95 protein-coding genes and 9 tRNA genes (1 of these 104 only partly in view) are annotated in these 113,487 nt (G+C 65.0%); 47 read left to right on the top strand and 57 right to left on the bottom strand.

Annotated features, from left to right (window positions below):
• Nucleotides 1–414: the 5' end (the start) of a carbohydrate kinase family protein gene (locus GGD90_RS09705; protein ID WP_153116549.1), read on the bottom strand. 1,659 nt of this gene lie to the left of the window's left edge; the window shows 414 of its 2,073 coding nt (coding positions 1–414); it begins with the start codon at nt 412–414; the stop codon falls past the left edge of the window.
• A gap of 123 nt (nt 415–537) precedes the next feature.
• Between GGD90_RS09705 and GGD90_RS09700 the strand changes: the two genes are divergently transcribed.
• Nucleotides 538–2,064 (top strand): IS1182 family transposase, encoded by a 1,527-nt coding sequence (locus GGD90_RS09700; RefSeq protein WP_153116550.1) that lies wholly within the window; start codon nt 538–540, stop codon nt 2,062–2,064.
• Between the two features lie 230 nt (nt 2,065–2,294).
• Here the strand turns inward: GGD90_RS09700 and GGD90_RS09695 are convergent, their stop codons facing one another.
• From GGD90_RS09695 to GGD90_RS09685, 3 genes are all read right to left on the bottom strand, one after another.
• Complete coding sequence (locus GGD90_RS09695; protein ID WP_153116551.1) at nt 2,295–2,957, bottom strand: DUF2971 domain-containing protein; 663 nt, start codon at nt 2,955–2,957, stop codon at nt 2,295–2,297.
• Nucleotides 2,958–3,129: 172 nt separating this feature from the next.
• On the bottom strand, nt 3,130–4,071 hold the full coding sequence (locus tag GGD90_RS09690; RefSeq protein ID WP_153116552.1) for a hypothetical protein: 942 nt from the start codon (nt 4,069–4,071) through the stop codon (nt 3,130–3,132).
• Between the two features lie 520 nt (nt 4,072–4,591).
• Nucleotides 4,592–5,212, bottom strand: a complete 621-nt coding sequence (locus GGD90_RS09685) for a hypothetical protein (protein WP_153116553.1) — start codon at nt 5,210–5,212, stop codon at nt 4,592–4,594.
• A gap of 116 nt (nt 5,213–5,328) precedes the next feature.
• Between GGD90_RS09685 and GGD90_RS18030 the strand changes: the two genes are divergently transcribed.
• Together GGD90_RS18030 and GGD90_RS18445 are read left to right on the top strand one after the other, a co-directional pair.
• On the top strand, nt 5,329–6,012 hold the full coding sequence (locus tag GGD90_RS18030; RefSeq protein WP_153116554.1) for an integron integrase: 684 nt from the start codon (nt 5,329–5,331) through the stop codon (nt 6,010–6,012).
• Nucleotides 5,972–6,322: a tyrosine-type recombinase/integrase gene (locus tag GGD90_RS18445; RefSeq protein WP_184415086.1), complete on the top strand. Its 351-nt coding sequence runs from the start codon at nt 5,972–5,974 to the stop codon at nt 6,320–6,322. The genes GGD90_RS18030 and GGD90_RS18445 overlap by 41 nt, the downstream gene beginning before the upstream one ends.
• A gap of 86 nt (nt 6,323–6,408) precedes the next feature.
• On the opposite strand, the gene GGD90_RS09670 is transcribed toward GGD90_RS18445, so the two are convergent.
• The 4 genes from GGD90_RS09670 to GGD90_RS09655 form a co-directional block, all read right to left on the bottom strand.
• A complete protein-coding gene (locus tag GGD90_RS09670; RefSeq protein ID WP_153116636.1) occupies nt 6,409–7,425 on the bottom strand; it encodes an SGNH/GDSL hydrolase family protein in 1,017 nt (338 codons plus the stop codon).
• 110 nt (nt 7,426–7,535) lie between these two features.
• Nucleotides 7,536–7,865 carry an AzlD domain-containing protein gene (locus tag GGD90_RS09665; protein ID WP_153116556.1) on the bottom strand — a complete coding sequence of 110 codons (330 nt, stop codon included), beginning with the start codon at nt 7,863–7,865 and terminating at the stop codon, nt 7,536–7,538.
• Nucleotides 7,862–8,656, bottom strand: coding sequence for an AzlC family ABC transporter permease (locus tag GGD90_RS09660; protein WP_184415070.1), 795 nt, complete (start codon nt 8,654–8,656; stop codon nt 7,862–7,864). The genes GGD90_RS09665 and GGD90_RS09660 overlap by 4 nt, the downstream gene beginning before the upstream one ends.
• Nucleotides 8,657–8,837: 181 nt before the next feature.
• Nucleotides 8,838–10,835: an acyl CoA:acetate/3-ketoacid CoA transferase gene (locus tag GGD90_RS09655; RefSeq protein WP_228273711.1), complete on the bottom strand. Its 1,998-nt coding sequence runs from the start codon at nt 10,833–10,835 to the stop codon at nt 8,838–8,840.
• Nucleotides 10,836–10,986: 151 nt separating this feature from the next.
• Here GGD90_RS09655 and clpB point away from each other — a divergent pair, with 151 nt between their 5' ends.
• On the top strand, nt 10,987–13,569 hold the full coding sequence (gene clpB, locus GGD90_RS09650; RefSeq protein WP_153116557.1) for an ATP-dependent chaperone ClpB: 2,583 nt from the start codon (nt 10,987–10,989) through the stop codon (nt 13,567–13,569).
• A 12-nt stretch (nt 13,570–13,581) separates the two neighbouring features.
• On the opposite strand, the gene GGD90_RS09645 is transcribed toward clpB, so the two are convergent.
• Complete coding sequence (locus tag GGD90_RS09645) at nt 13,582–14,217, bottom strand: DUF5610 domain-containing protein (RefSeq protein WP_184415068.1); 636 nt, start codon at nt 14,215–14,217, stop codon at nt 13,582–13,584.
• 289 nt (nt 14,218–14,506) lie between these two features.
• Between GGD90_RS09645 and GGD90_RS09640 the strand changes: the two genes are divergently transcribed.
• Nucleotides 14,507–14,707, top strand: a complete 201-nt coding sequence (locus GGD90_RS09640) for a DUF3460 family protein (RefSeq protein WP_153116558.1) — start codon at nt 14,507–14,509, stop codon at nt 14,705–14,707.
• Between the two features lie 77 nt (nt 14,708–14,784).
• On the opposite strand, the gene GGD90_RS09635 is transcribed toward GGD90_RS09640, so the two are convergent.
• A complete protein-coding gene (locus tag GGD90_RS09635) occupies nt 14,785–17,475 on the bottom strand; it encodes a bifunctional acetate--CoA ligase family protein/GNAT family N-acetyltransferase (RefSeq protein ID WP_153116559.1) in 2,691 nt (896 codons plus the stop codon).
• 251 nt (nt 17,476–17,726) lie between these two features.
• Nucleotides 17,727–18,380, bottom strand: a complete 654-nt coding sequence (locus GGD90_RS09630) for an arylesterase (protein ID WP_153116560.1) — start codon at nt 18,378–18,380, stop codon at nt 17,727–17,729.
• Between GGD90_RS09630 and GGD90_RS09625 the strand changes: the two genes are divergently transcribed.
• The gene (locus GGD90_RS09625) at nt 18,373–19,143 is read left to right on the top strand and encodes an ABC transporter ATP-binding protein (RefSeq protein WP_228273712.1); all 771 of its coding nucleotides are present in this window, start codon (nt 18,373–18,375) and stop codon (nt 19,141–19,143) included. The genes GGD90_RS09630 and GGD90_RS09625 overlap by 8 nt on opposite strands.
• Before the next feature lie 26 nt (nt 19,144–19,169).
• On the opposite strand, the gene hpnE is transcribed toward GGD90_RS09625, so the two are convergent.
• The 3 genes from hpnE to hpnC form a co-directional block, all read right to left on the bottom strand.
• Nucleotides 19,170–20,639, bottom strand: a complete 1,470-nt coding sequence (gene hpnE / locus GGD90_RS09620) for a hydroxysqualene dehydroxylase HpnE (protein WP_228273713.1) — start codon at nt 20,637–20,639, stop codon at nt 19,170–19,172.
• The gene (hpnD, locus tag GGD90_RS09615; protein ID WP_153116561.1) at nt 20,624–21,457 is read right to left on the bottom strand and encodes a presqualene diphosphate synthase HpnD; all 834 of its coding nucleotides are present in this window, start codon (nt 21,455–21,457) and stop codon (nt 20,624–20,626) included. The genes hpnE and hpnD overlap by 16 nt, the downstream gene beginning before the upstream one ends.
• 80 nt (nt 21,458–21,537) lie before the next feature.
• The gene (gene hpnC, locus GGD90_RS09610; RefSeq protein ID WP_153116562.1) at nt 21,538–22,383 is read right to left on the bottom strand and encodes a squalene synthase HpnC; all 846 of its coding nucleotides are present in this window, start codon (nt 22,381–22,383) and stop codon (nt 21,538–21,540) included.
• Nucleotides 22,384–22,620: 237 nt separating this feature from the next.
• Between hpnC and GGD90_RS09605 the strand changes: the two genes are divergently transcribed.
• From GGD90_RS09605 to GGD90_RS09570, 8 genes are all read left to right on the top strand, one after another.
• A tRNA-Leu gene (locus tag GGD90_RS09605) sits at nt 22,621–22,705 on the top strand.
• A gap of 42 nt (nt 22,706–22,747) precedes the next feature.
• Nucleotides 22,748–24,076 (top strand): trigger factor, encoded by a 1,329-nt coding sequence (gene tig / locus GGD90_RS09600; RefSeq protein WP_153116563.1) that lies wholly within the window; start codon nt 22,748–22,750, stop codon nt 24,074–24,076.
• A gap of 56 nt (nt 24,077–24,132) precedes the next feature.
• Complete coding sequence (clpP, locus tag GGD90_RS09595) at nt 24,133–24,762, top strand: ATP-dependent Clp endopeptidase proteolytic subunit ClpP (protein ID WP_153116564.1); 630 nt, start codon at nt 24,133–24,135, stop codon at nt 24,760–24,762.
• Nucleotides 24,763–24,815: 53 nt separating this feature from the next.
• Nucleotides 24,816–26,087, top strand: coding sequence for an ATP-dependent Clp protease ATP-binding subunit ClpX (gene clpX / locus GGD90_RS09590; RefSeq protein WP_153116565.1), 1,272 nt, complete (start codon nt 24,816–24,818; stop codon nt 26,085–26,087).
• An 87-nt stretch (nt 26,088–26,174) separates the two neighbouring features.
• Nucleotides 26,175–28,586: an endopeptidase La gene (lon, locus tag GGD90_RS09585; protein WP_153116566.1), complete on the top strand. Its 2,412-nt coding sequence runs from the start codon at nt 26,175–26,177 to the stop codon at nt 28,584–28,586.
• A 153-nt stretch (nt 28,587–28,739) separates the two neighbouring features.
• Entirely contained in the window at nt 28,740–29,012 is a 273-nt protein-coding gene (locus GGD90_RS09580) for an HU family DNA-binding protein (protein WP_153116567.1), read from the top strand.
• A 16-nt stretch (nt 29,013–29,028) separates the two neighbouring features.
• Nucleotides 29,029–29,104 (top strand) — tRNA-Val (locus GGD90_RS09575).
• A 44-nt stretch (nt 29,105–29,148) separates the two neighbouring features.
• A tRNA-Asp gene (locus tag GGD90_RS09570) sits at nt 29,149–29,225 on the top strand.
• A gap of 74 nt (nt 29,226–29,299) precedes the next feature.
• Here GGD90_RS09570 and GGD90_RS09565 read toward each other — a convergent pair.
• Nucleotides 29,300–30,628: an NAD(P)/FAD-dependent oxidoreductase gene (locus GGD90_RS09565; RefSeq protein WP_153116568.1), complete on the bottom strand. Its 1,329-nt coding sequence runs from the start codon at nt 30,626–30,628 to the stop codon at nt 29,300–29,302.
• 499 nt (nt 30,629–31,127) lie between these two features.
• Between GGD90_RS09565 and GGD90_RS09560 the strand changes: the two genes are divergently transcribed.
• The 3 genes from GGD90_RS09560 to GGD90_RS09550 all read left to right on the top strand — a co-directional run bounded on the left by GGD90_RS09560 (nt 31,128) and on the right by GGD90_RS09550 (nt 31,456).
• Nucleotides 31,128–31,203 (top strand) — tRNA-Ala (locus GGD90_RS09560).
• A 26-nt stretch (nt 31,204–31,229) separates the two neighbouring features.
• Nucleotides 31,230–31,305 (top strand) — tRNA-Glu (locus tag GGD90_RS09555).
• 74 nt (nt 31,306–31,379) lie between these two features.
• Nucleotides 31,380–31,456: transfer RNA gene (locus GGD90_RS09550), tRNA-Asp, on the top strand.
• A gap of 32 nt (nt 31,457–31,488) precedes the next feature.
• Here the strand turns inward: GGD90_RS09550 and GGD90_RS09545 are convergent.
• From GGD90_RS09545 to GGD90_RS09525, 5 genes are all read right to left on the bottom strand, one after another.
• Entirely contained in the window at nt 31,489–31,722 is a 234-nt protein-coding gene (locus GGD90_RS09545) for a DUF3820 family protein (RefSeq protein WP_153116569.1), read from the bottom strand.
• Nucleotides 31,719–33,218 (bottom strand): aminoacyl-histidine dipeptidase, encoded by a 1,500-nt coding sequence (locus tag GGD90_RS09540; RefSeq protein ID WP_153116570.1) that lies wholly within the window; start codon nt 33,216–33,218, stop codon nt 31,719–31,721. The genes GGD90_RS09545 and GGD90_RS09540 overlap by 4 nt, the downstream gene beginning before the upstream one ends.
• A 527-nt stretch (nt 33,219–33,745) precedes the next feature.
• Nucleotides 33,746–34,726, bottom strand: a complete 981-nt coding sequence (locus GGD90_RS09535; protein ID WP_153116571.1) for a peptidoglycan-binding protein — start codon at nt 34,724–34,726, stop codon at nt 33,746–33,748.
• Between the two features lie 3 nt (nt 34,727–34,729).
• On the bottom strand, nt 34,730–35,392 hold the full coding sequence (locus GGD90_RS09530; protein ID WP_153116572.1) for a hypothetical protein: 663 nt from the start codon (nt 35,390–35,392) through the stop codon (nt 34,730–34,732).
• Between the two features lie 101 nt (nt 35,393–35,493).
• Entirely contained in the window at nt 35,494–37,014 is a 1,521-nt protein-coding gene (locus GGD90_RS09525; protein ID WP_153116573.1) for a hypothetical protein, read from the bottom strand.
• A 369-nt stretch (nt 37,015–37,383) separates the two neighbouring features.
• Between GGD90_RS09525 and GGD90_RS09520 the strand changes: the two genes are divergently transcribed.
• On the top strand, nt 37,384–39,285 hold the full coding sequence (locus tag GGD90_RS09520; protein WP_153116574.1) for a SurA N-terminal domain-containing protein: 1,902 nt from the start codon (nt 37,384–37,386) through the stop codon (nt 39,283–39,285).
• Nucleotides 39,286–39,353: 68 nt separating this feature from the next.
• On the opposite strand, the gene fabI is transcribed toward GGD90_RS09520, so the two are convergent.
• Nucleotides 39,354–40,154, bottom strand: coding sequence for an enoyl-ACP reductase FabI (gene fabI, locus GGD90_RS09515; protein WP_153116575.1), 801 nt, complete (start codon nt 40,152–40,154; stop codon nt 39,354–39,356).
• Nucleotides 40,155–40,334: 180 nt separating this feature from the next.
• Here fabI and GGD90_RS09510 point away from each other — a divergent pair, with 180 nt between their 5' ends.
• The 6 genes from GGD90_RS09510 to GGD90_RS09485 all read left to right on the top strand — a co-directional run bounded on the left by GGD90_RS09510 (nt 40,335) and on the right by GGD90_RS09485 (nt 47,365).
• On the top strand, nt 40,335–42,488 hold the full coding sequence (locus tag GGD90_RS09510; RefSeq protein ID WP_153116576.1) for an ABC transporter substrate-binding protein: 2,154 nt from the start codon (nt 40,335–40,337) through the stop codon (nt 42,486–42,488).
• Between the two features lie 193 nt (nt 42,489–42,681).
• The gene (locus GGD90_RS09505) at nt 42,682–43,248 is read left to right on the top strand and encodes a rhodanese-like domain-containing protein (protein WP_153116577.1); all 567 of its coding nucleotides are present in this window, start codon (nt 42,682–42,684) and stop codon (nt 43,246–43,248) included.
• A gap of 9 nt (nt 43,249–43,257) precedes the next feature.
• Nucleotides 43,258–44,232, top strand: a complete 975-nt coding sequence (gene epsC, locus GGD90_RS09500) for a serine O-acetyltransferase EpsC (RefSeq protein ID WP_153116578.1) — start codon at nt 43,258–43,260, stop codon at nt 44,230–44,232.
• Nucleotides 44,229–44,531 (top strand): helix-turn-helix domain-containing protein, encoded by a 303-nt coding sequence (locus GGD90_RS09495; protein WP_153116579.1) that lies wholly within the window; start codon nt 44,229–44,231, stop codon nt 44,529–44,531. Before epsC ends, GGD90_RS09495 begins: the two co-directional genes overlap by 4 nt.
• Before the next feature lie 52 nt (nt 44,532–44,583).
• Nucleotides 44,584–45,510, top strand: coding sequence for a family 2A encapsulin nanocompartment shell protein (locus GGD90_RS09490; RefSeq protein ID WP_153116580.1), 927 nt, complete (start codon nt 44,584–44,586; stop codon nt 45,508–45,510).
• Nucleotides 45,485–47,365, top strand: a complete 1,881-nt coding sequence (locus GGD90_RS09485; protein WP_153116581.1) for a family 2A encapsulin nanocompartment cargo protein cysteine desulfurase — start codon at nt 45,485–45,487, stop codon at nt 47,363–47,365. Before GGD90_RS09490 ends, GGD90_RS09485 begins: the two co-directional genes overlap by 26 nt.
• Nucleotides 47,366–47,453: 88 nt before the next feature.
• Here GGD90_RS09485 and GGD90_RS09480 read toward each other — a convergent pair whose 3' ends face one another.
• From GGD90_RS09480 to GGD90_RS17825, 11 genes are all read right to left on the bottom strand, one after another.
• A complete protein-coding gene (locus GGD90_RS09480) occupies nt 47,454–48,119 on the bottom strand; it encodes a methionine ABC transporter permease (protein WP_221227722.1) in 666 nt (221 codons plus the stop codon).
• Nucleotides 48,112–49,134 carry a methionine ABC transporter ATP-binding protein gene (locus GGD90_RS09475; protein WP_153116582.1) on the bottom strand — a complete coding sequence of 341 codons (1,023 nt, stop codon included), beginning with the start codon at nt 49,132–49,134 and terminating at the stop codon, nt 48,112–48,114. The genes GGD90_RS09480 and GGD90_RS09475 overlap by 8 nt, the downstream gene beginning before the upstream one ends.
• A 69-nt stretch (nt 49,135–49,203) precedes the next feature.
• Nucleotides 49,204–50,073, bottom strand: coding sequence for a MetQ/NlpA family ABC transporter substrate-binding protein (locus GGD90_RS09470; RefSeq protein ID WP_153116583.1), 870 nt, complete (start codon nt 50,071–50,073; stop codon nt 49,204–49,206).
• Nucleotides 50,074–50,194: 121 nt separating this feature from the next.
• Complete coding sequence (locus tag GGD90_RS09465; RefSeq protein ID WP_153116584.1) at nt 50,195–51,409, bottom strand: trans-sulfuration enzyme family protein; 1,215 nt, start codon at nt 51,407–51,409, stop codon at nt 50,195–50,197.
• The gene (locus tag GGD90_RS09460; protein WP_153116585.1) at nt 51,406–52,788 is read right to left on the bottom strand and encodes a pyridoxal-phosphate dependent enzyme; all 1,383 of its coding nucleotides are present in this window, start codon (nt 52,786–52,788) and stop codon (nt 51,406–51,408) included. The genes GGD90_RS09465 and GGD90_RS09460 overlap by 4 nt, the downstream gene beginning before the upstream one ends.
• A 163-nt stretch (nt 52,789–52,951) precedes the next feature.
• Nucleotides 52,952–54,115, bottom strand: a complete 1,164-nt coding sequence (metX, locus tag GGD90_RS09455) for a homoserine O-acetyltransferase MetX (protein WP_153116586.1) — start codon at nt 54,113–54,115, stop codon at nt 52,952–52,954.
• Nucleotides 54,112–55,437, bottom strand: coding sequence for an O-acetylhomoserine aminocarboxypropyltransferase/cysteine synthase family protein (locus tag GGD90_RS09450; RefSeq protein ID WP_228273715.1), 1,326 nt, complete (start codon nt 55,435–55,437; stop codon nt 54,112–54,114). Before GGD90_RS09450 ends, metX begins: the two co-directional genes overlap by 4 nt.
• A gap of 177 nt (nt 55,438–55,614) precedes the next feature.
• Nucleotides 55,615–56,739, bottom strand: coding sequence for a threonine aldolase family protein (locus GGD90_RS09445; RefSeq protein WP_153116587.1), 1,125 nt, complete (start codon nt 56,737–56,739; stop codon nt 55,615–55,617).
• A gap of 343 nt (nt 56,740–57,082) precedes the next feature.
• The gene (locus tag GGD90_RS09440) at nt 57,083–57,436 is read right to left on the bottom strand and encodes a hypothetical protein (RefSeq protein WP_153116588.1); all 354 of its coding nucleotides are present in this window, start codon (nt 57,434–57,436) and stop codon (nt 57,083–57,085) included.
• A gap of 59 nt (nt 57,437–57,495) precedes the next feature.
• Nucleotides 57,496–58,191 (bottom strand): helix-turn-helix domain-containing protein, encoded by a 696-nt coding sequence (locus GGD90_RS09435; RefSeq protein ID WP_221227721.1) that lies wholly within the window; start codon nt 58,189–58,191, stop codon nt 57,496–57,498.
• Between the two features lies 1 nt (nt 58,192).
• On the bottom strand, nt 58,193–58,423 hold the full coding sequence (locus GGD90_RS17825; RefSeq protein ID WP_221227720.1) for a hypothetical protein: 231 nt from the start codon (nt 58,421–58,423) through the stop codon (nt 58,193–58,195).
• A 391-nt stretch (nt 58,424–58,814) separates the two neighbouring features.
• On the opposite strand from GGD90_RS17825, the gene GGD90_RS09430 reads away from it, so the two are divergent.
• The 3 genes from GGD90_RS09430 to GGD90_RS09420 are packed head-to-tail and all read left to right on the top strand — an operon-like array spanning nt 58,815 to nt 63,654.
• On the top strand, nt 58,815–59,795 hold the full coding sequence (locus GGD90_RS09430) for an ABC transporter permease (RefSeq protein ID WP_153116590.1): 981 nt from the start codon (nt 58,815–58,817) through the stop codon (nt 59,793–59,795).
• Nucleotides 59,792–61,321 carry an ABC transporter permease gene (locus tag GGD90_RS09425; RefSeq protein ID WP_228273716.1) on the top strand — a complete coding sequence of 510 codons (1,530 nt, stop codon included), beginning with the start codon at nt 59,792–59,794 and terminating at the stop codon, nt 61,319–61,321. Before GGD90_RS09430 ends, GGD90_RS09425 begins: the two co-directional genes overlap by 4 nt.
• Nucleotides 61,318–63,654, top strand: coding sequence for an ABC transporter ATP-binding protein (locus GGD90_RS09420; protein ID WP_228273717.1), 2,337 nt, complete (start codon nt 61,318–61,320; stop codon nt 63,652–63,654). Before GGD90_RS09425 ends, GGD90_RS09420 begins: the two co-directional genes overlap by 4 nt.
• Nucleotides 63,655–63,712: 58 nt before the next feature.
• On the opposite strand, the gene GGD90_RS09415 is transcribed toward GGD90_RS09420, so the two are convergent.
• The 5 genes from GGD90_RS09415 to gltX form a co-directional block, all read right to left on the bottom strand.
• Nucleotides 63,713–65,503 (bottom strand): lytic transglycosylase, encoded by a 1,791-nt coding sequence (locus GGD90_RS09415; protein WP_153116591.1) that lies wholly within the window; start codon nt 65,501–65,503, stop codon nt 63,713–63,715.
• 232 nt (nt 65,504–65,735) lie between these two features.
• Nucleotides 65,736–65,812 (bottom strand) — tRNA-Asp (locus GGD90_RS09410).
• A 74-nt stretch (nt 65,813–65,886) separates the two neighbouring features.
• Nucleotides 65,887–65,962: transfer RNA gene (locus GGD90_RS09405), tRNA-Glu, on the bottom strand.
• A 26-nt stretch (nt 65,963–65,988) separates the two neighbouring features.
• Nucleotides 65,989–66,064, bottom strand: a tRNA-Ala gene (locus tag GGD90_RS09400).
• Nucleotides 66,065–66,179: 115 nt separating this feature from the next.
• Complete coding sequence (gene gltX / locus GGD90_RS09395; RefSeq protein ID WP_153116592.1) at nt 66,180–67,574, bottom strand: glutamate--tRNA ligase; 1,395 nt, start codon at nt 67,572–67,574, stop codon at nt 66,180–66,182.
• Between the two features lie 77 nt (nt 67,575–67,651).
• On the opposite strand from gltX, the gene GGD90_RS09390 reads away from it, so the two are divergent.
• On the top strand, nt 67,652–68,431 hold the full coding sequence (locus GGD90_RS09390; RefSeq protein ID WP_153116593.1) for a ZIP family metal transporter: 780 nt from the start codon (nt 67,652–67,654) through the stop codon (nt 68,429–68,431).
• Here GGD90_RS09390 and GGD90_RS09385 read toward each other — a convergent pair.
• On the bottom strand, nt 68,366–68,587 hold the full coding sequence (locus GGD90_RS09385; protein WP_153116594.1) for a hypothetical protein: 222 nt from the start codon (nt 68,585–68,587) through the stop codon (nt 68,366–68,368). The two genes, GGD90_RS09390 and GGD90_RS09385, sit on opposite strands and share 66 nt — an antisense overlap.
• Before the next feature lie 340 nt (nt 68,588–68,927).
• Here GGD90_RS09385 and phaC point away from each other — a divergent pair, with 340 nt between their 5' ends.
• The 5 genes from phaC to GGD90_RS09360 all read left to right on the top strand — a co-directional run bounded on the left by phaC (nt 68,928) and on the right by GGD90_RS09360 (nt 75,215).
• Nucleotides 68,928–70,706, top strand: a complete 1,779-nt coding sequence (phaC, locus tag GGD90_RS09380; protein WP_153116595.1) for a class I poly(R)-hydroxyalkanoic acid synthase — start codon at nt 68,928–68,930, stop codon at nt 70,704–70,706.
• Between the two features lie 41 nt (nt 70,707–70,747).
• Nucleotides 70,748–71,488 (top strand): beta-ketoacyl-ACP reductase, encoded by a 741-nt coding sequence (gene phbB / locus GGD90_RS09375; RefSeq protein ID WP_153116596.1) that lies wholly within the window; start codon nt 70,748–70,750, stop codon nt 71,486–71,488.
• A 120-nt stretch (nt 71,489–71,608) separates the two neighbouring features.
• The gene (phaR, locus tag GGD90_RS09370) at nt 71,609–72,181 is read left to right on the top strand and encodes a polyhydroxyalkanoate synthesis repressor PhaR (protein WP_153116597.1); all 573 of its coding nucleotides are present in this window, start codon (nt 71,609–71,611) and stop codon (nt 72,179–72,181) included.
• A 271-nt stretch (nt 72,182–72,452) separates the two neighbouring features.
• A complete protein-coding gene (rimO, locus tag GGD90_RS09365; protein WP_153116598.1) occupies nt 72,453–73,778 on the top strand; it encodes a 30S ribosomal protein S12 methylthiotransferase RimO in 1,326 nt (441 codons plus the stop codon).
• Nucleotides 73,779–73,877: 99 nt separating this feature from the next.
• Entirely contained in the window at nt 73,878–75,215 is a 1,338-nt protein-coding gene (locus GGD90_RS09360; RefSeq protein WP_153116646.1) for an FAD-binding oxidoreductase, read from the top strand.
• A gap of 12 nt (nt 75,216–75,227) precedes the next feature.
• Here the strand turns inward: GGD90_RS09360 and GGD90_RS18225 are convergent, their stop codons facing one another.
• Nucleotides 75,228–75,377, bottom strand: coding sequence for a lmo0937 family membrane protein (locus tag GGD90_RS18225; RefSeq protein ID WP_153116599.1), 150 nt, complete (start codon nt 75,375–75,377; stop codon nt 75,228–75,230).
• A gap of 221 nt (nt 75,378–75,598) precedes the next feature.
• Here GGD90_RS18225 and GGD90_RS09350 point away from each other — a divergent pair, with 221 nt between their 5' ends.
• Nucleotides 75,599–76,675: a hypothetical protein gene (locus GGD90_RS09350; protein ID WP_153116600.1), complete on the top strand. Its 1,077-nt coding sequence runs from the start codon at nt 75,599–75,601 to the stop codon at nt 76,673–76,675.
• Nucleotides 76,676–76,814: 139 nt separating this feature from the next.
• Here the strand turns inward: GGD90_RS09350 and GGD90_RS09345 are convergent, their stop codons facing one another.
• Together GGD90_RS09345 and GGD90_RS09340 are read right to left on the bottom strand one after the other, a co-directional pair.
• Entirely contained in the window at nt 76,815–77,417 is a 603-nt protein-coding gene (locus tag GGD90_RS09345) for a BON domain-containing protein (RefSeq protein WP_153116601.1), read from the bottom strand.
• 20 nt (nt 77,418–77,437) lie between these two features.
• A complete protein-coding gene (locus GGD90_RS09340; protein ID WP_153116602.1) occupies nt 77,438–77,653 on the bottom strand; it encodes a glycine zipper 2TM domain-containing protein in 216 nt (71 codons plus the stop codon).
• 513 nt (nt 77,654–78,166) lie between these two features.
• Between GGD90_RS09340 and GGD90_RS09335 the strand changes: the two genes are divergently transcribed.
• Entirely contained in the window at nt 78,167–78,847 is a 681-nt protein-coding gene (locus tag GGD90_RS09335) for a Crp/Fnr family transcriptional regulator (protein ID WP_200383981.1), read from the top strand.
• Here GGD90_RS09335 and GGD90_RS09330 read toward each other — a convergent pair.
• On the bottom strand, nt 78,840–87,728 hold the full coding sequence (locus tag GGD90_RS09330; protein WP_153116604.1) for a GH36-type glycosyl hydrolase domain-containing protein: 8,889 nt from the start codon (nt 87,726–87,728) through the stop codon (nt 78,840–78,842). The genes GGD90_RS09335 and GGD90_RS09330 overlap by 8 nt on opposite strands.
• Nucleotides 87,729–87,987: 259 nt before the next feature.
• Here GGD90_RS09330 and GGD90_RS09325 point away from each other — a divergent pair, with 259 nt between their 5' ends.
• The 5 genes from GGD90_RS09325 (at nt 87,988) to GGD90_RS09305 (ending at nt 90,662) form a co-directional block, all read left to right on the top strand.
• Nucleotides 87,988–88,623: a BON domain-containing protein gene (locus GGD90_RS09325; RefSeq protein WP_153116605.1), complete on the top strand. Its 636-nt coding sequence runs from the start codon at nt 87,988–87,990 to the stop codon at nt 88,621–88,623.
• A gap of 187 nt (nt 88,624–88,810) precedes the next feature.
• Nucleotides 88,811–88,969: a DUF3309 family protein gene (locus GGD90_RS09320; protein WP_200384464.1), complete on the top strand. Its 159-nt coding sequence runs from the start codon at nt 88,811–88,813 to the stop codon at nt 88,967–88,969.
• Nucleotides 88,970–89,080: 111 nt separating this feature from the next.
• Complete coding sequence (locus GGD90_RS09315) at nt 89,081–89,698, top strand: hypothetical protein (RefSeq protein WP_221227719.1); 618 nt, start codon at nt 89,081–89,083, stop codon at nt 89,696–89,698.
• Between the two features lie 69 nt (nt 89,699–89,767).
• Nucleotides 89,768–89,950 (top strand): CsbD family protein, encoded by a 183-nt coding sequence (locus GGD90_RS09310; protein ID WP_153116607.1) that lies wholly within the window; start codon nt 89,768–89,770, stop codon nt 89,948–89,950.
• Nucleotides 89,951–90,059: 109 nt separating this feature from the next.
• Nucleotides 90,060–90,662 carry a DUF5610 domain-containing protein gene (locus GGD90_RS09305; RefSeq protein WP_153116608.1) on the top strand — a complete coding sequence of 201 codons (603 nt, stop codon included), beginning with the start codon at nt 90,060–90,062 and terminating at the stop codon, nt 90,660–90,662.
• A gap of 106 nt (nt 90,663–90,768) precedes the next feature.
• On the opposite strand, the gene hslO is transcribed toward GGD90_RS09305, so the two are convergent.
• From hslO to GGD90_RS09290, 3 genes are all read right to left on the bottom strand, one after another.
• Entirely contained in the window at nt 90,769–91,626 is an 858-nt protein-coding gene (hslO, locus tag GGD90_RS09300) for an Hsp33 family molecular chaperone HslO (protein ID WP_153116609.1), read from the bottom strand.
• Nucleotides 91,623–92,009: an arsenate reductase gene (locus GGD90_RS09295; protein ID WP_153116610.1), complete on the bottom strand. Its 387-nt coding sequence runs from the start codon at nt 92,007–92,009 to the stop codon at nt 91,623–91,625. The genes hslO and GGD90_RS09295 overlap by 4 nt, the downstream gene beginning before the upstream one ends.
• 71 nt (nt 92,010–92,080) lie before the next feature.
• The gene (locus tag GGD90_RS09290; protein WP_184415066.1) at nt 92,081–92,374 is read right to left on the bottom strand and encodes a hypothetical protein; all 294 of its coding nucleotides are present in this window, start codon (nt 92,372–92,374) and stop codon (nt 92,081–92,083) included.
• A 17-nt stretch (nt 92,375–92,391) separates the two neighbouring features.
• Between GGD90_RS09290 and GGD90_RS09285 the strand changes: the two genes are divergently transcribed.
• On the top strand, nt 92,392–94,011 hold the full coding sequence (locus tag GGD90_RS09285; RefSeq protein ID WP_184415064.1) for a tetratricopeptide repeat protein: 1,620 nt from the start codon (nt 92,392–92,394) through the stop codon (nt 94,009–94,011).
• Between the two features lie 18 nt (nt 94,012–94,029).
• Here the strand turns inward: GGD90_RS09285 and GGD90_RS09280 are convergent, their stop codons facing one another.
• Both GGD90_RS09280 and GGD90_RS09275 read right to left on the bottom strand, forming a co-directional pair.
• Nucleotides 94,030–94,539, bottom strand: a complete 510-nt coding sequence (locus GGD90_RS09280; protein WP_153116612.1) for a hypothetical protein — start codon at nt 94,537–94,539, stop codon at nt 94,030–94,032.
• A gap of 98 nt (nt 94,540–94,637) precedes the next feature.
• Nucleotides 94,638–95,546, bottom strand: a complete 909-nt coding sequence (locus GGD90_RS09275; RefSeq protein ID WP_228273718.1) for a fused MFS/spermidine synthase — start codon at nt 95,544–95,546, stop codon at nt 94,638–94,640.
• A 190-nt stretch (nt 95,547–95,736) separates the two neighbouring features.
• Between GGD90_RS09275 and GGD90_RS09270 the strand changes: the two genes are divergently transcribed.
• Nucleotides 95,737–97,077 carry a (Fe-S)-binding protein gene (locus GGD90_RS09270; protein ID WP_153116613.1) on the top strand — a complete coding sequence of 447 codons (1,341 nt, stop codon included), beginning with the start codon at nt 95,737–95,739 and terminating at the stop codon, nt 97,075–97,077.
• Between the two features lie 58 nt (nt 97,078–97,135).
• Here GGD90_RS09270 and kdpE read toward each other — a convergent pair whose 3' ends face one another.
• The 10 genes from kdpE to upp all read right to left on the bottom strand — a co-directional run bounded on the left by kdpE (nt 97,136) and on the right by upp (nt 108,190).
• A complete protein-coding gene (gene kdpE / locus GGD90_RS09265; RefSeq protein WP_153116614.1) occupies nt 97,136–97,864 on the bottom strand; it encodes a two-component system response regulator KdpE in 729 nt (242 codons plus the stop codon).
• 12 nt (nt 97,865–97,876) lie between these two features.
• Entirely contained in the window at nt 97,877–100,585 is a 2,709-nt protein-coding gene (gene kdpD / locus GGD90_RS09260; RefSeq protein ID WP_221227718.1) for a two-component system sensor histidine kinase KdpD, read from the bottom strand.
• 4 nt (nt 100,586–100,589) lie between these two features.
• Nucleotides 100,590–100,892, bottom strand: a complete 303-nt coding sequence (locus tag GGD90_RS09255) for a hypothetical protein (RefSeq protein ID WP_153116615.1) — start codon at nt 100,890–100,892, stop codon at nt 100,590–100,592.
• A 1-nt stretch (nt 100,893) separates the two neighbouring features.
• Nucleotides 100,894–101,508, bottom strand: coding sequence for a PTS sugar transporter subunit IIA (locus tag GGD90_RS09250; protein WP_153116616.1), 615 nt, complete (start codon nt 101,506–101,508; stop codon nt 100,894–100,896).
• Nucleotides 101,509–101,523: 15 nt separating this feature from the next.
• Nucleotides 101,524–102,108, bottom strand: a complete 585-nt coding sequence (gene kdpC / locus GGD90_RS09245) for a potassium-transporting ATPase subunit KdpC (RefSeq protein ID WP_153116617.1) — start codon at nt 102,106–102,108, stop codon at nt 101,524–101,526.
• A gap of 23 nt (nt 102,109–102,131) precedes the next feature.
• Entirely contained in the window at nt 102,132–104,198 is a 2,067-nt protein-coding gene (kdpB, locus tag GGD90_RS09240) for a potassium-transporting ATPase subunit KdpB (protein ID WP_153116618.1), read from the bottom strand.
• A gap of 17 nt (nt 104,199–104,215) precedes the next feature.
• Nucleotides 104,216–105,994: a potassium-transporting ATPase subunit KdpA gene (gene kdpA / locus GGD90_RS09235; protein ID WP_153116619.1), complete on the bottom strand. Its 1,779-nt coding sequence runs from the start codon at nt 105,992–105,994 to the stop codon at nt 104,216–104,218.
• Entirely contained in the window at nt 105,991–106,083 is a 93-nt protein-coding gene (kdpF, locus tag GGD90_RS09230; protein ID WP_153116620.1) for a K(+)-transporting ATPase subunit F, read from the bottom strand. Before kdpF ends, kdpA begins: the two co-directional genes overlap by 4 nt.
• 251 nt (nt 106,084–106,334) lie before the next feature.
• Nucleotides 106,335–107,561 carry a uracil-xanthine permease family protein gene (locus GGD90_RS09225; RefSeq protein ID WP_153116621.1) on the bottom strand — a complete coding sequence of 409 codons (1,227 nt, stop codon included), beginning with the start codon at nt 107,559–107,561 and terminating at the stop codon, nt 106,335–106,337.
• Nucleotides 107,558–108,190, bottom strand: a complete 633-nt coding sequence (gene upp, locus GGD90_RS09220) for a uracil phosphoribosyltransferase (RefSeq protein WP_153116622.1) — start codon at nt 108,188–108,190, stop codon at nt 107,558–107,560. The genes GGD90_RS09225 and upp overlap by 4 nt, the downstream gene beginning before the upstream one ends.
• A 233-nt stretch (nt 108,191–108,423) precedes the next feature.
• Here upp and GGD90_RS09215 point away from each other — a divergent pair, with 233 nt between their 5' ends.
• From GGD90_RS09215 to GGD90_RS09200, 5 genes are all read left to right on the top strand, one after another.
• A complete protein-coding gene (locus tag GGD90_RS09215) occupies nt 108,424–108,690 on the top strand; it encodes a helix-turn-helix domain-containing protein (protein ID WP_153116623.1) in 267 nt (88 codons plus the stop codon).
• A complete protein-coding gene (locus GGD90_RS09210; protein ID WP_153116624.1) occupies nt 108,687–109,994 on the top strand; it encodes a HipA domain-containing protein in 1,308 nt (435 codons plus the stop codon). Before GGD90_RS09215 ends, GGD90_RS09210 begins: the two co-directional genes overlap by 4 nt.
• Nucleotides 109,995–110,046: 52 nt before the next feature.
• Nucleotides 110,047–110,931 carry a chromate efflux transporter gene (gene chrA / locus GGD90_RS09205; protein WP_459213794.1) on the top strand — a complete coding sequence of 295 codons (885 nt, stop codon included), beginning with the start codon at nt 110,047–110,049 and terminating at the stop codon, nt 110,929–110,931.
• Nucleotides 110,931–111,281: a chromate transporter gene (locus GGD90_RS18440; protein WP_459213793.1), complete on the top strand. Its 351-nt coding sequence runs from the start codon at nt 110,931–110,933 to the stop codon at nt 111,279–111,281. The genes chrA and GGD90_RS18440 overlap by 1 nt, the downstream gene beginning before the upstream one ends.
• Nucleotides 111,282–111,820: 539 nt before the next feature.
• Nucleotides 111,821–113,338 carry a hypothetical protein gene (locus GGD90_RS09200; protein ID WP_153116625.1) on the top strand — a complete coding sequence of 506 codons (1,518 nt, stop codon included), beginning with the start codon at nt 111,821–111,823 and terminating at the stop codon, nt 113,336–113,338.
• Nucleotides 113,339–113,487 lie beyond the last annotated feature (149 nt).

The following is a 113,487-nucleotide window of genomic DNA, read 5'->3' as shown; positions in this document are numbered from 1 at the left end:
TTCTTCATTGAGGCGAGCTGCTTCTGTTAGCTTTCGGAGCTCCTTCGTAATTCGTCGCGATGCTCCAGATGATGTGGTGATCACATAGGAATCGGAGTCCGAGCCACAAGCCAAATGCTGCGCAACAAATTGCTTTAACACCGATGAGTATTCTGAATCGACCTTTTCCGAAAGGCTAAGGGTGTGTTTTGCTTGAATATAGGCGCGACCCTGATCGGAAATTATAACCAAGTCGTCTATGCAATCGTTTGTCTCAAATCGCATTTCCCTTACATCAATGACACCTCCAAGACTCACAGAGGTGAAGTCCTTCACGCCAGCGATGACATGCGCCATTACCAAGGCTGCAACGCGCTGCTGAAAGTCAATGCCGGAATTGGCTGCTGCTCCCCCACTATTTCCCATAATCGCCAATTTCTCCTGGTGTGCGCGGTATCTCTAACGACGATGTATAAAAATAATATCCATCCGCGCATCGTGCCGTGAACCGATTGTCATATCAAGGGTCTGATCGGTAACTGGTTTGCGGAGATGGACATGGCGCGCTACAAAGCAATCGACACCAGCCCGAGATTCCTCGCGGTGGATCTGGAGAAACAGCTTCTCCCTGGCAGTTTCGAGCATGCGGTTAATCATCTGCTCGACCACGAATTCGACCTTACCCTTTTCGACAGTCGTTATCGCAACGACCAGAGCGGCGCCAGCGCCTATCCGCCGGGGATGCTGCTCAAAGTCATCCTTTGCGCCTACGCCCAAGGCGTCGTCAGCAGCCGAGGCATCGAGCGGCTGTGCCGCGAACACGTCACCTTCATCGCCCTCTCCGGCGATGCCGCTCCGCACTTCACCACACTGGCCGCCTTCGTCTCCAGCCTCGACGCTGAGTTTGCCCAACTGTTCGCCCAGGTGCTCTACCTCTGCAACCGGCAAGGCCTGATCGGCCGGGAAATGTTTGCCATCGATGGCGTCAAGCTGCCTAGCAATGCATCCAAAGCCAAGAGTGGCACGCGCGCCGACTTCGCCCACCAGGCTGACAAGCTTGAAGCTGCCGCAAGGAAGATGCTCGCACGCCACAGGGAGAACGACCGCCTGCCAGTCGAACCCGATCTCGCCGAAATATCCCGGCAACGCGCCGAAAGCCTGAAGAGAGAAGCCGCCGAACTACGTCAATGGCTGGCCGATCACCCCCAAGATCGCAAAGGCAGCAAGGGCACCATCCGCAAAAGCAATCGCACCGATCCGGAGAGTGCCAAGATGGCCACCGGCAAAGGCGTCATCCAGGGCTACACCGGTGTGGCAGCAGTCGATGCCAAACACCAAATCATCATCGAAGCCCAGGCCCACGGTACCGGTTCAGAACAGGAACTGCTGCTGCCTGTCGTGCGCGCTACGCAAGCACAGAGCACACCGGAAACCCTCTACACCGCCGATGCTGGCTACCACTCCGAAGCCAACCTCAAAGGCTTGGCCAACGAGAAGATCAATGCCTTGATCGCCGACAACGGCATGCGCCAGCGCGACGAACGCTTCAAGGATCAAGGCAAACACAAGGCAAAGCCTGAACCGCTCTACGACAAGGCGCATCCGAAGAAGACCGCCCAATGCTACCGCCCGCAGGACTTCACGCTCGACCCGGAAACCGGCATCTGCACCTGCCCGGCCGGCAAACAGCTCTACCGCAATGGTACCAACTGCATCCACAACGGCCACCTTGCCACCAAATACAGTGGCACCCAACGCGACTGCCTGCCCTGCGAGCAACGGGACAAATGCCTGCGCACGCCGGAGAAGACGAAGGTCCGGCAAGTTGCTTTCTTTCGCGGCAAAGCCGGAACAACCGAAGAAAGCCACAGCGACCGGATGAAGCGGGCCATCGACAGCGAAGAAGGCAAAGCCCGTTACGGGAGAAGATTTGCCACAGTTGAACCGGTGTTCGGGAACCTGCGGCACAACAAGCGACTGGATCGGTTCACGCTACGTGGGCGGAAGAAGGTCGACACGCAGTGGAAACTGTACTGCCTGGTGCATAACATCGAGAAACTGGCGCATCACGGGTATGGGCAGTAGGCGGAATGAAGCGAAATGCCATCACGGTGAGACCTGCCGGCCCCCTGGCCTGAGAGAACGACCACCGACCAGTTAAACGGCATGAAAAAGCAATTTGGCGCAGATCAAACCTGCGCTAAATTTTTTGCCGGAAATCGAGTTGGAAATGGGTTTTTCTACAGCGTCAACGCTTGACTTAAGCGGCCTGCCGTAGGCAGGTCCGCTTGAAGGAAGGGTTAGCCGTCTGCATGCTAGAAGAAAGGGGCCGCTTTCATTTGCGACCATGCTAGACGGGAGACTAGAGCGGGTGCCATTGATGAGAGAACAGCCTTCACTGCTTCGAAGTAGTAGCCGGGAGCGTATGGGTCAACGAAAATCTGCTCGGCAAAGGCTTCAATGTTCCACGGTATCGATAAGCTGGTTGGGGGGCTATCTGGCTCTGGCGGCGACCCCCGGTACCGAACCAGTCTCACCTCTCGCTCGTAGGCGAACGAAGCTCTCTTGTGCATGACTGGATAGAAGGCGTTCGCGTCAGGAAACGAGGCGGTGGAGTAATCGATGTAGCGAACAAGGCCGACATAGACTTCGCCCACTTGTTCAATCGACTTGACCAACTTAGCGTAGGTCGTTTGTACCGCGACCCCGCCGCTCAGGCCGCCATAGAGGCGCCACATTGCCTCGGACTCGTGCTCGTTCGCGTGCCAACACGACACGAAAGTGGACTCTCGCGCCTTGCGATAAAAGCCGCCGAGCTCCTTGTAGCCATTCGCTGAGCCGACGTTCTTGAGAAATGCGTCGATTCCGGCTGCCGTCAATTGAGTAGTAGATCCTTCGTACGGATCTGCCAACTGATCAAGCCGTGCCAGGTAGAGCGCTCGCAATTGAATGAGAGAAATGAGCTTGGCGAGGTCCATATACCGCCAGACCTTGACGTTCGCGTCTTGCGGCTGGGGGAAGCACGGATGCGACAGCCGTGCCGACAAAGCATGCGACTCAGGAACGGGTGGCGCCGATTCACTCATAGACGGCTAACGTAGAAGTGAGCGGCCTGCGCGGCTTTTTGCGGAGGTCCGCACGACTACTGGGTTATGCGCTCGTTTCCGATTTTGATGCGGGCAAAGACTTTCGAATTTTCTCGATGGTGTTTGCAACCTTCTCAAGAGCTGTGACATCCAGTTGGCTTTCATCAGGTGTAGAAAATGCGTTAGTACCAATGATGTTCCAGTTTTCAAAGGCCTCTTTGATCTGAGTCCACTCCGCAGCTGCTCCATATGACTCTAGATAGAACTTGCCAAAATTAATGGCGTGACGACGATCAGCATTTTTTAGGGCTTCGCGCATATAGGAGTTGCTGAATAGAAAGGCATATTTCGCTAAGGCGGCAAAAAGCGCTAGTGCGATCAAACCTTTGAAAATGGAAAACGTGATGAATTCCCAAGTAATCGGATTCGGAATGCTCGCGAAACTAGAGATAGTGACGTAACCAAAGAAACCTAAACCGCCAGCAAGCGACACAGCCCCAATTGCGCTCCATATCTTCGAAATTAGATGAAATTGAACTTCTTTCTTGTCTAGGGCGCTGAGCGTGTCAGAAACGTAGTCTTTCGATGTGCGTTCAATTTTCTTTCTGCTCTCTTCCGTGTATCGCTCTTTCTCTAGATTGAGTTGTTGCAATGCGTCTTGTAGTTGAGCTTCGCGGGAGCTCAGTTCATGTTCAAGCTTTGTTCTTAGGGCTTCTGCTTCTTCTTGACGCTTCATCAAGTGGTGCTCGATTTCTTTTTGGCGAGCAAAAAGCTTTCGTTCACGATCAGCAAAATATTTCTCGCGCGATTCCAATTCTTTTTGAAGCTCTTGCTCTCGCGCCATCTGCTCATGCTTAAGGCGGGTTCGGTACTCGTCCAACTGTTTTTCTTGTTTTTGAATTAACTCTCGATACTCAAGGAGTTCCCTCTCGCGCGCCTCAAATTGTTGAAAGGCCTTGGACGTAAAACGCTCCTTTTGACGACTTTCATCCATTCCTTCTTGCATGCTAAGAGCCTTTCAGTTGGAGGGCATAACGTTTGACGTGAGGGGCCGCCGTAGCGGCGAAGCCGCGAAGGGAACCTGCAAGCGCAGCTTGCAGGCGGTCCCTCTCGACGGAATTGTTGGGCGTCGCGGATTCACTCACGATTTGCCTTCCGAAAGCGTTGGGCATCCGGGTTACGAGCACCTTCGCTGCGCAGCCTGAGCTTTCTAACACCGGACTTTCATCGTACCCGAGGGGATTACAACATAGTGCGTATCCGTTTCTACTACATGCCAGTTCCTCGCAACAGCCTCTTTGATTAGCTCTTGGCCTGTATCGGCACATTGAGTGTGAACATCGGATATCGCGCGACGGGTCGGATTGCCGCCGCCCGTGGATGTTTGGCTAAACCAGTCATCAAGCCACTTCGTCATACAACCTCCTTGGTTAAGTGTGGCGAAAAGACGCCCAACGTCTGAGTTCGCCGGCCTGCGCGGCTTTTCGCGCAGGTCCGGTGGAATGATGGGTTAGACCTGCCATGGCTTACATAGACAGCAGGTCGTTCTTGAAATCGGCATAGGAACGCCAACCAAGCATGGAAACAACTTCGAAAGCCAGGTTCTTGGTTTTGTATTGGCCGAACTCAGGCCCCTTCTCAGCGGTAAGGGTATTGAAGCACTGCTCGACTTTTGGGAATGGGTTTCCTTCTTCCCAGTGTTCGGACTGATTGCGGGACTCAAGAATAATGGTCTTAAGGTATTGAGAGCCGACTAAACGACCGTCTGGCCAATTGACGGGCTTACCGAAGGAAGCCGAAAGACCTTGCTTTGCGTATTGAAGAAGCGTTCCGGCAAGAGACGAAAAAGAAAATTCTCTAGACGCTAGGCGCGCCTCAAGCGCATCGAGGTCTTTCGATTTGTAGTATTGCTCTTTGTCTTCACCGAAATACGTATCCCAATGTATTCCAACACCGAGCATTAAATCGTCTTCATCTTCCGCGTTTTGTTGGATGAATTGGGCTCGTTGATAGTTGTCCGCGACCACCTTCCTTAATTCTTCAATCTCCTTTCGGAGTCTTTCGGATTCGTCGTGCTCATGCCAAAGCGATTCGATGACGCGGGTAACCGCATATTCGATTTCGTTCAAGTAGTCGGTGAGAGTCATAGAAGGTCTAACGTGTAGTAGACGGCAAAACCGCCTTGTATGTAGGTGCCCGCTGACGTATACGTGGACTTGGGCGCCTGTAACTTTCTGTTTCACTTGGAACTGAGGTGTTTATCATGTCATCGGCGGCTGTATACACGGCCCCCCATGCTCCCATGTTGCTGGAAGTGGTCCGAGAGCGCATAAAAGCGAAGCACTACAGCAGGCGGACCGGGAAATCATACACAAATTGGATAAGCAGGTACGCCCACTTTCACCACATGAAGCACCCGAGGGTCATGGGAGTGGCTGAAGTTAAAGCGTTTTTGACCGACCTCGCCGTGAATGGCAAGGTTTCTGCTGCAACGCAGACCCAGGCGCTCTCAGCACTTCTCTTCCTCTACCGGGAAGTATTGGGCATGGATCTGCCGTGGTTGGACGGATTGGTGCGGGCGAAGCCCTCGCAGCGCATTCCAACCGTGTTATCGGTGGGCGAAGTGCAACGTTTGATGGCCTGCCTCGACGGCGTGCTCGCGCTCATGGCGCGGCTGCTTTACGGCACGGGCATGCGTCTCATGGAATGTATCCGCCTGCGGGTAAAGGATGTTGACTTCGATCGCCACGAGATCACCATCCGTCAGGGGAAGGGCGGCAAGGACCGGATTACCATGCTGCCGCAGGCGCTGGCCTTGCCCCTGCATGCTCAACTGGAGAAGGTTCGGGCGGTCTACGACATGGACCGGGAGAACCGTGTGCCAGGGGTCGAGATGCCGGATGCCATTGCCCGAAAATATCCCAAAGCCCCTGAAACATGGGCCTAGTTCTGGGTATTCCCGGCTCCGGCGCTCTCTGAGGATCCAGAAACCGGTATCCACCGCCGCCACCATCCATCTCTACGCGCAAAACCTGCAACGCGCTATCAAGGCCGCCGTGCGGAAGGCAGGAATCGCCAAGCCAGCTACCACCCATACGCTGCGTCATTCGTTCGCCACCCACCTGCTCGAATCGGGTTACGACATCCGCACGGTGCAGGAACTGCTCGGGCACGCCGACGTGTCGACCACGATGATCTACACCCACGTGCTGAACCGGGGCGGGCGCGGCGTGGTGCGTCCCCTGGACCGGCTTTAGCGTATTCGCCCATATTCCTTGCAAATGGCCGCTTACATGAATGTTGGCGAACTTCCGCTCTTGGCCGACTCCCGCCGTTTAGCCCGTCACAGTCTTCCCGATGCACCCGCCCGCCGCCGGGCGACGCTTGCAAGCGCCAGCAGCGCAATCGCCATCAGATAGAGCGTTTCCGGTTCCGGCACGGCGGCGAGCATGGCTTCGCCGAGGATGGCGTGCACGGCGCTGGTCGGGTGGATGCCGTCCCAGAAGAGGTAGCTGTCCGGGTTGGCGCAGACGCTGCCACCGCCGGTGAAGCTGAGATCGTCGCCGGTGTAGCAACGGTCGGTGGTGTTGCTGATGCCGTAGTCGGCGGGATTGGCGACCAGGCGGTTGAGCAGCGAATACACGTCAAAGCCGATGATGCGGATGTCCGGCGTGGCTGCCTGCAGCTTGGCCAGCGATACGGCGAGCAGACCGTCGTAGGCGAGGCTCAGTTGATGCGCGCCGGCGACGGCGGCGCTGCCATAGCCGCTCACCCGCGGCGTCAGCCCGAGGTCCGGCGCATTCGGCACGAGGAAGCTGCGGGCGCCTTCGGCGTAGAGGGCGCTGATGCCCTGAATGATGTCGGCAACGGTGGAAAAGAGGTCGGGCACCGGCTGGCCGAGCGCGTCGACCGTCTTGCCGACGATGATGTCCTGCAGGTTGTTCGATCCGCCCCAGACGACGTACAGCGCGCCGGCGTCGGCGCCGCCGGGCAGTGCCCGGTAGCTGCCGATCTGGCTGAGGATTCCCTGATAGTCGGGGCCCATGGTCTGGTAGCGCGTGCGCGCGCCGCTGTAAGCGTAGTCGTTGCCGCCGGTGGTGGAGGGCGTGGCGCTGAAGCCGAGTCCGCCAGCGAGCACGTCGGCGTAGATTGCGCCGTTGCTGGCGCGACCCTGCGCGTCGTAGGGTGCGCCGGGCACGGTGGTTGGCGCGCCGGGGGCATGTGGCAGGCCGGCGTAGACGTTCTGCACGTTGCCGACGTCGGTGAGACTGTCGCCAAAGAAGTAGACACCGCTGTACGGCAGGGCGAAAGCCGAAAGCGAACTGGAAAGCAGGATCAGGGCGGCAAGCAGGCGGCGCATGGAACGATCCTCCGGTGAGACCGGGGCCGGCGGCCCCGCGGTCAATGCCGGATCATTCTATCGGCATTTCTCCGCCATGCGCGGGGGATTTTTGCAGTGGCAACAGTGGCTTACAGCGGCAGCATCAGCTTGAGCAGCGTCAGCGCCAGCATGCCGCTGGCAATGGTGGCGATGACGTTGCGCGTGTGCCAGGCGACCAGCGCGGCGAGCAGCGCCGCCCAGGGTTTCGGCGCGTTGAGCGCCAGCACCACGTCGCCACCCTGGACAAACAGTGCCGTCGCGGTGAGCGCGGCGAAGCTCGCCGGCGCGATGTGGCGGCACAGCGCATGCAGCCAGCCGGGCAGCTTGCCGCTGGCAAAGAGGCCGATCATCGAGTAGCGGTAGAGAAAGGTGACGATGCCGACGGCAACGAAGAGGCCAAGCAGGGCGAGGTGGCTCATGGTTTTTCGTCCCTCGTCGGCTTGCGGTGCGCTGCCCACACGCCGGCAAATAGCCCGGCGACGATGGCGGCAACGAGCCCGAGCTTGTACGGCAGCGCCGCCAGCGCCAGCGCGGCCAGCCCCGCCATCAGCGCCGCCGCGCGGCCGGCGCGTTCGCGCGTGAGCATCGTCAGCAGCGCGATGAAGGTCAGCGGCACGGCGAAGTCGATGTCCCACTCGGGCGGGAGCGTGGCGCCGAAGACGATGCCGGCGGCGGTCGACAGTTGCCAGCAGGCCCACAGCGTGAAGCCGCAGCCGAGGAAGTACCAGTGACGCAGGTCCGGCGCCGCTTCGCCGGCCGTGGCGGGGGCAGAAAAGGCAGAGGCCGGGTCGCTGGTGGTGGCTGGGCCGGTGCTGTCATGAACGGGGGCGGGCCGCGCCGTCTGCTGGTAGCGCAGGATCGCCACCGCGTAGGCCTCGTCGGTGAGCAGGTAGGCGAGCAGCAGGCGCCAGCGGCGCGGCAGGTGGCGCACGTATTCGGCGACCGACATGCTGTAGAGCACGTGGCGCACGTTGAGCAGGCTGGCGGTGAGCGCCATCGGCAGCAGACCGGCGCCGGCGCTGAGCATCTGCACGATCACCAGCTGCGAAGCGCCGGCAAATAGCACGGCCGAGGCGGCCTGCGCCAGCCACGCCGGCATACCGGCCGCCAGCGCGGCGATGCCGTAGATCATGCCGAAGGGGATGACGCCGAGTTGCAGCGGCGCTTCGTCGCGGCAGCCGGCGAGGAATTCAGCGAGTTTCGGGTTCACGGCGAGAGGGTGACGAGGCGGCGAACAGGGGCGCCGAACAGGGGCGCCGAACAGGGATGGCGAAGCAGCAAGGAAAAGCCGCAAGGCGCCCTTTTCGGGCGGCCGAATGGCAGGGGCCGGCAGGGTAACGCAGGTGGCACCGGCTGGCGAGCCGGCGCCGGCCGTGCGCGTTGGTTGGCGCTTAAGGCTTCGTTGCGGGGCCGACGCCGAGCCGGGCGAGCGCTTCGTCGGCGCTGGCGTAGAGGTGCGGCGCCAGCTGCCGGCGTTCGAGCGCGTCGCCGAGCCAGGCGCGCATGAAGCTGGAAGTGGTGTAGCGGGTAACCTCGCTGTAGAAGCGCGCGACAACATCGCGCACCATGTCGACGTAGGCGTCGATCACTTCGCTGTCAATCTGGAAGTTGTCGTAATTGACGATCGCCGGCACACGCCGGCCGAGCGGCGAGAGACGCACTTCGACCAGCGCGCGGATCTCGTCGATCTGCGCCGCGCTCTTCACGTGCAGGCCCTCGAAGTTCACGAAGAACAGCCCGCGTGCGGCGTCGAAGACGAGCCGTTGCGCCAGCGGCACGGCGAGCAGGCGTTCGCGCAGGCCCATCGCCCCGGGCGCGAAGATCGCCGCGTCCATCGTCTTCAGCTCGGCGCTGATGCGTGGCACGAAGTCCATGTGCGCGAGGATGTCGCGCTCAAGCTCGATTCCCGGCGCGATCTCGATCAGTTCGAGGCCATCGCTGGTCAGCCGGAAGACGCAGCGTTCGGTGACGTAGAGTGCCGGCTGGCCGCGCTGCGCGGCGTAGGCGCCGGCGAAGGTGCGCTGCTCGACGGCAGCGACGAACTTGCGCGCGCGGCCTTCGCTGACGATCAGCAGACGGCCGTCGGCGATGGCAACTTCCAGCCCGCCGGCGGTGAAGGTGCCGACGAACACCACCTGCCGCGCGCTCTGGCTGATGTTGATGAAGCCGCCGGCGCCGGTCAGCCGCGGGCCGAATTTGCTGACGTTGATGTTGCCTTCGCCATCCACCTCGGCCATGCCGAGGCAGGCGAGGTCGATGCCGCCGCCGTCGTAGAAGTCGAACTGGCTCGGCTGGTCGATGATCGCGTCGGCGTTGATCGCCGCGCCGAAGTTGAGGCCGCCGGCGGGAATGCCGCCGATGACGCCGGGCTCGGCAGTGAGCGTCAGGAGGTCGAGCACGCGTTCCTCGGCGGCGACGCTGGCGACACCTTCGGGCATGCCGATGCCGAGGTTGACGATGGCGCCCGGATGCAGCGCCTGCGCCGCGCGGCGGGCGATGATCTTGCGCTCGCTCATGCCCATCGCCGGAATTGCCGACAGTGGCAGCCTCACCTCGCCGGAAAAGCCGGGGTTGTAGGCCTCGAGGAAGGTCTGCATGTGGTACTCGGGCTTTTCGGCGACGACCACACAGTCGACCAGCACACCGGGAATCTTCACCTGCCGCGGGTTGAGCGAGCCGCGCTCGGCGATGCGCTCGACCTGGACGATGACGACACCGCCCGAGTTGTGCGCGGCCATGGCGATGGCCTGCGCTTCGAGCGTCAGCGCCTCGCGCTCCATGGTGATGTTGCCGTCAAGGTCGGCGGTGGTGCCGCGGATGATGCCCACATGCACCGGAAAAGCCTTGTAGAAGAGGTATTCCTCGCCGTTCAGCTGCAGCAGCGAGACGAGTTCCTCGGTGGTGCGCGCGTTGATCCTGCCGCCGCCGTGGCGCGGGTCGACGAAAGTGCCGAGCCCGATGCGCGTGATCTGTCCTGGGCGGCCGGCGGCGATGTCGCGCAGCAGGTGCGTGATCACGCCTTGCGGCAGGTTGTAGGCCTCGACGAGGTTGTCGACGGCGAGCTTCTGCAGCTTCGGCGCCAGCCCCCAGTGGCCGCCGACGACGCGGCGCACCAGCCCTTCGTGGCCGAGGTGGTTGAGACCGCGTTCCTTGCCGTCGCCCTGGCCGGCGGCGTAGAAAAGGGTGAGATCGCGCGGTTCGGCGGTGTCGCGAAAGCGCTGTTCGAGTGCGACGGCGATGTTCTCGGCAAAGCCGATGCCGACAAAGCCGCCGGTGGCGACGGTGTCGCCGTTGCGGATCAGGCGCACCGCCTCGGCGGCGCTGACGATCTTGTTCTTTTTCGGCGGCTCGCCGCCTTCGAGCATGGGGTGGTGTGGCTGGCTGTTCATCGCGACTCCGGCAAGGCAGGACGGCAATTCATCGCCGCGAGTATGCCGGAAACGCGACTGCGGCGGACATCGGCGCACGCCTGCCCGCCCTTGAATTCGGCGCCGGCCGCCCCATGTGCACAGCATTCGAAATCACCACGGAGGCTGCACCATGCGTTCCGAAAAACTGACCACCAAGTTCCAGCAGGCGCTCGACGACGCGCAGAGCATCGCCAACGGCAATGATCAGCAGATGATCGAGCCGCTGCACCTCCTGGCCGCGCTGCTGCGTCAGGACGATGGCGGAACCGTCTCGCTGCTGTCGCGCGCCGCGGTCAACGTGACCGCCTTGCAGGCGGCTGTCGCGCAGGCCTTGCAGCGCCTGCCGAAAGTCGAGGGGCATGGCGGCGAGGTGCAGGTCAGCCGCGACTTGATGAATCTGCTCAACATCACCGACCGCGAGGCGCAGAAGCGCGGCGACGAGTTCATCGCCAGCGAACTCTTCCTGCTCGCGCTCGCCGACGACAAAGGCGAAGCCGGCCGGCTGGCGCGCCAGCACGGCCTGGCGCGGGCGCCGCTGGAACAGGCGATCGCCGCCGTGCGCGGCGGGCAGAGCGTCGACAACCAGGAAGCCGAAGGCAGCCGCGAGTCGCTGAAGAAGTACTGTATGGACCTCACCGAGCGCGCGCGTCAGGGCAAGCTCGACCCGGTGATCGGCCGCGACGACGAAATCCGCCGCACCATCCAGATCCTGCAGCGGCGCACCAAGAACAACCCGGTGCTGATCGGCGAGCCGGGCGTCGGCAAGACGGCGATCGTCGAAGGTCTGGCGCAGCGCATCGTCAATGACGAAGTGCCGGAAACGCTAAAGGGCAAGCGCGTGCTCTCGCTCGACATGGCGGCGCTGCTCGCCGGTGCCAAGTACCGCGGCGAGTTCGAGGAAAGGCTGAAGGCGGTGCTCAAGGAAATCGCGCAGGACGAAGGGCGCATCATCGTCTTCATCGACGAGCTGCACACCATGGTCGGCGCCGGCAAGGCCGAAGGCGCGATGGACGCCGGCAACATGCTCAAGCCGGCGCTGGCGCGCGGCGAGCTGCACTGCATCGGCGCGACGACGCTCGACGAATACCGCAAGTACATCGAGAAGGACGCTGCGCTCGAACGCCGCTTCCAGAAGGTGCTGGTCGACGAACCCTCGGTCGAATCGACCATCGCCATCCTGCGCGGCCTGCAGGAGAAGTACGAGCTGCACCACGGCGTGCAGATCACCGACCCGGCCATCGTTGCCGCCGCCGAACTCTCGCACCGCTACGTCACCGACCGCTTCCTGCCGGACAAGGCGATCGACCTGATCGACGAGGCCGCCGCGCGCATCCGCATGGAAATCGACTCCAAGCCGGAGGTGATGGACAAGCTCGACCGCCGGCTGATCCAGCTGAAGATCGAACGCGAGGCGGTGAAGAAGGAAAAGGACGAAGGCAGCCGCAAGCGCTTTGCGCTGATCGAGGAGGAAATCGCCCGGCTGTCGAAGGAGTATTCAGACCTCGAGGAGATCTGGAAGGCCGAGAAGGCGCAGGTGCAGGGCAGTGCTCACCTCAAGGAGGAAATCGACCGCCTGCGTGCCGAAATCGTCCGTCTGCAGCGCGAGGGCAAGCTCGACAAGGTGGCCGAGCTGCAATACGGCAAGCTGCCGCAGGTCGAAGCGCAGCTGAAGGCCGCCGAGAGCGCCGGCAAGGGCGACGGCGCGGTGAAGAACCGCCTGCTGCGCAACCAGGTCGGCGCCGAGGAAATTGCCGAAGTGGTGTCGCGTGCCACCGGCATTCCCGTCTCCAAGATGATGCAGGGCGAGCGTGAGAAGCTGCTCGGCATGGAAGACCGTCTGCACCGTCGTGTCGTCGGCCAGGACGAGGCGGTGCGGCTGGTGTCCGACGCGATCCGCCGCTCGCGCGCCGGCCTCGGCGACCCGAACCGGCCTTACGGTTCCTTCCTCTTCCTCGGCCCGACCGGCGTCGGCAAGACCGAGCTGTGCAAGGCGCTCGCCGAATTCCTGTTTGACTCGGAAGAGCACCTGATCCGCATCGACATGAGCGAGTTCATGGAAAAGCACTCGGTCGCCCGGCTGATCGGCGCGCCGCCCGGATACGTCGGCTACGAGGAAGGCGGCACCTTGACGGAGGCCGTACGCCGCAAGCCCTATTCGGTGATCCTGCTCGACGAGGTCGAGAAGGCGCACCCGGACGTGTTCAACGTGCTGCTGCAGGTACTCGACGACGGTCGCATGACCGACGGGCAGGGGCGCACCGTGGACTTCAAGAACACGGTGATCGTCATGACCTCGAACCTCGGCAGCCAGATGATCCAGCAGATGAGCGGCTCGGATTACAACGTCGTCAAGCTGGCGGTGATGGGCGAGGTGAAAACCTACTTCCGTCCCGAGTTCATCAACCGCATCGACGAGGTGATCGTCTTCCATTCGCTCGACGAGGCGAACATCAAGTCGATCGCGCGCGTACAGCTCGGCTATCTCGAAAAGCGGCTGGCGCAGCTCGACATGCAGCTGCAGGTCGACGACAGCGCGCTGGCCGAAATCGCTGCCGCCGGCTTCGACCCGGTCTACGGTGCGCGGCCGCTCAAGCGCGCGATCCAGTCGCAGCTGGAAAACCCGCTGGCCAAGGCAATCCTCGAAGGCCGCTTCGCGGCGAAGGATGCGATCAAGGTCAGTTGCGAGGGCGGGGTGATGCGCTTCGAGAAGTGATGCGCCGGGCGATCAGCTGCCGCTGGCGGTGGGCGCAGGACTCTCAGCCGGCGCCGCTGCGTCCTTGATCAGCTGGCGCTGCGCTGCTTCGAAGTCGGCGTAGCCGGCGGTGACGAGGCTGTAGGTCTTCTCGATGTCGCTGGCCAGGTCGCCCTGCAGCACGCCCAATCCCTGCAGGATTTTCTGCGCTTCGCCGTAGCCTGTCTCGAAGCCCTTGCGGATCGTCGCCATGAAGTTGGTCAGCGCCTCGTCGGCCGACTCGTCCGGGTGCTGCGCCTTGTACGCTTCGAAAAATCCCGTGGACAGCGACACGATCCGGCCAGCGGTGCCGGCGGCGCTGTTGTCCTGACCGCTTGCGCTGGCCGCCTCGATCGCGTTTTCGCCGAATTCCGGCTTCAGCTGATCGTTGATGCCGGCGATCGCTGTCTTCAGCAGCAGCGTCAGCGGCTGGTTCTTCGTGCTGATCGACACGTCGAGCGACATCTGAATGATCGCTGCGTTCTGCTCGATCCGGGCTTGTTTGATGGATGAGGTCGACGCGCTCGCAGCACCCGTTGCACTGCTGCCGTCGGTCGTCCGGCGCGGAAAGTCGGCGGCGGGATCGCTCGGGCGCGATCCGATCGCCGATGAACTGTTTTCTTGGGACATCGTAGTTTCCTCTCGATTTGTAGAAGGCGGCGCCTCCTGCCGCCTGCCGTCCCTTCGCGGGAGTCGCAGTGCGGGTTTCAGCGCCGGCCTGCACAAGGGCAGGCGACCTTGAGACTGCTATCGGCAATACCGGCCCGATCCTGAATAGCGTGGCAGCAATCAGTTTGTCGGCTGTGCGGCGAGGCCCCGACTCGGTGCCTGACGGCACGCCAGCTTTCCACTGACACCCTTGATAGAATGCACCCTGCCTGTCCGCGCTGCGCGCGGCCGTTTTTCTTAGGACATCCCGATGGCTGCTGGCTACGAATCCGAGCACACCCGTTTCATGCGCGAACTGCTGGCGCAGAATCCCGACTGGGTCGCGGAGCAACAGCGCGGCCGCGCGCTGTGGTGGGATCGCAAGACCACTGCCGACGTCGCCGACATTTTCAGCGAAGGGCGCAAGGCGCATCACGCCTACCCTTACGACGTCAATTTCAAGCAGCCCTGAACTTTTTCCCGGGCAAAGCATGAAGGGGCGACCGCTGCCGGTCGCCCCTTCATGCTTTGCGGTGCGCTGCGTGTGTTCTAGCTGAGCAGCGGCTTGACCACGCGCTTGACGGCCGGGTCTTCGGGGTGCGGGTGGATGGTGAAGCCGAGGCTGGTCATCAGGCGGAACATCTTGCTGTTCAGCGAGAGCACGTCGCCGACGACGGTGCGGTAGCCCTTGGCGCGCGCACAGTCGATCAGCGCCGTCATCAGCTTGCGGCCGATGCCGTGCTTCTGCCAGTCGTCGGCAATGGCCAGCGCGAACTCGACCGACTCACCGTCGGGGTTGGTGACGTAACGGGCGACGCCGATTTCGATGTCCTTGCCGTCGTCGCCGCGCATCGTCGCCACCAGCGCCATTTCGCGGTCGTAGTCGATCTGCGTGAAGCGCACCAGCATCGCCTGCGTCAGTTCGCGCAGCGTGTCCATGAAGCGGTAGTACTTGCTCTCGTCGGACATGCGTTTGACGAAATCCTGCTCCAGTTCGGCGTCTTCCGGGCGGATCGGGCGGATGGTGACGGTGCGTCCGTCGGGCAGCTGCCAGTCCTGGATGAGATGCACCGGGTAGGGGTGAATCGCCATGTGCGAATAGCGGTCGCCCGAGGGCGGCATGTAGTCGATGACGATGCGCGCGTCGGCGGCAATGGCGCCGTTCTCGTCGACGATCAGCGGGTTGAGGTCGAGCTCCTGCAGCCAAGGCAGTTCGCAGACCATCTCGGAGATGTTGAGCAGCACCTCCTCGAGCGCATCCATATTCACCGGCGGCATGTTGCGGAATTCGCCGAGCAGTTTCGAGGCGCGCGTCGAGCGGATCAGATCCTGCGCCAGAAAGCCGTTGAGCGGCGGCAGCGCGACGGCGCGGTCGCTGAAGATTTCGACTTCGGCGCCGCCGGCGCCGAAAGTGATCACCGGCCCGAAGATCGGGTCGCGCACGACGCCGACCATCAGTTCGCGGCCGTGCGGGCGGTCGAGGTAGGGTTCGATCGAGACGCCGTTGATGCGCGCGTGCGGGCGCTTCTTCTGCACCGTCTCGATGATGTCGTGATAGGCGTTGCGTACCGCCAGCGCGTTGGTCAGGTTGAGGCGCACACCGCCGGCGTCGGATTTGGTGACCAGATCGGGCGAGTCGACCTTCATCGCGATCGGGAAGCCGATCTGCTCGGCGAGCAGCAGCGCTTCGGTCGGCGTGCGTGCGACCATGGTCTGCGCCACCGGCACGCGGAAGGCGCGCAGGATGGCTTTCGATTCCATCTCGGAGAGCACCTTGCGCCGTTCCTGCAGCACCGCCTCGATCAGCATCTTGGCGCCTTCGGTTTCCTGGCGCTGCTTGCGCGAGGTCGGTTCCGGCGTCTGCAAGAGCAGCTTCTGGTTGCGGTAGTAGGTCGAGATGTGGTGGTAGAGCTCGACCGCGGTTTCCGGCATGCGGAAGGCCGGGATCGACGCTTCTTCGAGCGACAGGCGCGCTTCGGCGACCTGTTCTTCGCCCATCCAGCAGGTGAGCATGGCTTTCGACGTCTGGTCGCTGACGGCGATCACCGCCTTGGCGACTTCCATCGGCTGCGTCATCGCCTGCGGCGAGAGCATCACCAGCATGCCGTCGACTTCGGCGTCCTGGGCGACGGCGAGGATCGCGTCGCGGTAGCGTTCGGGCGTTGCGTCGCCGCCGATGTCGATCGGGTTGCTGTGCGACCAGTTCGCCGGCATCGCGGCGTTGAGTGCCTGCGTCGTCGCCAGCGACAGTTCGGCCAGCGGAATGTCGAGGTCACCGGCGCGGTCGGCGGCCATCGCACCCGGCCCGCCGCCGTTGGTGATGATCGCCAGCCGCTTGCCCTGCGGGCGGAACTTCGAGGCCAGTGCTTTCGAGGCGTAGAACAGTTGGCCGACGTTCTTGACGCGGACGACACCGGCGCGGCGCACTGCGGCGTCGAAAACGATGTCGGAGCCGGCAACCATTCCCGAGTGCGTCTGCACCGCCGCCGAACCGGCGGCATGGCGACCCGCCTTGAGCAGGATGATCGGCTTGATGCGCGCCGCCGAGCGCAGCGCGCTCATGAAGCGGCGGGCGTTACGGATGCCTTCGACGTAGAGCAGGATGTAGTGCGTGCGGTTGTCGTAGATCAGGTAATCGAGGATCTCGCCGAAGTCGACGTCGGCGGTGCCGCCGAGCGAAATGACGGTGGAGAAGCCGACACGGTTGCTCTTCGCCCAGTCGAGCACCGACGAACACATGGCGCCGGACTGCGACACCAGTGCCAGGTTGCCGGGCATTGCGTCCACGCGGGCGAAAGTCGCGTTGAGGCCGAGTTCCGGGCGGATGATGCCGAGACAGTTGGGGCCGAGCACGCGCACGTTGTAGCTGCGCGCAATTTCCAGCATCTTGCGTTCGAGCGCGGCGCCGGAGTGGCCGGATTCCGAGAAGCCCGAGGTGATGACGATGACGTTCTTGACGCCGCTGCGCCCGCATTGCTCGACGATCGCCGGCACCAGCTGCGGCCGGGTGGCGATCACCGCCAGTTCGACACGGGCGCCGATCTCCTCGATCGACTTGAACGCCGGCACGCCCAGCACGGTTTCGTGGCGCGGATTGATCGGGTACAGGCGCCCCTTGTAGCCGGATTCGAGGATGTTGTGAAAGAGGATTGCGCCGACAGAGTTTTCCCGTTCGGAAGCGCCAATGACCGCAACCGATTTTGGTTCGAAGAGACTGGTCAGATAGTGTTGCTCAAGCATGGCGTTTTACCTGGAGGCTGAGTCGGAATAAGTGTTTTGGGTGGCGGCAATCTAGCACAAATCAAGGCGCCGGTCTTTCGGCGCAAAGCGCCTTGTGGCGGGCGCTCGCGGCCTTTGTTGCAGCGCTGCATGCGCGTTGCAACAAGCCCCCGAAAAAAGCCGTTTGCCGGGTGTCGGAAGCCGTTGCCGGAGTGCTTGGCGGGAGCATTTTCCAGCGGGCGGTGGCAGGCGGAACGGCGCGGCGAAAGTGCTCAGCGCAACAGTGGCGCCAGACCGTTCCAGACGTTGTCGAGCAGTCGCGGCTGCGCGGCGGCGGTCGGGTGCAGGTTGTCGGCCTGGAACAGTTGCGGCTCGCTGGCGACGCCTTCGAGCAGAAAGTCGACCAGGCCCGTCTTGCGTTTGCGCGCCACCTCGCCGAAGACGGCGTGGAATTCTTCCGCATAGTTGCCGTAATTCGGCGGCAGGCGTTGTCCTACGATCAGCACGCGCGCCCTGCTGCGCTGCGCCGACTCGGTGATGGCAGCGAGGTTGTCGCGCAGCGTGGTGATTGGCAGGCCGCGCAGGCCGTCGTTGGCGCCGAGCGCGACGATGACGATCGCCGGCTGGTGCCGGGTGAGCAGGGCGGCGATGCGGGCGCGGCCGCCGCTGCTGGTCTCGCCCGAGATGCTGGCATTGACGACGCTATACTCCAGCTTGCGTTCGTCGAGCCGTTTCGCCAGCAGCGCCGGCCAGGCAGCGTCCTGACGGATGCCGTAGCCGGCCGAGAGCGAATCGCCGAAGATCAGGATGTTGCGCGGAATGTCGCGCGCCGCCTGCGCCGTCGGCGCGAGCAGCAGCAAGGTCGCAGAAAGCATGGCTGCCAGTAGTGGCAGCTTGCACGAGAGGAGCAGTCGCGAGATGAACATGATGAACGCAGGTGTCGAGGAGATTGACGAGGATGCTGGTGGCCGGGCCGAACAGGGCGCCGGTGGCGCAGCGGCGGCAGCGGGTCGGCCGCCGGCAATCGTCGCCAGTGCCTTGCACAAGGAAGTCGCAAGCAGTGCTGGCGAAACGCTGACCATTCTGCACGAGATTTCGTTCTCGGTCGCCGCCGGCGAGACGGTGGCCATCGTCGGCGCTTCCGGGTCGGGCAAATCGACCTTGCTCGGCTTGATCGCCGGACTCGACCTGCCGAGTTCGGGGTCGGTGCATCTTGCCGGCGAAGGTATCGGCGCACTTGACGAGGATGGTCGCGCCGTCCTGCGCGGGCGCCTGCTCGGCTTCGTCTTCCAGTCCTTCCAGTTGCTGCCGGCGCTGAGTGCGCTGGAGAACGTGATGTTGCCGCTGGAACTGGCCGGTGCCGCCGATGCCGAGCCCGAGGCGCGCCGCTGGCTCGAGCGCGTCGGCCTCGGGCAGCGTCTCGGCCATACGCCGCGCCAGTTGTCGGGCGGCGAGCAGCAGCGCGTTGCGCTGGCGCGTGCTTTCGCGCCGAAACCGCAACTGGTGCTCGCCGACGAGCCGACCGGCAATCTCGACGCCGCCACCGGCGCGCAGATCATCGACCTGATGTTCGAGATCAACGCCGAGCGCGGCACGACGCTGATCCTGGTGACGCACGACGAGGAGATCGCCGCGCGCTGCGGCCGCATCCTGCGCATGCACGCCGGCCGGCTCGAAGTCGTCAGCTGACAGCGGTTGGCTGAGGGCGCCGCGTTTCAGTCCGTGAGGATGGCGCGCGCCGCGGCGACGCCGCTGCGCACCGCGCCTTCGAGCGTCGCCGGATAACCGGCGCAGACGAAATCGCCGGCGAGCCACAGTCCGTGTTGCGCCGTCCGGCAGGCGGGTCGCGCCAGTCCTGGCAGGCAGTCGAAGGTGGCGCGGCGTTCGCTGATCAGTTGCCGCCACAAGGGCGGCGGCAGGCGTTCGCCGAGCGCCGTTTCCAGTTCGCGCTGCAGGCGCTGGCCGAGCGCTGCGGCGTCGAAAGCCTCCCATGCGCCGCTGCCGCTGAGGACGAAAGAGAGCACGCCCGGCGTTGCACAGAGTTGGCCGCGGTCGAAAACCCATTGCCCGAGCGGTGTCTGGTCGGCAGGCTGTCCGGCCAGCGCCGCCGCGCCACCGCCTTCGCCATCGAGACCGAGCAACGGGAAGGGCAGGCGGACCTCGGGCGGGTAGCCGAGGTAGAGCGTGCCGATCGGCGCCTGCGTCAGCGCCGCGAAAGGCGCCGCGATCGCCGGCCACGGCGCGAGCAGACGCGCGGCGGCCGGCGCGGCGGTGGCGACGATGATCTGCGCGAAGCGCTCGCCGCCACCGTCGTCGCCCGCCGCCGCGTGCGCGCCCCCGGCGTCGGCAGCGCCTGCCGCAGTGCTGCGCACGATGAAAGCGCCGCTGCTGTCGTCGACCTCGATGCTGCTGACCCGAGTGGAAACGCGTACCTCGCCGCGGTGAGCGGCGATGAACGCCGCTGCCGGTTCCGGGAAAATCCGGCCAAGATCGGCGGCGGGCAGCAGCAGATCGGTTGCCGCGCGCGTGCCGCCGAGGCTGTCGCGCAGAACGTTCACGAAGACCTGTGCCGACGCCTCGCACGCCGGGGTGTTCAGCGCCGACAGGCAGAGCGGTTCCCACAGGCGTCGGCGCAGGCGGCTGCCGCGTTTTCCCTGTCCTTCACGCTCAAGCAGGGCGGCAACGCTTTCGTCGGCGGGCAGCGTCCAGGCGCGCGTCTGCAGCGAGCGCATGAAGCGCACGGCGGCGAGCCTGTCGGCGAAAGTAAGCCCTTCTGCGGCAAGCAGTCCGACGGCGAGATGCAGCGGCGCCGGCAAGCGCGGCAAATGCAGGCGAAAAGGCGCTGCGCTGGCGCTGCCGGGGTAGCGCAGGTCGAGTGCTTGCCGGTGCAACAGGCGCTCAGGGTCGGCGCCGACGCGCTGCATCAGGCGCAGGGTTTCGCTGTAGGCACCGAGCAGGATGTGCTGGCCGTTGTCGAGCCGGCTGCCGTCGGCGCGGTCGACGCTGCGTGCACGGCCGCCGAGGCTGCGCGCGGCTTCAAAGACGACCACCGGCACGCCGGCAGCGGCGAGTTCGACGCCGGCGGCGAGCCCGGCCCAGCCGCCGCCGACGATGGCGACCCTGCCGGCGGCTTGTGCACCGGGAGTCTGGCTGTGATTCGGGCCGGGGTTCAGGCGGTGACCCACGTGCGCGCGGCGATCCACAGTTTGCGCAGCGGCGGCAGCGAGATGCGCTGCGTCAGCGTCCTGATGCCGTCGCTGCGGATTTCGTCGAGCACGGTGCGGTAGATCGCCGCCATGAGCAGGCCCGGGCGCTGCGCCTTGCGGTCGATCGCCGGCAGCGCGGCCAGCGCCTGCGCGTAGTAGTGCTCGGCGCGTTCGATCTGGAAGGACATCAGGCGGGTGAAGGCGTCCGAGTAGCGGCCGGCGGCGAGGTCGGATTCGGCGACGCCGAAGCGCGCCAGTTCGTCGCCGGGCAGGTAGATGCGGCCGCGTCGCGCGTCCTCGCCGACGTCGCGGATGATGTTCGTCAGCTGGAAGGCCATTCCCAGATCGTGCGCGTACTTCTGCGTCTGCCGGTCCCGGTAGCCGAAGATCTCGGCCGACAGCAGGCCGACGACGCTGGCGACGCGGTAGCAATAGAGCGACAGCGCGCTGAAATCGGCGTAGCGCGTGTTGGTGAGGTCCATCGCCATGCCGTCGATGATTTCCTCGAGCTGTTCCTGCGGCAGGCTGAAATCGGCGAGCAGTGGTTTCAGCGCCCGGGTGACCGGGTGCTGCGGCGTGCCGTGGTAGAGGCGCGTGACTTCGTCGCGCCACCAGGCGAGCTTGCTGGCGGCAATGGCCGGTTCGCGACATTCGTCGACGACATCGTCGACCTCGCGGCAGAAGGCATACAGCGCGGTGATCGCGCGCCGGCGCAGCGGCGGCAGGAAAAGGAAGCTGTAGTAAAAGCTCGAACCGCTGCCGGAGGCGCGTTGCTGGCAATACTGGTCGGGAGTCATGGGGCCGTGGCGATGGCTGGGCTGATTTGTGGGAGGCGTTGCGCGTCGGGCGTGAGTCGTTCTGCTGTCATGGTTGGGGCTCAGGGCTGCGCACCAGCTGGCAGGCTGCTTGTGCCGAGCCCGGTGAACGGCGCGCGCAAGCCCATGCGCAGCCAGTCGCTGACGCCCAGCGTCGGTCGCTGACGAAAAACGTCACCGCGCACACGCCGCGTCTTTTCGAGGATGCGCAAGCCACCCTGCACCGTCAGGCGGATTTCCCAGCCGAGACGACCGGGCAGGGCATGCACCAGCGGTGCGCCATAACGCAGCAGGTGTTCGGCACGGTCGATCTCGAAGTCGAGCAGCGCTGCCCAGGCCGGCGACCAGCGCGCTTCGGCGATCTGCGCTTCGTCGATGCCGAAACGCTCGAGATCGGTCTGCGGCAGGTAAACGCGGTCTTTCTGCCAGTCGATAGCGATGTCCTGCCAGAAGTTCGCGAGTTGCAACCCGCTGCAGATTGCGTCGGAGCGGCGCAGTTCGTTCTCGCCGCTACAGCCGGCCAGATGCAGCAGCAGGCGGCCGACCGGGTTGGCCGAGCGGCGGCAGTAGTCGAGCACCTCGGCATGGTCGGCGTAGCGCGCCTTGTCGATGTCCTGCGAGAAGGCGTCGAGCAGGTCGCGCAGCAGCTGCAGCGGCAGTTGCCATTCCTTGGCAATAGCAGCGAGTTCGGCGAATTCGGGCGCCGGGTGGGCGCCGGCAGCGATGGTGTCGAGTGCCGCGTAGTAGGCGCCGAGTTGCTCCCGCCGTTCGCTGGCCGACAGCTGGCCTTCGTCGGCGATGTCGTCGGCTGCGCGGGCGAAGCGGTAGATCGCTTCGATCGGGCGGCGCAGTCGCGCAGGCAGCAGCAGCGAGGCGACCGGAAAGTTCTCGTAATGGTCAACGGACATCGGCAGCGGCGCGTCGCGAATCGGGGAAAGTGTTGATGACGATGGCTTTAAACTGATGGCGGGCGGAGGAATCGTCAGCCGTCCTGCATGGTTCGCGGCTGCGCGGCTTGCCCGGTGAAGCTGGCTTGGCGCCTGATGCCGGAGGCGGACTGCCGGCAAGGACTGCGCGCGGGAAATTCCGCCCCAGCGCAGCGGCTGACAGTATAGGGCGATCTCGGTTAAAATTGCAGATCGTTCGCGAGAGTGGCGGAATTGGTAGACGCACTGGATTTAGGTTCCAGCGCCGCAAGGCGTGGGGGTTCGACTCCCTTCTCTCGCACCAGAATTTTACTCACCCTATGCCCCGTATCACTAAGGATCTTCAATGGAAACGACCGTCGCAAACACTCCTGAAACCGAACAGCCGGCGGTGAATCCGCTCGAGCGTCGCATTGATCTTTCGGTGGCGCTGGCCGACTTCGAAAAGGATGTCGCGCAGCGTTTGCAGCGTATGGGGCGCAAGCTCAAGCTGCCCGGTTTCCGTCCCGGCAAGGCGCCGATCTCGCTGGTGACGCGCCAGTATGGCGATGAAGCGCGCCACGAGGCGCTGACCGATGCGCTCGACCGCGCACTTGGCGAAGCCGTGCAGGCACAACAGCTGCGCGTCGCCGGCTATCCGAAGATCGAGGCCAAGGCGAGCGAAAGCACGACGCACCTCGAGTTTTCGGCGGTTTTCGAGGTTTATCCCGAAGTCAAGGTCGGCGCGTTCGACGACGTGGCGATTGATCGTGTCGTCTTTGAAGTGACCGACGCCGAAGTTGACAGCACGCTCGACATCCTGCGTCAGCAGCGCGTTCGCTACGAAGAGGCCGACCGTGCCGCCTCAGCGGGCGACCAGGTGGTCATCGATTTCCTCGGCCGCAAGGGCGACGAACCCTTCGCCGGCGGTCAGGCGACCGACTACGGTTTTGTGCTCGGCCGCGGCGCCATGCTCGCCGATTTCGAGGCGGCGGTTGTCGGCCTCAAGGCCGGCGAGTCGAAGACTTTCGAGATGACCTTCCCGGCCGACTATCCGGCGGCCGAGCTTGCCGGTCAGGCAGTCAGCTTCGACGTGACGGTGAAGAAGGTTTCGGCGCCGGTGCTGCCGGAGATCGACGCCGATTTCGCGCGCGCGCTGGGTGTTGACGATGGCGATCTGGTGCGCATGCGTAGCGAAATCGAGGGCAATCTGCGTCGCGAAGTGAAGAAGCGTCTGCGTTCGCGCGTCAAGGAACAGGTGCTTGACGCGCTGCTCAAGGTGACGCCGGTGCAGGCGCCGAAAGCACTGGTCGAAGACGAAATCAAGCGTCTGATGGACCAGGCGCGTCAGGAAATGGAACAACGCGGCGTCAAGGGCAAGGACTTCCCGGTGCAGCCCGAATGGTTTGTCGATCAGGCTGTCCGCCGCATCCAGCTCGGCTTGATTCTTGCTCAAGTTATCCGCGAGACCGAACTGAAGGCGGATCCGGCGGAAGTGCGTGCGATCATCGAAGAGGCTGCGCAAAGCTACGAAAATCCGGAGCAAGTGGTGCACTGGTACTATGGGCAGCCCGAGCGCCTCGCTGAAATCGAGGCCGTCGCGGTTGAAGCGGCGGTGGTCGACTGGGTACTCGCCAAGGCCAAGGTCAACGAGCATCCGATCGCTTTTGAAGAGCTGATGGGGCGCAAGTCCTGAAAAGGTTTGTTGCATCGTCGACGATTTCTTGTCAGAACTCAGCCAGAGGAGCAAGTATGAGCATGCATGAAAGCAGCTGGGAACCGCAGGCGCTGGGTATGGTGCCGATGGTGATCGAGCAGAGCGGTCGTGGCGAGCGCGCCTACGACATCTACTCGCGCCTGCTGCGTGAGCGGGTGATCTTCCTCGTCGGGCCGGTCAACGACGTCACCGCCAATCTGGTGGTGGCGCAGTTGCTGTTCCTCGAGGCCGACAATCCGGACAAGGACATCCATTTCTACATCAACTCGCCGGGCGGTTCGGTAACGGCGGGGATGTCGATCTACGACACCATGCAGTTCATCAAGCCCGACGTGTCCACGCTTTGTCTCGGACAGGCGGCGTCGATGGGCGCCTTCCTGCTGGCGGCTGGCGCCAAGGGCAAGCGTTTCGCCCTGCCCAATTCGCGCGTCATGATTCACCAGCCGATGGGCGGTTTCCAGGGGCAGGCGTCCGACATCGCGATTCATGCCAAGGAAATTCTTTCCTTGCGCGCAAAGCTCAATGAGATCATGGCCTTGCACACGGGTCAGCCGGTTGATCGCATCGAGCGCGATACCGATCGTGACAATTTCCTTTCGGCTCAGGAAGCAGCAGAATACGGCCTGGTCGACAAGGTGCTGGTCAGCCGGGAGACGGCGGCTTGAGCCTGCTGTCCCTCCAGCGGCTTGTTGCTCACACAGTGAAAAGGTAGACGGACATGTCAGAAAAGAAGAGTGGCAGCGAAAAGCTGCTTTACTGCTCGTTCTGCGGCAAGAGCCAGCACGAAGTGAAGAAGCTCATTGCCGGACCGTCGGTGTTCATCTGCGATGAGTGCATCGAACTGTGCAATGACATCGTCCGCGACGAAATCGCCGGCGAGCAGGGTGGCAAGGGCGCGCGCGCCGATCTGCCGACGCCGAAGGAAATCTGCGGCATCCTCGACCAGTACGTGATCGGTCAGGAACAGGCCAAGCGCATCCTGTCGGTGGCCGTTTACAACCACTACAAGCGCTTGCGTCACCACGGCCGCAATACCGAAGAGGTCGAACTGGCGAAGAGCAACATCCTGCTCATCGGCCCGACCGGCTCGGGCAAGACGCTGCTCGCGCAGACGCTGGCGCGCTTGCTCAACGTGCCTTTCGTGATGGCCGACGCGACGACCCTGACCGAAGCCGGTTATGTCGGTGAGGACGTCGAGAACATCATCCAGAAACTGCTGCAGAAGTGCGACTACGAGGTCGAGAAGGCCGAGCAGGGCATCGTCTACATCGACGAAATCGACAAGATTTCCAGGAAGTCCGACAACCCGTCGATCACCCGCGACGTTTCCGGCGAGGGCGTGCAGCAGGCGCTCTTGAAGCTGATCGAAGGCACCGTCGCCTCGGTGCCGCCGCAAGGCGGGCGCAAGCATCCGAACCAGGATTTCGTCCAGGTCGACACGACCAACATCCTGTTCGTTTGCGGCGGCGCTTTTGACGGTCTCGAAAAGGTCATCCGCAACCGTTCGGAAAAGGGCGGCATCGGCTTCGGTGCCGAGGTCAAGAGCAAGGACGACCGCAAGGCCGTCGGCGACGTGCTGCGCAGTGTCGAACCCGAAGACCTGATCAAGTTCGGCCTGATCCCCGAACTGATCGGCCGCCTGCCGGTGGTGGCGACGCTCGAGGAGCTGTCGTCGGAAGCGCTGGTGAAGATCCTGATCGAGCCGAAGAACGCGCTGATCAAGCAGTATCAGAAGCTGTTCGGCATGGAAGGCGTCGAGCTGGAGATCCGCCCCGCTGCGCTCATCGCGATCGCGCGCAAGGCGCTCGAGCGCAAGACCGGTGCGCGTGGCCTGCGCTCGATCCTCGAAGCCGTGCTGCTCGACACGATGTACGAACTCCCGGGCATGGAAAATGTCTCAAAGGTCGTCATCGACGAGAACATGATCAGCGGCGACGTGAAACCGATCCTGATCTACGCGGACCAGCCGAAGGTTTCCGGTTCCAACTGAAGTATCGCGCCGCTTCTTCCTGCAGCTTGTTATTTCCGTCGATGCCCCCAGTTGGGGGTATCGACGACTACCTGTAAGGCGCCCCTGATGTCATCCATTTCCCTTCTCCCCGCCGAGCCTGTCGATCTGCCGCTGTTGCCCTTGCGCGACGTGGTGGTGTTTCCGCACATGGTCATTCCGCTCTTCGTCGGCCGGCCGAAGTCGATCAAGGCCCTCGAAGTGGCAATGGAAGCCGGCAAGAGCATTCTGCTGGTTGCCCAGAAATCCGCTGCCAAGGACGACCCGGAAGCCGAGGATCTGTACTCGATCGGCTGCGTCGCCAACATCCTGCAGATGCTCAAGCTGCCCGACGGCACCGTCAAGGTTCTCGTCGAAGGCTCGCAGCGCGCAGTGGTCGAGGCGATTGATGCGCAAGCCGAGCTGTTTTACGCGCGTGCGCTGCCGGTCGAGGCCGAGGACGGCATCGAGCATGAGGTCGAGGCGCTGCGCCGCGCGGTGATCGCGCAGTTCGACCAGTACGTCAAACTGAACAAGAAGATACCTCCGGAAATCCTGACGTCGATCGCTGGCATTGAGGAGGCCGGCCGTCTCGCCGACACCATCGCCGCGCATCTGCCGCTGAAGCTCGAACAGAAGCAGGAAGTCCTTGAACTGTTCGACATCCGCGTGCGCATCGAGCGCCTGCTGTCGCAGCTCGAAACCGAAATCGACATCCTGCAGGTGGAAAAGCGCATCCGTGGCCGCGTCAAGCGGCAGATGGAGAAGAGCCAGCGCGAGTACTACCTGAACGAACAGGTCAAGGCGATCCAGAAGGAGCTCGGCGAAGGCGAAGAGGGCGCCGATCTCGAAGAGCTGGACAAGAAGATCAGTGCCGCCGGCATGACCAAGGAAGCGGCCGCCAAGGCGCAGTCGGAGCTGAAGAAGCTGCGCCTGATGTCGCCGATGTCGGCCGAAGCGACGGTCGTGCGCAACTACATCGAAACGCTGATCGGCCTGCCCTGGCGCAAGAAGACGCGCATCAGCAAGGATCTGCTTGAAGCCGAAAAGGTGCTCGACAAGGACCACTGGGGCCTCGAGAAGGTCAAGGAACGCATCCTTGAGTATCTCGCCGTGCAGCAGCGTGTCGACAAGCTGAAGGCGCCGATCCTCTGCCTCGTCGGCCCTCCGGGCGTCGGCAAGACTTCGCTCGGCCAGTCGATCGCGCGCGCGACGAACCGCAAGTTCGTGCGCATGAGCCTCGGTGGCGTGCGTGACGAAGCCGAGATTCGTGGTCACCGCCGCACCTATATCGGTTCGATGCCCGGCAAGATCCTGCAGAACATGACCAAGGTCGCGGTCAAGAACCCGTTGTTCCTGCTCGACGAAGTCGACAAGATGGGTCTCGACTTCCGTGGTGATCCGAGTTCGGCGCTGCTCGAGGTGCTCGATCCCGAACAGAACTCGACCTTCGTCGACCACTACGTCGAAGTCGAGTACGACCTCTCCGAGGTGATGTTCGTCGCCACCGCCAACACGCTCAACATCCCGGCGCCGCTGCTCGACCGCATGGAGGTGATCCGCCTCTCCGGTTACACCGAGGACGAGAAGGTCAGCATCGCGCAGCGTTACCTGCTGCCGAAGCAGATGAAGAACAACGGTCTGAAGAAGGCCGAACTGACGGTCGCCGAAAGTGCACTACGCGACATCCTGCGTTACTACACGCGGGAAGCCGGTGTGCGCTCGCTGGAACGCGAACTGTCGAAGATCTGTCGTAAGGTCGTGAAGACCTTGCTGCTGCGCAAGAGCCAGACCAAGGTGGCCGTCAGTGCGCGCAACCTCGACAAGTTCCTCGGCGTGCGCCGTTACAACTACGGCCTTGCCGAACGCGAAAACCAGGTCGGGCAGGTGACCGGTCTGGCGTGGACCGAGGTCGGCGGCGAACTGCTCACCATCGAATCGGTGGTGCTGCCCGGCAAGGGCAAGACGACGACCACCGGCAAGCTCGGCGACGTCATGCAGGAGTCGATCCAGGCGGCGCTCTCGGTCGTACGCAAGCGTTCGCGTTCGCTCGGTATCCAGGACGATTTCTACCAGAAGAGCGACATCCACATCCACTTGCCGGAAGGTGCCATTCCCAAGGACGGTCCGTCGGCGGGTATCGCCATCTGCACCGCGCTGGTGTCGGTGCTCACCGAGATACCGGTGCGTTGCGACGTCGCGATGACCGGCGAAATCACCCTGCGCGGCGAGGTGTTGCCGATCGGTGGTCTCAAGGAAAAGCTCCTCGCGGCGGTTCGCGGCGGACTGCGCAAGGCCCTGATTCCGGAAGAGAACGTCAAGGACCTCGCGGAGATTCCCGATAGCGTCAAGGGACGTATCGAGATCATTCCGGTGCGCTGGATTGATCAGGTGTTCGAGCACGCGCTGGAGCGCTTGCCCGAGGCACTGCCCGACGTTCCGGTCGCGGCGGTTGCTGCCGCCGTAGATCCAGCGGCGGCGACGGCGGTGGTCACGCATTGACACGGCACGCGTGCAGGGCGGAGGTTTCCGGCCTGCACGCATCGCTGTCCCGGCGATGCCGCCGGACTTCATTTTCTTGACATTGTCTTTTTCTGCTTGCTATAAACGCCCTCCGGAGTTTGCCGTATTCAATTTCCAGATCAGGGGGCTTCTGTGAACAAATCTGAACTCATCGACCACGTCGCCGAAGCGGCGGATATTTCCAAGGCATCGGCACGGCGCGCCGTCGATGCGGCGATCGCCGCGGTCAAGACGGCCTTGCAGAACGGTGACAGCGTAACGCTGGTCGGCTTCGGTACCTTCTACGTTGGCCAGCGCGCTTCGCGCAGCGGACGCAATCCGCGAACCGGCAAGGAAATCACGATCAAGTCGGCGACGACGCCCAAGTTCCGTGCTGGCAAAGCCTTGAAGGATGCGCTAAACTAGCAGACCTTTCGCGGCAGGGTGCTTAGCTCAGTTGGTAGAGCGCTAGCCTTACAAGCTGGATGTCGGCGGTTCGAGCCCGTCAGCACCCACCAGCAATCGCGAAATTGTTTCAGCCGCGCATATCCTGCCGGTGCATGGAGTGGTAGTTCAGTTGGTTAGAATACCGGCCTGTCACGCCGGGGGTCGCGGGTTCGAGTCCCGTCCACTCCGCCAAGAATACGCTGACGCCCTGTCGATTCATTGAATCGGCAGGGCGTTTTGCTTTACTGGCAAGTGCTGCACTGCTATCAGTGCAGCTTCACATGCGGCTCGGTGCGGCGGGTGATCAGGCGGATCAGCGAATCCAGCGTGACTTTCGGCCAGCCGTGCAGCGCCAGTTCGTGCATCTTGTACAGCGAGATGTACATCAGCTTGGCGAAGCTGCCCTCGATGAACAGGCTGCCCTTCATCAGACCGCCCATCATGCTGCCGACGGTGCTGAACTTGCCGAGCGAGACCATCGAGCCGTAGTCGTGGTAGTGAAAGTCCTGCAACGGTTTTCCCTTGATGCGCCGCTGCAGTTGGCGGAAGAGGTGTGAGGCCTGCTGATGCGCGGCCTGCGCGCGTGGCGGGACGAATCCGTTCTTCTCCGGCCACGGGCAGCAGGCACAGTCGCCCATGGCGATGATGTTCTCGTCAAGCGTGGTCTGCAGCGTCTGCCGGACCAGCAGCTGATTGATGCGGTTGCTTTCAAGGCCGTCGAGATGCGCCAGAAAGTCCGCAGCCTTGACGCCAGCGGCCCATACCACCAGTTCGGCCGGAAGTTCGCGGCCGTCGGCCAGACGAACGGCATTCGGCAGGACCTCGGAGACCTTGGCGTTGGTCAGAACTTCGACACCCAGCTTGCGCAGCAGCCCCTCGGTGGCGCTCGACAGACGCTCGGGCAGCGCCGGCAGTACGCGTGGTGCCGCCTCGATGACGACGAGCTTGATGTCCTTTTCGGCGTCGACGCGATCAAGGCCGTAAGCGACGACCTCACGGGTGGTGTGGTGCAGTTCGGCGGCGAGCTCGATTCCCGTCGCGCCGGCGCCGATGATCGCCACGTGCAGTTGCTCTGGGCGCAAGGGGCCGGCTTGCGCGTGGGCGCGTACGCAGGCGTTGATCATGCGTGCGTGGAAACGGCGTGCGTCCTTGGCGGTTTCCAGCTTCAGCGCGTATTCCCGGACGCCAGGCGTGCCGAAATCGTTGCACTGGCTGCCAACGGATATCACCAGCGTGTCGTAAGCGAAAGAACGCTTCGGGGTGACTTCCTTGCTTTCGGCGTCGACGAAGGAGGCGACGTGGACTTCGCGTCTGGCGCGGTCGATGCCGGTCATCTCGCCGATGCGGAAGCGGAAGCCATGCCAGTGCGCTTGCGCTAGGTAGCCGACCTCGTGGTCGCCCATATCCATGCTGCCAGCGGCGATCTCGTGCAGCGTCGGCTTCCAGATGTGCGTCCAGTTGCGGTCGATTAGCGTGATATGGGCCTTGCCCCGGCGGCCAAGTGCCTCGCCCAGTCGTGTTGCAAGTTCCAGACCGCCGGCGCCACCGCCAACGATAACGATCTTGTGCAAAGAGTTTTCGGGGGTCTCATTCATGGCTTTTATTTTCGCGAAGCACAGAGAACTGCCAAGCTGCAGCCGACTACATGCAGCCGGCGAGCTGGCCTGCAAACCAGGCGCAGCCAGCTGAAGTCCGCGCTGAGCCTGTGGCTGGCGTCGGTCGGCCTGATACGTATCTGTTTCCCTGCAAGGCCGAAGCGAAGCCACGCTCAAGACCGCGATTTCAGCGCTTCGTTCCAGTGCGCTGAGAGGGGGGGGCTGAAATCCCCCCGGATTTCTGACCGCGGCCATCGCCGGAGCGCGAATGCTCTGCACTCGCTGACGCTTGCGCAATTTTTCGCCGGTCAAGCGCAGAGGTGCATCGCCGCGGTATGGCGACCGCATGCCTCGTCTCGCCGCACTGCTGCGGTCAAGGCATGCGCTGGAGCCAGCTGTTCGGCGGGCTGGAGTGCCGGCGGTGCATCGGCAGCAAATTTGCCCGCCAAAAGCCTTTACACACCGGGAGGCCCTCCCTATAATGCCGCTTCTTTCGGACGGGGGTATAGCTCAGCTGGGAGAGCGCTTGCATGGCATGCAAGAGGTCAGCGGTTCGATCCCGCTTACCTCCACCAGCCGGAAGAAGATTCAAAACATCCAGGTCCCCATCGTCTAGAGGCCTAGGACACCGCCCTTTCACGGCGATAACCGGGGTTCGAATCCCCGTGGGGACGCCAGCTCTTTCGGCTCATGCCGGGTCTGGCCAGCAGCACGCAGTTCTTGCGATCCGGCCCTCCCGGATCGGCCACGCGGAGTGGTAGTTCAGTTGGTTAGAATACCGGCCTGTCACGCCGGGGGTCGCGGGTTCGAGTCCCGTCCACTCCGCCACCTCATCCAGGTTTTTGTTTTTCCCAATGGAATCAATATATTGGGATTTTTCTATTGGCACGGCGCAACGGGTCAAGCAGTGACGACAGGCCGTTGTGGTCGATCTCGTGCATCAGGGCCAGCAACTGGCCGAGTTTTCCGGGCGGAAAACCTTCGCGCGCAAACCAGTTGAGGTAGTTGCCGGGCAGGTCGGCGATACGGCGTCCTTGGTACTTGCCGTAGGGCATCTCCGTCGTCAGCAGCAGCTGCAGGCTCTCCGCGTTCATGCAGGCTGCCGGTGGTCGCTCGCCTCCGTACCCTCGCCGACAGCGGCAAGTACGGCTTTGAGCAGTTGCCAGCAGCGCGCCACCGAGTCGATGTCGACGCTTTCGCCGGGCGCGTGCGCGCCGCGAATGGTCGGCCCGAAGGAAACGATGTCGATTCCCGGATGCTTGGCGGCGATGATGCCGCATTCGAGTCCCGCGTGGATTACCTGCACCCGCGATTCGGCGGCGAATTCGCGGCGATAGACCGACTGGCACAGCGCCAGCAGCGGCGATGCCGGGTTCGGCGCCCAGCCCGGATAGTGGCCTGATTGCTCGACCAGCGTTCCCGACAGCGCGAACAGGCTGACGATCTCGTCGGCCAGCGCGCGACTGCCGCTATCGAGCAGCGAACGCAGCATGAAGTTGCAACTGCCGCCGTTTGTATCGATTGCCACCATGCCGAGATTGTTCGAGGTTTCGACGACGCCGGGAACGCTCTGGCTCCAGCGCCTGACACCATGCGGTGCGGCGTGCAGCGAGGCCAGCCAGACCGCCTGCTCGGCAGCGCTCAGGACGGCATCGGCGCTGGCCGGCAAAAAGCGCAGCGTGACGCCGGCATCGACCTCGCGCAACTCCTGCCGCAACAGTTCCTGCCAACTGGCCAGTGCGGCTGTGACCGCGTCGCCAGCGATGCTGTCAGGCAGCGCGATGCTCGCCTGCGCCTCGCGCGGCAGGGCGTTGCGTGCGCTGCCGCCGTGCAGCGACACGAGGCGCAGCGGCCAGCGGCGCTCCAGATCGCGCAGCACGCGCACCAGGAGCTTGATCGCGTTGCCGCGCTCGCGGTGGATATCGACGCCGGAATGTCCGCCGCGCAAACCGGCGACTTCGATCTGCCAGCAGACGTGAGCTTCGGGCAGTGCTTCGGCGCTTCGCGGGCGGCTGACGTTGACGTCGAGCCCACCGGCGCAGCCCAGGTAAAATTCGCCCCATTCTTCGGTGTCGAGGTTGAGCAGCAACCAGCCTTGCAGCGCGCCCTCGGTCAGACCGCGCGCGCCGCCCATGCCGGCTTCTTCGTCGACCGTGAGCAGCACTTTCAGCGGTCCGTGCGCCAGCGATTCGTCTTCGAGCGCGGCTAGCGCCAGTGCGACGCCAATGCCGTTGTCGGCGCCCAGCGTCGTGTCATTGGCGATCAGCCAGCCATCGCGCAGCTCTGGCTGGATCGGATCGCGCGTGAAGTCATGCGCTGTGCCGCTGTTCTTCTGGCAGACCATGTCCAGATGTGCCTGCAGAACAACGCCGGGCGCGTCTTCGTGACCGCGGCTGGCTGGTTTGCTGATGAGCAGATTGCCGGCTGCGTCAACGCTTGCCTGCAGACCTTTGCTCGCAGCCCATTGCCGCAGATGTTCGCGCAAGGGGCTTTCGCCCTTGGACGGGCGCGGGATGCGGCAGAGGGTGGCGAAATGTGCCCAGACGAGGGCGGGTTCGAGACGGCAGAGGACAGAGTCGGTCGGGAGCATGGCGGTGGAAGTCGTTGCGGAAGCTCGGGAAAGTCGCGCGTCCGGCACTTTTCGTCAAGTTGCATGGCGCCTCGGCGGCGCCGGGAGTCCCGGTAGCACGACGTGGGCATTTATGCTCTGCGTGAGAAATGCTGCCTAAGCCCCTAGCCGATATACGGTTTTTTTGTTGTCCACAAAAGCTGTGGATAAGTCTGTGGATTAGCTGTCAGAGAGCGCGCTAAGTGGCCGTCAGCAAAGGATTTGCCTTACTTTGCCAAAACTCTGAGCGTGCTTTTAACTCATTGATTTAATGGGGAGGCAAAAAAAACGCCAGCGTCGGCGTGGCGAGTGGCAGTGCGTCGCATGCGTCGCCGTGCCAAAGGCCTTGTTGTGCATAAGTCAAGTGCCCGGAGGCGTTTTTTGTGCAGGCGCGGTGTTTTCGATGGCGCTCAATTGCGCGCGCGACCGCCTGGGAATATGGGGAGTGCATGCTGCAGAGCATCGCGCGTGAAATGCGCTGGCGGTACGTGCCGCTACTCTGCGTGGCTTCAGCTCTGGTGCAGGGCAGTCCAGAAGCTCGGGGTATTGGCAAGCGGCGGTGCGCTCGCCAGGACACTGAACAGATCGTTGAAGTACTCGACGAAAGCGTCGGCGTGAAAAATCTTCAACTTGACGTCGCGTTCGGTCTGCACCAGCGCCCAGCGGTTGTTGCCGGATGGTCTGAGCGATCCGGCGTTGTAGGCGATACCGACCAGCGGCGGGTCGAAATTGGTGGGCGCCCGTGCCGTCACTGCCTGCTGCTTGATGTAGCAAGCGCCGGCCCGAACCGAGGCTTCCGGCGTCAGCAAGGCGGCGCGGTCGAGCGATTTGTCGCCCGTCGCCGCACGTGCGGTCGAGATCAGCGTCTGCATCAGCCCGGCCGAGATGCGTGCAGGTGTTGCCTCGTCGCTTTCGTAGCCCGGTTCAAGTCGAACCACTTGCGGATTGCCACCGCTTTCGGTGCAGGCGACGGCGACGAGCAGTTCGACCGGCACGCCGTAGGCCGCTGCGCACTTCTCGAACACCGTGCGATAGGCCGACCAGGTGTTCGATACCGTTGTCGGCTTGCCCTTCGAGCGCGGCAAGACATCGTCGACCCTTACGCCATCGGCGTCGAGGCACCAGCGCAGTCCGCTGCTGCCAACGGGCGAACCGTGCGGCTGACCGAGACGGTCAACGTAGGGTTGCAGCTGCCTTCCCCAGGATCCACCAATGACCGACGCGGCGGGCCCGCGCTGCTGGTCATTCGCCGGAACGACCGCTGCCTGCTCGGAGAAGAGCAGGCTCCAGGTGTCGCGACCGACAATGCCGTCCGGGCGCAGCTGGTGCATCTGCTGGAAGTTCAGCACCGCATTGCGCGTGGCTGGCCCGAAGATGCCGTCGGCGGGTGCCTGCAGCAGCCTGGCGCGCGCCAGCGCTTGCTGTACGGCGCGCACTTCGAGGCCGCGCTGCAGCGGGAAGCGGAAAGAGAGATCGCCGCTCAGCTCCATGTTTCAGCCTCCGCAATCGTTGATGCTCGCCTTGAGCGAAGCGCTATCGCGCGCGATGCGCACCAGCAAGGCGCTACTTTCGCTGTCGGCAGCGAGCGCTTGCGCTTCGCTGGCCCTGGCGGCTGCCGCCTTGACCGACTGACAGCGCTGGCTGTCGTTGCCGGCACCGGGTCGCGCCAGATAGAGCTGCGTCATCGCCTGCCACAACAGCGCCTTGGGGCGCGGCAACGCGGCCGCTTCGCTATTAGCCGCATTGGCCAGACGCACGCCGTCGCCGATCGTTGCCGCGTTTTCGGCGAGGCAATAGAGCGCATGTGTGCGCAGTTCGTGCAATTTGCTCCGCTCGGCGGCATCAAGCGAGCTGTCTGCGGTCTTCAGGCTGCGCGCGAATTCGTCGGCGGCAAGCCGCAGCTGCGGAACCGTGCTGCTCGGTGGGCAAACGGCCTTGTTGGCGCGGCCGTCGAAGGCCAGCCGGTGATTGGCTTCGGCATGAATCGCATAGAGTCGGGCGCAGCCGTTTTCCTCGGCCTTGCAGTCGCGCGGCGTGGCATCGGCGATCTCCTGCCAGCGGCCGGCCGCGCGCCCTTTCTGGAAGTCGTCAAGCTGGTCGACGACCGGGGTGACGACGCAGCCGGTCAGCGTGGCGGCGCAGAGGGCCAGCAGCAATCCGGGCCGCTGGCACCGGCGCAGCAAAAAGCTTGCGGGCCGCGAGGCATCACGGTGCGGGGAAGGTGCCGGGATTCCGGCCGGCAAGAAGCGGGACGGGGTCATGATTTCCAGCCCTCGGCAATGAGTTTCAGGGGGTCGAGCTTGGCCTGGCGCAGACTGCCGACGAGCAGGACCAGCGCTTGCAGAGCGCTGCGCTGTTCGTCGCTGGCATTGCTGTTGGTGGCAATTTCGCGCAGCGCTGCGTTGACCTGCTCGGGCGCCGGTTCACCTCCGGCGAGCGGCGTGCCGGCGAGCACCGCCTGCGCTTCGCGGATCTGCGTCGGGTTGATATCGCTCGCCGACTGATCCCAGAGCAGAGCGCCGCGGAACTCGTTCAGGCCCTGCTCAAGTTCGCCCCGGCTGGCGAAACACTCGCTCTTCGCGCCGTAAGCGGCCCACAGCCGGTCGGCCGCGTCATCGCGCAGCACCGCGTCCAGCAGATCACTGATGAAGGCGGGCTGCTGGAGCCTGTCAGCGAAGGCCTTCTTGAAGATCGGGCAGTCCTTGAAGGCGATTTCGGCCGAGGTCGGCGTGATCAGTCCGAGGCTGATCAACTGTGGATCGTAGGGGGCGTCGAGCACGCGTGCCACCCAGCGCCGGTACTGGTCGGAGCCGAGCCGCCAGGCAACGCCGAGCAGCAGCGCAACGCCGGCCGCCGGCGTCAGATTGGCCAGTGCCGGCATCGCGCCGGCGGCTGTCTTGAGCAGCGCGGTCAGTGGCGACTTGCCGATCAGCGTTTCGGCGGCGCTGGCGACCTGCGTTACCGTTTCGCCGGTGATTTCGCCGGCTTTCAGCTGGCGTGCGCTTGCGAGCACCTGTTGCGCTGTTTTCAGCGCGTCGCCGGCACCATCGGGAATCAGCCCCTTGGGCAGCGCCGGACCGAGCACGTCGATCAGCACCTCGGCCTGCGTCAGCTGTTCCTGCAGGCGGGTCGTCTGGCGGTCGAAGTCGCTGGCCTGCAGCGAGGTCTTCAGGCCGTCGACCTGCTCAACCTCGCCGTTGAGTTCGTTGACCTTCTGTTCGAGGGTGGCGTTGGTCGCTTGCGCCGTGTCGAGCATCTTCACTGTCTGGCGCGTCGTCTGCGCGTCGCCGGCGTTGGCGCGGGTGCCGAAATAGTAGGAAAACACACCGATAATGATGCCGTTGACGTAGCCGGCGATGGCGTCGCTGAGCCCGAGCTCTTTGCTGAAAACGAGCAGCGGCAGGCCGACCACGCCGATGATCAGCGCGATGATGGCGCGCACCGTGCCTTCGGGCAGCGCCATCGGCAGGTCTTTCAGCGAGGTCAGCAGGTTCTCGCCGGGGTTGGCCTCGCGCAGCAGCTGGAAGTAGCGCGCGCATAGCCACCACAGGAAGGCCGCAAAGCCGAGGCCGACGAGGAAAACCAGCGTCGCGATGCGCTCGGCGCTCTTGCCGAAAGTGAGAAAGCCGGCGACATCCTGGAAAAGCCCGGTGGCCTTGATCGCCAGCACGACGATGACGCCGGCGATGCCATAGAGGATCAGCGTCAGCGGCCCCTTGAACACCTCCCAGAGCGCCGTTTTCTCCTTGTCGCTGATGCCGCGAGCGTTCTGTCCCATCGCTGCTCCCATTGCGCCAGTGCGTTGCGGGTGCCGTAATGCCATAGGTATCTTCCCGGCAGAATTTATCGGCAAAAACTCGTTCGCGATATACACACTTTCATGTAGCACGGCGCGTCGGCTGGAACTGCGCGGCGCGCAATTGCAGCGCGAAAAATGACGTTCCCCGGCGCGCATGTTAGGATTGCGCCCTGTCCGCAGGGGCTTTGCGCGCGAGTTCCAGAGAGTGTGCCAATCTCCTGATTGAACTGGCGCAAGCGCTGCCGGCAAAGGCGCCGGGCGCGCCGCCAGCGAAGCGGAAGGCGAACGCGAGTTCGCCTTTTTTCTTGCGGCAATTTTCTGTCATCAAACGATTCACGGGCCCACATCATGTTCGACGCAGTCCGCAACAACCGGAAGATCGTCCAGATTTTTCTCGTCCTGATCTGCCTGCCGTTTGCCCTCTGGGGGGTCGATTCCTACGTGCATGGTGGCGGCGCGGGCGAAGATCCGGCGAGTGTCGGCGATACCAAGATTACCGCCCAGCAGTTCCAGCAGGCCTGGCGGCAGCAGCAGGACCGCCTGCGTCAGGCGCTCGGAGCAAACTACAAGAGCGAAGAGGCGAATACGCCGGAAGCGCGGCTGGCGGTGCTCAACTCGCTGATTGATCAGCGTCTGCTGGCGCTTGAAGCCAATCAGGCGCGACTCGGCGTCAGTGACGAAGCGCTGCGCAACTTCATCGCCCGCATTCCCTCGCTGCAGGAAAACGGTGCCTTCTCGATGGCGCGCTACGAAGCGGCCTTGAGTGCGCAGGGCCTCAGCCAGCCGCAGTTCGAGGCGCAACTGCGCCAGGACCTGACGCTGCAGCAACTCGTCGGCGCCGTCGGCGAAAGCAGCCTGGTGGCCAAGTCTTCGACCGACGCGATCATGCGCATCGAGGCTGAAGAGCGGCAGGCCAGCGAGTTCCGTTTCCCGGCGGCACAGTACTCGGCGCAGGCGAGCGTCGATGCGGCGGCGGTGAAGAAGTTCTACGACGAAAACGCGCGTCTCTTCCAGACGCCCGAACGGGCGCGCGCCGAGTACGTGGTGCTCTCGCAGGAGGCGTTGCTGGCGCAGGTCAAGGTCGCCGACGAGGAAGTGAAGGCCTGGTACGACGGCCACAAGGACCGCTACCAGTCGGCCGAAGAGCGTCGTGCCAGCCACATCCTGCTGCTCGACAAGGACAAGGATCCGGCGAAGACAAAAGCGGCAGCAGAAGCCATTCTCAGGGAAGTGCAGGCGCAGCCGGCGAAGTTCGCCGAGATCGCGCGCAGCCGGTCGCAGGATCCCGGTTCGGCCAACAAGGGCGGCGACCTCGGTTTCTTCGCCCGCGGCATGATGGTCAAGGCTTTCGACGATGCCGCGTTCAAGCTCAAGGACGGCGAAGTTTCCGGCGTGGTGCAGTCGGAATTCGGTTACCACATCATCAAGCTGACGGGAATTCACCCCGGCAAGCAGCGCTCGCTCGAAGAAGTCCGTCCGGAAATCGTCGCCGAACTCAAGCGGCAGGCTTCGGCGAAGCGCTTCGCCGAAGCCGCCGAAGCGTTCAGCAACATGGTCTACGAGCAGGCCGACAGCCTCAAGCCGGCGGCCGAACGCTTTGGTCTGAAGGTCGAAACGAGCGGCTGGCTGGCGAAGGCGCCGAAGCCGCAAGACCTTCCCGCTTACGGCGTCCTTGGCGAGCCGAAGCTGTTGAAGGCACTGTTTGCCGACGACGCAGTGAAGAACAAGCGCAACACCGATGCCATCGAGATTGCGCCGAACACGCTCGTCGCCGCGCGCGTCGTCGAGTATCAACCGGCGGCTGCGCGGCCCTTGACCGAGGTCAGCGCGCAGATCGAGTCCGGCCTCAAGTTGCGCGAGGCCGCAGCGCAGGCGAAGAAGGCCGGTGAAGCGAAGCTCGCTGAACTGCAGAAGGGTGGCGAAGACAAGCTCGCCTGGAGTGCAACGAAGACCTTCTCGCGTCTGCAGCCCTTGCCGGCGCCGCCGGCGGCGGCGCGTGCCGTGTTCCAGGCGCCGGTCGGCAAGCTGCCGGCCTTCGTCGGCGTCACGCTCGACAACGGCGACTACGCGCTCTATCGCGTCGCCAAAGTCAGCCAGCCCGAAGCGATTGACGAGGCTCGGCGCAAGGCGGTCGAGCGGGAGTATTCGACCTTGCTGGCGCAGGAGGACTTTGCCGCCTACCTCGCCGCGCTGCGTGCGCGCACCAAGGTTGAAATCAACCAGAAGGCGCTGGAAGCCAGCGATCGCTAGACGCGCTGCCGGCGCTGCAAAAGAAAACGGCCGCAGCGCGGCCGTTTTTCTTTTCAGTCGGGCTACTCTCAGCCGGGCAGCGGCGCCGGGTTGCCGAGCGCGGTGGTGTTGAGGCCGCCGTCGACGTACATGATCTCGCCGGTGACGCCGCTGGCCAGATCGGAGAGCAGGAAGGCGGCGGCGTTGCCGACTTCGTCGATGGTGATGTTGCGGCGCAGCGGCGCGTTGTGCGCGTTGTAGGCGAGCAGCTTGCTGAAGCTGCCGATGCCCGACGCCGCCAGCGTCTTGATCGGCCCGGCCGAGACGGCGTTGGCGCGGATGCCTTGCGGGCCGAGGCAGAAGGCCAGGTAACGCGTCGCCGCCTCGAGGCTGGCCTTGGCCAGACCCATGGTGTTGTAGTTGGGCATGGTGCGCTCGGCGCCGAGGTAGGACAGCGCGAGCAATGCCGGGTTGTTGCCCTTCAGCAGCAGCGGGCGCGCCGCCTTGGCCAGCGCCGGGTAGCTGTAGGACGAAATGTCGTGCGCGATGCGGAAGGATTCGCGCGAAATGCCTTCGAGGAAGTCGCCCTCGATGGCTTCGCCCGGAGCGAAGGCGATCGAATGCACCAGGCCGTCGAGACCTTCCCAGTGCGTCGCCAGCGAGGCGAACAATGCGTCGATCTGCGCGTCTTCGGCAACGTCGCAGGGGAAGATCAGCGTGCTGTCGAATTCGGCGGCAAACTTGGCGATCCGTTCCTGGAAGCGTTCGTTCTGATAGGTGAACGCCAGTTGCGCGCCCTCGCGGTGGCAGGCCTTGGCGATGCCGTAGGCGATCGAGTGCTTGGATAACAGGCCAGTGATCAGGATGCGCTTGTCTGCGAGGAATCCCATGTGTTCTCCCGGATGTCGGTCAGTAGGGTGGGCGGACCCCGCGCGCGCTTGTGGACGACGGGGCTGGCGAAAGGCCGCAATTATAAGTGAATTCTTTCATCGTGCAGGGCGTGGCCCGGCGCCGGCCAAGGCCACGGTCCGCGGATGACGCCCGTCTGGGCATCCGTTACACTTTCGCGCATGCGTTTTCCCCTCCTTGCCCGGCTGTTGCCGCTGTTGCTCCTGACCGCCTGCGGCAGCGAGTGGAACGATCCCTATCCGGCGGCCGAGCGCGGCCAGAACGTTCTCCATTCGGCCTTCACCGAACGGCCCAAACACCTCGATCCGGCGCAGTCCTACGTCGAGGACGAGATCGTGTTCACCGGGCAGATCTACGAGCCGCCGCTGCAGTACCACTACCTGAGGCGCCCGTATACGCTGATTCCGGCGAGCGCCGAGGCGGTGCCGGTGGCACGCCTGTACGACGCTGCCGGCCGCGTCCTGCCGGCCGACGCGCCGGCCGAGAAGGTGGCGAAGAGCGTCTACGAAATCCGCATCAAGCCGGGAATCCGCTATCAGCCGCACCCGGCCTTCGCCGTCGACGCTGCCGGCCAGCCGCGTTATGCGTCGCTCGAGCGCAGCACGCTCGCCGGCATCGAGCGCCTTGCCGATTTCAGCGAGAGCGGCACGCGCGAAGTCACCGCCGACGACTTCATCTACCAGATCAAGCGGCTGGCGCATCCGCGCCTGCACTCGCCGATCTTCGGCATGATGGCCGAGCGCATCGTCGGCCTCGGCGAACTCGGCGCGCAATTGCAGGCAGCCGCCAAAACCTTGCCCAAGGACGGCTGGCTCGACCTCGATGCCTATCCGCTCCGCGGCGTCGAACGCGTCGACCGGCACACCTATCGCGTCACGATCAAGGGCAAGTACCCGCAATTCCTCTACTGGCTGGCGATGCCCTTCTTTGCGCCGGTGCCACGTGAGGCTGACCGCTTCTATAGCCAGCCGGGAATGGCCGAGAAGAACCTGACGCTCGACTGGTACCCGGTCGGCAGCGGTCCCTACATGCTCACCGAGAACAACCCGAACAGCCGCATGGTGCTCTCGCGCAACCCGAACTTCCACGGCGAAACCTACCCCTGCGAAGGCGAGGCCGAAGACGAGGCCTTGGGCCGGCTTGCCGACTGCGGCCGCGCGCTGCCGATCATCGACCGCGCCATCTTCACGCGCGAAAAGGAAAGCGTTCCCTACTGGAACAAGTTCCTGCAGGGCTATTACGACGCCTCGGGCATTTCGTCCGACAGCTTCGACCAGGCAGTGCGTTTCGGTGCCGGCGGCGACGTACAGCTCACCGACGAAATGCGCGACAAGGGAATCCACCTGCTGACCAGCGTGCGCGCGTCGATCTTCTACATGGGCTTCAACCTGGCCGATCCGGTGGTCGGTGGTCTCGGCGAAGCGGCCAGGAAGCTCCGCCAGGCGATCTCGATCGCCATCGACCAGGAAGAGTTCATCTCGATCTTCATGAACGGCCGCGGCGTGCCGGCGATGAGCCCGCTGCCGCCCGGCATCTTCGGCTACGAGGAAGGCGAGGCCGGCATCAACCCGGTGGTCTATACGTGGCGTGACGGCCAGCAGAAACGGCGCAGCATCGACGAGGCGAAGAAACTGCTCGCTGCCGCCGGCTGGCCGAACGGGCGCAACGCCAGAACCGGTGAGCCGCTGGTCCTCAACCTCGATACCACCGGCGGCGGCATGGGCGACAAGTCGCGCCTCGACTGGCTGACACGCCAGTTCGCCGCGATCGGCATCCAGCTGGTGGTGCGCTCGACCGACTTCAACCGTTTCCAGGAAAAGCTGCGCAAGAGCGCGGTGCAGATGTACTACCTCGGCTGGAACGCCGACTACCCCGACCCGGAGAACTTCCTGTTCCTGCTGCACGGTGCCGAAGCCAAGGTGCTCAAGGGCGGCGAGAACGCTGCCAACTACCAGAACGCCGAGTTCGACCGCCTGTTCCGCGAAATGAAGGACATGGACAACGGTCCGCAGCGCCTCGCCCTCATCCGGCGCATGCTCAGCATCCTGCGCGACGATGCGCCGTGGGTGTTCGGCTTCCACCCGAAAACCTACACCCTCGGCCACGCCTGGCTGCTCAACCGCAAACCGAGCGATGTCGGCAACAACATCCTCAAGTACCAGCGCATCGACGTTGCCGCGCGTGAGCGCCTGCGCCACGAGTGGAACCACCCGGTACTGTGGCCACTGCTCGCCGGCGCTGTCGGCCTGCTGGCGCTGATCCTGCCCGGTCTCGCCGGCTACCGCCGTCGCGAGCGCGCCGCCGCGCTGCGCTGACCGGGGCGCTGACCCCCTCAGCGCCTGCCTCGCGCCTTGCAGAGCGGCACGCCACCTTGCTGGCGTGCGCTTCTGCCGCTTCCCGTTATAAGCAACGCATATTTTCTTCGTTCTTGCACGCAGGGCCGGGGGCTAAGTTTATGCCCTCAAGCTGACGACACCCCGACGCCAGCCGGTTTTCCACCATCAGGAGATGACCGTGGCTCACGCTCAAGCACTTTCCAGTTCCGCATCACGTTCGATCCCGAACAGCGTTTCCCCTGCGCTTGCCGAAGCGTCTCACGCCGCGGCCACCGGCACAGACTCCGGCGAGCGCCAGCTCGACCCGCTGCTCGTCGCCGCCCGCGAGCGCGCCGCCCGCGAGGGACTTCCCTACGCCGGCAGCGTTTCGCCGCAGGAGGCCTGGGCGCTCGCCTCGGCCGGCGCGGCGCTGATCGTCGATGTGCGCACCGCCGAGGAATACAAGTACGTCGGCCACGTTCCCGGCTCGCCGCTGGTGCAGTGGCAGTCGGGCGCGGCGCTGCTCAAGAACCCGCGCTTTGCCAAGGAACTCGCCGCCAAGGCGGGCAAGGACGAGCCGATCCTGCTGCTCTGCCGCAGCGGCAAGCGTTCTGCCGCTGCCGCCGAGGCGGCGACGCGCGCCGGCTTCCGCAAGGTCTTCAACATCCGCGAAGGCTTCGAGGGTGACATTTCGCCCGATGGTCAGCGTGGCACACAAGGTGGCTGGCGGCGTTATGGCCTGCCGTGGACGCAGGACTGAGAGGGCGCTATGAACGCACCGCTTCGCCCCGACCCGCTTCCCGCAACGGCGCCAGACTGGGGCCTCGACGACATCGTGCGCGGCCTGCACGCCGCCCGCGAACAATGGCGCCTGGCGCACGACCGCAAGCTGGAAACGAGCGGTCGCGAGTTTCCTTCGCGCTCGGCGCTGCACGACATCATCGAACGCCTGTGCAGCGCACTCTTTCCGATGCGCCTCGGTCCGGTCGACCTGCGTCAGGGTTGCAGCGAGGACTTCTACGTCGGCCATACGCTCGACGTGGCGCTGCGTTCGCTGCTCGAGCAGGTGCGTCTCGAGCTGAGACACGTTTCGAGGCACGTTTCGCGGCAGAACCCGGTCGATCCGCAGCAGCTGGAAGAGCGCGCCGTCGACATCGTGCGCCGCTTTGCCGCACAGCTGCCCGACATCCGTGTCCTGCTTGATACCGACGTCGAGGCGGCTTACCGCGGCGACCCGGCGGCGCACAGCGTCGACGAAATCGTTCTCTGTTATCCGGGAACGCTGGCGATCATCCACCACCGGCTGGCGCACACGCTGTACACGCTCGGCGTGCCGCTGCTGGCGCGCATCGTTGCCGAACTGGCGCATTCGACCACCGGCATCGACATCCATCCCGGCGCGCGCATCGGCAAGAGCTTCTTCATCGACCACGGCACCGGCGTCGTCATCGGCGAAACGGCGGTGATCGGCGAGCGCGTCCGCCTCTACCAGGCGGTGACGCTCGGTGCCAAGCGCTTCACCGTCAGCGCCGATGGCACGCTCGAAAAAGGCGCGCCACGGCATCCGATCGTCGAGGACGACGTTGTCGTCTACGCCGGCGCGACCATCCTCGGTCGCGTCACCATCGGCCGCGGCTCGTCGATCGGCGGCAACGTCTGGCTGACGCACAGCGTCTCGGCCGGCAGTGTCGTCACGCAGGCCTTCGCGCGCAACGAGATGATGGAGAACGGCGGCGGCATATGAGCAGCGTGCACGATCGTTTTCCGCGCCTGGTCCGGCAGTTGCGCAAGGCGCGCGGCTGGTCGCAGGAGCAGCTCGCCGAACAGGCCGACCTCAATCGCTCGTACGTCGGCGAGATCGAGCGCGGCACCGCCGCGCCCTCGCTGCAAACCGCCGAAAAACTGGCGCAGGCGCTCGACCTCCAGCTCTCGGCACTGCTCGCGCAATGCGAACGCAGCGCGCAAGGCGCTGCGGCCGCGCATGCGCGGCGCGGGGTTTTTGATGGCTATAGCCTGTTGAGCCGCGCTGAGAGCAAAGAGTAATTTGCATATGCGTTTTTTCTATAACCACCGCAGCATTTGTCCGGAGTAAGTCATGGCAGAACACGCCCCACAACTCGCCCTCAGCGACGTCGCCGCACGGCAGCTGGCCAACGCGACGAAGACCGCCCCGCAGCTTTCGACCATTTCGCCGCGCTGGCTGGTGCATCTGCTGCAGTGGCTGCCGGTCGAGGCCGGCATTTACCGGCTGAACCAGGTGAAGAACCCGCGCGACGTGCGCGTCGCCTGCGCCAAGCGCGACGAATCGGTGCTGCCGCAGACTTTCGTCGACTACGACGAGAAGCCCCGTGAGTACTTCCTCAACGCCGTCACCACCATCCTTGACGTGCATACGCGCGTTTCCGACCTGTACAGCAGCCCGCACGACCAGATCAAGGAACAGCTGCGCCTGACGATCGAGACGATCAAGGAAAAACAGGAAAGCGAGCTGATCAACAACAGCGACTACGGCCTGCTGGCCAATGTCGCCGACAGCCAGCGCATTTCGACGCTGACCGGCGCGCCAACGCCCGATGACCTCGACGACCTGCTCACCAAGGTGTGGAAGGAACCGGCTTTCTTCCTGACGCACCCGCTGGCCATCGCCGCCTTCGGCCGCGAATGCACGCGTCGTGGCGTGCCGCCGCCGACCGTTTCGCTGTTCGGTTCGCAGTTCATCACCTGGCGTGGCATCCCGCTGATTCCGTCGGACAAGGTACCAGTCGAGGAAGGCAAGACCAAGATCCTGCTCGTTCGCGTCGGCGACAAGCGCCAGGGCGTCGTCGGTCTCTATCAGCCGGGACTGCCGGGCGAACAGAGCCCGGGCCTGTCGGTGCGCTTCATGGGCATCGACCGCAACGCCATCGCTTCCTACCTGATTTCGCTCTACTGCTCGCTGGCGGTGCATGCGGAAGACGCGCTGGCCGTTCTCGATGACGTGGAGATCGACAAGTACCATGACTATTCCGACACCTACCGCTAGCCAGACGCCGGCGGCCGGCGGAGGCATCCCGGAGTTTGCCGGGTTGCCCGACACGGCGGTGCTCGAGCAGTTGGCCGGCGAGTTTTTCCGCTCGCTGCCGGGCGGCGGCGCTTCACCCGCGTTCGCTGCCCCGGCGTTCGCCGCGCCGCCAGCCACCCCATCGTCGACGCCATCTCCCGGCGTCAGCGGGCTGACGATCGGCGAACCGGGGCCGGCGCTGCAGCCGCTGGCTGCTGCCAACACCGGCCAGGCGCCGGTCGAATCCGGCCCGGCGGCGCCTGAGTTCGGCGTTCCCGAGGCCTACGCGGCGGCACTGCCGCTCAGTTCGCCGATCAGTGGTCCGTCCGGCGTTCCGGCTTCGCCCTACTACTTCCTCGGCGAGGCGACAGCGCTGCCGTCGGCGCACACGGCGCCGACGGCAGCATCACGTCCGGCCGAGAACCACGTCGTTGCGCATCCGTTCGAACTGCCCGGTGACGTGGCGCTACGGCGCGTGCTCAACGAGCTGGCGGGTGAGCGCACGCAGCCGGCGGCGCAGGCGCCGGGAGCCGGCAGCGGCTATTACTTCATCGAACCGGCGGTACCGGCCGCGGCGGCGCTGCCGAAGGCTGATGCCATGCGCTTTCCCGCGTTCGACGTCAATGCCGTGCGCCGCGACTTTCCCATCCTGGCCGAGCGCGTTCATGGCAAGCCATTGATCTGGTTTGACAATGCGGCGACGACGCAGAAGCCGCAGGCGGTGATCGACCGCCTGGCGCAGTTCTACGCGCACGAAAACTCCAACATCCATCGCGCTGCGCACGAACTCGCGGCACGCGCCACCGACGCCTACGAAGGCGCGCGCAGCAAGGTGGCGCGCTTCATCGGCGCCGCCTCGCCGGACGAGGTGATTTTCGTGCGCGGCGCCACCGAGGCGATCAATCTCGTTGCCAAGACCTGGGGCAGGCAGAACATCGGCGAGGGCGACGAAATCATCGTTTCGCTGCTCGAACACCACGCCAACATCGTTCCCTGGCAGCAGCTGGCGGCCGAAACCGGCGCGAAAATCCGCGCCATCCCGGTCGACGACAAGGGGCAGTTGCTGCTTGGCGAATACCAGCGTCTGCTCAACGACCGGACCAAGCTGGTGGCGGTGACGCAGGTGTCGAACGCCCTCGGCACGGTGACGCCGGTGGCGGAAATCGTCGAGCTGGCGCACCGTGCCGGCGCGAAAGCGCTGGTCGATGGCGCGCAGTCGGTATCGCACATGCGCGTCAACGTGCAGGCGATCGACGCCGACTTCTTCGTCTTCTCCGGTCACAAGGTGTTTGCGCCGACCGGCATCGGCGTGGTTTACGGCAAGCGCGACATCCTCGAAGCGACGCCGCCCTGGCAGGGCGGCGGCAACATGATCGCCGACGTCACCTTCGAACGCACCCTTTACCAGGGCGTGCCGAACAAGTTCGAGGCGGGCACCGGCAACATCGCCGACGCCGTCGGCCTCGGGGCGGCGATCGACTACGTCGAGCGCGTCGGCATCGAGGCCATCGCGCGCTACGAGCACGATCTGCTGGCCTACGCCACGCAAGGCCTGCTCACCGTTCCCGGACTGCGCCTGATCGGCACGGCGGACCACAAGGCGAGCGTCGCTTCCTTCGTCCTCGACGGCTACCGCACCGAAGACGTCGGCCGTGCGCTGAACGAAGAGGGCATCGCCGTGCGCTCCGGCCACCACTGCGCGCAGCCGATCCTGCGCCGCTTTGGTCTCGAAGCCACGGTGCGCCCGTCGCTGGCCTTCTACAACACCTGCGAGGAAGTCGACGCGCTGATCCGCGTGCTGCACCGTCTCGCGCGGGGCAAGGGCGTGGTGAGATAAGCGTCGCTGCAGCGCAAGCAACAGCAAAAGGGGCAGCCACTGGCTGCCCCTTTTGCTTGGGTGGCCGGACCTCGCTCCGGCGCGTGCCTCAACCCTTCTTGTCAGCCCGCCGCGCGGCCAGGTCGCCGAGCGCCTGCACGGCCTGCACCAGGATCACCAGCGCAATCACGGTGACGATCATCACGTCGGTCTGGTAACGGTAGTAGCCGAAGCGGATCGCCAGATCGCCGACGCCACCACCGCCGACGATGCCGGCCATCGCCGAATAGCCGATCAGGCTGATCAGCGTCACCGTCAGACCACGCAGCAGGCCGGGCAGCGCTTCGCGCAGCAGCACGCTGCCGACGATGCGCAGCGGGCTGGCGCCGAAGGCCTGCGCCGCTTCGACGATTCCCGGATCGACCTCGCACAGCGCACCTTCAACGAGGCGCGCGTAGAAGGCGATGGCGGCCACCGACAGCGGCACGGCGGCGGCGGCCGGGCCGATGGTCGTGCCGAGTACCCATTGCGTGAACGGCAGGAGCAGCACCAGCAGGATGACGAAGGGCAGCGAGCGGATGACGTTCACCAGCACGTTGCCGATCGCGTGGGCGGCCTGGTTTTCCCAGAACAGTCGCCGTTCGGTGATGTAGAGCAGAAAGCCCAGCGGCAGGCCGCCGGCGATGGCGAAGAAGCTCGAAATGCCGACCATCAGGAAGGTTTCGCCAAACGCCGGCTTGAGGTCGTCGAGCAGGGGGAGCAGAAGCTCAAGCATGCAGCACCTCCACGTGCGCAGTGTTCTGGCGGATGAATTCGATCGCTTCGCCGAGGCGGGAAGCGCCGTCTTCGCTGCGGTCGTGATCGAGCAGGGCAACGAGGATGCCGAGCGCGCGGCTGTTGATGTACTCGATCTTGCCGTGCAGGATGTTGATCGAGACGCCGAAGCGCAGCGCCACTTCCGAGAGCAGCGGCTGTTCGGCCCGCTCGCCAAGGAACAGTATCTTCAGCAGCGTGCCGCGCAGATCTTCGGTCAGGCGTGCCGGCAGATCGAGGTTGAGCGTGTGCTCGACCAGTTGCCGCGTGAATTCCTCGCGCGGCGTGGCGAAGATGTCATAGACCTCGCCTTCCTCGATGATCTGGCCGGCGTTCATCACCGCCACGCGCGTACAGATCTTCTTGATCACGCTCATCTCGTGCGAGATCAGCACGATGGTGATGCCCAGCCGCTCGTTGATTTCCTTGAGCAGTTCGAGGATCGCCGCCGAGGTTTCGAGGTCGAGCGCCGAGGTCGGTTCGTCGCAGAGCAGCACTTGCGGGTGGTTGGCGATGGCGCGGGCGATGCCGACGCGCTGCTTCTGGCCGCCGGAGAGCTGCGCCGGATAGGCGTCGGCCTTGTCGGAGAGGCCGACGAGGCCGAGCAGTTCGGGAACGCGCTCGCTGATTTCCTGCCGGCTCTTGCCGGCGATGTGCAGGGTGAAGGCGACGTTGTCGTAAACCGTGCGCGTCAGCATCAGGTTGAAGTGCTGGAAGATCATGCCGATCTTCTGCCGCTCGCGGCGCAGGGCAGCGCCTTTCAGCCCGGTGATGTCGCGGCCGTCGAGCAGCACGAGGCCGCTGTCCGGCGGTTCCAGCAGGTTGATGGCGCGCAGCAGCGTGCTCTTACCTGCGCCGCTGGTGCCGACGATGCCGAAGATCTGTCCGCTGGCGATGGACAGCGAGGCATTGCGTACCGCGCGCACGGTGCGGTCCTTCGCCGTGAAGGCGATGGAAATGTCTTGCAGTTCGATCATGGGAGGCTCAAATGCGGAACGGGCGCCGGGCGCCCGTTCCTTGGCTGGAAATGATGACGACGCCGGGGATTACTTCGCGGGCTTGCTGTTGGCCTTGGCCGCCAGACGGTTGACGATCCACTCGGGGCGCTGGAAGGAATAGAACTGGCGTTTCGGATCGTTGATCACCGCGAGGAACTCGTCGGACTCGACCACCGCCTTGATGTCGGCAACGAAAGGCTTGTTCAGGTCGGCGGTCTTGACGGCGATCAGGTTCTTGATGCTCTCGTCGAGCACTTCGAGTTTCAGCGCCTTGTTGAGATCGAGGCCGGCGGCGATGGCAAAGTTGCCGCTGATGACTGCTGCCGTCGCCGTATCCAGTGTGCGCGGCAACTGCGCCGCTTCCAGCGGCTTGAAGACGATGCCGCGTGGGTTGTGCTCGATGTCCTTCTCGGAAGCCTTGGTCGGATCAATGTCCTTCTTGAAGGTCAGCAGGTCGAGCTTGGCGAGGAAGCGCAGGGCACGGGCGAGATTGGTCGGATCGTTCGGCAGCGTGACGACGTCACCCTTCTTCAGTTCGTCGAGCGACTTGATCTTGTTCGAGTAGAAGCCCAGACCGGCGGTCGGCACCTTGATCAGCGGCGACAGCTTTAGGCCCTTGTCGGCCGAGAACTTCTCGAGATAGATGCCGTGCTGGAAGAGGTTTGCATCCGTCGCGCCGTTGTCGAGCGCGATGTTCGGCTGCACCCAGTCGCTGAATTCCTTGAGGACGACCTTGTAGCCCTTCTTTTCCAGGCCGGGCTGGATGCCCTGCTTGATCAGGTCGCCATAGGGCCCAGGGGCGACGCCGAAGATGATGGTCTTGGGCTCGGCCTGGGCGAAAGCGGTGCTGACGCCGAGGCTGAGGACGAGGGCGGCAGCGGTGCGGACAATGCCGGCCAGCAGTCGGGAAAGAGTCATGACGGATTTCCTGTCGGGTGGTTTTGACGGACTGAGTATCCCGACGCCTCCCGATTCGCGGAACGAAGAAAAACGTCTTCGCTTATCACCCGGCGAAGCATAAGGAAATCGCCGCCGGGCCTTAGACTGCCGCCAGCGCCTGGCGCAGGTCGGTTTTCAGGTCTTCGACATCCTCAATGCCGACCGACAGACGGATCAGCGAATCGCCGATGCCGTGCGCGGCGCGTTGCGCGGCCGGGATGCTGGCGTGCGTCATGATCGCCGGATGCTCGATCAGGCTCTCGACGCCGCCGAGGCTTTCGGCCAGCGAGAAGATCTCGCAGCGTTCGAGAAAGCGCCGCGCGCCGGCAAGGTCGCTGGCGAGATCGAGCGAGATCATGCCGCCGAAGCCGCGCATCTGCCGCCGCGCGAGTGCGTGCTGCGGGTGCGAGGCGAGGCCGGGGTAGCGCACGCGGCTGACCTTGGGCTCGGCTTCGAGCCAGCGCGCCAGTTCGAGCGCGTTCTGGCAGTGCCGCTCCATGCGCACGTTGAGCGTTTTCACGCCGCGCAGCGCGAGGAAGCTGTCGAAGGGGCCGGCGATCGAGCCGACGGCGTTCTGCAGGAAGCCCAGGCGTTCGCGCCATTCGGCGCTGCGCTCGTCGCCGCTGACGATGGCGACACCGCCGATCACGTCGGAGTGGCCATTGAGATACTTGGTCGTCGAATGCACGACGATGTCGAAGCCGAGTTCGAGCGGGCGCTGGATCCACGGGCTGGCGAAGGTGTTGTCGACAACGCCGATCAGGCCGCGCGCGCGGCAGACGGCGGCGATTTCGCGCAGATCGACGAGCTTGAGCAGCGGATTGGTCGGCGTTTCGACCAGCACCATGCGCGTTTCCGGGCGGATCGCCGCGGCGAGTGCCGCCGGATCGGTGAGGTCGACGAAGCTGAAATCGAGCTTGGCGCTGCGCCGGCGCACGCGTTCGAGCAGACGGTAGGTGCCGCCGTAGAGGTCGTCGCCGGCGATGATGTGCGCGCCGCCGTCGAGCAGTTCGAGCACGGTGGCGATGGCGGCGAGTCCGGAGGCGAAGGCGAAGGCCTGCGCGCCGCTTTCCAGATCGGCGATGCAGCGCTCGAAGGCCCAGCGCGTCGGGTTGTGCGAGCGGCCGTAGTCGAGGCCCTTGTGCACGCCGGGGCTGTCCTGCACGTAGGTCGAGTTGGCGTAGATCGGCGGCATGATCGCGCCGGTCGACGGGTCGGGCGATTGTCCGGCGTGGATGACGCGCGTGCCGAAGCCCTGACGCTTCGGTGCGTCCGCAGTAGTGGATGGGTGGGCGCTGGCGGCTTTGGCGCTCATGCAAGTTTCTTTCGCAGATGGTTGATGAAGTCGAAGCGGGTGACGAGGCCGTAGAAGCGCTCGTCGTCGGCGATGATCGCCACCAGACCGCGTTCGAGCACGGCGTTGAGCGCGGCGAGGCCGGCGTCGGGGCGCAGCGTGCCAAGCGTGGTGCTCATCGCCGCGGCGACTTCGCTGCGGAAGCTGGCGGCATGCGCTTCGACGCGCAGCAGCAGGTCGGATTCGTCGATCAGGCCGACGATGCGGCCGTCGTCGATCACCGGCAGTTGCGAGACTTCGGCGTAGCGCATGCGCTGGAAGGCCGTCTGCAGGTTGTCGTGCGGCGAGACGCTGATCACCGAGCCGTCCTCGAAACGGCGTGCGACGATGTCGCGCAGGTCGCCATAGACCGGGCGCTGCAACAGACCCTGGTCGATCATCCAGTTGTCGTTGTAGATCTTCGACAGATAGCGCGTGCCGGTATCGCAGACGAAAGAGACGACACGCTTGGGCGTCGTCTGCTCGCGGCAGTAACGCAGCGCCGCGGCGAGCAGCGTGCCGGTCGACGAGCCGCCGAGGATGCCTTCGGCGCGCAGCAGTTCGCGTGCCGCATCGAGGCTTTCGCCGTCGGAAATCGAGTAGGCGTGACGCACCGCCGACAGGTCGGCGATCGGCGGCACGAAGTCTTCGCCGATGCCTTCGACCACCCACGAGCCGGCTTCGCCGAAGCTGCCGCTGCGCACGTAATCGCAGAGGATCGAACCGACCGGATCGGCGAGGACGAATTCGGTCGATGGACTGGCTTCACGGAAGAACTGCGTCAGACCGGTGAGCGTTCCCGACGAGCCGACGCCGCAGACGATGGCGTCGACGGCGTGGCCGGTCTGTGCCCAGATTTCCGGCCCGGTCGACTGGCGGTGCGCCGCCGGATTGGCCGGGTTGTTGAACTGGTCGGCAAAGAAGGCGCCGGGGATGTCGGCAGCGATCCGCGCCGCGTAGTCCTGGTAATACTCGGGATGGCCCTTGCCGACGTCGGAACGGGTGATGCGCACGTCGGCGCCGAGCGCCTTCAGGTGCAGGATTTTCTCGGTCGACATCTTGTCGGGGACGACGAGGACGATGCGATAGCCCTTGGCGCGGGCGACCAGCGCCAAGCCGAGGCCGGTATTGCCGGCGGTGGCTTCGACGATGGTGCCGCCCGGTTGCAGGCGACCGTCGCGCTCGGCAGCTTCGATCATCCACAGACCGACGCGGTCTTTGATCGAGCCGCCGGGATTCTGCGATTCGAGTTTGAGAAAGAGGCGACAGGGGCCGGTGTCGAAACGGGTGACTTCGATCAGCGGCGTATTGCCGATCAGGCCGAGCACGGCGGGACCGGAATCAGGGTGCGGTTTGGGCATGGGGTGGCAAGCAGGGAAGGGGTGAGCGGTGGGTGCGGTGCGAAATGTGCGAAATGCGTTTGCGAAATGCGCTTCGACGGGCCGGGCGCGGTGGCCGCAGTGATGGCGAGCGGCAGGCAGCAGAGAGCAGGCAGAGAGCAGGAAAAGAGGCGGGTGGCGGGCCTCAGCAGCTGAACTGCAGCAGGGAAGCGAGTCCGCTGAGCTGTGGCTCGTCGTTGGCTGCGCAATCGTGAGCGGCCGGCGTTGCCTGCCGCGCCGGCAGTTGCTCGATGAAGCGGCGGATTGCCGGCTCGAAGTTTTCGGCATCGATCAGAAAACCGTCGTGACCGTGCGCCGAGTCGATTTCGAGCAGTTCTGCGTGCGGCAGCTGCGCCGCCAAAAAGCGCTGATCCGCCGGTACATAGAGCGCGTCGCTGCTGATCGAACCGATCAGCGCTGGCTGTCTGATCTGGCTGAGTACGCTGGCGTGGTCGCCGCGGCCGAGCGCGACGTCGTGCGTATCCATGGCGTCGATCAGTCGCAGATAGGTGTTGGCGTCGAAACGCTCGACCAGACCGTGCGCGTGGTGGCGCAGCCAGCACTGCGCGGCAAAGTCGTCGGGCGAGCGCGAGCGATCGCCAAACACCTCGCCACCGGAACAGCGGCCGAAACGCTCGTCGAGCGACTGCGCGCTGCGGTAGCTGACCATGGCAATGGCGCGTGCGGCGGCGAGGCCGTCGCGCGGCGGCTCATCGGGTGCATAGTCGCCGTCGCGAAAGCGCGGATCGGCGCGCAGCGCCAGCCGTTGCGCCTCGCTCCAGACGATGCACCAGGGCGAATGCTTCGCCGCGGCGGCAATGCTGACGACGGCGCCGGTGCGTTCGGGGTCGAGCAGGGCCCATTCGAGCGCCTGCAGTCCGCCCATCGAACCGCCGATGACGCAGCGGATATGGGCGATGCCGAGCGCGTCGGCGAGCGCGATCTGCGCGCGCACCTGATCGCGGATGCTGATGCGCGGGAAGCGCTTGCCCCAGGGGCGGCCGTCGGGCGCGATGCTGGTCGGCCCGGTGGTGCCGTAGCAGCCGCCGAGCGTGTTGCTGCAGACGATGAAGTGCTTTTCCGGATCGAGTGCACGGCCGGCGCCGAACAGCGGCGACCACCAGCAATCGGCGTCGGCGTTGCCGGTCAGCGCATGGCAGACGACGATCGCGTTGTCGCCTTGCGGCGACAGGCGTCCCCAGCTGCGGTAGGCGATTTCCAGTCCGGGAATGCTCTCGCCGGACTCGAGCGCGAACGGCTGGCTCAGCGCCAGCCGTCGCAGACTGCCTTCGGAAGCGACTGCGGTCACGCAGCGGCCTCAAGTGCCGAACGGCGCAGTGCGTGGTCGAAGTCGGCCTTGATGTCTTCGATGTGCTCGATGCCGACCGAAACGCGGATCAGGTCGGGACGAACGCCGGCGGAGAGCTGCTCGGCATCGGAGAGCTGCTGGTGCGTGGTCGAGGCCGGGTTGATGACCAGCGTCTTGGCGTCGCCGACGTTGGCCAGATGGCTGGCGAGTTCGACGTTGTCGATGAACTTGCGCGCCGCCGCGGCGCCGCCCTTGATGCCGAAGTTGAGCACGCCGCCGAAGCCGTTGCGCAGGTACTTCTTCGCCAGTTCGTGGTAGGGGCTGTCCTCGAGGCCGTTGTATTCGACCCACGCCACCTGCGGATGCGCCTTCAGCCACTGCGCCAGTTCGAGCGCGTTGTCGACGTGGCGTTGCGCACGCAACGACAGGGTTTCGACGCCCTGGATCAACTGGAAAGCATTGAACGGCGAGAGAGCCGGACCGACGTCGCGCAGACCTTCGACGCGCACGCGAATGGCGAAAGCGATGTTGCCGAAGGGGCCGCCGGAGCCGAAGACTTCCCAGAACTTCAGCCCGTGGTAGGCGGGGGACGGCTCGGTGAACAGCGGGAACTTGCCGTTGCCCCAATCGAACTTGCCCGAGTCGACGATGACGCCGCCGATCGAAGTGCCGTGACCACCGATCCACTTGGTCGCCGATTCGACGACGATGTCGGCACCAAAGTCGATCGGACGCGCGATGTAGCCACCGGCGCCGAAGGTGTTGTCGACGATCAGCGGGATGCCGGCATCGTGCGCGATCTTCGCCAGTGCTTCGAAATCGGGGACGTTGAAGCGCGGGTTGCCGATCGTTTCGACGTAGATCGCCTTGGTGTTCTCGTCGATCGCCGCCTTGTAGTCCTCGGGGTTGTCGCCCTCGACGAACTTCACGTGGATGCCAAGGCGCGGCAGCGTCACCTTGAACTGGTTGTAAGTACCGCCATAGACGTAGCTGGTCGATACGATGTTGTCGCCGGCCTGCGCGATCGTCGTGATGGCGAGGAACTGCGCCGCTTGGCCCGAGGCCGTGGCGACCGCGGCGACACCACCTTCGAGCGCGGCAATGCGCTGCTCGAAGACATCGGTGGTCGGATTCATGATGCGCGTGTAGATGTTGCCGAATTCCTTCAGCGCGAACAGGTTGGCGCCGTGTTCGGCGTTGTTGAAGGTGTAGGAAGTGGTCTGGTAGATCGGCACGGCGCGCGAGTTGGTGCCGGGGGCGGGCGTCTGGCCGGCATGGACCTGCAGCGTTTCGTAACGGTAGTTGGCTTTCAGATTGCTCACGACGGGACTCCTTGCGAGGGTGTTGGGGTGTTGGGGTGTTGGGGTGTTGGGGTGTTGGGGTGTTGGGAGGTGCGGCTTGGGGCGACGGCGGGTGTGTCGATGAGCGACAAAGTAGCAGTCGCGAAATCGCGCGCGAAATACGAAAAATGCACTTCGATATGCAAAAGCGCTGCCGACTCAGCGCGCGCTTCGCGCAAGGCGGACGAGCAGTCCGCGGGGCGGCTGCGTGCGCTCGCCGGGTGGCTGCCCTTGCGCCGTTTCGGCAAGGGCCCGGCGCAGGGCGCTGATGAAGGCGTGCACGGCGCTTTCGCTGGTGCTCCAGGAAGTCATCAGGCGGACGCCGCCAGCGCCGATGAAGGTGTAGAAGCGCCAGCCCTGCTGGCGTAGCGCGGCGATCACGCTTTCCGGCAGGGTGATGAAGACGGAATTGGCTTCGACCGGAAAGAGCTGCTGCACGCCGGGCAGGTCTTCCAGGCCCTCGACGAGCTGCCGCGCGAGCGCGTTGGCGTGCCTGGCGTTGCGCAGCCAGGTGCCGTTGGCGAGCAGACCCAGCCAGGGCGCGCTGACAAAGCGCATCTTTGAGGCCAGCTGACCGGCCTGTTTGCAGCGATAGGCAAAGTCGCGCGCCAGTTCGCGATTGAAGAATACGACCGCTTCGCCGATGGCCAGTCCGTTCTTGGTACCGCCGAAGCAGAGCACGTCGATACCGGCCTGCCAGCTGATCTCGCGCGGGCGGACGCCGAGCGCGGCGACGGCGTTGGCAAAGCGGGCGCCGTCCATGTGCAGGTGCAGATCGAGGCGGCGCGCGCAGGCGCCGAGCGCGGCCAGTTCGTCGGGCGTATAGACGGTGCCGACCTCGGTCGCTTGCGTGATGCTCACCGCCTGCGGCTTCGGATAGTGGATGTCGCTGCGCCGGCCGAAGATGGCTTCGACCGAGGCCGGCGTCAGCTTGCCGTCGGCGCCTTCGCCCAGTAGCAGCTTGGAGCCGTTGGAAAAGAATTCGGGGCCACCGCACTCGTCGGTTTCGATGTGTGCCAGCTCGTGGCAGATCACGCTGTGATACGACTGGCAGATCGCCGACAGCGCCAGCGAATTCGCCGCCGTGCCGTTGAAGACGAAATGCACTTCGCAGTCGGTCTCGAAGATGTCGCGCAGCGCCTGTTTTGCCTGCTGGCTCCACGCGTCCTGACCGTAGGCGACGGCGTGTCCTTCGTTCGCCAGCAGCAGGCTGTCGAAAGCCTCCGGGCAGATGCCGGCGTAGTTGTCGCTGGCCAGCTGTTGGGTATCGATGCGCGCGTCCATGTCGGCCCTGGAAGTTCGCAGCGAGCTTAATGGCGCCGGCGTCCCCGGCTAAGGATGTATTTGCTTGTTGCTTATGAAGATTTCTGCACTCGTCCAATATCCTGACGCGATTTCCGCTATAGCGGAATAAATATTAATAAAAACAAGTATTTAGGTATTTGTTTCGGGCGCAGGCGGGCTATAGTGAGAAGCAAGAAAGCAGCACCTCTTCCACGACGACTCAGGAGAAAATCATGAAAGCCACGATGCGAATGCCGACCGCGATGCAAATGCCGATGCCCATGCCGCAAATGCCGATGTCGATGCCCATGCCGATGATGGGGATGACGCCAGCCATGATGTGTCACATGACTTGCGAAATGAACGAAAAGGGAATGATGTGCATGATGATGCCGGCCGAAGGCATGACCATGGACATGATGAAGGACTGCTGCATGATGATGCAGGCCATGATGGACAACGGTATGCCGATGATGATGACCTGCAATGGCATGCCGATGATGATGATGTGTGGCATGCCGATGATGCCGGCGATGACCATGGAAATGACGCCGAAGGGCATGATGCTCATGATGATGCCGACTGCCGCAATGCCGATGGCGATGATGTCCATGTGCTGCGACATGATGAAGCGGATGATGATGTGCGGCACGCCGATGATGATGACGGCCGGCGGCATGCCGATGATGATGTGCATGCACTGAGCAGGCATCCGGGCGGGAAGGACACTTGTCTGGCGCTTCCTTCCCCTGCCGGTCAGCGGTATTCGGCCTCGTCCGGGTAGCTGATCACCACGTAGGCCAGCGTTTCGACGTCGCCCGTATTCCGGTAGGAATGGGCGACGTCTGCTTCGAAGTGGATGGCATCGCCGGTCGCTAGCCGGTAGTCGGTGCCGGCCACCTGCAGTTCCAGAACGCCACTGGCAACGACCAGGTTTTCCGTCGTTGCCGGTGGGTGCGGATCGGAGCTTTCGAGAATTCCCGGCGCAAAACGCATTTCGTAGAACTCGACCTGCCGGCTACCGTGGAAGGGAAACAACGCGCGCGAGGTGACCTTGCCATCGTGCGAGGCGAGGATGCGCGCTTCCTGCCGGGTCAGCACGACCGCCGACTCGTTCTCGCCGTCGTCGAGGAAAGCCGATACCGGTACCTCGAAAGCCTGGGCGATGCGCCAGAGCAGACGGATCGTCGGCACGCTGCGTCCGAGTTCGATCTGCCCGAGCATGGCGCGTGAGACACCCGAGCGCTGTGCCAGCCGGTCGAGCGAGAAACGGCGGTGCTTGCGCAGCTTCTTCAGATTGCGGCCAACGAGTTGCGGCAGTTCGTCGCCTTCTTCTGCCGGCAGCGCGGTGTGCGATTCGCGGACTTTTTTCGTGGCGCGGCCGGTCACTCGGGCAGAAGAGTCACGCTCCGAGTCGAGCGCATCCTGCCGGAAAGAGCCTTCGTCGAGCACGCTAACCCAGCCTCCGGTACGGCTGGAATGCGGGGTTGCAGGCGTATTGCGCGGCGGGGCGATAGACGCCGGCGCCGAGCACGAGCGGGCGGAACAGGCCGAAAACGGGGAAATACGGCAACAGGAAGCTGCCGGCATCGCGTGCCCGCGCCAGCTCGGCGCGACGCTGCTGGCGGCGGCGTTCGTTGCGCGCGGCGAGAAAATCGATGATCTGGGCTGAGTTCTCGTTCATCTGCGGGCTCCTCGAGGGATGGCCGGGCGTGCTGTCTGGATGCACACTCTAGTCAGCACCTGCACGGCGGAAAACGACCGATTGTTTATATTGATATTGCTGCGGAGTGCTATGTGCGCTGCCGCCGAATGCGCAGGCGGCGTTCACCGGCGGCCTGGCGTCGCCGCAATCACCACCGCCGCCGCGCGCGCTTGCCGCCAGCCTTGCGCTGCTGCGGCCGGGCAGGGAGAATCCCGCCTTTCGCGATGCGCCGCAGGATTGCTCCCTGCGACCGTTCAGCCCTGGATCATTGGCCGCCTGCAGGCGAGGATTTGCATACAACGATGACTGACCGCGACGCGCCAGCCGGCATGGCTTTCGCAGTCCGGCACGCGAGTGCTGGCTGAGGCCGATGCTCGCCTACATCCTGCGCCGCCTGCTCTACGCCATCCCGATCCTGATCGGGGTGAACCTGATCACCTTCGCGCTGTTCTTCATCGTCAACACGCCCGACGACATGGCGCGCATGCAGTTGGGCGTCAAGCGCGTGACGCCCGAGGCGATCGCCGCGTGGAAGGCCGAGCGCGGCTACGACAAGCCGCTGTTTCTCAATGCCGAGGCCAGCGGCGCCGCGGTCGTCAGCGACACGATCTTCTTCGCGCAGTCGGCGCGCATGTTCGTCGGCGATTTCGGCCGTGCCGAGGACGGCCGCGACATCGCGCGTGAAATCAGCTCGCGCATGGGGCCGTCGCTGGCGATCGCCTTGCCGACCTTTGTCCTCGGCCTGCTGGTGACGATCAGTCTGGCGCTGCTGCTTGCCTTCTTCCGCGCCACCGCGCTCGACTTCTGGGGCGTCGTGCTGTGCGTGGCGTTGATGTCGGTGTCAGGGTTGTTCTACATCATCGGCGGCCAGTTCCTGATCAGCAAACTGTGGAAGCTGGTGCCGATCTCGGGCTACGCCGGCGGACTCGACGCGTGGAAGTTCCTGATCCTGCCGGTGCTCATCGGCGTTGTTTCCGGCATCGGCTCGTCGACGCGCTGGTACCGCACGATCTTCCTCGAGGAGATCGGCAAGGACTACGTGCGCACGGCGCGCGCCAAGGGGCTGGCGGAAACGGTGATCCTGTTCCGCCACGTGCTGCGCAATGCGCTGATCCCGATCCTGACCGGCGTCGTCGCGGTGATTCCGCTGCTGTTCATGGGTTCGCTGCTGACCGAATCGTTCTTCGGTGTTCCCGGACTCGGCAGCTACACCATCGACGCGATCAACGCGCAGGACTTCGCCGTCGTGCGCGCGATGGTGTTCATCGGCTCGGTGCTGTACATCGTCGGCCTCTTGCTCACCGACCTTTCCTACGCGCTGGTCGACCCGCGCATCCGCTTCGACCGATGAGCGCGCTGCCTTTCCTCCCGGTACTGCTGTGGTCGGACGTACTCGTCTGGCTGATGGCGATTGCCGCGCTGTTGCTCGGCATCGCGTCGACGCGACAACCGCAGCTGGCGGCGGCGTGGCGGCGCGTCGGCCGCAGCCGGCCGGGGATGGCGTCGGCGACGCTGGTGCTGGTCTTTGTCGTCGTCGGCCTGCTCGATTCGCTGCACTACCGGCCGCTGCTGCCCGCCGCGCCGGATGCGCCAGCGGCGCCGGCAGCCTATGCGGTGGAAACGCTGTCCTTGCTCGACAGCATTGCCGAACCGCTGCGCACGCGCAACGAGAAGACCTACTCGGCGCCGCTGGCGACGCGCGCCTTCGCCAAGGAGACGCGCGAGGAGCGCGCCGCCGACGGCAGCGTCCGCCAGGTGCGCGATTTTCCGCGCCTGCGCTACGGCGGCGCGCATCTCGGCGACGCGGACGGTACCAGCGATGCGTCGTCAGCCAGCGCCGGCCCGGCTGCTGACGACGGCACGCAAACGGCAACAGCCCGGCCACGCCTGAGCGAAGCCGATCGCGACATCGACATCACCCGCCGCGCGGGCAGTGCGCTGGCGGCGGCGCTCGCACTGTGGGCGCTGCTGCTGCTCGCCGCGACCTCGTTGCTGGCGCGCAGGGAAGCGGTGCCGCTGGCCGAGGCGAGCCGCCGCCTCTGGCGCGGCGAGACGGTCTTTGCCTGGAAAGCGGTGCTGCTGACGCTGGCGGCGGTGTTCATCGTCGCCGCGCCGCTGCTCGCACTGTGCGCCGACTATCACGTCTTCGGCACCGACAAGGTCGGCCAGGACGTTTTTTACCAAGTGCTGAAAAGCGTGCGCACGGCGCTGGTGATCGGGCTGGTGACGACGCTCACCACCTTGCCGCTGGCGATCTTCTTCGGCCTTGCCGCCGGTTATTTCCGAGGCTGGGTCGACGACCTGATCCAGTACCTGTACACCACGCTCAACTCGATTCCCGGCGTGCTGCTGATCGCCGCCGCCGTGCTGATGATGCAGGTGCTGATCGACACCCACCCGCAGTGGTTTTCGACCGCCGCCGAGCGCGCCGACATGCGGCTGCTGGCCTTGTGCTTCATCCTCGGCATGACCAGCTGGACCGGCCTGTGCCGCGTGCTGCGCGGTGAGACGCTGAAACTGCGCGAGCTCGAGTTCGTGCAGGCGGCGCAGTCCTTCGGCGTGGCCGACCTGCGCATCATCGCCCGCCACATCCTGCCCAACGTCATGCACATCGTCGTCATTGCGCTGGTGATGGATTTTTCCAGCCTGGTGCTCGCCGAGGCGGTGCTGTCCTACGTCGGCATCGGTGTCGATCCGACGATGATCAGCTTCGGCACGATGATCAACAACGCGCGTCTCGAACTGGCGCGCGAGCCGATGGTGTGGTGGTCGCTGGCCGCCGCCTTCACTTTCATGTTCGCGCTGGTGCTCGCCGCCAACCTGCTCGCCGACGCGGTGCGCGATGCCTTCGACGCCAGACTGGCGGGGTCTTCATGAGCGCGGAACAAGACATGCAGCACGCGCCGCAGAGGCCGGGCGCGGCGCGGGCCGGCGAGGGTGCCGACGGCGTTGCCCGCGCTGCCACTCCGGCGGCAGCCGGCAGCGTCGTCGCCGGGTCGCCGCTGCTCAGCGTGCGCGGCCTGCGCACCGGCTTTGTTTCCGGCCGGACGACGCTGACCGCCGTCGCCGGCATCGACCTTGACCTCGCGGCCGGCGAAACCTTCGCGCTGCTCGGCGAATCGGGCTGCGGCAAGTCGGTCGCCGCGCTGTCGCTGATGCGCCTGCTGCCGCCGGCCGGGCGCATCCTCGGTGGCGAGGTGCGTCTGGCGACTGGCGCGCTAACCAGTGGCGCGGCGCTTGGCGGGATGCCGGAGGCGGCGGTGTCGGCCGCTGGTAACGCCGCTGCCGGCATCGATCTGCTGCGCCTGCCCGAGGCCGAAATGCGCAGCGTGCGTGGCCGCGGCATGGCGATGATCTTCCAGGAGCCGGCGACCTCGCTCAATCCGGTGCTCACCGTCGGCCGGCAGATCACCGAAGCCTTGCCCGATCTGCGCGGCGGTAGCGCTGAAGCACGCGAGCGCGCGACGGCGCTGCTGGCCGCTGCCGGCATCGCCGATCCGGCGCGCCGGCTCGACGAGTATCCGTTCCAGATGTCGGGCGGCATGAAGCAGCGCGTGATGATCGCTGCGGCGCTGGCCGGCGAACCGCGCCTGCTGATTGCCGACGAGCCGACGACGGCGCTCGACGTCACCATCCAGGCGCAGATTCTCGATCTGCTGGCGCGTCTGCAGGCCGAGCGCGGCATGGGCATCCTGCTGATCACGCACGATCTCGGCGTCGTCGCGCGCATGGCGCAGCGCATCGGTGTCATGTACGCCGGCGAGATCGTCGAGGAGGCGCCGCGCGCGACCTTCTTCGCCGCGCCGCGCCATCCCTACACGCAGAAACTGTTCGCCGCGCTGCCCGACAGCGCCCGGCGCGGGCGCGTGCTGGAGACGATTCCCGGCCAGGTGCCGTCGCTGGCGGCGATGCCCGCCGGCTGCCGCTTTGCGCCGCGCTGCGCCTTTGCCTTCGATCGCTGCCGCGTCGATTCGCCGCAGTGGCGCGAAGTCGCGCCGGGGCATCGCGTGCGCTGCCACCTGCTCGAAGTGACGGCCGGTAGTTCAGCGTCGGCGGCGGTGGAGGTCAGCGAGTTCGTCGCCCAGGGAGCGCTTGCCGCGGCCGGCGACGCGGCTGCTGCCGCTGCTACGCCACAGGCAGCTCTTGCCGCTCCGCAAGCAACGGAGCTTTCCGCGCCAGATGCTCCTGTTACCGAGCCCTTGCTCGCGGTCAGCGATCTCGCCGTGCATTTTCCGATCCGCCAGGGCTTGTTGCGCCGTCAGGTCGGTGCCGTGCGCGCCGTCGACGGGGTGTCGCTGACACTGACGCGCGGGCGCACGCTGGCGCTGGTCGGCGAGTCCGGGTGCGGCAAGACGACGGTCGGCAAGGCTATCCTGCAGCTGATCGCACCGACTGGCGGCAGCGTGCGTCTCGACGGACAGGAACTCGTCGGGCTGTCGCGCAATGCGTTGCGGCCCTTGCGCCGGCGCATGCAGATGGTTTTTCAGGATCCCTTCGCTTCGCTCAATCCGCGCCTGTCGGTCGGCGAGATCATCGGCGAAGGCATGCAGGCGCTCGGCGTCGCTGCAGCGGACGGGCAGGGTGGCGAGGTGGGCAATAATCGTGCGGCGGCGATCGGCGCGCTGCTGCGTCAGGTCGGCCTCGACCCGGCGGCGGCAACGCGCTATCCGCACGAGTTTTCCGGCGGCCAGCGCCAGCGCATCGCCATCGCGCGAGCGCTCGCCGTGCAGCCCGAGCTGATCGTCTGCGACGAACCGACCTCGGCGCTCGACGTCTCGGTGCAGGCGCAGATACTCAACCTGCTCGGCAGCCTGCAGGCCGAACTGGGCCTCGCCTATCTGTTCATCACGCACAACTTCGCTGTTGTCGAGCATCTGGCGCACGAGGTGGCGGTGATGTACCTCGGCCGCATCGTCGAGCGCGGCACGGTCGAGGAAGTGCTCGGCGCGGCGCGTCATCCCTACACGCAGGCGCTGCTGGCAGCGGTGCCCAATCCGCGCCTCGACGCTCAGGCCGCTGGGCCGGGCAGTGCCCAGGCAGCAGCGGGCGCACCGCGACTCGCGGGCGAAATGCCTTCGCCGGCGAAACCGCCTGCCGGTTGCCACTTCCATCCGCGTTGCCCTTTGGCGGGTGAGGATTGCCGAGCGGGCTATCCGCCGGCGGTCAGGCTGTCGGCAACGCACGTCGTGCATTGCCTGCGTTACGTCTAGACCGATTGCGGGGCGGCATGGCCGGCACGTGGCCGCCAGTGCCGGCGAGGCTTGCCGTTCAGTTGCTGCTGGCCAGTTCGATGGTCAGCGTGTGGCCGGGCTGCAGGGACTTCGCCGAAACCTTGTTCCAGCGCAGCACGTCGTCGGCGTCGACCTTGAAGCGGCGGGCGATCGACGCCAGCGTGTCGCCGCGCTGGATCGTGTAACGCGTCAGCTTCGGCGCTTTTTTCTGCGCGGCGAGCTTGGTCGCTTTGCCGTCGGCGCGCGCCGGTGTCGCGCTGGCGCGCGCGGGCAGCGTCGTCCGCGAGCGTTCGCTGGCGGCGATGCGGCTGACGCCGGGTTTGGCAGCGCTTGCCGTGGCGACCCTGCGTGCCGCATTCCCGACGCCGGGTCGAGCGGGTTCAGGGGCGCCGAGTGCGAGTTTTGTTCCCGGTGCCGGGCGCTCGCCGAGCTTGCGATTGAGTTTCTTCAGCGCGGCAAGGCTCAGACCGTTCTGGCGGGCGATGCCGGCCAGCGTATCGCCCTTGCGCACGACGTAGGTCCGCGCCTTGGCCGGCGGCGTCGGGTCGGCTTCGGGCAGTCGCGGTTGCTCCGCCAGCGCGGTGGTTTCGAGTGTGCCGGCACCGTCGGGTGCGGCGACCAGAACGGTGAATCCCGGCGACAGCTTGAGCCGGCCGCGGATGCCGTTGACCTCTTTCAGGTTGGCCAGCGACATGCCGAAACGCGGCGCCAGGTTTTCCAGCTTTTCGCCGGGACGCAGCGTGTAGGTCTGCCAGAAGGAGAGCGGCTTTTCGCTGTTCTGCCGTTGATCGAGATTGTGCATGAAGGTGGCGACCTTCTCGGCCGGCAGCACCAGCGGCGTGTCGGCGGCGATCACCGGGCGGTTGTGTGCCGGGTTGAGCGCGACGAAGTCATCAACCGGCATCTCGGCGAGTTTGGCGGCGACTTCGATGTCGATGTTTGCCGGCCAGGCAACCGTCGTGAAGTAGGGCTGATTCGGTACGGGCGACAGGCCCAGCCGCGCGATCAGTTCCGGGTTGCCGAAAATGTTCTTCAATGCCTGCAGCTTGGGCACGTAATGGCGCGTTTCCGGCGGCATGGTCAGGCTGAGGTAGTCGGTCGGCAGGCCTTTGGCGCGGTTCTTGGCGATGGCGCGACCAACGGCACCTTCGCCCCAGTTGTACGAGGCCAGCGCCAGTTGCCAGTCGCCGTGCATTTCGTAGATCGCCTGCAGGTAGTCGAGTGCGGCGCTGGTCGAGGCGATGACGTCGCGCCGCTGATCAACCCACCAGTCCTGCTTGAGCTTGAAATTCTTGCCGGTCGAGGGGATGAACTGCCAGAGACCGGCGGCTTTGGCGCGCGAGTAGGCCATCGGGTTGTAGGCGCTTTCGACCATCGGCAGCAGCGCCAGCTCGGTCGGCATGCCGCGCTGTTCGAGTTCCTCGACTACATGATGCAGGTAGCGCCGGCTACGTTCGACCATGCGTCGCAGATAGTCGGGGCGGTTCAGATACCACTGCTGGTGGTAGAGCACCAGATCGTTGTTGATGTCCGGTATCGAGAAACCGCTGCGCAGGCGGACGAAAAGGTCTTCGTGTTCGGCGGTGAGGTCGATCGGACTGGCTGCGAGCGCAACGGGCGGTAGTTCGAAGACGGGAAGGGCGTCGCCGACATCGAGACGTGGGCCGGGGGCGCCGCTGATCCCCCCTTCGGGTGCGCGCAGACCGGGCAGTGAACTGGTGGGGGGGGGAGATGCGTCTCCGTCGACCGGGCTGTTGGTCTGGGCTTGCGCCGTGGCGTCAAGGAAGACGCAGGCGAGAGCCAGAGCGAGCACGAGTCGAGACGTCATCAACAATCCTGTCTATCCAGTGCGCACGCGAGTTGCACGCTGCCGGTATCGGCAGACGTTGACGCGGCGTTTCCGGAGGGCCGAAACAATCTTGGGAGTATATCCCAAGTCCGTGATCCCGTTGGGGTTTTGCCTGCGGTCAAGCGGTGCGGGTGTTCCCGGCAGGGAAGATTTGCTGGCGACCGGCGCGCAGGCGCTGGCAGCGACTGCGCCATCAGCCTGCTGGATGGATTGGCGGAGTGGACGGGACTCGAACCCGCGACCCCCGGCGTGACAGGCCGGTATTCTAACCAACTGAACTACCACTCCGCGTGGCCGATCCGGGAGGGCCGGATCGCAAGAACTGCGTGCTGCTGGCCAGACTCGGCATGAGCCGAAAGTGCTGGCGTCCCCACGGGGATTCGAACCCCGGTTATCGCCGTGAAAGGGCGGTGTCCTAGGCCTCTAGACGATGGGGACCTGGATGTTTTGAATCTTCTTCCGGCTGGTGGAGGTAAGCGGGATCGAACCGCTGACCTCTTGCATGCCATGCAAGCGCTCTCCCAGCTGAGCTATACCCCCGTCCGAAGAAGGGCGCATTGTAGGGAGGGCGTCTGCCGCTGTAAAGCGCGAATGCCCTGAAAATTGATCCTTGGCGTACTGCTGGCTGCCCGCCCCGTCGGGCGGGCGAGCCGCATCAGGCGAGCGCCTTTTCCAGGCGGGCGATCACCGTCGCGCGCGGGAACAGCGCGACGACCGCGTCGACCGACGGCGTCTGCGTCTGCCCGGTGAGCAGCACGCGCAGCGGCATTGCCAGCTTGGGCATCTTCAGCCCGTGCTTGGCGACCGTCGCCTTGATCAGCGCACCGATCGCCGGCGCTTCCCATGCAACCTCGCGTGCGCCGGCGAGAAAGTCGGCGAGCACCGGCAGCGTTTCGGCGGTGAGATGCTGCGCCAGCAGTTCGGCGGCCGGGTGCAGTTCCTTCAGATAGAACACCTCGGCGGCGTCGGCCAGCTCGTTGAGCGTCGCCACGCGTTCCTTGTACAGCGCGATGATCGCGCCAAACGCCGGTTCGGCGCCGATGGTCACGCCGCGCGCTTCGAGGCGCGGCCGGACCAGCGCTTCGAGGCGCTCGGGGTCGGTCTGGCGCAGGTAGTGCGCGTTCAGCCAGTTGAGCTTTTCGGTGTTGAACTGCGCCGCCGACGGCGTGATGTGGTCGAGCTCGAACCACTCGCAGAACTGCGCCATCGAGAAAACTTCCTCGTCGCCGTGCGACCAGCCGAGGCGGGCGAGGTAGTTGAGCACGGCTTCGGGCAGGTAGCCATCCTCGTCGTACTGCATGACGCTGACCGCGCCGTGGCGCTTCGACAGCTTCTGCCCGTCGTCGCCGAGGATCATCGACAGATGCGCGTATTGCGGCGGTGTCGCGCCGAGCGCCTTGAGGATATTGATCTGACGCGGCGTGTTGTTCACGTGGTCGTCACCGCGGATCACCTGCGTGATGCCCATGTCCCAGTCGTCGACGACGACACAGAAGTTGTAGGTCGGCGTGCCGTCGGCGCGGGCGATGATCAGGTCGTCGAGTTCGGCGTTGGCGATCTCGATGCTGCCCTTGACCTGGTCATCCCAGGCGACGACGCCGCCGGTCGGGTTGCGGAAACGCACCACCGGCTTGACGTCGGCCGGCGGCGTCGGCAGCGTCTTGCCGGCTTCCGGCCGCCAGTGGCCGTCGTAACGCGGTTTCAGTCCGAGCGCGCGCTGCTTTTCGCGCATCTTGTCGAGTTCGTCCGGCGTCGTGTAACAGTAGTAGGCGTTGCCGGTGTCGAGCATCTGCTGGATGACTTCCTTGTAGCGATCCATCCGCTGCATCTGGTAGAACGGACCCTCGTCCCAGTCGAGACCCAGCCAGCGCATGCCGTCGAGAATCGCCTGCACGGCTTCCGGCGTCGAACGCGCAACGTCGGTATCTTCGACGCGCAGGATGAACTTGCCGTGATGATGGCGGGCATAAGCCCAGGAAAACAGCGCAGTGCGGGCGCCACCGATGTGCAGGTAGCCGGTGGGACTGGGGGCAAAACGGGTGCGGATCATGGCAGGGGGGCCGGGAACGGAAAGGCAGCATTGTAAAGGATGCCCGTATAATTGGCTGTTTTCCCCGGCTCTCGCCCATGTCCACGCTCGCCTGGATCCTGCTGATGAGCTTTGGCGGCGGCCTTCTCAGCGTCCTCGGTGCCGCGCTCGTTGCCCGCCAGCTGTCGCCCTCAGCGGTTACGCTGCTCGTCTCCTACGCCATCGGCGCACTGCTCGGCGCGGCCTTTCTCGAGCTCCTGCCGCATGCGCTCGAGCACGGCGACCCGGCGCGAACGACGGGAACCGTGCTGGTCGGCATCCTGCTGTTTTTTGTCCTTGAGAAGCTGGTGCTGTGGCGGCATTGCCACCATGAGCACTGCGAGACGCACTCGCCGGAGGCCGGGCAGCACGACCACGATCACGGCCGCTCCGGGCTGATGATCCTGGTCGGCGACTCGTTCCACAACTTCGTCGATGGCGTGCTCATCGCCGCGGCTTTCATGGAAAGCACCGAGCTTGGCATCGTCACCGGGCTGGCGATCATCGCCCATGAGATTCCGCAGGAACTCGGCGATTTCATCGTGCTGATCAATTCCGGCTTCAGCCGCGCGCGCGCGCTCGTCTTCAACCTGTTGTCGAGTCTGGCGACCTTCGTCGGCGCGCTGCTCGCGTATTTCATGCTCAGCAGCTTGCAGGAATGGACGCCGATGCTGCTGGCGCTGGCGGCGGCGAGCATGATCTACGTTGCCGTCGCCGACCTCATTCCCGGCCTGCACCGGCGTGCCGAACTGCGTGCGACGGTGCAGCAGGTATCACTGATCGCGCTCGGCGTCGCCTCGATTTTCTTCATGGGCATGCTCCTCGGCGACGCGGCGTAACCGACGCCGGCGCGTCGGGCCGCCGGTGATGAAGACGAGCAGGGCGACCGGCGCCAGACCGTAGAAGACGAAAGTCAGGATGCCGGCGATGACGCTGCGCTCGGACAGCGCCATCAGCAGCGTCACATAAAGCCAGCCGATCGCGATTACATACATCGGCGCATTATCGCCGATGGCGCGCCAGCGCGGCAGCTGTTCGCCGCTGGCTGACCGTCGGCGCCTTGCCGCTGGATCTGCGACGACAGCGGCTGCAGCGCTTGCCTGCGGCCATCGTCCGGGCAATTATGTCGCCGGCGTGCAGCGCGGCTTGCGTCCGGGCGGCGCAGCTGCATTGCTTTCGCGCATTGACAGCATGTATGCTGCAATGCAAAATCGATTGCATATTGCGCTCGCGCCTTCCCTTGTCATTGCGTTCCCGCGCCATGCAATCCGGGTCCGGCCTTGCCTCCGTCGCTGTCAGGCTCACTCGCAGTTCCGTTCCAGCAAGGAAGCCTCCATGTCGTTCCCGCCGGATTCCCTGCTTCCCGCGATGCAGAACTTTGTCCAGGCCGGACAGGCACTGGCATCGGGCTTTCTCCAGATGCTCGAGAAGGCGGCGACTCCCGGCAACGCCGGCAAAGCGTTCGCGTCAGACGGTGCTGCCGCTGCCGCCACAGCCGCTGGTGAAACGCCAGCGATCGATGCGCAGGCGCTGGTCGATCTGCAGCGGCGCCATTGCGAACGCCAGCAGGAGCTGTGGACTTCGCTGCTGCAAGGCGGCCAGGGCGAGCCGGCCGCGCCGCTGGTCAAGCCGCAGCCCGGCGACCGGCGTTTCGACGCGCCGGCGTGGCACAACAGCCCGCTCTTCGACTACGTCCGTCAGAGCTACCTGCTCAACGCCGACTATCTGCGCCAACTGGTCGAGCTGGTGCCGGCCACCGACGACAAGACGCGCGAACGTCAGCGCTTTTTCGCCCGCCAGTACATCGATGCGCTGTCGCCGGCCAATTACGCGGTGACCAATCCCGAGTTTATCGAGCGCGCCATCGAGACCAAGGGGCGCAGCATCACCGACGGCATCAACAACCTGATCCGCGATGTCGGCCGCGGCCGCATTTCGATGAGCGACGAGTCGGCTTTTGCGCTTGGCGAGAATCTGGCGACGACGCCCGGTTCGGTCGTTTTCGAGAACGACGTGATGCAGCTGATCCAGTACGCGCCGCTGACGCCGCGCGTCGCGCGGCGGCCGCTGCTGATCGTTCCGCCGTGCATCAACAAGTTCTACATCCTCGATCTGCAGGAGCAGAACTCCTTCGTCCGCCACGCACTGCTGCAGGGCAACACCGTTTTTCTCGTTTCCTGGCGCAATCCGCAGGTCGAGCATGGACATCTCGGCTGGGACGACTATCTCGAACGCGGTCCGCTGGCGGCGATCGCGCGCGTGCGCAGCATCTGCCGGGTCGATACCCTCAATCTGCTCGGTTTCTGTGTCGGCGGTACCTTGCTGGTCAGTGCGCTGGCGGTGCTCGCGGCACGCGGCGAAAAGCCGGTGGCGAGCCTGACGCTGCTGACGACACTGCTCGACTTTGCCGAAGCCGGCGAAATTTCGCTGTTCATCGACGAGGCCGGACTCGCCGCACGCGAAGCCGCCATCGGCCAGGGCGGCCTGCTGCCGGCGCGCGACCTGTCGGGCATGTTCTCGGCGCTGCGCGCCAACGACCTCGTCTGGAACTACGTCGCCGGCAACTACCTGCTCGGGCAGACGCCACCGGCCTTCGACCTGCTCTACTGGAACGCCGACAGCACCAATCTGCCCGGCCCTTTCGCCTGCTGGTACATGCGCCACCTCTACCACGAGAACGCCTTGCGCGAGCCGGGCCGGCTGTCGATGTGCGGCGTCAGCGTCGATCTCGGCGGCGTCGATGCGCCGGCCTACGTGCTGGCGGCACGCGAGGACCACATCGTTCCCTGGCAGGGCGCCTATCGCAGCGCGCGCCTGCTTGGTGGCGACAAGCGTTTCGTTCTCGGCGCCAGCGGCCACATCGCCGGCGTTGTCAATCCGGCCAGCCGCAACCGGCGCAGCTACTGGACCCATGCCACGCCGGCGGTGTTACCGACCACGGCGCAAAGCTGGCTTGAAGGCGCCGAAGAACATGCCGGCAGCTGGTGGAACGACTGGAGCCAGTGGTTGCGGCAGTACGCCGACGGCGAGCGCGCCGCGCGCGTGCGCCTTGGCAGCACCCGTTATCCGCCGCTCGAGCCGGCTCCCGGGCGCTACGTCCGCGAGAAGGCCTGAGCAGTTTTTTTTCATCAACAGCACAGAAAGGTAATACCAACATGACGCAACGCATCGCTCTCGTGACCGGCGCCGTCGGCGGCCTTGGCACCGCCATCTGCAAGGAACTGCTCAAGGCGGGTCATCGCGTCGTCGGCAATTTCTATCCGGGCGACCCGGCCGTCGAACCGTGGATCGCAGCACGCAAGGCCGAAGGCATCGACATTCCGCTGTTCGGTGCCGACGTTTCGGATTACGACGCCTGTGTGGCGATGGCCGAACAGATCGAGAAGGAAGTCGGCGCGATCGACATCCTGGTCAACAACGCCGGCATCACGCGCGACCGCTTCTTCCCGAAGATGGAAAAGGGCCAGTGGAATGCGGTGATCGAGACCAACCTGAACAGCCTGTTCAACGTCACGCACAAGATCTCGCCGAAGATGGCCGAGCGTGGCTGGGGACGCATCATCAACATCTCGTCGGTCAATGGCGTCAAGGGTCAGGCTGGTCAGACCAACTACTCGGCGGCCAAGGCCGGCTGCATCGGCTTCACCAAGGCGCTGGCGCAGGAGCTGGCGAACAAGGGCGTCACCGTCAACGCCATCGCGCCGGGCTATATCGGCACCGACATGGTGATGGCGATCCGCGAAGATGTGCGTCAGGCGATCATCGACACCATCCCGATGAAGCGTCTGGGCAAGCCGGAAGAAATCGGCGCCCTGGTCGCTTACCTTGCTTCCGAACCGGCCGGTTTCATGACTGGCGCGACGCTGAACATCAACGGCGGTCTGCACATGAGCTGATTCCTGCCTGCCGGGCGGCGATCTGTCAAGGCTTCGCCGCCGGCGCGCTATAATCATCAGCCACTTCCGGCGGCGCCTGCGGGCGCCGTCTGACCATCCAAAGCCAGAGGGAACGTCGTCATGCCCCAGCCGTCGCGACTGATCAAGAAGTACCCGAATCGCCGTCTTTACGATACCAAGACCAGTGCTTACATCACGCTTTGCGACGTCAAGGACATGGTCCTCAACTGTGAGGTCTTCAGCGTCGTCGACGCCAAGACCGGCGACGACCTGACGCGCAGCATCCTCCTGCAGATCATCCTCGAAGCCGAAAGCGGCGGCATGCCGCTGTTCTCGACCGATCTGCTGGCGCAGATGATCCGTTTCTACGGTCACGCCACGCAGGGAATGTTTGGTAAATACCTCGAAACCAACATCAAGGCATTTACCGATTTTCAACACAAACTGCAGGAGCAGTCGCGCGGTTTCTATGGCGACAACCAACCAGCGCACAGCGATCTCTGGTCGCAGTTCCTCAATTTCCAGGGGCCGGCGATGCAGACCATGATGGGCGCCTACGTTGAGCAGAGCCGCAAGATGTTCCAGCAGATGCAGGACCAGCTGCAGCAGCAGACGCGCACCATGTTTTCCGGCATGCCGTTTCCGGGGCAGCCGGCCGAAGGCGTGAAGAAGCCGGGCGTCGACGAAAAGTAAGGCCTTTCCGCGACACTTGAAGTTGCGGCGGTGCCCGCTACCGCGCAGATTTGGTTCGCCAGCGCACCGCCTGTGCTGTTGGTAGCCTCGATGCACTGCGCTGGCAGCAGTTGCGCTGCGTTTGTCTGCTCTTGCCTGTGCAGCGTTGCTGCCAGGCAAGGGCGTTCCCGGCGGCTGGGGATTTCCTTGAACGGTGCTTGGTCACCCACCTTGTTACAATGGCGCGCTGACAGTTCGCGCGCCGTTTCCGGCCAACAAGGTTGAATTCCCCATGAAGAGTACAAAGTCCAAGGTCGGCACCGTCGGCGTCGTATCACTCGGTTGCCCGAAGGCCACCGTCGACTCCGAACACATCCTCACCAAGCTGCGCGCCGAAGGCTATGTGCTGACGCCTTCCTACGCCGAAGCCGACCTTGTCGTCGTCAATACCTGCGGCTTCATCGACGCCGCCGTCGAGGAATCGCTGGCCGCGATCGGCGAGGCGCTGTCCGAAAACGGCAAGGTGATCGTCACCGGCTGTCTCGGCAAGCGCGATTCGCTGGTGCGCAACGCGCATCCGTCGGTGCTGGCGATCACCGGCCCGAACGCGGCCGACGAGGTGCTGTCGCTGGTGCATGAACATCTGCCGCGGCCGCACGATCCTTTCGATCATCTGGTGCCGCCGCAGGGCGTGCGCCTGACGCCGCAGCATTACGCATACCTGAAGATTTCCGAAGGCTGCAACCATCACTGCACCTTCTGCATCATCCCCAGCCTGCGTGGGCCGCTGGTCAGCCGGCCGGTCGGCGACGTTCTTGCCGAGGCCGAGCGCTTGGTCGAGTCGGGTGTGCGCGAACTGCTGATCATCTCGCAGGACACCGGCGCCTACGGCCTCGACACCAAGTACCGTACCGGCTTCCACGGTGGCCGGCCGGTGAAGACGCGGCTGAAGGAGTTGTGCACGGCGCTCTCCGAGCTCGACGTCTGGGTGCGCCTGCACTACGTCTATCCCTATCCGGCAATGGACGAACTGTTGCCGCTGATGGCCGAGGGCAAGATCCTGCCTTACCTCGACGTTCCCTTCCAGCACGCCAGCCCGCGCATCCTCAAGGCGATGCAGCGGCCGGCGAGCGCCGAGAACAATCTCGAACGCATCCGCGCCTGGCGCAAGATCTGCCCCGATCTGACCATCCGCAGCACCTTCATCACCGGCTTCCCCGGCGAAACCGAGGCCGAGTTCGAGGAACTGCTGGCTTTCATCGAAGAGGCGCGCATCGACCGCGTCGGCTGTTTCCCGTATTCGCCGGTCGACGGCGCGGCGGCCAACGCGCTGCCCGGCGCCGTTCCCGCTGAAGTGCGCGAGGAGCGCCGCCGGCAGCTGATGACGCTGCAGGAAGACATCTCGGCCGAAATCCTCGCCGCCAAGATCGGTAGCGAAATCGTCGTCATGGTCGACGAGGTCGACGACGAGGGCATCGTCGCGCGCTCGACCGCCGACGCGCCGGAAATCGACGGGCTGGTCTACATCGACGGCGAATACGAGGCGACGCCGGGCGATTTCGTCCGCGTTCGCGTCGTCGACGCCGACGAGCACGACCTCTACGCCGAACCGGCTTGAGTTTCCGCGCCGACTGAGCGAAACGAGCCTCCCGTGTCCTTGCGCGAGACACTCGCTGCCATCGTCGGCGAACCGCAGCTGCTGACCGCCGCCGCCGACATGGCGCCGTATCTGCGCGACTGGCGCGGCCGTTACCAGGGTTCGGCGCGCTGCGTCGTGCGCCCGGGCAACGCCGGCGAAGTCGCCGCTGTCGTGCGCGCCTGCGTCGACGCGCGCGTGCCGATCGTGCCGCAGGGCGGCAACACCGGCCTGTGCGGCGCAGCAACGCCCGACGCCAGCGGCGAAGCGGTCGTCCTCAGCCTGCAGCGCCTCAATCGCGTGCGCGCGGTCGATCCGGCGAACAACACCATCACCGTCGAGGCCGGCTGCACGCTGGTGGCAGTGCAGGAAGCCGCGGCGGCGGTGGGGCGGCTGTTTCCGCTGTCGCTGGCGGCCGAAGGCAGCTGCCTGATCGGCGGCAACCTGTCGACCAACGCCGGCGGCGTGCAGGTGCTGCGCTACGGCAACACGCGCGCGCTGACGCTCGGGCTGGAAGTCGTGCTGCCGTCGGGCGATCTGTGGGACGGCCTGCGCGGGCTGCGCAAAGACAACACCGGCTACGACCTGAAACAGCTGTTCATCGGCGCCGAAGGCACGCTCGGCATCATCACCGCCGCCGTGCTGCGTCTGTTTGCGCAGCCGCGCGCGACGGCAACGGCCTGGCTGGCGATTCCCTCACCGGCAGCGGCGCTGGCGGTGCTGACGCGTCTGCAGGCGGCTTTCGGCGAACTGGTTTCGGCCTGCGAACTCGTTTCCGACGTCGCCTTGCAGCTGGTGCTGCAGCACATCGCCGGCAGCAACGCGCCGCTGGCCGAGGCCAGCGACTGGTATCTGCTCGTCGAACTGTCCGGTGGCGGCGACGACGCGATGCTGCAGGCCGGGCTCGCCGATTGTCTCGGTGAAGCCATCGCGGCCGGCGAGGTCAGCGATGCGGCGCTGGCACAGAGCGGCGAACAGGCGAAAAAGCTGTGGGCCTTGCGCGAGAACATCGCCGAAGCGCAGAAGCGCGAGGGCTTCAGCATCAAGCACGACATCTCGCTGCCGATCTCGGGTATCCCCGATTTCGTCGCAGCTGCCGACGCGGCGCTGGCAGAGGCGTTTCCGGGGATCCGTTGCGTCACCTTCGGCCACGTCGGCGACGGCAACCTGCACTACAACCAGTCGATGGTCGATCAGGCCGACAACGCGCGCCTAATCGCCGGGCAGGGCGCCGTCGACCGGCTGGTGCATGACCTCGTTACCGCTGCCGGCGGCAGCATCAGCGCCGAGCATGGCATCGGCCAGCTCAAGCGCGACGATCTGGCGCGCTACCGCAGCCCGGTCGAACTGGCGACGATGCGCGCGCTCAAGCAGGCGCTTGATCCGCTCGGGCTGATGAATCCGGGCAAGCTGCTCTGAGCCCGGCATCGCTCACAAGGGCCGGCGTCCCTGAATGATGTTGAGCAATACGACGATGATGGCGATGACCAGCAATATGTGGATCAGGCCGCCCATGGTGTAGGAACTGACCATGCCGAGCAGCCACAGGATAATCATGACAATCGCGATGGTGTAGAGCACGATGCTTCTCCTCGGGTAATACGGAACACGACCTTTGCTGCCGTCGCGTCGTGCACTGTGGCCCATGCCGCCACGGTGATCTGTGCGCCCGCACACACTTCCTTACCAATTGCCCCGCACCGAATCCGTGCCAGTGCGTTGTTTGCTGAATGGCTGCAGCGACGCAGCCTGAGCGCGTGCGCCAGGTCCGGCGAGCACGGCATCACCTCGGAGAGAGAATCATGCGCAATCTGTTCGTCGCCCTGGCGATACTGCTCGGCTCAACGACGGCCGCAATGGCTCAGTTCAGCGCCGGCGTCGTCTTCTCCGGCGTCAGTATCGGCATCAACCTGACGGTCTATCCGCAGTTGCTGCGGGTGCCGGGCTACCCGGTTTACTACGCACCGCGGGCGAATTCGAACTACTTCTTCTACGACGGCTATTACTGGGTTTTCGCCCGCAACAACTGGTACTTCAGCGAGTGGTACAACGGTCCGTGGCAGTGGGTCGGTCCCGAACAGGTGCCGCTGTTCGTATTGCGCGTGCCAGTCGGCTATTACCGCATGCCGCCACCGTATTTCCGCGGCTGGAACATCGGCGAGCCGCCGCGCTGGGGCGAGCACTGGGGGCGTGACTGGGAGGCCCGCCATGGCGACTGGCAGCGCTGGGATCGCCGTTCGGCGCCGCCGCCGGCGCCCCTGCCGCTCTATCAGCAGCAGTTTTCGGGCGAGCGCTATCCGCATCGCCCTGATGAGCAGCACGCCATTCACTCGGACAACTACCGCTATCAGCCGCGCGAGCGCGCGCGGCCGCAATATCCTGGACAGCCGGGGCCGCGCCAGTTCGCGCTGCCCGAGCGGCACGACGACCCCTACGCGCGGCGCGACGGGCGCAACGACGGGCGGGAAGAGGGTCCGTCGGCAGTGTGGCAGCGGCCGCCACAAGCGCCGCAGTATGCCCCGCCGCCGCGGCAGGAGCCGCAAGCTGCGCCGCCCGCATGGCAGATGCAGCCGCCATCCCAGGCGCAGCCACAGCCGCTGCCGTCGCAGAATATGCCGCCGCAGCGACAGCAGCTGCACGACGGGCCATTTCCCGGAGCGCGCGGCGACGCGAACGAGCGGCCGCAGGCGGAAGGTTTTGCGCCGCGCGAAACGCCTCGCGTCGAACGCGGCAACGATGCAGGGCGCGAAGCCGGTCGCGAAAAGGGCAGCGAAGCAGGCCGAGATGCAGGCCGCGACAACCGTAACGAAGCGCGCAGAGGCGAAGAGCGCCGGCCGGACGAGCGCAGAAGCATGGATCGTCGCAGCGAGGAGCGCTGAGCCGACGAGCGTTTAAGCGGCGGGTGAGGCAGTGGCGGGTGAGGCAGCTGGCGTCCTCAGGGCGACAAATCCGCCAGTCAGGCGGCTGCCCGAACGCCTCAGCCAATGCCGGTGCGTTGCGGGCAGGCGGCGGGGTTTCTTACTTCTTGACGCTCATTTCATTGACGACTCCGGTGACGCCGGAGACCGAGCGGGTGACTTCGATCGCACGGTCGATCTGCGCCTGATTGTTGACGTAGCCGCTGAGCTGGACTTCGCCCTTGCGCGTGACGACGCCGATATCGAAGCTCTTCACGTTCTGTTCGGCGAGCAGCGCGGATTTGACGTTGGCGGTGATGACGCCGTCGTCGATCTGGTTGCCGGCGGTCAGCTTGCCGTTCTTGAGCGTCATGCTGCTCTCGACGCTCTTGACGCCCTCGACACCGCGGGTGACGGCGGTCGCGCGATCGATCTGCAACTGGTTATCGACAAAGCCACTGAGCTGAACCATGCCCTTGCGCGTTTCGACCTTGATGTCGAGACCTTTGACGTCGGCATCGCCGAGCAAGGCCGACTTCACTTTCGTGGTGACGACGCTGTCGTCGACTTCGACTCCCATCGTCGTTGCCGGTGCGGCGGACGTGGTGGACGGGTTTGCCATATTCGGCGGCGGCGTTTCGGTACGGTTACAGCCGCTGAGCAGAACGAGCATGCCGGTGCTGATCGCCAGCGCGACCTTGAAATTGTCTGAGTGCGAATTCATTGATTCTTCTCCTGTCCGGATTACTTGCCGACCTGATTGCCGATGACGCCGCCAACGACGGCACCGCCGACCGTGCCGACGCCACTGCCGCCGGTCAGAATGGCACCACCAACCGCACCGGCACCGGCACCGATGGCCGTGTCCCGCTCGCGATTGCTCATGCCGCTGCAGCCGCCAAGGCCAAGCAATAGCGCGACGGCCAGGGTGCTGGCGGCAAAACTGTTCTTCGTAATCATTGGTTTTCCTCTTTCTCGAAAGTACGACTCCTGGCTGTGGTCTCCGCATTGCCTGCCGGAAAACGCACCGCCAGTGGGCGACAGCTGCCTGGCAAAAAACCAAGGCCGGGGCGGCAACTGTCTTGTTGCGTGCTCGCGCCATGTGCGGGGCGATGCAGCAAGGATGGTGCTGTCGCCTGTTGGCGTCTGTGCGCTGGCGTACTCAAACCGGCGCTCTGCGGCCGCAGCGTTGGCTACCCCTATCCGGGTAAGGACGACTCATTGATGCGCGTATAGCCGCGGCGCCGGAATGGGGTTACATTGGGCGCGGGCATGTCATTGAAATTTCAGCCGGTCCAACGCCCCGGAAAACCCGCCTCGGGATCCACAGCCGGGAGCAGTCCCAGGAGTCAGCCTATGCCAAACCGCCCACAAGCGCAGACGGACCTTCCCCCGCCGCAGCGGAATCATCTGCTCGCTGCTTTGCCCGCGATAGAGTTCGAGCGTCTGTCACCGCATCTGGAGGTCTTGCCGATGCCGCTCGGTGCGGTGCTCTACGAGTCAGGCTGTGCCCAGCAGTACGTGTATTTCCCGACCACCGCGATCATTTCGCTGCTCTACGTCATGGAGGACGGCGCCTCGGCCGAGATCGCCGTTGTCGGTAATGAGGGGGTGCTCGGCGTTGCTGTTTTCATGGGCGGCAACACCATGCCCAATCGCGCCGTCGTGCAAAGCGGCGGCTACGGCTATCGCCTCAAGGCCACTCTGCTCAAGGACGAAATCGAGCGCGGCGGCGGACGACGGGCGGCCACGCTGCAGCAATTGCTGCTGCGCTACAGTCAGGCGCTGATCACGCAGATGGCGCAGACCGCCGTCTGCAACCGGCACCATTCGGTCGAGCAGCAGCTGTGCCGCTGGTTGCTGCTCAGTCTCGACCGGCTCGAATCGAACGAGCTGGTGATGACGCAGGAGTTGATCGCCAACATGCTCGGCGTGCGCCGCGAGGGCGTCACGGTGGCAGCCGGCAACCTGCAGCGCGCCGGACTGATCCGTTACAGCCGCGGCCACATCGTCGTGCTCGACCGTCCCGGACTCGAAAAGGCCGCCTGCGAGTGCTACGCGGTGGTCAAGCTCGAATGCGACCGCCTGCTTTCCGACATGTCGCAAGTGGGCAAGCATCAGGCCAACGTCCAGCAGTACCTGCGCATCAACTGAGCGTTGCCGCGGCCGCCGGCGGATTGCCAGCGGCCCTGCTTGGCAGGCGCACTTCGACACGATGTTCGCGCTGGTCGTCGACCAGCGTCAGGTCGGCGTCGGCCTGCCTGAGGCCGTCAAGGCTGACCGAGATGCTGCGCCCCTCGCCGAGCGCCGCCTGCTCGATGATGATGAGGTAGCGGCTCTCGCCGTAGCGATAGCTGAGCGTGTAGCCGCTCCAGTCGGCCGGCAGGCAGGGCGCGAAGCGGAGTTTTCCCGCCACCAGCTCGATGCCAAGCAGCGATTCGACGATCAGCCGGTACATCCAGCCGGCCGATCCGGTGTACCAGGTCCAGCCGCCTCGGCCGATATGCGGCGCGACGAAATACACATCGGCGGCCATCACGTAGGGTTCGACCTTGTAGGTGGCGATCGCCGCGGCCGAGTCGCCGTGACGCAGCGGATTGATCATGTCGAACAGCTCCCAGGCCCGCTGCCGGTCGCCAAGTGCAGCGAAAGCCATCGACGCCCAGATGGCGGCGTGCGTGTATTGACCGCCGTTCTCGCGCACGCCGGGAACGTAACCCTTGATGTAGCCGGGATTGAGCGTCGCCTTGTCGAAGGGCGGATCGAGCAGTTGCACCAGCGCGTGTTCGCGGCGCACCAGATGCGCGTCGAGCGCAGCCATCGCCGTGCGTGAACGGGCCTTGCTGCCGGCACCCGAGAGCACCGACCAGCTTTGCGCGATCGAGTCGATGCGGCATTCGCTGTTGCCGGCCGAGCCGAGCCGCGAACCGTCGTCGAACCAGGCGCGGCGGTACCAGCCGCCGTCCCAGGCGTGCTTGTCGATGTTGCGGCGCAACTGCACGGCTTCAGTGCGGCAGCGTTCGGCGAAAGTCTCGTCGCCGTATGCCTGCGCCAGATCGGCGAAGCGCAGCAGCGTGTCGTAAAGGAAAAAGCCGAGCCAGACGCTCTCGCCACGGCCCTTGATGCCGACGAGATTCATGCCGTCGTTCCAGTCGCCCGAGCCCATCAGCGGCAGGCCGTGCTTGCCGAAGTTCAGGCCATGCTCGATCGCCCGTACGCAGTGCTGGTAAAGGCTGGCGCTGCTGTCCGCATGTCCCGGCAGGTCGTAATACGAATCTTCCTCGGGATTGAGTGCCCGTCCCTCGAGGAATTGTGCGCTTTCGTCGAGCACGCCCAGGTCGCCGCTGGCACGCACGTAACGGCAGGTCGCCTGCGCCAGCCACAGATAGTCGTCGGAGCAATGCGTGCGCACGCCGCGACCTGAGGGTGGATGCCACCAGTGCTGCACGTCACCGGCGGAGAACTGCCGTCCGGCACAGCTCAGCACCTGCTGGCGCAGCAGTTGCGGCTGCGTATGCACTAGCGCCATCGTGTCCTGCAACTGGTCGCGGAAGCCGAAGGCGCCCCCCGACTGGTAGTAGCCGCTGCGTGCCCACAGGCGGCAGGCAATGGTCTGGTAGAGCAGCCAGCCGTTGGCGAGCAGGTCGAGCGCCGGGTCGGGCGTGGTCACCTCCACGGCACCGAGCGCCTTCGCCCAGTAGGCGTGCACGCGGTTGAGCGAGAGTTTTGCCGCTTCCGGACCGCGCAGGCGCTGCATCAGGTCGCGCGCGTCGGCGGCGCGCCGCCCTCCGGCAGCACCCAGACGGAAGATGATCTGGCGCGACTGACCGTCGGCCAGCGTGAACGGCACCTGCATCGCTGCGCAGGGGTCGAGGCCGGCGCCAAGCTTGTTCGAGAGGCGCGAGCGCGCCATCGCCGCCGGCTGGCGCAGTGTGCCGTTGCGGCCGAGAAACTCGTTGCGGTCGGCAGTGAAGCTGACGTTTTCGCCGCGCGTGGCCGAGTCGGCGTCGAAGAAGGCGATACGGTCGGCAAACTCGCCGCTGTAGCGGTTGCGCGCGCACAGCGCGCCGCTGTCGGCGTCGATTTCGCTGACAATGTGCATCGCCGATTTCGGGCGCAGATCGCCGAGCACCCATTCGACGTAGCCGGTGGCGGAAAGCCGCCGTGTCCGGCCCGAGCGATTGAGCAGCGTCAGTTCCGAAAACTTCACCGAGGCTTCGCTATCGACGTGCACCGTCAGCTGGCTGACGATGCCGTCCTCCTCGTGCTCGAAGATGCTGTAGCCGAAGCCGTGCCGCGTCCGGTAAGGCGCTTCGCCGCCGCAGGGCAGCGCGGTCGGTGACCAGAAGGCGCCGCTTTCTTCGTCGCGCAGGTAGATCGCTTCGCCGCTGACATCGCTGACCGGATCGTCACCCCAGGGCGTGAAGCGGAATTCGTGTGCGTTTTCGCTCCAGGTATAGGACGCGCCCGATTCGGAAATCACCGTGCCGAAGCGGGCGTTGGCGATCACGTTGACCCACGGCGCCGGTGTCACCCGTGGCGAGGCCTGCGCCTGCGTGGTGCTGATCACGTACTCGCGACCGTTGGCCGAGAAACCGCCGAGACCGTTGAAGAAGCGCAACGCGTCGGCGGGCGCATGGGGTGCAGCGAGGCGGTGCGGTGAGAGCGTGCCGGTGCGGCGTGGCACCAGCCGCGGAATGCGCGCCAGACGCGTGTTCTGCAGACTGCGCCGGTTCATCTGCTCGGCCAGCGTGCCGGAGCTGTCGGTGATGATCGCGCGGGCAACGGTCTGGAAGAGCGTGCGGTCTTCTACCGATATCTGCTCGGCGGCCCGCACGAAGATGCCGCCGGGACGGTCGCTCAGGTTGGCGCCGACGCTGGCGATCAGCCCCATGATCTGCTCCTGCAGGACCTGGCGGTAGCCGGCGTGGTCCTCGTTCCAGATCACCAGATCGACGATCAGCCCCTTCTGCCGCCAGTAGGTGTGGGCCTGTACCAGTTGGCGCACCAGTTCGATGTTGGCGAGATCACCGATCTGCAGCAGCACGATCGGCAGGTCGCCCGACACCGCGTAAGCCCACAGACCCGACTGGCCGCGGCGGTTGCGCGCGAGCACGGTGGCGTCGGCGCGCAGGGCAGCACTGGCGTAGATCACCGAGCCGGCGAGCTGACTGTAGAGCTGCGCGTCGGCTTCGCTGGCGTTGATCTGCTGCAGATTGACCCAGCTGTGCGTGCACGCCAGATCGAAGACGCGGCCGGCGAGATGCCGGTCGCGGTATTTGCCGACCAGTTCCAGCGCTGCCTCGCGTGTTTCGCCGATGCCGCAGACGAGATCGACGGTCGCTGTCTCGTTGGCGCCGAGACGGATGCTGGTGCGGATCGCCACCACCGGGTCGAGCACCGCACCCTGGCTGCCCGAGAGCGGTCTGCTGTCCTGCATCGCCTGCGGCGCGCCGACGTCGCGGGTGCGGCCGATGAAGCGCATGCGGTCGGTTTCGTACGAGAAGCTGCCGGCCTCGGCACCATGCACCGCCAGCAGATGAAACATCCACGGCATCTTTTCGTCGGCCGAACGCGGCCGCCGGGTGCACAGGATGGCGTGCCGGTCGGCGAGGATTTCGCTCTGCACGAAAAGATTGCTGAAAGCCGGATGCAGCGCGTCGGCGGCCGACGAGGTCAGCACCACCTCGGCATAGCTCGTCACCTCGATCATGCGTGTCTTGTCCGAGCGGTTGGTGATGCGCATGCGGCGCAGCTCGATGTCGTCTTCGGGCGAGACGACGATTTCGGTATGCGTTTCAAACGCGTGGTCGAGGCGGCGGAACTCGGCACGCGATTCGGAAAAGATCGCCTCGTAGGTGTCGGCGCGAACGCGCGTCGGCTGATGCGCCGACGACCAGTAGGCACCGCTGGCCGGGTCGCGCAGGTAACAGAAACTGCCCCAGTGGTCGCAGGTGGCATCCTCACGCCAGCGCGTGACCGCAAAGTCCTTCCAGCGGCTGTAGCCGCCGCCGGCGTTGCTGACCATGACGTGGTAGCGGCCGTTCGACAGCAGCTGCACTTCCGGCGTCGGCGTATCGGCGGTGTGCAGGACGCGCATCGGCATTTCGCCGATCGAGGTGATGCGCAGGTCGGCCAGTTCGGCGGTCTGAAAGTGGAAGGCTGCCGCCGCCGGGATGCGTTCCTGCAACAGCAGCGTCGTTGCCTGGAACAGCGGGTCGGACTCGAAGCGCTTCTGCATCGGTTGCCCGAGCAGCAGATAGGCGAAGGAGAGCAGGCTCATTCCCTGGTGGTGCGCCATGAACGAGCGGACGATGGCGCTGGTTTGCCCGCGCGGTACGCGCGAGGGCGTGAAATCGAGCGCTTCGTACATGCCGTAGTGCCCCTGCAGGCCGTCCTCAGTCAGGCGCTGCAGGTTTGCGCAGGCTTCTTCGGGCATGACCATCAGCGCCAGCGCCGAGGCGTAGGGGGCGATGACGAGGTCTTCGGCAAGTCCGCGCTTCAGCCCCAGACCCGGCACCCCGAAGGCGCGGTACTGGTAGTTGAGCGCCGCGTCGACGGTGTTGTAACCCGATTCGGAGATACCCCAGGGAACGCCGCGCTGTTTGCCGTAGGCGATCTGGCGCTGCACCGCCGCGCGGCAGGTCTGGTCGAGCAGGGTGTTTTCGTAGCTCGGCATGACCAGCATCGGCATCAGGTACTCGAACATCGATCCGCTCCACGAGAGCAGGATCGGGTCGCCGCCGGGAACGGTGGTGAGCATGCGCCCGAGCGCAAACCAGCTTTCCTGCGGCACCGCGCCCTGGGCGATGGCGACGAAGCTCGACAGGCGCGCCTCCGAGGCAAGCAGGTCGTAGTTGCCCTTGTCGCGCAGCCGTTGTTCGACCTTGAAACCGAGCGCCATCAGATGCCGGCCGTTGTCGTAGAGCAGGCCGTTGTCGACGGCAGCCAGTTCGCCGGAGAGGCGCGCCAGTTCCTCGAGGGTGGTGAGGCGTTCGCCAGCGCGCAGGCTGGCCAGTGCGACCAGCGGCCGGAACTCGGCCAGCCAGGCGCGTTGTTGCGGCTGCATGCGCGCGTAGAGGTCGGCGTCGAGTATTTCGGCCAGCGTGTCTTCAAGCATCGCGAGCTCGCGCAGTGTCGGCAGGGCACTCAGCGCGTCGATGCGGCGCAAGGCCTCATCGAGTGCCGTCTTGCCGTCGCCGGGAGCGTTGACCATCTGGATCCACGGTGCGAGGAAACGCAGTTCGTCGAGCGCTTCCTGGCACTGGCGATGCAGGGCATCGGCCCAGCTGCCGCGCTCCTCGTGTTTCTGTTGTTCCGGCCCGGCGTTGCTGCCGGCGTCGAGCCGTTCGGCGATCAGTGCGGCGGCTGCCGTCAGCCGTTCCAGGCAGTGCTGCGCTTCCTGCAGCGTTGCCGGTGCGACGGCGCAGGCCTGCTCGATTTCCTGCTGCAGGCGCGTCAGTTCGGGCAAGCCGCTGCCCGTGCAGTCGCTGAGTACCGCCAGCGTGTCGCGCAGACCGGGGAATGTGCGCGTGCCGAGAATTTTCCTGTCGGCGAGTTCGAGCAGACCGGGACGCAGGGTGAGCAGATGCCCAGACAGATTGCCGCTGTCGACCGACGAGACGTAGAGCGGCGACAGCGGGCGCAGCGTAAGCGTGTCGTACCAGTTGTAGAAATGGCTCTGGTAGCGCTCGAGCCTGAGCATCGTCTGTAGCGTGTTGCGGCTGCGCTCGAGCAGTTTGCCGGCGGTGATGTAGCCGAAATCGTAAGCCGACAGGTTGGCGAGCAGCGCCAGCCCCATGTTGGTCGGCGAGGTGCGGTGGGCAATGACGGCAAGCGGCTGCTCCTGATAGTTGTCGGGCGGCAGCCAGTGCTCCATGGCATTGACGAAGGTCTCGAAATAGCGCCAGGTCTTGCGCGCCAGCTTGTACAGGAACAGCGTCTGTTCGGGACGCAGGCTGCTGGCATGGCGCACCGTCGGCCGGCTGAGCCACCAGGCGATGGCCGGTGCGCCCAGCCACAGCGTCAGCAGGGGGGCAAGGACGAGCAGCGCCAGCGGCGGCAGCGGCGGCGTCGCCAGCACGCAGACGACGGCGAGCAGCGGTGCCGGCCACATCCGCCGGTAGCTGCCGGCGAGTGCGCCGATGCCCTCGCCGGCATCATTGCCGCAGCCGGACTGCAGATCGTGCGACGGCCGCCATTCGAGCATGCGCCGCCGTGAGACCAGGCGAGTCGCCGTGCGCACGATGGCGTCAAGGCTGTACCACGCTTCGTAGGGCAGGCAGGCGAGCGCGAAAGCCGCTTGCGCGAACTGCCGGCCGGCCGAGCGCAGGGCGCCGGAGAAGTGCGCGCCTAGCAGCACATCCGGCTGTTTGTTGAGCAGTTCGCGTCCCGCATTCAGTGCCAGCGGCAGGAAGAGGATGCCGAGTACCGCCAGCGTCCACGCCAGAACGGACGGCACCAGGATCCAGCCGAGCAGGAAAAGCAGGCACACCGCCGCCGGTACCAGGCTGCGCCGCAGGTTGTCGAAGAGCTTCCATTGCGACAGCGTGGACAAGGGATTCTGCCGCCGCTGGCCAGCCGGAGCGGGGACCAGCGAGAGCAGCCAGGAGGCGATCTGCCAGTCGCCGCGAATCCAGCGATGGCGGCGGCTGACATCGTCGCAGTAGCGCGCCGGTGTGTCTTCGTACAGTTGCACGTCGCTGAGCAGCCCGGCGCGCGCGTAGCAGCCTTCGAGCAGGTCGTGGCTGAGGATGCGGTTGTCGGGGAAGCGCTCCTTGACGGCGCCCTCGAAGGCATCGACGTCGTAGATTCCCTTGCCGATGAACGAGCCTTCGTGGAACAGATCCTGATAGACGTCGGAGATGGCGCGCGTGTACGGGTCGATGCCGGCGTCGGCGCCACTCAGCCCGGCGTAGCGCGAGCGGTTGGTGCTCGGCAGATTGACCGCCATGCGCGGCTGCAGGATGCCGTAGCCGGCGGTGACCAGCCGGCTTGCCGGATCAAGGCAGGGGCGGTTGAGCGGATGCGCCATGGCGCCGGCCAGCGCCCGTGCGCAGTCGCGCGGCAGTTGCGTGTCGGTGTCGAGGGTGATGACGTAACGGACTTCACCGAGAATCGCCGTCGCGCCGACGATCAGCGAAAACGCCGTGCTGTCCGCCCCGCTGCGCAGCAGGGCATTGAGATCGCCGAGCTTGCCGCGTTTGCGCTCGTAGCCCATCCAGATTATTTCGCTGGCGTTCCAGCGCCGCGGACGATGAAAGAGGAAGAAGGTGTCGCCGTCCACGCAGTCGTACTTGGCGTTCAGCGCCGCAACGCGTTCGCCGGCGGCCTGCAGCAGCGCGTCGTCTTCAGGCTGCAGTTCGCTTGCGGCATCGCCAAAATCGGTGAGCAGGCCGAAGTGCAGGCGGGCATCGCGGTTGGCAAGAAAACGCACCTCCAGCGCCTCGACCAGATCGTCCACACCCTGCAGGCTGACAAGCATGGTCGGCACGACGACCAGCGTGCGCGATTGCGCCGGAATGCCGAGTGAGTAGTCCATGCGCGGCAGCGGCAGCGGTGTCGCCAGCAGCGTCACCAGCCAGTTCACCAGCGTCACCGCGAGCTGGCTCGAGGCGAGCAGCGCCGGAACGAAAATCAGCGCTTGCACCCAGAGCGCTGCAGCACTGGCCGCGGCGATGGCGAGGAAGCCGCCGGTGCAGGCCGCGCTGAGCAGCGCGATGGCGCCGAGGTAAAGCAGCAGCGGCCGCCGTGCGGCCAGCCGGCGGACGCGTTCGCCAAACGCCAGGCGTGCGCCGGTGAGCTGCTCGAGTTGCGGCAGTCCGGCGCCAATGAGGTAGTAGCCGACGTGCCCGCGGCGCGGGTCGATCTTGTCGCCGAGCGCGGCCGGCATGCTGTCTTCGGCAGGTGTCGTCGGCATCGCTTCTGCAGCCAGCCGGATGGCGTCGCGGGCAACTTCGCTCTCCGCACAGCGGCTGTGGCGGGCAACATGCTCGATCACGTGGCGATAGCGGTCGCGGCTGGCGAAGTCCATGCCGGCGTAGAGACCGTCGCGATCGCGGCGCAACTCGCGTTCGACGGCGCTCATCGTCTCGACGAACTCGCGCCAGTCCGTCGCGCCGAGTGCGCGCAGGCTGCCGATGCTGTGGCTGATCGATACCTGGTGTGAGGCCTGGCTCTGCGTCTCGGACTGCACCATCTGCTCGATCGTCGTCGCCGCCTCGGAGAGGCGCTGTTCGATCCAGGTGAGCGGCAGCGCCAGCGCCGAGCTTTGTCCCTGCAGGCGGCGCGCCAGCTCGGCGACGAAGGAATTGCGCAAGGGTGGATTCGAACGCGCCATGTCGGAAATGACGAGGATCAGGCTCTTCGGATCTTTCTCGGCGACCTCGATCATCTGGTCGGCCCAGGCGTCGGCCCGGCGGCGGTCGATCATGCCGGCGACGACGCGGCTGCCGACGCGGCGCAGATTCTCGATCAGCGCCAGACGCAACATGATCGGAATGGCCCACAACTCGCCGAGTCTGAGTTCGTCGATCGTCTGGTAGGCGGCGACAAAGCGGTTGAGGCTTTCCGGATCGACGCGGCCGTCGCCATGCGCCACCGACTCGAGTGCGATGTCGTAGACGCGCGGCAGACCCTGCGAGGGGCCGTTGCCGAGGAGCGGCAGTTCGCGGCTGTAGCCCTTGGGGAAATGCTTGCGCGCGATGCGGATCTGCTCTTCGACCAGGTAGAAATTGTCGAGCAGCCATTCACCGGCCGGCGTGATCCGCTCGCCGGCCTTGGCCGCCTCGGTGAGCATGCTGAAGATGCCGACGAGAATCGATTCGTTATCGACCAGACGCGCCAGCAGCTTGTCCGGGCCGTGTTGCGGTGCCGTCTGATGCTGCTCGGCCAGCGTCTTGCCGTGTCGCTCCATCTGGTCGGCGCTGAACAGCTCGGCACGCAACGGCGGCTCGGCACTGATGTACTTGTGCGCCAGCGCGTCGCGCTGCAGTCGTCCGAGCAGGCGATACAGCAGCGTTTGCAGGGTCTTCATCGCTGGCTTCAAGGTGCGTGTCCCGATTTCTTGCGCGGAAAAAGCGGGTTCCGCGTTGCCCGGGCAAGCTGCCGACCAGGGGTCGGCTGACGTGCTGGCAGTAGTGGTGGCAATGCGCCGGCCACCGCCAAAAGCACGAAACGAGCTTAGTCGCAAGGCCGCAGGGGGTATGTGCGCGAACGTACAGACCCTTGCCGGGCGAACACGGAAGCTGCGCCAATCGCGAACGATTCCGTTCGTTGCTCACTGGAGAACGCGCATGAACCGCCCACTGAAGACATCACTTTCCCGTTCCTTCCTGCTCGCCAGCCTTGCCGCCGGCATCGGCGTCGGCTCGACCCTGACGTTCGCCGCCGATGAAGCCGCGCCCGTCGCCCGCAGCAACGGCATTGGCGCTGCCGTGAGCGATACCGCCACCACCGCCAAAGTGAAGGCAAAACTGGTTGGCGAGGCCAGCCTGAAAGACTCCGACATCAGCGTCACCACGACCAATGGCGTTGTCACGCTTGAGGGCAAGGCGAGCAGCGGCGACGCAAAGTCCTTCGCCGAATCGGCGGCACGCGCTGTCGATGGCGTGCGCAGCGTCGACAACAACCTGAAGACCCCGTCGGGCAGTAGCGCTACTGCCAAGACGAAAGCGGTGGTCGCCAAAACCGGACAGGCTGTTTCCGATAGCTGGATCACCACCAAGGTGAAGACCGAAATCCTTGCCGGCAGCGTCAGCGAAGGTTTTGACGTCAGTGTCGAGACCACCGATGGCGTCGTCGTGCTCAAGGGCCATCTGCCCGATCAGGGCGCCCTCGACCATGTGCGGCAGATGACGCTGCAAGTGAAAGGCGTGAAGAGCGTCAGCAGTTCGGCGGTCAGCGTCGGTCCGAACGTCGCCGCCAAGTGAATGTGCGGGCCGGCTCGCGCCGGTCAGGCAGGTGGCCGCGTCGCCCGCCGCCGACTTGCCGATTGTTCAGGCTATGTGGGCGAACGTACTGAAAGCGGACGCCGCGACGCCGACACTGCCGTCAACGATTCTGCGGCACCGCTGCATCCCGCAGCGCCGACAGTCTCGTTGCTGATCGAAGGAGACCATCATGTTGGGAACAATTCTGCTGATCATCCTGCTGCTCGCGGTGATCGGTGCCATCCCGGTATGGCCGCACAGCCGCGCCTGGGGTTACGCGCCGAGCGGCGGTCTGGGGCTGGTGGTGCTCATTCTCATCATCCTTCTGCTGCTTGGGCGGATCTGAGCGTTTTCCCGTCGTATTCCGGCTTTTCCCGGCCTTGCCGGCCAACGGCAAGCTTCGGCCAGCCATGGCCGACGTCTGCCCGTATCAATTTCTCAACCATGAGGATCAACCATGAACAATTTGCCTGTCTCCCTGATCGCCGCAGCCTTCTGTCTGGCGCTCAGCGGCGGCGCCTACGCCGCTCCCGCTACCGCCACCATGTCGGATTACGTTGCCGCCACAACCAGCATCGATGCGAAGTACAAGACAGAAAAGAAGGATTGCAAGGCGCAGTCGGGTAATGCCAGAGACATCTGTCTGGAAGAAGCCAAGGGGCGCGCCAGGATCGCTCGCGCCGAGTACGAGGAAAGCTACGGACCTTCGGCCGAACACCGCTACGAGTTGCGCATCGCCAAGGCAGAGGCCGCATATGCCGTGGCCAAGGAGAAGTGCGACGACTTTGCCGGCAATGCCAAGGACGTCTGCCGTAAGGAAGCGAAGGCCGCTTTCATCGGCGCCAAGGCCGACGCCAAGCTGGCTGACGCCACCGCCGATGCCAACGCGACGGCGCGCGAAAAAGCCAACGACGCCAATGCCGTCGCCTTGAGGGCGACGAACGAAGCGCGCCAGGAGGCGGTTGCCGAAAAGCGCGAAGGTGCCTACGGCGTTGCCCAGGAAAAATGTGACGCGCTCGCCGGCGACGCCAAGGACAAGTGTGTCAATGATGCCAAGACACGTTACGGCCAGTAAGCAGCAGTTTTGACGGGCTTGGCATTGCCCGTTTCTCAGCAGCAGTCATCTACAGACAAGGAGTTCACCATGAACAAGGATCAAGTCAAGGGCGCCGCCAAGGATCTCGGCGGCAAGATTCAGGAAGAAACCGGCAAGCTGATCGGCAGTCGCGAGCAGCAGCTCAAAGGCCTGAAGAACCAGGCTGAAGGCAAGGTGCAGGAGCACATCGGCAACCTCAAGGAAGACATCAAGGACGCCCGCAAGAGTTGAAACCATCCGCCGGGCGGCCCCTCATCCGCTGAGCGAACAGGCCGCGAATTGCTGAAAGGCGGTTCGCGGCCGTTTTGCGCCGGGCAAGCTCCGGCCGAGGAGAAACAGCATGTCGAATTCCATCGCCAGCACGCCGTCGGCGCCACGCCTGCCTGCGGCTACGCCCGCCGCCGCCGCCGAGGCAAAGCGCAACAGCGCCGGCACTGCCGACGCTGCCACGGCGCAGGCGTCCGCACGCGCGCAGCTGAACCAGTCGATCATGCAGGCCTCGCTTGAGGTCTCGATCAGCGTGCAGAACTCGCCGCTCAGCCTGCTGTTCAGAAGCGCCATTGACAGCCTGAACGAGGCGCTGGCGCCGGAACTCGGCGCCGACGCGATCCAGAATGCAGCCAGTCAGGACAATACGCCGGCCGCTACCGCCGGCCGCATCGTCTCGCTGTCGACCGGATTTTTCGCGGCGTTCAAGCAGAACCATCCGGGCGAGGACGATGCCAGCGTGTTGAAGAACTTCATGGACACCATTCGCGGCGGCTTCGAGAAGGGCTTCAAGGAAGCCACCGACATTCTCACTGGCCTGCAGGTGTTCAACGGCGATATTGCCAGCAACATCGGCAAGACCTACGCGCTGGTGCAACAGGGCTACGCCGATTTCGAGGCGGCGCAGGGTGCGGCACCGGGAACGCCGGCGTCTGCGACGGCGCGCGCCGCGTAAGTGCGCGTCGAAATACGGGCAATGCGCAGGCGGCGCGCGCCTTGCGCGTCTGCCGGCAGTCCGCTGCGAAAGGCCGACGGCGGGCGCCGCTCCGGGGGCGCCCGTCTCAGTGCAGCGTCGGCGGCGCTTCGCTGAACAAGGCCTCGACTGCTGCCGCGTCGAAGCGGTAGTCGCGGTTGGCGAGGTCGTCGCGGATCAGCACTTCGCCGTGCTCGCGCAGCACCGCCTCGACTTCCTGGCGGCCGAGCGAGCGCAGCATGGTGCGCACCTTGTCCCAGTCTTCCGGGCAGTCGTGCAGCACCTTGCGTGCATCGAAAACACGCACGGTTTCCTCGTGGAAGAGCCGCGTCAGCAGCTCGTCGGCCGGTAGCGCCAGCAACTCGTCGGCGGTGACGGTGGCGGCCAGTCCGGTGATGCGGTTCCAGCCGTCGGCGTCGCGCGCGTCGGCGTTCGGCAGCTTCTGCAGGAAGAGGCCGGCAGCGCCCTCGGGCGACGCGGCAAGGAACAGGCGCGAGGGCAGCTGTTCGGACAGGCCGAGGTAATGCTCGAACACCTCGGCAATGTTGTCGCCCTGCATCGGCACGACGCTCTGCCAGGGCTGGCGCATGTTCGGCACATCGAGCGAAAGCAGCAGCTGGCCGCCGCCGAGCAGTTCGGGCATCGGCGCCGGCGCAGTATCGGCGACGGCATGTGCCATTGCGCGCAGGTTGAGGCGTTCGTCGCAATCGACGACAAGCAGCGATACCGGCCCGTCGCCACGCAACTGGAAGGTGATGCGGCCCGGATGTTTCAGCGCGTCGGCGATGAACAGCGCGGTGGCGCACATTTCGCCGAGCAGCGCGTTGGCCGGCGCCGGATAGTGACGACGCGCGGTGATCTCCTGCCACACCGGACCGAGGCGGACGACGGCGCCGCGAATGTCGAGATCGTCGAGCAAAAAGCGCTGCAGCGTATCGATGCTCATGCCTTTTCCTCCTGTGAGTTGGCCCAGGCGCGATAGCGTTCGGCGTCGAAGCCGACGAGCAGGGCGTCGCCGCTGTCGAGCACCGGGCGCTTGATCAGCGTCGGCTGCGCGGCCATCAGCGCCAGCGCGCGCGCCTCGTCGACGTCGGCGCGCTGTTCCTCGGACAGCTTCTTCCAGGTCAGTCCCTGGCGGTTGAGCAGCGTCTGCCAGCCGGCGCGCGCTGCCCAGTCGGCGAGATGCGCGGCGGCCACGCCGGCCTTCTTGTAGTCGATGAATTCACAGGCGACACCGTTGGCGTCGAGCCAAGCGAAGGCTTTCTTCATCGTGTCGCAATTCTTGATGCCGTAGATGCGGCAGCTGCGGTGTTGTTCTGGAGCGGACATTGTGCGCTGAGGTCCCGGTTGACGATGCGGATGCCGCGCATTTTACCGGCGCCGCGCGGCAGCCGGGAAACTCATCGGCGGCTTGCGCCGGCGCTGACGATGTTCCAGGAATTGGCGCCTTTCACGTCCTTGCCGCGATCATCATGCAAGCGCCGATGCCGACAACACCGGCGACGGTTGAAGCGCAACGCGTTAGTCAGGCGGTGGCAGCGGCGAGAAGGTCGATGGCTGCGCGTGAACAAGGCCGCTTCACCGGAATTTACCGGCGCGATCGTTCCGGTTTTACTGCTTTCGACAAAGAATGTGCGCTTTGCCAGACGCGGAATGCCAGATGCCGGACGGGGGAACTGCAGGGGTTGTCGCAACTGATGAAATCCTGCGATTGCTGCTCGCGGCGATCGAACTGCGCCAGCGTGACGACTGGCCGGGTGCGCTCGACTGCCTCGATGCCGCGTTGAACATCAACCCGGGCTTTCTTCCTTTGCAGGTCGAACGCGGCCTGGTGCTGGCACACTTGCGGCGCTACGAAGAAGCGCTCGACGCACTTGATTGCTTTCTCCGGCAGGTGCCCGCTTCGGCCGTAATCGCGGCGCAGCGTGACGAGATCGTGCAGCAGGCGTGTGCCGCGCTCGATGCGCAACTGCACGAGCAGCCTGCCGATCTACCGGCAAGGCTGCGTCGCGCCGGAATCTTCTGCCGGAGCGATCGTTACGCACACGCGCTGCGTGACTTCGCGGCCGTGCTGCGTGTCGACCGCGAGCATGTCGACGCGCTCAACGGCATGGGCGGTGTCCTGCTGGCGCTCGACCGCCACGACGAGGCCGCCGCTACCTATGCGCGCGCGCTCTCGCTGGCGCCGGAACGTGCCGAGATTGCCTACAACCTCGGCAATGTGCTGCAGCAGCAGGGACACTTTGCCGAAGCGCGAGTCGCCTACGTGCGAGCGATCGAGCAGCTTCCCGATTTTGCCGAAGCGCATCTCGAGATTGCGCACTGCTGGCTGGCACAGGGCAGCCCGCGAGCCCTGGCTGATCTCGAATGGCGCTGGCTGACGCAGCAACTCAGCGGCGAACGACTCGCTAGCGGTCGGCCGCTGTGGCTTGGCTGCGCCGCCACGGCGGCACCCGCGATGGCCGATGCCGGCGCTGGCGGCGCCGATCTGTCGGGAAAGACCTTGCTGGTCTGGGCCGAACAGGGATTCGGCGACACGCTGCAGTTCGTTCGCTTCGTCCCGCTCGTGCTGCAGCTGACGCGTGCCGCGCGGGTGATCCTGCGCGTGCAGCAGGCGCTGTGCCGGCTGCTGGCCGGACTCGACCCGCGCCTGCAAGTGATCGGTGACGAAGAAGCGCTGCCCGCGCATGAGCTGCAATGTCCCTTGCTGAGCCTGCCGCTGGCCCTGGGATTCAACGCGCAGCCCGCGCTGGCTTTCATTCCCGTCCTTGGCGACGCGTCGGCGTATCTGCGCGCCGATCCCGGCGCGGTCGCGCGCTGGGGCGCCATCCTGCGGCAGAAGCGCCGCTTGCGCGTCGGCCTTGCCTGGGCCGGGCGTCAGCGCGCTCCGCGCAACCGCACGCGCGATCTGCCTTTGGCCGAACTGCTGCCGCTGGCCGGCATCGACGTCGAGCTGATCAGCCTGCAAAAGGAAATCCCTCTTGCCGACACGGCAACGCTCGCCAGCTTTCCCAGGCTGCGCTGTCTGGCCGATGCGCACGCGTCAGCGTTCGAAGACTTTGCCTCGACGGCGGCGCTGATCGAAAACCTCGATCTGGTGATCAGTGTCGATAGCGCCGTCGCGCATCTGGCAGGTGGCCTCGGCAAGCCTTGCTGCCTGCTGCTGCGCTACGGCAGCGAGTGGCGCTGGCAACGCGGGCGCAGCGATTCGCCCTGGTACCCCTCGCTGCGGATTTTCCGCCAGCAGCGCGCTGGCGACTGGCGCGGAGTGGTGGCCGAACTGCGCGTGGCGCTGGTTGCCCTGCTCGCCGGGCAGAGCCTCGCCGCCTGAGCCGCAGTGTCTTTCCGGCTATTGCAGGCCGATTGCCTGGCGCAACTGGGCGGCGTCTTTTGCGTAATCGACCGCTGTCAGCTTTCCGTCCTGCAGGTGGAGGACCGTCGCCGCGTCAGTCTGCCTCGGCAGGTCGGCGAGTTGCGCTGCTTCGCGTCCGAGACCGATCGGGAAGGGCAGTTCGCGCAGCTTAGGCAGCGCGATCATGCGCGTGATCAGCGCCGGCATGGCACTGATGTCCGAGAGATATACCGCGTGCAGGCGTTCGAGCGTCCCGGCCGGCTCGCCGCGCAGAACCTCCTTGACCAGATCGCTCGCCGCCATGCCGGCGCTGAAAATGACGATGCGCGTCTCGGCGTCTATCTGCACCGGTTTGCCGTTCTGGTCTTCGAGCAGCAGCGCGGGAAGCGCCGTTCCCGGCGCCAGCGGTTCCGCGCCGGCAGTCAGCGGCAGCGCGCTGGCAGTGCCGAGCAGTAGCGCGACGCTGGCGGAAGCAAGTTTGCGGCGAAGATCGACGATCGGTTTCACGGTTGTTTCCTTGCGCTGGCAGGCTCTGCTCGACTTGCCGACCGGCGGTCCGGGCGATCAGGCCGGGATCAGGTCAAGCAGCGGTCAGCGCCCGCCTTTCAGTATGAGTCGTAGTACCCAGCCCGCGGGTGCTTGCGCTGCTCCAGCCGGTGCAGGATGCGCTGCGCAATCGAACTCATCGAGAACGGATGCTGCGCGTCGCATCGCTGCGCCTTCGCCAGCAACTGCGGGCGCGAGGGCGGGAACTGTTCGCTCTTGCAGGCGAAGACGACCTTGTTGCTGCCGCCCTCGCAGGCGATGCTGACCACCTTGTCGAGAAAGCTGTCACGAATCCGCGCGGCAAAGACGCCAAACTTGTCGTCGCTGCCAAAGAGGTTCACGACCATCACGCCGCCCGGCGCGAGGCGTTCATAACAGTAGTCGTAAAAGCCCGGCGAGCAGAGCTGGGGTGGCTGTCCCTGGTGGTCGAAGCCATCGACCAGCAGCACATCGGGACGGCCCTCGTGCTGACGAATGAAATCGGCACCGTCGGCACAAAGCACCGTGAAGCGCTCGTCGTCGGCGGGGATCCGGAAACGTTCGCGCAGCGCGATCACCTCGGGGCTGATCTCGGCGACGGTGATGCGTGTGTCGGGCAGCGCGTGGTAACAATATTTGGCCAGCGATCCGCCGCCCAGACCGATCATCTCGATCTGTTCCGGCGCCTCCTTGAAGAGCAGAAAGCCCATCATCGCGTGCGTGTAGTCGGACAGCAGCAGCCTCGGGTCGGCGAGGCTCATTTCGCTTTGCACGGCGCCCTCACTGAAGTGCAGGCTCTGAAAGCCGCCGATCTCTTCGACGTAAGGCATGCTGCGGCCGGCTGCCGGCGCCTGGCATTCGGGGTGACGGTTTTCCGGCATCCCTTCGCCGGGATCGGCAGCGCCTTCTGCGGAGAGCACGGCCTGTTTGTCGCTGTTCGGCCTGCCTGCCGCGGCAAGCAGCATCGCTAGATAGAACTGGTCTGACATGCGCTGAGGCGTGCGTGCGGTGGGTTGAAACGGCGATTCTACCCGAGTGCGCGCATGCCTCTTTCCGCTGCCGCTGCCCGGGCTCGCGCTGCTTGTCGGCACAATGTCGGTTAGCCAGCAAAAGCGCTTTTTTCAAGTCATTGAATATGTTGTTTTTTGCAATGGCGTCGCTCTTGCTTGCAACCGTGGCATGAAAACCCATCTCGACTGGTCGGCCTACGACACCTACGGCGCCGGCGACGCCTACGCCGGCATTCCTGCCACCGGCGGCAATTACGCCAAGGCGGTCGCCGTGTGCATGAACAACCACCAGTGCCAGCGCGAGGGCCGCGGCGTGATGTGCCCGAGCTACCGCATCACGCACGACCCGGCGCACTCGACCGGCGCGCGCGTGAAGGCCTTCAAGGCGGCGCTCAATGGCGAGCTCGGCGACGATCCCTTCGTCCATCCCGATCTGGTCGCGGCGATGGAGCTGTGCGTTTCGTGCAAGGGTTGCAAGAAGGAATGCCCGAGCGCCGTCGACATGACGCTGATCAAGACCGAGTACCTGGCGCAGAAGAACGAGCGCTACGGCGTGCCGCTGCGCTCGCGGCTGTTCGGCTCGCTACCGGCGCTGTTGCATCGCTGGCGCGGTCCGCTGGACTTGCTGGTGCGCTGGCGCAATGCCTCGCCGTGGCTGGCGCAGCGCGTCGAGCGCTGGCTCGGCATTTCGGCCAAGCGGCCGATTCCGACGATCGTCGGCGGCCGGCTGGCGCCGGCGCAGCCGGTGGGCGAGGGCGAACGTGGCAAGGTGCTGCTCTTCGTCGACACCTTCACGCACTACTACACGCCGGAAGTCGCCGTCGCCGCGACCGCGGTGCTGCGCGCCGCCGGCTACGTGATCGAGGAACTGCGCCCGGCCGCCGACGACAGTGAAGCCGAGCGGCCGCTCTGTTGCGGCCGCACCTATCTGTCGCAGGGCATGGTCGAGGCGGCCAAGCTTGAAGGCAGACGCGTGATGGCGGCGGTGGCCCCGGCGCTCGCCGCCGGTACGCCGATCGTCGGCCTCGAGCCGTCGTGCCTGCTGGCGCTGCGCGACGAGTTCTACAGCCTGTCGCTCGGCCCGGACGTTGCGCAACTCGGCAAGCAGGCCTTCCTCTTCGAGGAATTCCTGATGCGCGAAGCGAACAAGGGGATGACGCTCAAGCTGCGCCCGCTTCCCGGCGGCCGCGCGCTGGTGCACGGCCATTGCCACCAGAAGGCTTTCGCCGCGATGAAGGCGCTCAGGAAAGTGCTGGCCTGGATTCCGGAATTCGAATTCGAGATCGTCGACGCCAGCTGCTGCGGCATGTCCGGCAGCTTCGGGCTGGAAGCCGAGCATTACGATGCATCGCAGGCGATGGGCGAACTCGCGCTGCTGCCGGCCGTGCGCGCGGCTGCCGACGACACACTGATCGTCGCCGACGGCTTTTCCTGCCGCCACCAGATCGCCGACGGCAGCGGCCGGCAGGCGATTCACGTCGCGGTGCTGCTGCAAAGGGCGCTGGCTTGAATGGCGGGACTCGGCTTGAGCGCGGGTGTGCCGGTGATCCAGTCGGTCTGACTGCCGATCAACCGACGCCGTCCTGTCCGGATGCAACTGGCGACTCCGTCACGAAACGGTAGCCAAGCCCCGATTCGGTGAGGATATGGCGCGGCCGGCTCGGGTCGTCCTCGAGCTTCTTGCGCAGGAAACCCATATACACGCGCACGTAATGACTGTCTTCGACGTGTGAGGGTCCCCACACCGCGAGCAGCAGCTGGCGGTGCGTCAGTACCGAGTCCGGATGCGCCAGCAGGTAAGCGAGCAGGCGAAATTCGATCGGCGTCAGATGCAGCGGCGCGCCATCCTTGTCGACGATCCGTTTGCCGAGGTCGACTTTCAGATTGCCGAACGAGAATACGCTGCTGACTGCGCCGCCGGCCAGTTGCTGCCGCCGCAAATGCGCGCGCACGCGCGCCAGCAGTTCGGCAACGCCGAAAGGCTTCATCAGATAGTCGTCGGCACCGGCGTCGAGCGCAGCCACCTTGTCGGCCTCGGCGGTTCGTGCCGAGAGGACGATCACCGGAATCGCCGACCAGCTGCGGAAATCGCGCAGGAAATCGATGCCGTCGCCGTCGGGCAAGCCGAGATCGAGGATGATCAGGTCAGGCTGCCGGGTGCCGGCTTCGATCAGCCCGCGCTGCAGCGAATCGGCCTCGAATACCGTAATTTGCGCTTCTTCCAGCGCCCGGCGGACGAAACGCCGGATATGCGCTTCATCCTCGATGATGACGATGACCGGTTCGTTTGCCGCCATTCAGCGCTCTTCCTAGGCGAAGTTGTCTTCGGCAGCAGCGAGATCGGGCGGAGTGCCGCGCGGCAGCGAAAAGACGAAACGGGCACCGCCCTGCGCGCCATGTTCAGCGTGGATTTCGCCGCCATGCGCCTCGATGATCGCACGACAGATGGCCAGCCCGAGTCCGACGCCGCAGGTGCTGCCCTCGCTCTGCCCGCGTTCGAACTTGCGGAAGATCAGCTCCTCCTTGCCCGCCGGGATCCCCGGACCATTGTCCTCGATCCGGACATTCACCGTCGTGGCCGTCACCTCGGCGCTTGCATCGATGCTTGTTCCGGCCGGCGTGTATTTGCCGGCGTTCTCGAGCAGATTGCAGAAAACGCGTTCCATCAATACGAAATCGATCTCCAGCAGCGGCAAGCCGACGTCCAGCGACAGGCGGACGTGATGGCCGGACAGACTGCGCTCGACGCAGCGCAAGGCGCTGACCGCCACTTCCTCGATCGGCTGCCACTGCCGGTTGAGCGTCACGCGGCCGGCCTGCAGCCGGGCCATGTCAAGCAGATTGGTCACCTGTCCGTTGACGCGCAAGGCTTCTTCCTTGAGCGAGCGGGCGATTTCCGCCTGCTCGCTGCTCGGCGCCGGGTGCGTCATCTGCAGCGACTCGGCGAGTCCGACCAGCACGCTCATCGGCGTGCGCAGGTCATGCGAAATGGCCGAAAGCAGCGAGTTGCGCAAGCGTTCCGATTCCATCTGCACGGTGCTGTCGCGCGCCACATCGACATAGTGCACGCGTTCGAAGGCGATGGCGATCAGCGAGGCGAAGGTGTCGAGCAGACGGCGTTGCTCGGGAACGAGCAGGCGCTCGGCGTTGCGCAGTTCGAGCGCGAGAACGCCACGCAGACGCATCGGTGCTTTCAGCGGCAGGTAGAAAGCCGGGCTGGCCGGCAGCGTGCTGGTTCCGCGCCCGGCCTGTTCGCCATGGTCGAAGGCCCACTGCGCGATTCCCGTATCGATCAGCGGCAGGCCGTTGGCCGAGGGGAGCGGCGCAGACAGGCGGTCGTTTTCGTCGGCGAGCAGGAAGGCAACGCGGGCGCCGAACTCTGCGCTGATGAAGCGCTCGCCGATCTCGGCAATCTGCTCGGGGAGCAGCGCGGCCGAAAGATCGCGCGACATTTCGTAGAGTGCGCGCACGCGCTGCTCTCGCCGCGTCGCCACCTTCGCCTGGTACTTGTAACCGGCGGTCAGCTGGCCGGTGATCAGGCCGACGACCAGCATCACGGCGAAGGTCATCAGGTACTGCACGTCGGTCACGGCAAACGAGATGCGCGGCGCGACGAAAAAGAAGTCGAAGGTCGCCACCGACAGGAAGGAGGCCAATACCGAGGGGCCGCGCCCGTAGCGCACGCCGACCAGCACCACCGCCAGCAGGAAGAGCATGACGATGTTGGCAAGGTCGAAGAAAGGAAACAGCGCGGCGCCGATGATACCGGCCAGCGCACAGGCGAGCGCCGCCATGGCGTAAGACTGCCAGGGGGTGCCCGAGGCTTCGGCAAGCGTCTGCTCGTCGTGCGCGCGGTTCCTCGCGTCGGGCTCGCCGGCGGCGACCTCGATGATGTCGAGATCGCCGGCGAGACGACCGATGCGCTCGGTGAACGATCGTCGCCACGGGCGCCAGCCAGCGGCGACATTGCGCCCGACGACGATGCGCGCGAGATTGTGGTCGCGCGCGTACTTGACCGCCACCTCCTCGACACTGCTCCCCGACAGGGTCGCCGTCTGCGCGCCGAGATCCTCGGCCAGCTTGAGATTGCGCAGGATGTGCTGGCGCGTTCGCTCGGGAACGCGCTGCAGCTGCGGCGTCTCGACATAGATGGCGTGCCACGGCACCTCTAGCCGGCTGGCAATGCGGGCGGTGGTGCGTACCAGTTTTTCGCCGCCGTCACCCGGCCCGACGCAGGCGAGCAGCGAGTCGCGCGTCTGCCAGACCGAGGAAACCGACTTTTCGCGCCGGTACTGCTGCATTTCGTCGTCGACCCGGTCGGCCGTGCGGCGCAATGCCAGTTCGCGCAGCGCGATCAGGTTGCCCTTGCGGAAGAAGTTGCGCACCGCGCGTTCGGCCTGATTGGGCAGGTACACCTTGCCGTCCTTGAGCCGCTGCAGCAGCTCGTCCGGCGTCAGGTCGACCAGCGCCACCTCGTCGGCGGCGTCGAAAACGTGATCCGGCACGGTTTCCCAGACGCGGATGCCGGTGATGCCGCTGACCACATCGTTGAGCGTTTCCAGATGCTGGACATTGACCGTCGAGTAAACATCGATGCCGGCGGCGAGCAATTCCTCGACGTCCATCCAGCGCTTCGGGTGGCGCGAGCCGGCGACGTTGGTGTGCGCCAGCTCGTCCATCAGGATCAGGCTCGGCCGCCGCGCCAGCGCAGCGTCCAGATCGAATTCTTCGAGCCGGCGTTCGCGGTAGGCGATGCTGCGTAGCGGCAGCGTCTCCAGCCCCTCGCGCATGGCTTCGGTTTCGCTGCGCCCGTGTGTTTCGAGTACGCCGATCAGCACGTCGACACCCAGCTGGCGCTGCTGGCGCGCGGCGCCGAGCATGGCGAAGGTCTTGCCGACACCGGCCGAGGCGCCGAAGAATATTTTCAGCTTGCCGCGGCGGGCGCGCGCTTCCTGCTCGCGGACACGTGCAAGCAATTGATCGGGGTCGGGGCGTGATGAGGGCAGCACGTCGGGCATGGCTTCAGTGGGCGCGCCGGGCGTAGCGCGCCAGCGCCTCGGCGCTGGCTGCGGACGGTGGCGGCGAGACGATGAAGGTCTCCGCTCCCGATGCGTTCTCCAGCGCCAGCGCGAGGCCTGGCGCACCAATACCGGCGACGGCGAGACGCGCCGAATTGCCATAGGCGGCGAGAAACAGCCGCAAACCCGCCAGTCCGAGCACGCCGGCGGGAAAGTGCGAGGACATCGCTCTGCCGTCCGGTGCCAGTGCTGCAATATCGAATCCGTCGCGGCAAGCGGCGACGCCGATGCATAACTCTGCCTGCATGTTATCTCCCTGCGGGTGGCGATATCCGGGATGGCTGTCGCCATTGCGCCAGCGAGCGGATGATCTCGCCAGCGTTACAGCATAAACGCAGGCGCTCGCGTAAGCGTTGATCGGCGAACACTTGCGTTGCTTCGCTGAGCAGGTGCAGATGTGCTTCCGTCGCCTGTTTCGGCACCAGCAGGACGAACGCCTCGGAAACCGGCCTGCCGTCCGGCGCGGCAAACTCGATCGGCCGGCGCAGGCGCACGTAGAGCACATGGACGACGGAAGACTCCTTGATGCGCGCACAAGGAATGGCGACACCGTGACCGAGCGCCGTCGAGCCGATCTGCTCGCGGCGCTGTAGCGCCGACGTCACGCAGTCCTGGTGCAAGCCGTGGGCTTCGGCAAGGTATCTGCCGATCGCAGCGAACAGCTGCGCACGATCGGCGACATCAAGATCGAGCAGGATGTCGCTGGCGCGCAGGTGCGCAAGCAAACCGGCGGCGGCGCTGCGCGGCGGCGCGGAGTCGCCCTGACTCAGCGCGAGTTGGCGCGGAAACGAAGATTTCGTGCGCGGGAACAGTGCTGTCAGTAGCGGGGCCACACTCAGAAAGCCGAGAAAGAGGTGTTTCATCGGGGCTTTGCCGGATCACTTGAGCGCATCGAGGGCGAGGTTGAGCGCAAGCACATTGACGCGCGCCTCGCCGAGGAATCCCCACTGCCGCCCCTCGCTGTTCTGCTCGACGAGCGCGGCGACGGCCTGCGCATCGAGCCCGCGGACGCGCGCGACGCGTGCCAGCTGGTAGGCGGCCGCCGCCGGGCTGATGTGCGGATCGAGGCCGCTGCCCGAGGCGCTGACGAGGTCGGCTGGAATCGGCAGCGCGTTGTCCGGGTCGGCCGCTTTGAGCGCCGCGATTCGTGCCTGCACCGCATCGACCAGCGCCGGGTTGAGCGGCCCCTGGTTGGAGCCGCCCGACGCGGCGGCGTTGTACGGCTGCGGCGCGGTCGCCGACGGCCGTCCCCAGAAGTACTTCGCGTCGGTGAAGGACTGGCCGATCAGGCGCGAGCCGACCGGCTGGCCGTCGCGCACGATCAGGCTGCCCGCCGCTTCATCGGGCAGCAACGCGCTGACGACGCCGGTGACTGCCAGCGGGTAGGCGACGCCGGCGATCAGGGTGAGCAGGACAAAGAGGCTGAGGCCGGGGCGAAACGTATCTTGCAACAGGGTTTTCATGAACGATTCCTTTCTCAGCTATGTCAGATTAGGCCGCTGGCGGCGATGCCCATATCGATCAGCTTGATGCCGACGAAAGGCACGACGATGCCGCCGAGACCGTAAATGGCGAGATTACGGCGCAGGATCGTCGCCGCGCCGAGTGCGCGGTAGCGGATTCCCTTCAAGGCAAGCGGGATCAGTGCGACGATGACCAGCGCGTTGAAGATCACCGCCGAGAGGATTGCCGAGGCCGGGCTCGCCAGTTGCATGACGTTCAGCGCCGACAGCGCCGGGTAGGTGCCGACGAAGGCCGCCGGGATGATCGCGAAGTACTTGGCGACATCGTTGGCGATGCTGAAGGTGGTCAGCGAACCGCGCGTCATCAGCATCTGCTTGCCGGTTTCGACGACCTCGATCAGCTTGGTCGGGTTGGAGTCGAGGTCGACCATGTTGCCGGCCTCCTTGGCCGCCTGCGTGCCGGTGTTCATGGCCACGGCGACGTCGGCCTGCGCCAGCGCCGGCGCATCGTTGGTGCCGTCGCCGGTCATCGCCACCAGCCGGCCCTCGGCCTGGTACTGGCGGATCAGTGCCAGCTTGGCTTCCGGTGTCGCTTCGGCAAGGAAATCGTCGACGCCAGCTTCAGCGGCGATCGCCGCTGCCGTCAGCCGGTTGTCGCCGGTGACCATGATCGTCTTGATGCCCATCTTGCGCAGGTCGGCGAAGCGCTCCTTGATGCCGCCCTTGACGATGTCCTTCAGCTCGATGACGCCGAGGACGCGCGTGCCGTCGGCGACGACCAGCGGCGTGCTGCCGAGCCGGGCAACGGCATCGACCTGCTCGGCGACCGAGCGCGGAAAACTCGCGCCCAGCGCCTCGACGTGGCGGCGGATGGCGTCGGCGGCGCCCTTGCGGATTTCCCGGTCGCCGAGATCGACGCCGCTCATCCGCGTCTGCGCCGAGAAATGCACGAAGCGCGCGTCGATGCCGGCGAGTTCGCGCTCGCGCAGCTGGAAGCGCTGCTTGGCGAGGACGACGATGCTGCGCCCTTCCGGCGTTTCGTCGGCGAGCGAGGCGAGTTGCGCGGCGTCGGCGAGTTCGGCCTCGGAGACGCCGTCGGCGGGCAGGAAGGCGGCAGCCTGTCGGTTGCCGAGCGTGATCGTTCCGGTCTTGTCGAGCAGCAGCACGTCGACGTCGCCGGCCGCTTCGACGGCGCGCCCGGAGGTAGCGATGACGTTCGCCTGCAGCATGCGGCTCATGCCGGCGACGCCGATCGCCGAGAGCAGACCGGCGATGGTCGTCGGAATCAGGCAGACGAGCAGCGCGACCAGCACGGTCAGGCTGACCGGGCTGCCGCCGCCGGCGACGTCCACCGCAAACAGCGAGTACGGCAGCAGCGTGACGGTGACGCCGAGGAAAACGATCGACAGCGCCACCAGCAGGATGGTCAGCGCGATCTCGTTCGGCGTCTTCTGCCGCTTGGCGTTCTCGACCATGGCGATCATGCGGTCGACGAAGGTTTCGCCGGGATTGACGGTAACGCGCACGACGATCCAGTCGGAGAGCACGCGCGTGCCGCCGGTCACCGCCGAGAAGTCACCGCCCGATTCGCGGATCACCGGTGCCGATTCGCCGGTGATTGCCGACTCGTCGACCGAGGCGACGCCTTCGATCACCTCGCCGTCGGCCGGGATGACGTCCTGCGCCTGCACCAGGATCACGTCGCCGCGGCGCAGGTCGTTGGCCGGCAGCAGCTGCCAAGAGGCGCCGAAGTGCGGCGCGGCGAGGCGGCGCGCCCAGGTTTCCTTCTTCAGGCCGCGCAACGACGCCGCCTGCGCCTTGCTGCGCCCCTCGGCGAGCGCTTCGGCAAAGTTGGCGAAGAGCACGGTAAACCACAGCCAGACGCTGATGGCGAGGATGAAGCCGGCCGGCGCGTCGCCCGCACCGAACAGCGCCTGCGCGCAGAGCAGGCTGGTCAGCAGGCTGCCGACATAAACCACGAACATCACCGGATTGCGCCACTGCACGGCCGGGTTGAGTTTGCGGAAAGCTTCGCCGACGGCCGGAACGACGAGCGCCGGATCGAGCAGTGAAAAGGTCTTGTGTGTCATCAATGATCTCCCGTCGCTCAGCGCGCGACCCACAGCTGCAGGTGCTCGACGATGGGCCCCAGCGCCAGCGCCGGTATGTAGTTGAGCAGGCCGACCAGCAGCACGACGCCGACGAGCAGGCCGACGAACAGCGGACCGTGCGTTGGCAGCGTGCCGCTGCCGGCGGTAAGGCGTTTCTTTGCCGCCAGCGAGCCGGCCATCGCCAGCACCGGAACGATCACGCCGAAGCGGCCGAACCACATGGCGATGCCGAGCATGACGTTGTAGAAAGGCGTGTTGGCCGACAGCCCGGCGAAGGCGCTGCCGTTGTTGTTGGCCGCCGAGGTGAAGGCGTAGAGAATTTCGGAGAAGCCGTGCGCCCCCGGATTGGCGACGCCGACGCGACCGGCGTCGACGCTGGCGGCGACGGCGGTGCCGAGCAGCACCAGCAGCGGCGTCACCAGAATGGCCAGCGAGGTCATCTTCATCTCGTGCGCCTCGATCTTCTTGCCGAGGTATTCGGGCGTGCGGCCGACCATCAGCCCGGCGATGAACACCGCCAGCACGGCAAAGGCGAGCATGCCGTAGAGGCCGGTGCCGGTGCCGCCGAAAACGACTTCGCCGAGCTGCATCGCCACCAGCGGCACCATGCCACCGAGCGGCGAGAACGAGTCGTGCATGGCATTGACGGCGCCGCATGAGGCCGCAGTGGTGATCGCCGCGAACAGCGCCGAATCGGCAATGCCGAAGCGCGCCTCCTTGCCTTCCATGTTGCCGCCGGCCGGATCGACGCCGAGCGCCGTGAGCAGCGGATTGGCCTGCTGCTCGAAGCTCATTGCGGCGACGGCAAGTGTGACGAAGAGCAGCGTCATCGCTGCCAGCACCGCCCAGCCCTGGCGCCGGTCGCCGACCATTTCGCCGAAAACGAAACACAGCGCGCAGGGGATCAGGAAGATCGCCAGCATCTCGATGAAGTTGGCGAGCGGCGTCGGGTTCTCGAAGGGGTGCGCCGAGTTGGCGTTGAAGAAACCGCCGCCGTTGGTGCCGAGCATCTTGATCGCCTCCTGCGAGGCAACCGGCCCCATCGCCAGCGTCTGTGTCTGCGTGCTGACGCTGTCGCTCAGAGCCTGCCCGGCGGCATCGACGGCCGGCTGGCCGGCGGCGTCGAGCTTGGGCTGCACGTAGTGCACCGTATCGAGCGTCGCCACTTCCTTGTAGGCGCTGAAGTTCTGGATCACCCCCTGGCTGGCGAGCCCGATTGCGATCGCGAAAGACAGCGGCAGCAGGATGAACAGGGTGACGCGAGTCAGATCGACCCAGGCGTTGCCGATGGTCTTTGCCGAATGGCGGACGAAGCCGCGGATCAATGCAATGGCGACGACGATGCCGGTCGCCGCCGAGAGGAAGTTCTGCACCGTCAGCCCGAGCATCTGCGTCAGGTAGCTCATCGTCGTTTCGCCGCCGTAGCCCTGCCAGTTGGTATTGGCGACGAAGCTGATGGCGGTATTTAACGCGGAATCGGGGCTGACGCCGGCGAAGCCCTGCGGATTGAGCGGCAGGAAAACCTGCAGACGCTGCAAGGCGTACACCGCGAGCAGACCGAGCAGGTTGAAGAGCAGCAGCGCCGCGGCGTAGGCGAGCCAGCCGCTTTCCTCGCCGGCGCGGATGCCGCACCAGCGAAAGAGCGGCCGCTCGATGGCACCGCAGACGCGCAAGCGGCCGTCCATGACGCGGACGATGTACATTGCCAGTGCTTTGCCGGCAACGAAGAGCACCAGCAGGAAGGCGGCCAGCAGCAGCCAGGCGTGGTCGCTCATGAGAAATCCTCCGGCGCCAGCAGGGCCGCCAGCAGATAGATCATGAGCGCGCCGGCGATGACGGCGCCAAGAAGGTAAAGCCAGTTCATTGGCGGCCTCCGAGCCGGGCACAGCCGACGGCGAGGCCGAGCATCAGGGCATAGCAGAGCCCGAAAGCGGCGATAAATACGACATCCATGGGAAAGCTCCGTGAGGTTTTTTCAGCACGGACATCCTAGGAAAATCGCTGTGTAATTCCTGATAAAAGAGAGCTGCGCGGTATAAAAAACCGGTAAAAATGGACCGGAAATCACCCGCGGCCGGCGAGGCGACAGCGAGTGGCCGGTTTGCCAGCGGATTTTTACTCTTTCGCGTCGGCCGGCAGCACGAGATTGAGCACTACGGCGAGTACGCCGCACAGGCTGATTCCCTGCAGCGAGAAGCTGCCGATATGGATGCCGAGTCCGCCGATGCCGGTAACCAGCGTCACCGAGACGATGCACAGGTTGCGCGCGCTGGCGAGGTTTACGCGCGCGTCCATCAGCGTCTTCAGGCCGATACCGGCGATCGAGCCGAACAGCAGCACCATGATGCCGCCCATCACCGGCATCGGGATCGTCTGCAGCAGCGCGCCGAACTTGCCGACGAAAGCCATCAGGATGGCTAAGCAGGCCGCCCAGGTCATCACCACCGGGTTGTAGTTCCTGGTCAGCATGACCGCGCCGGTGACTTCGCCGTAGGTGGTCACCGGCGGACCGCCGAACAGGCCGACCACATTCACCGCCAGGCCGTCGCCAAGCAGCGTGCGGTGCAGGCCGGGGTTTTGCGTGTAGTCCTTGCCGCTGACCGAGCCGATGGCAAGAACGCCGCCGACGTGTTCGACGATCGGCGCGATCGCCACCGGGATCATGAACAGGATTGCGGCGAGGTTGAACTCGGGCGTGCCGAAGGCCGGCAGCGCGATCCACGCTGCGTCGTGCAGCTTGCTGAAGTCGACAATGCCGAGCAGCAGCGAGACGACGTAACCGACGACGACGCCTACGAGGATCGGCACCAGCTTCAACAGCCCGCGCGCGCGGATGGCGGTGAGCATCGTCGCCAGCAGCGAAATGGCGGCGACGGCGATGGCCGTATCGTAAGGCACCACCTGCTGCTCGCCGGCCTTGCCGGTGGCCATGCTGACCGCCACCTGCGCGAGGCCCAGGCCGATCACCATCACCACCGGGCCGATCACCACCGGTGGCAGCAGGTGGTGGATGAAGCCGACGCCGCGCCATTTCACCAGCGCGGCGGCGACATAGTAGAAAAGGCTGGCAGAGGCGAGCGCGCCGAGCGTCGCCGGCATTCCCCAGGTTTGCACCGAGTAGATGATCGGCGCGATGAAGGCGAAGCTGGAGCCGAGGTAGATCGGCACCTGCCGCCTGGTGCAGATCTGGAAAATCAGCGTGCCGACGCCGGCGCCGAGCAGCGCAAGGCTTGGATTGAGGCCGGTGAGCAGCGGCACCAGCACCGTCGCGCCGAAGGCGACGAAAAGGATCTGCGCACCCGAGAGTGCGGTTCTCCAGACGGGGTCTGGCGTCGCGTTCATGCTTCCTTGGTTCCGAAAATCTTGTCGCCGGCGTCGCCCAGTCCGGGAATGATGTAGCCCTGCGCGTCGAGGTGGCTGTCGATGGCAGCGGTGAAGATTTCCACTTCGGGATGCGCCGCGTTGAGCGCCGCGATGCCCTCGGGCGCGGCGACGAGCACCAGCGCCTTGATGTGCTGACAGCCCTTGCGCTTCAACATGTCGATGGTGGCGATCAGCGAGCCGCCGGTGGCCAGCATCGGGTCGATGATGATCGCCAGACGCTCGTCGAGCTTGCCGACGAAGCGTTCGAAGTAGGGTTCGGGGATCAGCGTTTCATGGTTGCGGGCAATGCCGACGACGCTGACGCGGGCGCTCGGGATCAGGTCGAGCACGCCGTCGAGCATGCCGATGCCGGCGCGCAGGATCGGCACGACGGTGACCTTCTTGCCCTTGATCTGCTCGATTTCGACCTCGCCGCACCAGCCCTTGATGCGACAGCTTTCGAGTTCGAAGTCGCGGCAGGCTTCGTAGCTGAGCAGGCGCGCCAGTTCGGCGGTCAGCTCGCGGAATTTCTTGGTGCTGATCTCGCCTTCGCGCATCAGCCCAATCTTGTGTTTGACCAGAGGGTGGCGGACTTCGATCACCGGCATGAGCTTCCTCGCGTGCGTTTGCGTAAAAGCGCGAAGGGTAATCGATTCGCCGGCTGCACGCACTTCGGGCAAGCGATGAACCTTGCAGCCGGGATCTGTCGATGCAAAATCCTCATGTTCGTGAGGTTTATGGCCCGGTGATTGGCTCTTTGGATATAATCCTCACGATCGAAAGGATTTCTTGCCAAGGCGCCGGCTTTGGTCCAGAATCCTCATAAACGTGAGGATTCATCATGAAGATCGCCATCGACAATGCAGCCGCCATCGGCAAGGTCGTTCGCGCCAGTCGCAAGACCCAGAAGATCCGCCAGGACGACGCAGCTGGCAGCATCGGCGTCAGTGAAAATTTTCTGGGCAAGATCGAGCGCGGTAGCGATTCCGTGCACTGGGGAAAACTGTTTCAGGTGCTTGAAGGCCTTGGTATCCGGGTGATGGTCGACGTGCCGGAGAACGTTGCCAACTATATGGCCGAACACCCAGAGGGCAGGGACAAGCCATGAATGGCCGCTCCTTGCGCGCCTCCATTAATCAGATCGAGGTCGGCAGCCTGCAGGAAGTGGGTGGCCTTTGGAGCTTTCAGTACGCTCGCGCGTGGCTGGACAACCCGCAATGCTTTGCGCTCAGCCCGCATCTGCCGCTCGCAGCCGAGCCCTTGCTGGATGGCGCCAGCCGCCGCCCGGTGCAATGGTATTTCGACAATCTGCTGCCCGAAGAAGGGCAACGCGCTTTGCTTGCCAGCGACGCCAGGCTTGAGGCGGCAGATGCCTTCGGCCTGCTCGCCTGGTATGGCGCCGAATCGGCAGGATCGCTGACGCTCCTGTCGCCGCTGGCGGGGGCACAATCCGCCAACGCCTTGCGCGCCTTGCCCGATGAGCTTCTCGAACAGCGTATTCGCCAGTTACCCACGGCGCCGCTGACGCACGCGGCCAGCAAACGCATGTCGCTCGCTGGCGCCCAGCACAAGCTGGCGGTCGTCTTGCAGGAAGGGGCGCTGTTTGAACCCGCCGGCGCCAGCCCATCGACGCATATCCTGAAGCCCGACCACCCGGATGCGGACTACCGCCATTCCGTGATCAACGAGTGGTTCGTGATGCGTCTCGCGCGGCGGCTTGGCCTCGACGTGCCTGATGTTCATCGGCGCTATGTGCCGTCACCGGTGTATCTGATCAATCGATTTGACCGGTTTGCGGATGCACAGGGCTGGCAACGCCGGCACGTTATCGATGCTTGCCAGCTGCTCGGGCTTGATCGCAGCTTCAAGTACAGCCAAGGCAGCATGGCAAGTCTCGCCGCACTGGCGAACGCTTGCCGCAGTCCGGCGGTCGCTCGCGCCCGGCTCTTTGGCTGGCTGGTTTTCAACGTGCTCGTCGGCAACAGCGATGCCCATCTGAAGAACCTGAGCTTTCTGGTCTCGCACGAAGGGATTCAGCTGGCGCCGTTCTATGACCTGCTCAGTGTTGCCGCTTACGATACCGCCGCGTTCGACAAGAAGGCGTGGCCAACGCAGAGCGAACTGGCGTGGCCGATCCAGGGTGTGCGTCACTTTTCGGATATTGGCCGTTCGCTGCTGCTTGAGGCCGGCACAGCGCTGAATCTGGCAAGAGGCACGGCCGGGCGCCTGCTGGAGAATCTGCGCGCTCGCGTCATGCGCGAGGCGGAAGCGCTTTTCGCCGAGGTCGAGGCCGAGAATGCGCGCATTGCGCAGGCGCGCCCGGAACTCTCGCTTACCATGGCGGCCGAGGCGCGCTGTCTCAGGACAATTCTCTACGCCGTCATCAAGGATATGGCGCGGCAGCTTGAATAGCCGCTGAAGAAACGGAGTGTTTTCGTCATGGGCGCGCGCAAGGGTTTCAGGCATGAGTGACGATACCGGGTCGGGCATGGTCGGCAAGACGGCGCGCAGCGGCAGCGCAGCCGAAGTCTTCGGCGCTTTCCTCAAACTGGGACTCACCTCGTTTGGCGGTCCGATCGCGCATCTGGGCTATTTCCGTTCCGAGTTTGTCGAGCGCCGGCAGTGGCTCGACGACCGCAGCTACTCCGATCTGGTGGCCCTGTGCCAGTTTCTGCCCGGCCCAGCGAGCAGTCAGGTGGGCATGGCGCTGGGGCTCGGGCGGGCCGGCTGGCTGGGCGCCTTGGCCGCCTGGCTTGGCTTTACGCTGCCGTCGGCGATCGCGCTCATGCTCTTCGCCTTCGGCGTGCTTGGCGCTTCCGGGCTGGCGCAATCCGGCGCCGTTCATGGCCTGATGGTGATGGCCGTTGCCGTCGTCGCACAAGCCGTCCAGGGCATGGCCAGATCGCTGTGTCCCGACCGCCTGCGCGCGGCGATTGCCATCGGCGCGGCGCTGCTGGTACTGGCGCTCGCCTCGGCCTTCGGCCAGATTCTGGCCATCGTCCTCGGTGGGCTGATCGGCTGGCGATGGGTGTCGCTGCCGCCGCCAGCCGCTGGTGAATCTGCCAGCTACGGCGTCAGCCGCCGGGTGAGCGCCGTCCTGCTTGCGATCTTTGCGGTGCTGCTGTTCGGCCTGCCACTCGTCGCGGCGCTGAGCGGTTTGCCGGCGCTGTCGGCGATCACGGGCTTCTATCAGGCTGGCGCGCTGGTTTTCGGTGGCGGCCATGTCGTCCTGCCGCTGTTGCAGGCGACTGTCGTTCCGCCCGGATGGGTCGGCAACGATACCTTCCTTGCCGGCTACGGCGCCGCGCAGGCCGTACCCGGCCCCTTGCCGCCTTCCTCGGCGCCGTGATGCCTGCTCCTCTGGGCGGCTGGCTGGGCGGAATCGTTCTGCTGCTGGCGATCTTTCTTCCCGCTTTCCTGCTGATGGCCGGGACCTTGCCGTTCTGGGATGCCCTGCGCCAGCGGGCGGGCATCCGTCAGGCGATGGGCGGCGTCAACGCCGCCGTCGTCGGCATTCTCGCGGCGGCGCTCTACGATCCGGTGTGCACCAGTGCCCTCCATTCGCCCGCCGATTTCGCTCTGGCGCTGGCCGCCTATGGCCTGCTCGTTTTCGCCCGACTGCCGCCGGTGCTGGTCGTTGGTCTGGCGGCGCTGGCGGGTGCGCTGGGCATCCCCCGAAATTTCGTCGGCCAAGGGTGACCTAAAACTGAGTCACTTTTGATAACCCTGACGATCAGGCACTGGTCGAGAGCATCATCGCGATGGCGCATAGTCTCGGGCGATAAGTAATTGCAGATGGCATCGAGACGGCCGAGCACGAAGCCTTGCTGATCCAATGTGGTTGCGACTGCGCTCAGGGATACGGTATTGCATCGTACGATGCCGATGCATAACTGGTCGAGTGGGCCGCGCACTGGGTAATCCGGGCCGAATGGGATGCCGCCATGCGTAAACGGCAAGGAGGTTTGGCAGGAACGGCGGCAGGCTAAGGCGTCGATTGGTCGCGTTCGCAAGCCTGGAAAACTGACGCGAGTGCCTTTCGTTGCTGCTGTTCCGCCAGAAATGATTCCCGGTGAGGTCGCCCCAGCACCTGTGCCTTGATGTGCTGACAGCTCTTGCGCTTTCAGCGTGCCGATGCCGGCGCGGCGTCAACAACCGGCTCTGCCGTTGCAGATTTATGGTCAACTTTACGGCGTTCGCGCCGATAACCCGTGTATTGCCGCTCAGTGAGCCTTGCCATGTCCATTGCCGCCGTATCCCTTGCCAGTCTCAGCCAGTCGTTGAGCAGCGCGACGATCAACACTGCGACGACTTCGCCAAGCGCGGCGAGCAGCACTGACGGAACGGTCGCCGCGTCGAATGTCTCGCTGCAGGCCACTTCGGCGGCGGTAGATCCCACCTATTCGTTTCCGCAAATGCGCTACTCCTGGGCTTCGTCGGCAAACGACGACATCAGCGAGGTGATGCGCGGCAATCTTCGTGCGAGCGCCGGTAACGGTGGTATTTCCGCATTGCTCAAAGGGCTCGGGAGCTCGCTGCTCGGACGTTTTTCGAGCACGCAGACTGCTTACAGTCAGGTGGGTACGAACTATATTTCGGGCGGCACAGCCGGCGTCAGCGCCGCCGATGCCGTATGGAAAGCGCAGTACGCCGAAAACACGATCAGCCTCACGCTCACGACCACCTCAAACAAGCAAGTGACGGTTGCCATCGCTTTTGATCAGACCCATCAGGAAGTCAACAACAGCCTGTCGGTGCAGATCAGCAGCACGGCGACGCTGACGCAGGAAGAAAGCGCGGCGATTGCCGCCCTTGCCACAGGTTTCGAAACCGCGCTGCAGGGAATCGGGCGCAACTCGACGACCAGCCAGCAGACGACGCTGTCGACCATCGACGTTTCCGGGCTGATGGATTTTGACCCGGCCGTGCTCGCTTCCGTCGACCTGAAAGTGAGCGAAGCGGCACGCTACGTCGGGCTGAAATCGCTTGATTTTCACGCCGACAGTAGCAGCCGACGCTTTGCCATGAAAGGCATCGACGGCGACGTTTCGGTCAAGGTCGACCTCTCGCAGCCATTGGCCATCGGTTCAAAAGCACAGCAGCAAGCGTCGATCGAGCGTTACCTCAAGCAATTCGATGCAGCCAACGCGCGCGCCCAGGGCGAGGCACAACTGGTCGGCCAGTTCAAGAGCATCTTCAGCCAGCTACACTCCAGCTATCCGACGCCGAGCGGCACCGCCAAGCCGCTGCCCTCGGCCTTCACCGCGGCGCGCGAGCAGTGGCTGAGCGGACTCGCCGATTTTCAGGCGAGCATGAGCGGCGAGTTTTCCAACGGCCTCAGCGGCAAATTGACGAAGAGTGGCGAGCTCGACTATCTGGTCTCGCAGAAAACCACCGTGATCAGCGGCAACACGCGTATCCGGGCAGCGCAGAGCGAAAGCGCCGCGCTGACCGCGACGATCATGAAGAGCCGCAACAACGCTACCCTTGATATCGGCCTCGGCAACTACGATGTCTTCAAGATCAGCGACAGCAGCAGTTTCAGCAGCGGCTTCTCGATCAACGTGCGCGACGACTATGTAGAAACGGCGACGCTCAAGCGAATCGTCAGCCAGTTGATGCACTACGAGAAGATCGTCAATTACAAAGCCGAAGATACGCGCGAAACGGCCAAAAGCCTTTCCGACGAGAAGGATCTGCTGGCGCCGGAGACTCAAGGAATCGACTGGCGCCAGCTGGGCAGTGGTTTCGCCTGAACAGGCAGCCCGAGCATTTCCTACGGCAAGGCCCTGCGCGGCGATGCGGGCAGGGCGACGTCCCCCCGTTTTCAGTAGCAGCGAGCTTTAGAGTCCGAGGCTAATGTAGCCGATTTCCGGATGAGTGATTCGGCATAGGCGGCAGGCGT

It is taken from the genome of Rhodocyclus tenuis, assembly GCF_014197755.1.
In the GTDB taxonomy this organism is placed as follows: Bacteria; Pseudomonadota; Gammaproteobacteria; order Burkholderiales; family Rhodocyclaceae; genus Rhodocyclus; species Rhodocyclus tenuis.
This window is presented reverse-complemented; position numbering and strand designations above follow the sequence as displayed.

Bases quoted from the DNA above. Each gene is read 5' to 3' on its own strand.
- GGD90_RS09545 (WP_153116569.1), bottom strand. From the start codon at position 31,722: ATGAACGCGGAGAGCCTGCAGCTGCTGCTGACGACGGAGATGCCCTAC.
- GGD90_RS09390 (WP_153116593.1), top strand. From the start codon at position 67,652: ATGTCCACGCTCGCCTGGATCCTGCTGATGAGCTTTGGCGGCGGCCTT.
- GGD90_RS09505 (WP_153116577.1), top strand. From the start codon at position 42,682: ATGACCGTGGCTCACGCTCAAGCACTTTCCAGTTCCGCATCACGTTCG.
- GGD90_RS09470 (WP_153116583.1), bottom strand. From the start codon at position 50,073: ATGACTCTTTCCCGACTGCTGGCCGGCATTGTCCGCACCGCTGCCGCC.
- GGD90_RS09525 (WP_153116573.1), bottom strand. From the start codon at position 37,014: ATGGGACAGAACGCTCGCGGCATCAGCGACAAGGAGAAAACGGCGCTC.
- GGD90_RS09630 (WP_153116560.1), bottom strand. From the start codon at position 18,380: ATGTTCATCTCGCGACTGCTCCTCTCGTGCAAGCTGCCACTACTGGCA.
- GGD90_RS09250 (WP_153116616.1), bottom strand. From the start codon at position 101,508: ATGAAACACCTCTTTCTCGGCTTTCTGAGTGTGGCCCCGCTACTGACA.
- GGD90_RS09210 (WP_153116624.1), top strand. From the start codon at position 108,687: ATGAATGGCCGCTCCTTGCGCGCCTCCATTAATCAGATCGAGGTCGGC.
- kdpA (WP_153116619.1), bottom strand. From the start codon at position 105,994: ATGAGCGACCACGCCTGGCTGCTGCTGGCCGCCTTCCTGCTGGTGCTC.
- hpnD (WP_153116561.1), bottom strand. From the start codon at position 21,457: ATGACTCCCGACCAGTATTGCCAGCAACGCGCCTCCGGCAGCGGTTCG.
- GGD90_RS09665 (WP_153116556.1), bottom strand. From the start codon at position 7,865: ATGAGCCACCTCGCCCTGCTTGGCCTCTTCGTTGCCGTCGGCATCGTC.
- GGD90_RS09695 (WP_153116551.1), bottom strand. From the start codon at position 2,957: ATGGACCTCGCCAAGCTCATTTCTCTCATTCAATTGCGAGCGCTCTAC.
- lon (WP_153116566.1), top strand. From the start codon at position 26,175: ATGTCATCCATTTCCCTTCTCCCCGCCGAGCCTGTCGATCTGCCGCTG.
- GGD90_RS09425 (WP_228273716.1), top strand. From the start codon at position 59,792: ATGAGCGCGCTGCCTTTCCTCCCGGTACTGCTGTGGTCGGACGTACTC.
- GGD90_RS09385 (WP_153116594.1), bottom strand. From the start codon at position 68,587: ATGTATGTAATCGCGATCGGCTGGCTTTATGTGACGCTGCTGATGGCG.
- phaC (WP_153116595.1), top strand. From the start codon at position 68,928: ATGTCGTTCCCGCCGGATTCCCTGCTTCCCGCGATGCAGAACTTTGTC.
- GGD90_RS09255 (WP_153116615.1), bottom strand. From the start codon at position 100,892: ATGCAGGCAGAGTTATGCATCGGCGTCGCCGCTTGCCGCGACGGATTC.
- GGD90_RS09510 (WP_153116576.1), top strand. From the start codon at position 40,335: ATGCGTTTTCCCCTCCTTGCCCGGCTGTTGCCGCTGTTGCTCCTGACC.
- GGD90_RS09700 (WP_153116550.1), top strand. From the start codon at position 538: ATGGCGCGCTACAAAGCAATCGACACCAGCCCGAGATTCCTCGCGGTG.
- GGD90_RS09225 (WP_153116621.1), bottom strand. From the start codon at position 107,561: ATGAACGCGACGCCAGACCCCGTCTGGAGAACCGCACTCTCGGGTGCG.
- GGD90_RS18440 (WP_459213793.1), top strand. From the start codon at position 110,931: ATGCCTGCTCCTCTGGGCGGCTGGCTGGGCGGAATCGTTCTGCTGCTG.
- GGD90_RS09540 (WP_153116570.1), bottom strand. From the start codon at position 33,218: ATGCTCCCGACCGACTCTGTCCTCTGCCGTCTCGAACCCGCCCTCGTC.
- upp (WP_153116622.1), bottom strand. From the start codon at position 108,190: ATGCCGGTGATCGAAGTCCGCCACCCTCTGGTCAAACACAAGATTGGG.
- GGD90_RS09640 (WP_153116558.1), top strand. From the start codon at position 14,507: ATGGCTGCTGGCTACGAATCCGAGCACACCCGTTTCATGCGCGAACTG.
- phbB (WP_153116596.1), top strand. From the start codon at position 70,748: ATGACGCAACGCATCGCTCTCGTGACCGGCGCCGTCGGCGGCCTTGGC.
- GGD90_RS09415 (WP_153116591.1), bottom strand. From the start codon at position 65,503: ATGACGTCTCGACTCGTGCTCGCTCTGGCTCTCGCCTGCGTCTTCCTT.
- clpB (WP_153116557.1), top strand. From the start codon at position 10,987: ATGCGTTCCGAAAAACTGACCACCAAGTTCCAGCAGGCGCTCGACGAC.
- GGD90_RS09330 (WP_153116604.1), bottom strand. From the start codon at position 87,728: ATGAAGACCCTGCAAACGCTGCTGTATCGCCTGCTCGGACGACTGCAG.
- GGD90_RS09420 (WP_228273717.1), top strand. From the start codon at position 61,318: ATGAGCGCGGAACAAGACATGCAGCACGCGCCGCAGAGGCCGGGCGCG.
- GGD90_RS09495 (WP_153116579.1), top strand. From the start codon at position 44,229: ATGAGCAGCGTGCACGATCGTTTTCCGCGCCTGGTCCGGCAGTTGCGC.
- GGD90_RS09645 (WP_184415068.1), bottom strand. From the start codon at position 14,217: ATGTCCCAAGAAAACAGTTCATCGGCGATCGGATCGCGCCCGAGCGAT.
- GGD90_RS09310 (WP_153116607.1), top strand. From the start codon at position 89,768: ATGAACAAGGATCAAGTCAAGGGCGCCGCCAAGGATCTCGGCGGCAAG.
- GGD90_RS09315 (WP_221227719.1), top strand. From the start codon at position 89,081: ATGAACAATTTGCCTGTCTCCCTGATCGCCGCAGCCTTCTGTCTGGCG.
- tig (WP_153116563.1), top strand. From the start codon at position 22,748: ATGGAAACGACCGTCGCAAACACTCCTGAAACCGAACAGCCGGCGGTG.
- GGD90_RS09305 (WP_153116608.1), top strand. From the start codon at position 90,060: ATGTCGAATTCCATCGCCAGCACGCCGTCGGCGCCACGCCTGCCTGCG.
- kdpE (WP_153116614.1), bottom strand. From the start codon at position 97,864: ATGGCGGCAAACGAACCGGTCATCGTCATCATCGAGGATGAAGCGCAT.
- GGD90_RS09655 (WP_228273711.1), bottom strand. From the start codon at position 10,835: ATGAACAGCCAGCCACACCACCCCATGCTCGAAGGCGGCGAGCCGCCG.
- gltX (WP_153116592.1), bottom strand. From the start codon at position 67,574: ATGATCCGCACCCGTTTTGCCCCCAGTCCCACCGGCTACCTGCACATC.
- GGD90_RS09565 (WP_153116568.1), bottom strand. From the start codon at position 30,628: ATGAATGAGACCCCCGAAAACTCTTTGCACAAGATCGTTATCGTTGGC.
- GGD90_RS09335 (WP_200383981.1), top strand. From the start codon at position 78,167: ATGCCGCTCGGTGCGGTGCTCTACGAGTCAGGCTGTGCCCAGCAGTAC.
- GGD90_RS09200 (WP_153116625.1), top strand. From the start codon at position 111,821: ATGTCCATTGCCGCCGTATCCCTTGCCAGTCTCAGCCAGTCGTTGAGC.
- GGD90_RS09475 (WP_153116582.1), bottom strand. From the start codon at position 49,134: ATGATCGAACTGCAAGACATTTCCATCGCCTTCACGGCGAAGGACCGC.
- clpX (WP_153116565.1), top strand. From the start codon at position 24,816: ATGTCAGAAAAGAAGAGTGGCAGCGAAAAGCTGCTTTACTGCTCGTTC.
- GGD90_RS09480 (WP_221227722.1), bottom strand. From the start codon at position 48,119: ATGCTTGAGCTTCTGCTCCCCCTGCTCGACGACCTCAAGCCGGCGTTT.
- clpP (WP_153116564.1), top strand. From the start codon at position 24,133: ATGAGCATGCATGAAAGCAGCTGGGAACCGCAGGCGCTGGGTATGGTG.
- kdpB (WP_153116618.1), bottom strand. From the start codon at position 104,198: ATGACACACAAGACCTTTTCACTGCTCGATCCGGCGCTCGTCGTTCCG.
- GGD90_RS09345 (WP_153116601.1), bottom strand. From the start codon at position 77,417: ATGAATTCGCACTCAGACAATTTCAAGGTCGCGCTGGCGATCAGCACC.
- phaR (WP_153116597.1), top strand. From the start codon at position 71,609: ATGCCCCAGCCGTCGCGACTGATCAAGAAGTACCCGAATCGCCGTCTT.
- GGD90_RS09520 (WP_153116574.1), top strand. From the start codon at position 37,384: ATGTTCGACGCAGTCCGCAACAACCGGAAGATCGTCCAGATTTTTCTC.
- GGD90_RS09215 (WP_153116623.1), top strand. From the start codon at position 108,424: ATGAAGATCGCCATCGACAATGCAGCCGCCATCGGCAAGGTCGTTCGC.
- GGD90_RS09685 (WP_153116553.1), bottom strand. From the start codon at position 5,212: ATGACTCTCACCGACTACTTGAACGAAATCGAATATGCGGTTACCCGC.
- fabI (WP_153116575.1), bottom strand. From the start codon at position 40,154: ATGGGATTCCTCGCAGACAAGCGCATCCTGATCACTGGCCTGTTATCC.
- GGD90_RS09440 (WP_153116588.1), bottom strand. From the start codon at position 57,436: ATGCACATCATCATCGGCATGCCGCCGGCCGTCATCATCATCGGCGTG.
- hpnC (WP_153116562.1), bottom strand. From the start codon at position 22,383: ATGTCCGTTGACCATTACGAGAACTTTCCGGTCGCCTCGCTGCTGCTG.
- GGD90_RS09360 (WP_153116646.1), top strand. From the start codon at position 73,878: ATGGCGCCGTATCTGCGCGACTGGCGCGGCCGTTACCAGGGTTCGGCG.
- GGD90_RS09465 (WP_153116584.1), bottom strand. From the start codon at position 51,409: ATGAGCGCCAAAGCCGCCAGCGCCCACCCATCCACTACTGCGGACGCA.
- epsC (WP_153116578.1), top strand. From the start codon at position 43,258: ATGAACGCACCGCTTCGCCCCGACCCGCTTCCCGCAACGGCGCCAGAC.
- GGD90_RS09460 (WP_153116585.1), bottom strand. From the start codon at position 52,788: ATGCCCAAACCGCACCCTGATTCCGGTCCCGCCGTGCTCGGCCTGATC.
- rimO (WP_153116598.1), top strand. From the start codon at position 72,453: ATGAAGAGTACAAAGTCCAAGGTCGGCACCGTCGGCGTCGTATCACTC.
- GGD90_RS09270 (WP_153116613.1), top strand. From the start codon at position 95,737: ATGAAAACCCATCTCGACTGGTCGGCCTACGACACCTACGGCGCCGGC.
- kdpD (WP_221227718.1), bottom strand. From the start codon at position 100,585: ATGCCCGACGTGCTGCCCTCATCACGCCCCGACCCCGATCAATTGCTT.
- chrA (WP_459213794.1), top strand. From the start codon at position 110,047: ATGAGTGACGATACCGGGTCGGGCATGGTCGGCAAGACGGCGCGCAGC.
- GGD90_RS09350 (WP_153116600.1), top strand. From the start codon at position 75,599: ATGCGCAATCTGTTCGTCGCCCTGGCGATACTGCTCGGCTCAACGACG.
- GGD90_RS09690 (WP_153116552.1), bottom strand. From the start codon at position 4,071: ATGCAAGAAGGAATGGATGAAAGTCGTCAAAAGGAGCGTTTTACGTCC.
- GGD90_RS09430 (WP_153116590.1), top strand. From the start codon at position 58,815: ATGCTCGCCTACATCCTGCGCCGCCTGCTCTACGCCATCCCGATCCTG.
- kdpF (WP_153116620.1), bottom strand. From the start codon at position 106,083: ATGAACTGGCTTTACCTTCTTGGCGCCGTCATCGCCGGCGCGCTCATG.
- GGD90_RS09625 (WP_228273712.1), top strand. From the start codon at position 18,373: ATGAACATGATGAACGCAGGTGTCGAGGAGATTGACGAGGATGCTGGT.
- GGD90_RS09485 (WP_153116581.1), top strand. From the start codon at position 45,485: ATGACTATTCCGACACCTACCGCTAGCCAGACGCCGGCGGCCGGCGGA.
- GGD90_RS09535 (WP_153116571.1), bottom strand. From the start codon at position 34,726: ATGGAGCTGAGCGGCGATCTCTCTTTCCGCTTCCCGCTGCAGCGCGGC.
- kdpC (WP_153116617.1), bottom strand. From the start codon at position 102,108: ATGAAAACCCTGTTGCAAGATACGTTTCGCCCCGGCCTCAGCCTCTTT.
- GGD90_RS09635 (WP_153116559.1), bottom strand. From the start codon at position 17,475: ATGCTTGAGCAACACTATCTGACCAGTCTCTTCGAACCAAAATCGGTT.
- GGD90_RS17825 (WP_221227720.1), bottom strand. From the start codon at position 58,423: ATGAACGAGAACTCAGCCCAGATCATCGATTTTCTCGCCGCGCGCAAC.
- GGD90_RS09325 (WP_153116605.1), top strand. From the start codon at position 87,988: ATGAACCGCCCACTGAAGACATCACTTTCCCGTTCCTTCCTGCTCGCC.
- GGD90_RS09295 (WP_153116610.1), bottom strand. From the start codon at position 92,009: ATGTCCGCTCCAGAACAACACCGCAGCTGCCGCATCTACGGCATCAAG.
- GGD90_RS09275 (WP_228273718.1), bottom strand. From the start codon at position 95,546: ATGTCAGACCAGTTCTATCTAGCGATGCTGCTTGCCGCGGCAGGCAGG.
- GGD90_RS18030 (WP_153116554.1), top strand. From the start codon at position 5,329: ATGTCATCGGCGGCTGTATACACGGCCCCCCATGCTCCCATGTTGCTG.
- GGD90_RS09670 (WP_153116636.1), bottom strand. From the start codon at position 7,425: ATGCGCCGCCTGCTTGCCGCCCTGATCCTGCTTTCCAGTTCGCTTTCG.
- hslO (WP_153116609.1), bottom strand. From the start codon at position 91,626: ATGAGCATCGATACGCTGCAGCGCTTTTTGCTCGACGATCTCGACATT.
- GGD90_RS09445 (WP_153116587.1), bottom strand. From the start codon at position 56,739: ATGGACGCGCGCATCGATACCCAACAGCTGGCCAGCGACAACTACGCC.
- GGD90_RS09490 (WP_153116580.1), top strand. From the start codon at position 44,584: ATGGCAGAACACGCCCCACAACTCGCCCTCAGCGACGTCGCCGCACGG.
- GGD90_RS09340 (WP_153116602.1), bottom strand. From the start codon at position 77,653: ATGATTACGAAGAACAGTTTTGCCGCCAGCACCCTGGCCGTCGCGCTA.